A 115343-nucleotide genomic window follows, 5' to 3' on the forward strand; every position below is an offset into this window, starting at 1 on the left:
CGACGGCGCCAGCCCGATACTGCACTCGGACATGGGCTGGCAGTACCAGCAGGCCGGGTGGTGCAACAGGCTGAAGGAGGCGGGCGTCGTGCAGAGCATGTCCCGGAAGGGCAACTGCATCGACAACGGGGCGACCGAGCAGGTGTTCGGCCACCTGAAGGACGAGTTCTTCCGTGACCAGACATGGCCGAGCTTCGACGCGTTCAAGAGGGACCTCGACGCCTACGTCGTCCACTGGAACACGAGGAGGCGTCAGGTTAAGCTGAAGGGACTGACCCCGGAGGAGTTCCGGAATCAGTCCCTGCATGCGGCCTAGGCCGCTTTATTTGCCCGTCCAAGAACTGGGGCGCAGTTCACATTCCGGACGGGCCGCCTCCTTTAGTGCTAACGAGCCGTCATGCAGAAAGAAGCCCCAAGCCGAAGGGTGAAGGACTTCTCCCCTATGCCCTCGGGCGGGCGCAGAGTTCCCAGAACGCAACGGCCGAAGACGCGGCGACGTTAAGGGAGTCGACGCCGTGCGACATGGGGATGATGACAGTCCTGTCGACGCTGGCGAGGACCTCTTCGGTGAGGCCAGTGCCCTCCGTCCCGAAGAAGAGGGCAAGCTTGTCCGCCTTCGCGAGAGAGGAGTCGCCCAAGGGAACCGCACGGTCGTCGAGGGCCATGGCAACGCTCTCGAAGCCATGGGCCCGCAGCGCCTCGAACACGCCTCCAGCCCAGGGAGGCGGTGCGGGAGCCCAGGGAACCTGGAAGACCGTCCCCATAGAAACGCGAATCGATCGTCGCGAGAGCGGGTCGGCGCAGGTCGGAGCCAAGAGGACACCGTCGACACCCAACGCGGCGGCGGACCTGAAGAGCGCGCCCATGTTGGACACGTCCACAAGCCCCTCCACGACCGCGATGCGCGAAGAGCTGGAGAGGATGTCCTCGGCGCTCGCAGGCCGCGGCCGGTCTACGCAGGCGAGGTAGCCGCGCGTCACCCGAAAGCCGACGATGCCCGACATGACCTCGCGAGACGCGACGTAAATGGGGATGTCGAGGTCCTCGAGTGAGGGAATGAGGTCTAGCAGCCTCTGAAGGTGGCGCTCGTCGACGAGGACGGACCTGAAGGCCAGGCCCAGCCGCGCGGCCAACTGGATCACGTACAGGGACTCGCAGATGATCGAGGCATCTCCGGGATTGATGACACTCTTGAGCTGCCTGCCGGTGAGCCGCGCGTAGGAGTCGATGCGCGGGTCGTCAAGGGAGTCGATGCGTGTAATTGTCATTAATAGGTCCGCCATTCATCGAAACACCAGGGACAATATTAGAATCAAAGTATTGCACATAAGATGCGTGCGGCCAGTCACGCTAGCGTATGAGAATTTGGGGATAGCGTTGTCTAGAGACGAGCAGAGTTCAGTTGACATTACGGAGAAGATCGAGGTCATAAGGCCCAAAAAGCCATCACGGGACGCGCACAGAAAGGGAGCACACTTCGCCACGCCGTCAGAGGACGAGAGGGAGAAGAACCACAAACCCGCCAGGGGGGCCAAGGTCGCGCTCGGCGTCTTGGGTGGAGTTGCCGCTGTCTACCTAGGCGGCGTCGTGGTCTGGTCCAACGTCTTCATGCCCAACACGAAGATAAACGGGGCAGATGTCTCGCTTGCTACGGTCGGCGGCTACGCAAGCGCCAATGACAAGAAGATCGACTCCTACGAGCTCAAGATCACTGGCGACAACGTGGTCGCAAGCGTGTCAGCCTCCGAGATCGGCCTGAAGATCGACGGCACGGCGATAGCGCAGGAGGCCCTCAGGAAGACGAACCCCTGGGCCTGGCCAGTTGTCATCTTCACCGGAAGCCGCGTCAACGTGAGCGCAAGCACCTCCTTCGACGAGGACAAGCTCGCGCAGATCATCTCTGCGGCAACCGAGAAGGCAAACGAGGGCGCAAGCGACCCCGTCGACGCGGCTCCCAGCTACAACTCGGAAAGCAAGAAATTTGAGATCAAGCCCGAGGTCCTGGGAACGAAGGTGGACGACCAGGCCGTCATCGAGCTCGCAAGCAACGCGATGGCAACGGGAACCGAGACGCTCGAGCTCGGCCCCGAGGCGCTTATGAAGCCCTCGGTCACCCACGACAGCCAGGATCTCGCACAGGCAGTCGAGAAGGCCAATCAGTACCTCGCCGCGTCGCAGACCCTAACCGCCGGCGGAAGTGAGGTCGCAAAGGTCGGGGCGGACGAGATAGCGCAGTGGGTGAGCTTCGGGGACAACTACGACGTCACGATCAACACCGACGCCCTCGCGCAGTGGGCCAACGACAGCCTCGGATCAAAGCTCAACACCGTCGGCTCCAGCAGGACCTACACGCGCGCCGACGGAAAGAAGGTAACGGTGACGGGCGGCACCTACGGCTGGTCCGTCGACACCGGAGCCCTGGCCCAGACGCTCGCAAAGAACATCCAGGAGTGCACCGAGGCCACGACCGAGGTCAACTGGACGAGCAGCGCAGCCGTCTGGAACCCCGGTGGCGCCGATTGGGGCAAGCGCTACATCGACTGCGACCTCAGCGAGCAGCACGCACGCATGTACGACGAGAGCGGCAACCTTATTTGGGAGAGCGACTTCGTGAGCGGAGACGTTTCCGAGGGCAGGAAGACGCCCGAGGGCGTCTACACGATCAACTCCAACAAGGGCATGAACCAGACCCTCAAGGGCCTGGACGAGAACGGCGACGGCAAGCCAGACTACGAGAGCAAGGTCACCTATTGGATGCCCTTCGTGACCAACCTCGTAGCCTTCCACGACGCAAGTTGGCGCAGCCGCTTCGGTGGCTCCATCTATCAGACGAACGGAAGCCACGGCTGCGTGAACCTTCCTACAAGCGCAGCAAAGTCGCTCTACGACCTGACCAAGGTCGGCGACGTGGTGGTCTCGCACTACTAAACCCCATGAGCCCCAACAGAGCAAAGCACATCGTGGCCCGTCAGACACCTCTGGCGGGCCACGATGCCATGTGAAGCCCATAGCAGGTAGCAAGCATGACACAAGAGCCCTTTGGGAGAAGGGCACGCCCTCATGGGCCGTCGCCGTGCCTCGTGTTGAAGAGGCACAAGAAAGGCAAGCCACACTGCAATAAAAAAAGCCGCCGGACAGAGTCCGGCGGCGTATCTATCATGGTGGAGTTCAGCGCGAATGGTTCGAACTCTAAATCTTGCTGGAAAGGCCATCGAACGACATAGCTATCGTTTTCTATTAGGTCTTCCGCAAACCACCAATACGACGGGTCGGTAAACCACCCAGTCAGCTCGATTCGATCATCGAATACATAGATTCGGTCAACGAAATACTCAAGAACCTCGTCCTCGTCTCCTCGTCGCAAAGGTTTGCATTGGCGTACCTGCACAAATACTCTTCGAATGTACCTTCGTCTTCGAAAAGCTCGGCATTAGCCTCCTCTATAAGGATGGATTGCGCAAGCGTCTCTTGGCGGCTCTGCAATTCCAGCATACGGTTTTGGGTCATGTCGTTGAAGATGCCCGCCTCTATCGCTTTGAGGATGTTCGAGAGAGCCGTTTCCGTCTCTTTCAACTCCGTCCTCAAACTGCCAATGCACGAAGAGCCTCCCAGCTCGTTCTTGTAGTAATCAGCAGCCCAGGCCGCGATATCCGCCAAAAGTTCGGGATGCGTCAGGAAATCGCGGAGGGTTTGGAGCACTTCGGCCTCAATATCGTCCTTGCGGATGTTCCTCTTGCGACAGCCCATTCGCTTCGTCTTGCCCCTGCATGCATAAGTAATGCTTAGCCCCAGTCTTCGACGTTCCGCTTATGCCCCACATCGGCTCTCCGCAATTGCCGCAATACAGCTTGCCCGTGAGCCAGAAACGTGGGGTATCCTCGTCGCAATCCGTCAAAATTGCGCGCCTAGGTGCACCGCCACGCTTGTTCTCCTTGAATTTTCGCTGCACCCGTTCGAACAGGTCGCGTTCGATAATGGCGGGCATGCCGCCCTCGATGACATGTCCAGCGTACTTGTACACGCCGATATAGGCATCGTTGTGCAAGACAGAGCGCAGGCCGTTGATAGTGAATCGTTGCCCCACGACGTGCGGATTCCCTGCGCATTCAACTCGTCGGCTATCTGCTGCATGGATGCGCCGCCCGCGTACTCGGTGAAGATGCGACGCACCACGGGAGCCGTTTTTTCATCAATAGCGTAAGGCTTGCCCACCTCGCCCACGTATCCGAGTATCGGCCTGCCGCAGTACAGGCCGCGTTCAGCGTTGTGCTGGATTCCTCACCTGATATCAGCCGAAAGCTTGTCGGAGAAATCCTCTGATTGCGTGTCCTCGACTACAGCGGCAATCAGCCCCATCATGTCCCGCATGTCGGGCGCTTGGCCGTCCGTGTAGACCAGCTCGACACCCTGTTCCACCGCGTCCATACGCATTCTCAAAGTGTCGAATGCGTTGCGCCCGAGGCGATTGCCATGCCATACGATGAGCGTGGACGGCTTGAGCCTTGGCATTTCGTCGAGCATGCGCAGGTAATCACTGCGTCCCTTTGTCGTGCGCCCGCTCTTTGCCCTGTCCTTGTACTCGCGGACTATCTCAAGTCCATGCTCCACAGCGTACTTGCGCGCCGCCTTCGCTTGGTCTTCGATGGACGCTTCGCGCTGCGAACCAGAGCTGTAGCGCTAATAGCATACCGCCCTGTTGTTCTTGTTGTATGTCAAGTGACTTTTCGTCATTTGATTTCAAGGTGGATAATCTTACAAGCCAGTCTTTGAAACGCCATACTCTGCTTGATCGTAAGTAAAGCCTTCGAATACAAGCTGCTCAACTAAGCCTTTATGCGAGAACGAACCCCAGCTCAGATATTTATTTGCCTTTTTGTAGGCTTGTTCGTTCCAGTCCGCCCCGCAGTATCGAACTCCCCATTCTGCATCTTCCTGCGAAAAACCCTCAAATTCTAGTTGCTCAATCAAGCCTTGCTCTGAGAAAGCTCCCCAGCTTAAATAACTGTCAGCCTTTTTCAGAGCGTTCATCTTTGACTTTGAGATATCGGGGGTAAATGATTCGGTTTCGACGACCTGACCGCAAACGGTGCATTTCCGCGCTTTCTTGCCAGGCGTTATAGTTCCCGATGGGCTTATCTTTGCTTCCTCGGTTACCTCCCAATCTCCTGGCGTGTGTTTTGCTTTAGGAATGGTTTCTTGCACCGTTTCTCCGCATCGCGTACATTTTCCATGGCGCAATCCCGTTGATGTGCAACTTGCCTCGGTGTCCACAGTCCACTCACTGACAGAATGACCTAATGCCGAACCTTGTGTTGCCCCGCATACAGAGCATGTTTCCGGTTCTGTGCAAGTTGCTGCTTTCCAATTATGGCCTGCTGGCTCGCCTTGCGTTCGTCCGCAGATGTTGCACGTTTCTGGTTCTGTGCATGTCGCTTCAGCCCAATCATGGAAACAAATGGTGTGCGTAGCGAAAAGGCCAATTACTATAAGAGCAACAACCGCGATGCCGACTCCAATGAGTACTGTTTTGTTCGAAAGGAGCTTCTTAATCGCATCAGTTGAGGGCTTCTTCTCTTCTCCCTGGCTATTCTCAGCCAACGTGACGGCATCTGTCTCGTCACTCTTGAATGAATCTCCTGTTCCGTTCGGGTTTTCTATTGCCTCCTCAGTCTGGTTTTCGAAGTTGGGGCTATCATCGTTGTGCTCGTTGTCGCTTTCGCCTTCGCTCTGCATAACCTCAGGCTCATCAAGCGCCTGGGGGGTAGTTTCAGTTTCTCCTTCGAACGAATTCTTGTCGGCATCAACTTCGGAAGAGGTGAGCTCTGTTTCTTCGGTAATATCGGTAGACTCGTTTTGCTGCTCTTGCATCTTTTCTGATTCGGTCATGTGCAATTCCCCCTTCCCGATTCACTCTTGTTTAATCTAAGAGTGCATCTGTCATTTCTGCCTGTCCGTAAACTCACATCGAAAGCTGCAAACAGCCTGTCCCATATGAATATGAACAGTATAGTCCGCAATTAGGCCGACGCGACGGGTGAACCTGCTGTTTGTATGATGCAGAAATCTCCCGCATGCGGGAGCGCACCGAGTACACCATGTGCACTTTGACGGGTCGCGGGCGGCGCCCGCGCGGGTTGGGGTCGAGGGGAAGGGCGGCGCTCTTCCCCCGCAGGGGTCGAGGGGGCAGCGCCCCATCGCAAGCGCTCGGTGTGGACACAAACCGTATCGGTAATTGTGGCCACACCGAGCATGCTTGCGCTATTGGAATATGCACCGTTCCCATCCTTTTCAACAGTCCTTCTCTTGCTCTAAAGCGAAAGTTGGTGGCTTCCTCTGCTGTAGGTGTATTCAAGTTCCATCTGCCGTTCGTCTTTGCGGGTTGTCGGCTCTTCGGCGGCGAATCCATATTGTCGGCTGGTCTGCTCAATGACCCGTTGGGCAAGCTCCGCGCGTTCATCTGCCCCTATCGCTCGCCGCATTCGCTGCTCCATGGCTATACGCATGCGCCAGGGCGCCGCAAGCATGCGCGTGATGAGATTGCGTGCGCGCTTCTCGACAATCGACAAGACGGCCCGCTTAGTCTGAGCGGGCGTTTCGCCCTCGACGTTCGACGCGGGGCGCTCATCGTGTACGCGCTTCACCTCGCGGGAAAGGTCGCGCGCAGCCTCCCTCTTCGTCGCATCGTCGGCGCAGTTATCACGAATGAGGTTCATGAGCGGCTCGTCTGCGTTTCCCGTCTTGCCCATTGCCTCCGTGAACCTCGCTCGCCAAAGCGCATCCAAATCCTTCGATACCTCGGATGCATCTACGACCAGACGGCGGTTTGCCTTCTCGCTCTCGTTCCGCTCGATGCGGGCAATCCTCGCCCGCCATGTCGCTTTCTCCTCGTTGGCCTGCTTTCTGGCAATAGCCGATTCGCGTTCTCTTAGCAGGGGGAGAACGTCGTGCATGCGGAACGCGTCGTAGAGGTTCGCGTCCTTGCGGCGGCGCATGCGACCTGTCGCGTCTTTCATCGTGTATCGCCAGCATGCGATTTCGACAGCGCCCGTCGCGTGGTCTACCACGTCGCGACGCTTACCTGTCTTCGGGTCTTTCTCGCGTTTCGGTACTTCCACGATGCCGATACCCCTTTCGGAAAGCAGGCGTTTGAAGTCCTCAGTCGACGTTGCCGACTCGAGGCATTCGGACACTGCATCGCCCAACGTGCGCTCGAACTCGTCAACGCTTGGAAGGGCGCGCTTGGCTTGCCATCCGTTTGCGCCCTTATACGTCGGCTCGACGCCCCGCGATTCCTCCCACCGTGCACGTTTGGCTGGCGTCTCCCCAATGACAGACAGACCAAACTCACGGGAAAGGCCATCCGCGATCTGCCGCACGCGCGAGGCGCTGCGGTTCTCGCGGATAGCCTTTCCCGCGAACGCATCTGCGTTGGCAATCTCGCAGTGCACATGAAGCTTCCCGCCTTCTCCGTCACCATGCGCCACGATATGGCAGGGGCAATCGGGAGCGATTCGCTTGCAAACTTCCTTCCCGAAGTCGATGGCCGTCTGCACGTCTTCCACGTTGCTTGCAGAAAGCTCCGCATCGTCGAAGCTGATTCGGACGCCGTAGGCCTCGACCCTTCGGCCGTGAAGCCTCCTCGCTCGCTCGCAGTATGCAACGAACAGGGGTGTGCTTCCAAGGTCGCAGTACATTGCGATAGGGCGTTCCCCGTCCTTGCCCTCGGTGTAGACCGTCCGCTGTCGGGCGCTGCGCAACGGCTCAACGAACGTCGCAGCCATATCAAATGCCCTCCTCCAGCTCTTCGAGCAGCGCGGCGATTGCGTTATCCTGCGCTTTGAGAACATCGGTGCATTGCGATATCTCGCCGAACGTAACGCCGTGCATAACCTCCTCGCCGACGCTAATCCAATCGTCTTGCCTGGCGCGCGTGTTCATCGCTTTCACAATTTGGTTGAGGTTGTTGCCGATGCGCCGATTCAGAGTGCCTAGCATGCCGAACTTCGCCGAGGCATCAGCAATCGTTTCAAGAGGCGCTGTAGCCCCCGCCTGCTTCGATTCGGCGGTTTTGAGCAGATAGCGCACAGCCTCCGAACGACTGACGCCGAGTTTGCAGGCGTAGTCGTCCAGCCTTGAAAGCTCTTGTTCATTCATGCGCACCTTCAAAATAGAGCGGCGGCGCTCACGCGCCGCCTCCCCCTGCCTACTCGCCCGCCGATGATTATTAGAGGCTGAACTAGCCATCATCATGCCTCGCAGATTTATTATCGGCATATTCGCTGACGAGCTGGGCGATTTTGCGCTCAAGGTCGGCCTTGCGTGCACGCTCGCGAGCGTTAAGGCGCTCGCGCTTGCGCTGTTCGCGGATGCGCTCGTCATCCGCCAGCTCCGCGAGGATGAGCGCCTGCCTCTGTTCGCGTTCGATTTCGGCGGCAGCTTCGGCGTTGCGTGCAGCCATCATCGTCGATACGGCCATCGTGGACGTCGTGCTCGTCGGCGTTTCGTTGACGATGAGCGGGGAGCGCCTATACTCGCGACCGCCCGCACCGTCATCGTACCCGCAGGGCGGGCAAATGCCATCCATATGCATGCATGCGCCGCACCGAGGACATGTCATCTACGAAATCATATCTACCCCTTTCAGTCGTGTCGGCATCGTGCCGACGATTGCCAATCTGGGGAGATTCTAAGCCCGTGTTTAGGGCGATATTAGGGTGGTGCCACGCCCCCTTATCCTGAGGAACTGCCCCAAAAACGAATACAGCGAAGGACGTTGCAATATCCAGATTGTGTGAATTAACGTGGTGCCAAAAAAAGAGAGAGGACGGTTAATCAACCGTCCTCTCTCCTTATTCTAACTACGAACTCGATTCCAAAAAATGCGAGTTCGCAGCTTCGTGTCGTGGTGGAGATAAGGGGGTTCGAACCCCTGACCTCGTGACTGCCAGTCACGCGCTCTCCCAACTGAGCTATATCCCCAATCTGGTGGGCGATGCTGGATTCGAACCAGCGACCCCTTCCGTGTGAAGGAAGTGCTCTACCCCTGAGCCAATCGCCCTCAGTGCGTAGGCAATGGTACCAGAAGTCGGAGCGAATGAAGCCGAGAAGTTAAAAAACTGCTCACAAAGTGGCTCCGGCCAAAAGGGCCGACGCGAAGGCTACGCTCTCTGGCTCTCGACCTGCTTGACAACCATTGCAACGACCTCGTCGATCGAGAGCTCCTGGCGCTCGCCTGTGGCACGGTCCTTGACCTCGACGTTACCGTTCTTGACGGCCTTCTTGCCGCAGACGATCTGGTACGGGAAGCCGTACAGGTCGGCATCGTTGAACTTGACGCCGGGACGCTCCTTGCGGTCGTCGACTACGACCTCGATACCGGCGGCAACGAGGTCGGAGGCAATCTTGACCGCAACTGGCCATACAAGGTCATCGTTCACGTCCAGGGGGACGACCTCGACCTCATACGGGGCGACGGACACAGGCCAGATAATACCGTGCTCGTCGTGATGCTGCTCGACAATGGCGGACACCATGCGAGAGACGCCGATGCCGTAGCAGCCCATGATGAGGGGCTTCTCCTTGCCGTCCTCGTCGGCAAAGGTCGCACCCATAGCCTCGGAGTACTTGGTGCCCAGCTGGAACACCTGGCCGCACTCGATTCCGCGGGCACCCTTGAGCTTGGCGCCGCACTTCGGGCAGGCATCGCCCTCCTTGGCTGACGCGAGGTCGGCCCACTCGTCCACCTGGAAGTCGCGGCCGGGCTTGGCGCCCTTGAAGTGGAAGCCAACCTCGTTGGCGCCGACAAGCCAGCTCTGAGAGTCCTTGAGCGAGACGTCAGCGACGACCTTGAGGCCGTTGGCACCCACGGGACCCATGAAGCCCTTGACAAGGCCGCACTTCTCGAGCTCATCGTCACTCATGAGGTCGTAGTGACCAAAGAGGTGCTCGGCCTTGACGTCGTTGATCTCGTGGTCACCAGGGACAATGGCGAGCACGAGCGTGCCATCCTCGGCGACGAGCGCGACGGACTTGCGGCAGGCACATTCCGGGAGGTCCAGCAGCTTCGAGACGGCCTCAATCGTGCCGTCACACGGAGTCTCGATCTTCTCGAGCTCGGAGCCCGGACCCTCCTCGACATGAATGCCGACGACAGCCGCCTCGGTGTCCGCGGCAAAGCCGCAGTCGTCGCAATAGACAAGGTCGGCCTCACCCGCGTCGGCAAGGGCCATGAACTCGACGGAGGTGTCCCCACCGATCTGACCGGAGTCGGCGACGACCTGGAGTGCCTTGAGGCCCGAGCGCTCCATGATGCTGGCATAGGCGTCCTTCTCCTGGTCATAGCACTCCTGCAGGGACTCCTGCGTGGCGCTGAAAGAGTAGGCGTCTTTCATGATGAACTCGCGACCGCGCATGAGACCGAAGCGAGGCCTGAGCTCGTCGCGGAACTTGTCCTGGATGTGGTAGAGCGTGACGGGGAGCTGCTTGTAGGAACGAAGCTCGTTACGTACGAGGTCCGTGTAGGTCTCCTCGTGGGTGGGACCGAGCGCGAACTCGTGGTCGTGGCGGTCACTCACGCGCATGAGCTCGGGGCCGTAGGCGTCCCAGCGACCGCTCTGGTGCCAGAGCTCGGCGTCGGTCAGGATGGGCGTAAGCATCTCCTGCGCATCGATGGCCTCCATCTCCTCGCGGATGATGGCCTCGATCTTGCTGATGGTACGCCAGGCAAGGGGCAGGTAGCTATAAAGGCCTGCGGCGCCGCGGCGAATCATACCGGCTCGAAGGAGCAGCCTGTGGCTGGCGAGCTCGGCCTCGGTCGGGTCCTCCTTGAGGGTCGGAGCGTAGAGCTTCGACATCTTCATGTACTGTCTCAACGTACTTCCTTCCAACAAAGCATTCGTGCAACTCAGAAATGATAGCAATCGCGACGCAAGCTCACGCCGCGATTGCCAAATCTACCACGCAATTTTCCGGATGCGAGACCGGCGCGAAACGAGGCTAGGCCTCGGTTCCAAAGCGATCTTCTATCTCCGAGAAGAGCTCGTCCACGATCTTGTCCTCGGGAACCTTGCGAATCATCTTGCCGTTCTCGAATAGGACGCCCTGGCCCTTGCCGCAAGCGATGCCGAGGTCGGCGTCACGCGACTCTCCGGGCCCATTTACGACGCAGCCCATGACGGCAACGGATATGGGGGCCTTGACCTTCTGCAGCCTCGTGGAGACCTCCTCGGCTATGCCGATAAGGTTCACCTGGCACCGGCCACATGTGGGACAGCTCACGAGCTCGGGATGGAGTCTGCGCATGCCCAACGACGACAGGAGGTCCCACGCGACGTGGCACTCCTCCACCGGGTCCGCCGTGAGCGAGAGGCGGATGGTGTCACCGATCCCCTGCTCAAGCAGGATGCCGACGCCGGCGCAGTTCTTTACCGTGCCTTGGCGCAGCGTGCCGGCCTCGGTGACGCCGACGTGCAGGGGCACGTGTGGAAGCTCGCGCGAGAGAGCTCGATAGGTGGCAAGTGTCGTCGGGACCGAATGCGCCTTGGCCGACAGGACGACGTCCGCAAAGCCGCGGGACTCGAAGTGCTCGACGTATCCCGAGGCGGAGGCCACGAGCTTCTCGGGGAGCGTCATGTCATCGCGCTCGTCGAACTTGCGGTCGAGCGAGCCCGCGTTCACGCCGATGCGAATGGGGATACCGGCCTCGCCGGCGGCGTCGATCACCGCGTCGACGCGTTCGAAAGAGCCTATGTTCCCGGGGTTGATGCGGAGACCCGCGGCACCGCGCCGTGCCGCCTCGATGGCGAGCTTGTAGTCAAAGTGAATGTCAGCCACCACGGGAAGGACGCTCCCCTGGCAGATCTGGGAGAACCCGTCCAGAACCTTGGGCCCGGGAATGGCAACGCGCACGATCTCGCAACCCGCGTCGGCGAGGTCGCGAATCTGCGCGAGGGTAGACTCGGGGTCGTCGGTCTTCGTGGTGCACATGGACTGCACCGAGACGGGGGAACCTCCGCCGATGACCACCTCCCCTACGTGCACCTGATGGGTCAGGCTCCTTGCGGGAACGTCATGTGAAGACACGAAAACCACCAGTCCTTACGGAAGAAGCCTCAACACGTCATTCCTGACGGCGAGGACGAAGATGAACAGGAAGAACGCGAGGCCGACGTAGCTCACGGCGTTCTGGGCGCGCGTGGATATCGGCCTGCCGACGATGAGTTGCACGACCTCGATGAGGATCTTGCCGCCGTCCAGGGGCGGAACCGGCAGAAGGTTCATGACACCCAAGGACATCGAGACGAGGGCCATGAAGAGGAGAAGTGCGTTCGGTCCGCTCGCGGCCGCCTGCCCCGCCGCAGCAGAGATTCCAACGACTGAGGACGCGCTGTTGACGGTCTCGATTGTGTGCTGGGGCATCATGAGCCTGAATGCGAACGAGACAGTCGTCTTGCAGTAGGTCCAGGAGGCCCGCAGCGACTCGTCGAGCGAGAGACGCCTCGTGACGATGGTCGCGTCGATGCCGAAGTGCCCCATGCCCTGGCCTTCGGGAACCTCGACGGTGCAGGTGGACTCGGAGCCGTCCCTCACATAGCAGACGTCGAAGTCACCTCCATGCGCGCCAGCCTGGTCAAGGGCGGAACAGAGCTCCCCCCAGGTCGCGACCGAGCAGCCTCCTACCTTGGTAACCCGGTCGCCGGGAAGCAGGCCGGCAGCCTGCGCATAGCTCCCCTCCTCGACGTTGCCCAAAACGGGCGCGTCCAGAACGACGCGAGCGCCGACAAGTGAGAACGAAGTCACAAGGATCAGAAACGCGCAGGCAATGTTGACAAAGGGACCCGCTAGAAGAATGGCGACTTTGCCCAGAAAGCCCCTTCCGGCATAGACCCGCGAGCGTTCGTGAGCGAGGAAGTCTTCGGGGTCTCCGTCGATGGGACAAGGAGCCCCAGGCTCGGCGGTGCCCTCGTCGCCCACGGCGTTGCGCGAGTCGAACTCGGTCAGTAGGGCCGCGTCGCGGGCCACGGTCTCGAAGCATTCCGGATACTCCCGCTGTCCCTCGCGCTCGCCTTTCTCGGGATCGTAGAAGGGACGGACGGAAGCCCAGTCGGCTAGCGTGATAAGAAGCGCATACGCCCTGTCGACATCACACCCCAGCTCCTCCGCGACGGCCGCCGCGCTGACGCGGCCCTCGCGCTGGACGATGGCGAGGCACGGCGCAAGCAGCTCATCAGGGGTGCCCTCCATGCCACATATGCGGTTGTAGCCGCCCAGGAAAATAGGCGTCACCCCGAACTCGGTTCCGAATGAGCGAGACTTTCGGCTCCAGTGGAGCCGGCACGGGAGGCCGATGAAGAACTCGGTGATCCTTACGCCCTGCAGGTGCGCGACGATAAAGTGGCCGCCCTCGTGGATGATGACAAGGGCCGAAAGCGTGACGATGCCCCAGAAAGCGGCCGAGAGAAAGCCCCAGGCGAAACTCATCGACCGACCTCGGAGAGAACGCTGCGAGCGACCTCGCGGGAGCGCTCGTCCACCTCATGGAGCTGCTGCAACGATTCGACGGGCTGCGGCTCGGAGAGTTCCATCGTGTGACCGACGATTCGCTCGACGTCCAGGAAACCACACTGGCCGCAGCGGAAGGCATAGTTCGCGACCTCGTTGGCGGCGTTCATGACCGTGGGCATCGTGCCTCCGGTGCGACCGGCCTCCTTGGCGAGCGCGAGGCAGCCGAAGGCCTCCTCGTCGGCCTTGCCGAAGCTGAAGTCGGGAGCGGACCAGTAGTCGACGCGGTCCGAGGGAGTCTCCCAGCGGTCGGGATAGCTCAGGGCGTACTGGATGGGGATCCTCATATCAGAGGGCCCAAGCTGCGCCTTCACGACGCCATCGGAGAACTCGACCATAGAGTGGACCATGGACTGACGGTGGACAAGGACGTTCACCCTGTCGACCTCGACGCCGAAGAGATGATGCGCCTCGAGGACCTCAAGTCCCTTGTTCATGAGCGTCGCGGAGTCGATGGTGATCTTCTCGCCCATATGCCAAGTTGGGTGCCTCAGGGCGTCGGCGGGCTTGACGCGAGAGAGCTCCTCTCGGCTCATACCGTAGAACGGACCGCCAGAGCAGGTGAGCCAGATGCGGTAGATGTCACTTCGGCGCTCCCCCACCAGGCACTGGAAGATTGCCGAGTGCTCGGAGTCAACGGGGATGAGCTGGCCGGGCTTGGCAAGCGGCATCAGGAGGTCGCCACCGCAGACAAGCGACTCCTTGTTGGCGTACACGAGCAGCTTGTTAGCCTTGAGGGCGGCGTAGCCGGCGTTGATGCCAGCAAAGCCCACCACGGCACTCACGACGCAGTCGACGTCGTCGCGGGCCACAAGGTCGACGAGGGCGTCGTCACCGAAGCTGACGTCGCACGAGTCGGGAATCTGGGCGACGGCGGGGTCACCCTTGCGCTGCTCCTCGACGATCACAACGTGCTCGACCGAGAACTCCCGCGCAATCGCGGCGGCCTTCGCCACGGAGCCGAAGACCGAGATGGCAACGACCCGGAGCTTGTCCGAATGCTGCCTGCAAACATCAAGCGTCTGGGTTCCGATAGACCCAGACGCCCCAAGAATGGCAACCCTCAGCGGCTCGGGGCGCTTGCCCCCAAAGGCCGCGTTCTCGAAGAAGTTCAAATGACGCCTCCCAAATGGAGAATTACATATATGACCATGCCGCCAAAGAGCATGGAGTCGGATCGGTCAAGAAGCCCGCCATGGCCGGGCATGATGTCGCCGGAGTCCTTCACCCCAACGCCGCGTTTGATGCGCGACTCGAAGAGGTCGCCGACGACGGAGATAACTCCGGAGCACGCGCCGATGAGGACGGCGAGCGGGAGGGAGATGTTCCAGAGGCCCAGGGCCCAGACGAGGACCCAGACCGCGACGCACCCGACGAGACCGCCCCAGAAGCCCTCCACGCTCTTGTTGGGAGAGATCTTCGGAGCGAGCTTGTGGCGCCCGAACTTCGTTCCGACGAAGTAGGCGGTCGCATCAGAGACCCAGATGCATCCCATTGCCGCAAGAGTAAGAAGCCCGCCGATCCACGTGGGGTCACTCCTCCTGATGAGCACGATGCACGAGAAGAGAAGCGATGTGTAGATGGGAGCAAAGGCCGTGAGGGCCACGTCGGCAATGTTGGAGCGCGGTGTCGCGACGTACCAGATGGCACAGCAGATAAGGAGAAGGACGAGGACGAGCCGCATTGCGCCCGCAAACGGCATGACGGCGGCGACGGGGAACGCAATGGCCGCTGCGAGGCCCAGGATGTCGTTGGGCATGCGCCCGCTCATGCGAACCATGCGGAAGAACTCCGAGCAGCACAGCCAGGCCATGGCGGTGACGATTGCGCAGGTAGGCATCACGCCCGCGAACAAGCAGGCGAGTATGACGATGGTGTACACCGCGCCAGAGGTCGTGCGCGTGAGGAGTTTCTCGGTCCAACCACGAGCGCCCTGACCGCGCGGACCCTCGGGCGTGGATCTCTCCGCCTTGGAATCGTTCTTGGTCCCCAAACTAGCCATCCCCCTCTTGAGCCCGGCGGGAATGCGCTTCTCCGCGACCTTCGGCTCCTTGCCGGACATCGGCCTGTCTTCGCTCACTTGGAAACCACCCCGCCGAACCTGCGATTGCGAGACTGGAACGCGCGCACCGCACGCAGGAACTCCCAGCGATCAAAGTCTGGCCAGTACTTCGGCGTGACGTAGAACTCCGTGTACGCGAGCTGCCAGAGCAGGTAGTTGGAGAGTCTCAGCTCACCGGAAGTGCGGATCAGAAGGTCAGGGTCAGGAAGTCCTGACGTGTACAGGCGAGAAGAGATTGCTTCCTCGCTGACATCGTCGGGGCTGAGAGCACCGCTGGCGACGTCCTGGGCGATCGACCTCGCCGCACGCGTGATCTCGGCGCGCGAACCATAGTTGACTGCCAGCGCAAACTCCATGCCCGTGTGGTCCGCAGTCTCATCGAGGCCACGCTGGAACACCTTGAGCGTCTCCTTGGGAAGGGCCTCGAGGTCGCCGAGGAAGCGGAGGCGGACGTTCTCCTGGTGGAAAAGAGGCAGCTCCTTAACGAGGGTGGTCGCGAAGAGGTGCATGAGAAGGTTGACCTCGCGCTGCGGGCGCTTCCAGTTCTCGGTGGAGAAGGCGTAGACCGAAAGCGCGTCAACGCCGAGCCGCACACAGGTGGTCACGGTCTCGCGAAGGGAGTCCACGCCGGCAACATGCCCGCGCGAGCGGTCAAGTCCGCGCTCCTGGGCCCATCTTCCGTTGCCGTCCATGATGATCGAGACGTGCGAGGGAATGCGATCGAGGTCGATCTCCGAAAGAGAAATATCTTCCCGGGCGTCGCTATAGTAGGCCTCGAGCTTTTTGGAATCGAAATCCAAGGCTGTTTCCCCCTGCTCAGCCGTTCATTTATACGTAAGCCCTAATACACTACAACAAGCGCATCTATATGTCAGCAAATACGCAATAGCCGCAGAAGCAAAAGAGGCAAAGAAGGCCCCGTCCCCCAGCGGGAAAGGACCTTCTCAAATCGTCAATCTATTCTGGCTGAGTCAAGACGGACTAGATCTCCATGACCTCGGCGGTCTTGTTCTTCAGAAGCTCGTCGACCTTGGCAACGTAGTCGTCGGTCAGCTTCTGGATGGCCTTCTTCTCGCGAGACACCTCGTCCTCGGAGAGCTCCTCGTCCTTCTCGGCCTTGTTGTTGGCGTCACGACGGGCGTTGCGAATGCCGACCTTGGCATCCTCGGCATAGCGTCCGCACTCCTTAACGAGCTCCTTGCGCCTCTCCTCGGTGGGCCTGGGGAACGGAAGGCGAATGCTCGCACCGTCATTGCTGGGGGTAATGCCCAGATCGGAGAGCTCGATAGCCTTCTCTATGTCCCTCAGGATGCCCTTGTCCCATGGCTCGATGACAAGCATGGATGCCTCGGGGACCTTGACACCAGCGAGCTGGGTGATGGGAGTGGGCTGGCCGTAATAGTCAACTTTGATGCCGTCAAGGACGTGAGCGTTCGCGCGGCCCGTGCGGACCCTGGTGAAGTTGTAGACGAGAGAATCGATGCTCTTCTCCATCTGCTTCTTTGCAGCGGAAGTGTACTGGCTCATAGCGTTACTCCTCTTCTTCGACTACGGTCGTGCCGACGGACTCGCCGCGAAGCGCGCGGTCGAAGATGCCGTCGCCGTCAAGGTTAAAGACCATGATGGGCATGTGGTTGTCCTGGCACAGGGCCGTCGCGGTGGCGTCCATGACGTGCAGGTTGCGCCGAAGGACCTCGCGGTAGGAAATCTTGTCGAACTTCACGGCATCAGGATTCTTGACCGGGTCGCAGTCGTAGATGCCATCCACCTTGGTGGCCTTCATGAGAACCTCGGCGCCGATCTCGCAGGCCCTGAGCGCTGCCGCGGTGTCGGTCGTGAAGTACGGGTTGCCGGTTCCCGCCGCAAAGATGGTGATGCGACCCTTTTCGAGGTGTCTGATGGCACGGCGACGGATGTAGGTCTCGGAGACCTGGTGCATCTCGATGGCACTCATGACGCGGCACATCATGCCGTTGCGCTCGAAAGTGTCCTGAAGCGCAAGCGAGTTGATGACCGTCGCAAGCATACCCATGTTGTCGCCCTGGGCGCGATCCATACCCGCGGCGGCACCAGAAAGGCCCCTGAAGATGTTGCCTCCGCCGACGACGACGGCGATCTCAAGGCCGGCATCATACGCAGGCTTAAGCTCGTCGGCAATCTTCTGAGGAACCTCGGGGTCGATACCGAAATCGTTATTGCCCATGAGTGCCTCGCCCGAGAGCTTGAGAAGCACACGCTTGTACTTGTAGTCAGACAAAAACAACGCCTCCAGTCAAATCGGCATGTGGTGTCATGCGACGTAAGCCTATCAGATGATACCAGAGGCCTATCGAAGCAACCCCATTTTTAAGGTTAGGGAACAGTCTCCGCATACAAAAGGAGCCGACGCAAAAGCGCCGGCCCCCAAAAGTATCAACTCAGATCTTACTCGCCAAAGGAGAAGCGGACGAAGCTGACGACCTTGACGTCATCACCCGCGGACTTGCTGACCTTAGCAGCAAGCTCGTTGATGGTGGTGCCAGACTCTTTGATGGACTCCTGCTCGGTCAGGACGTTCTCCTTGTAGAACTTCTCGAGCTTGCCGACGGCAATCTTCTCCTGGATTGCCTCGGGCTTGCCGGAGTCGGCAGCCTGAGCCATGTAGATGCTCTTCTCGTGCTCGACGACGGCGGAGTCGACGTCCTCGCGACGAGCGGCAACAGGAGCGGCAGCAGCGACCTGCATGGCGACGTCGTGCGCGAAGGACTTGAACTCGTCGTTGTCGGCGGTCTCGGCGTTGTTGAACGAGAAGGTGACGATGTCAGCGAGCTTGCCGTTGTGGTGCACGTAGTTGGCAAGGACGCCGTTCTCGACGGAGAGACGCTGGAAACGAGCGACCTTCATGTTCTCGCCGATGACGTGGATCATCTCGGTGAGCTCGGACTCAACAGTGCCCTCGCCCATGGCGCAGGCCTTGAGAGCGACGACGTCGGCAGGATCGTTCTCGGCAACGACCTTGGCAAGGTCCATAGCGAAACCGGTGAACTTGGGGTTGGTGCCGACGAAGTCGGTCTCGCAGGTGAGCTCAAGAAGAGCGCCCGTCTTGCCGTCCTCGGAGACGTAAGCAGCGATGGTACCCTCGTTGGTGTCGCGACCAGAGCGCTTGACGGCCTTGGCAACGCCCATCTTGCGCAGGACGTCAACGGCCTTCTCGATGTCACCATCGGCCTCGACGAGAGCCTTCTTGCACTCCATCATCGGCGAGTCGGTCATCTCGCGAAGCTGCTTAACAAGAGCGGCGGTAATCTGTGCCATGTTATGCCCCTCCTTTGGGGATACTAATGCCTATCGGAAAAAGCTGAAGCTACTTACTCGGCAGCGGGAGCCTCGACTGCGGGAGTGGTCTCGCCAGCAGCCATCTCCTCAACAGAAATCTGCTCCTTGCCAGAGCCAGCGAGAATCGCGTCAGCGACGAGCTCGCACATGAGGTTGACGGAGCGGATGGCATCGTCGTTCGCGGGGATGCCGTAATCGACGACGTCGGGGTCGGAGTTGGTGTCCAAAAGGCCAACGACGGGGATGTGCAGGCGGTTGGCCTCGCGGATGGCGATCTCCTCGCGCTTGGTGTCGACGACGAAGAGGGCCTGGGGCAGGGCGTGAAGATCACGGGCGCCGCCGAGGTTGCGCTGGAGCTTCTCGAGCTCCTTGCCCAGGACAGCCTGCTCCTTCTTGGGGAGAAGCGCCATGCGGCCGTCCTCGACCATAGCCTCAAGCTCCTCCATGCGGTCGATGCGAGAGCGCATGGTCACGAAGTTGGTGAGCATGCCGCCGAGCCAGCGCTGGTTAATGAAGGGCATACCGCAACGCTCGGCCTGAGCGGCGACGGGCTCCTGAGCCTGCTTCTTGGTGCCGACAAAGAGGATGCGACCACCCTTGGCGGCGGTCTCCTTCAGGAAGGTGTATGCCTTGTCAGCGCCGAGGACGGTCTGCTTGAGATCGAGGATGTAGATGCCGTTGCGCTCGCCGAAGATGTAGGACTTCATCTTGGGGTTCCAGCGACGGGTCTGGTGACCGTAGTGGCAACCGGCCTCGAGCAGGGTACGGATGTTGATCTTAACAGCCATGTTCTAACCTCCATTGGTTTTGCCTCCGCATGATGTCAACCCCGTCAGAGCCACCCAGGACACGGCTGATGCCCCAGGCACCGTGGCCGACGAGTCGTCACGCGTGCGAATTTATGCTGCACGGACGCACAGCGATTTGACAGTATAACAGCGATTTGGCCACCTTGTCTAACGGAAGGCCTCGCACACCTTCACTACATAAGCACATTCGAAGCGCGGCAAGAGGAGGCTAGTCGCCCTCTCCCCCGCGCGGATGGGCCTGTCTTGCGGCGTCCTTGAGACGCTCGACCGAAAGGTGCGTGTAAATCTGCGTCGTAGAGAGGTCGGCGTGGCCCAGCAGCTCCTGGACGCTTCGAAGGTCGGCCCCGCCCGAAAGCAACTCGGTCGCGAAGGTGTGCCTCATGGAGTGGGGGGTGACGTGCGGGCCAAGACCAGCCCGCAGCGCATGCCGCTCGAACATGGTCCTCAGCGCGTCGGCGCTCATGCGCCTGCCCCGGGTCGACAGGAACAGCGCGGCCTCATCGGCACCGGAGGTCGAAAGCACAGGTCGGCCAAGCTGCAGATAGGCCTTAATCTTGTCGAGGGCGACGGCGTAGACGGGAACAATACGCTCCTTCGACCCCTTGCCGAAGAGTTTGGCCTGTCCCTGGGAGAAGTCGATGTCACGAACGTCAAGCCCCGAGACCTCCGAAATCCTGGCGCCGGTAGCGTACATGAGCTCCAGGACGCTGCGGTCTCTCAGGCCGACGGGCGTGTCTTCGTCGCAGTCGTCTAAGAGGTCGCTCACCTCTTCGTCAGTCAGGGCGTGCGGCAGCGACTTGGGCCGCCGCGGACTCGCAAGCGCGGCCGCAGCGTCCTTCTTAGTGTGCCCCTCTCGAAGAAGCCAGGCGTAGAGCCCGCGAATCGCCGAGAGGTGACGGTTTATGGTCGACGAACCGTAGCGTGCGCTGACCAGATACGCAAGGTAACTGCGAAGCTGCGCATGCGTGATGTCGAGCGGCTCCACACCTGACCGCCGCGCCCAGCGACAGAAGGCGTCGAGGTCCGTGGCGTAGCCCCGAACAGTGTTCGGGGAGTAGTTGCCCAGGCGCGAGATGCGATTCAGGTAGGCCTCGACAAGGAGGGAGAAGGACGTGTCCTTCTCGGTGCCCTCACGCGAAAGTCCCCTGCCGCTCTCCCCCTCAACCGACGCTGACATCTCAGGGCCCAAACAGGTCGCCGCGGTCAGAGAGGTACGCGTCAAAGTCGGTGGACGCGCGTTTCGCATAGGCCTGGTACCTCTCGCGCTTATTCATGCGCGGGCCGGCCAGAGGAGGCACGATGCCGAAGTTCACGTGCATGGGCTGGTAGTCAACGGTGCTGGGATCGGTGGCGTACGACACGAGCGCGCCGAAGGCAGAGGTGCGCGGAAGCGAGACGCGCGGGAGGCCGCGAAGGTCGGCGATGGTGTTGAGGGCCGCGAGGAGCCCAGAGCCGATGGCCTCCGTGTACCCTTCGGTGCCCGTAATCTGGCCGGCAAGACGCACGGTAGTCCCAGGAATCGCAAAGCTGTCGTCCAACACATGAGGCGAGTCGACGAAGGAGTTCCTGTGCATGACGCCGTAGCGGAAGAACTCTGCATTCTCAAGGCCGGGAATCATCCTGAAGACGCGCCTCTGATCTCCCCAGGTGAGGTTGGTTTGAAAGCCGACAAGGTTGTAGGCGGTCCCGTCCGAGTTCTCGGACCTCAACTGGACCGCCGCCCAAGGCCGACGGCCCGTACGTGGATCGTTGAGACCAACCGGCTTGAGGGCACCGAAACGCAGCGAGTCGCGACCGGTTTTGGCGACCTCCTCGACAGGCTGGCACGCGTTGAAGAGGTCTGTCTGCTCGAACTCCTTCGAGACGACTTTCTCGGCAGAGACAAGAGCGTCGTAGAACGCATCGTATTCGTCCTTGTTCATGGGGCAGTTGAGATAGTCGCCGGACCCAGACTCCTCGTAGCGGGACTGCTCGAAGATAACAGAGCGATCCAGCGACTCTGCATCGACAATGGGGGCAGCGGCATCGTAGAACGACAAGGCCTCTCCACCGAGCCTCTGCCTCAGGGCTTCGAACAAACCGTCGCCGCAGAGGGGGCCGGCTGCGACGACCACGTAACCGTCGGGGATGTCCACGACCTCGCGGCGTTCGACCTCGATGTTCGCATTAGACTCAATGGCCTCGGTAACGGCAGCCGAGAAGCCGTTTCTGTCGACCGCAAGCGCCCCGCCGGCAGGAACAGCATTCTGGCGTGCCATCTCCAGGACGAAGGAGCCCATCTTCTGGAGCTCCTCCTTGAGAAGTCCAGCAGCGCTGTCGCGACGCATCGACTTGAGCGAGTTGGAGCATACGAGTTCGGCAAAATTAGAGGTGTGATGCGCTGGAGAAGGGACAGTGGGCCTCCGCTCGACCAGCGTCACCTTGACTCCCCTTGCCGCAAGCTGAAGCGCGCACTCGCTGCCCGCAAGCCCCCCGCCAATCACCGTAACTCGCTCTTCCACCATGCCTCCTTTACTTAGTTTGCTTCATGTTCAATACTATCGCGCATGGCAAGATAATCCTTCGAAGCGGAGTACCTTCCATCGCGAAGTCGCACGACAAAGCCGTTGGCCTCGTAGTCGGCAAGCGTCCCGAGAACAGTCAGCACATCTTCGGCAACATAGCGTGCAAGGTCGTCCGCCCTCATGGGCGTAGCGACGAGAGCCGACATAATCCGAGTCTCGCTCTCGCACGGACGCTCCTCCGCGAGTCTCAGCCGATTGTAGTCAAGTGCGATGCAGGCCTCGAGATCGTGCTCCGAGCATATCGGAGAGGCGCCGTCGGCGATCAGCCTGTTGGTTCCTTGGGATTCCGCCGAGAAGATGGAACCCGGGACGGCATAGAGGGTCCTCCCAAGGTCCGATGCGGCAAGCGCCGTGCTCATAGTTCCAGACTTCTCCCCCGCCTCGCAAATGAGGGTCACGGGGGACAGCGCAGCAATCACGAGGTTGCGCTTAGGAAACGCGTACTTTCTTGGTGGCGAACCCCAACGCTCGAGCGATACGACGGCACCTCCTGACTCGACCGCTCGCTCGAACACATCGCGGGAGGTTCGCGGGTACACGACATCTGCACCGCATCCCGAGACGACAACCGTGCGTCCGCCGGCGTCCAGCGCTGCGCGAGCGGCCATGGAGTCGCAGCCCATTGCACCCCCCGACACTACCGTGATCCCGCTCTCCGCTGACACCCTGCCCGCAATCTCGGCAACGGCGCAGCCGTAGGGAGTGCAACGCCGAGCCCCCACGATGGAAATGGTCTCGGTGCAAAGCGAGTCGGGGTCTCCGAACACATATATGGCTTCCGGTGGACTCTCCATATCGAGCAACGACGCGGGGTAACGGTCGTGACCCCTCTCGATCACGCATCTAGGAACGTTGGCGGACATCACCTGCTCCTTTCCCGATACGCGCAGGCCTCGCCGACGTCCTCCCTGGACACCCGTGCCCGATGGTCAAGGTCGGCGATGGTTCGCGCGACAGAGGCGACCTTAACGGTCGCGCGCCCGCCCAGCCCCAGCTGTCGTGAGAGCACCTCGAGCGAGCGACGGGCATCGGCGCCAAGGGATAAGCTCGAGACGGTCGGGCGTCCTTCGGACGGCTCTCGCCCCCTTCGCCATGCGGCGTACTCCCGCGCGGAAATGACCTTCTCCCGCATCTCGTCCGACCCCGTGCCCTGCTCGTCCCGGACAACCAGACGCGAGTCGGGCCGTGACACGAATATATGCATGTCGATGCGGTCAAGAAGCGGCCCGCCGACGCGTGACTGGTACTTCTCGATCTGCGCAGGCGAGCATCTACACTCGCGGCCGATATCGCCCAGGTGCCCACAGGGGCATGGGTTCGCGGCCGCGAGAAAAGAGAACCTGCACGGAAAACGGTAGAGCCCGTCTGCCCGAACGAGCCTTACCTCGTGCTCCTCGAAGGGTTGTCTGAGCGCCTGGAGGACGTTAGATGCGAACTCGGGAATCTCGTCGAGGAAGAGCACGCCGCCATGCGCAAGCGAGACCTCACCAGGAACGACGGGCCGGCCTCCGCCAATCATGCCGGCACACGAGATGCTGTGATGCGGTGAGCGAAACGGGCGCTGCCCGGCCAAGAGGCCGCCGATGTCCTCCTCTGCGACCGAGTGAACGAGAAGCGCCTCTTCCCTCTCGGAATTGTGAAGGGGCGGGAGGATAGACGTCATCCTTTGCGCAAGCATGCTCTTGCCAGAGCCGGGAGGGCCGACCATAAGGAGGCCATGGTCTCCCGCCGCAGCAATGACGAGCGCGCGCTTTGCCATCTCCTGGTCAATCACGTCTCTATAGTCAAGCGGTTCGGGAGAGACGGGCGAGACGGACGAGACGACGGGTGCGTCCAGCGTGGGAATACGGAGGGCGCCGCCACGAAGCTGTGAGAGATTGCTGAGTCCCAAGGTCCTCTGTGGGTCTGGTCCGACGGGAGACTCGGGAGCACAGACGAGCCTGAGCCCGAGAGAATCTGCGAGGTGTCGATACGCGACCATGCCTCGAGACTCATTGACCGACCCGTCCAGGCCAAGCTCTCCGACGAACAGCAGGCCGTCCAGACCCCCGCGCGGAATCTGCCCCGTCGCGGCGAGGATGCCCACGGCCAGAGGAAGGTCGAAGCCGGTGCCCGTCTTGCGAAGCTCGGCCGGGGCGAGGTTAACTGTGATGTGAAGGCGAGGCAACTCAAAGCCGCAGTTTCTGATGGCGCAGCGGACCCGCGTGCGCGCCTCGAGCACGGACCCGTCAGGAAGTCCCACGATGCTGATGCCCGGTATGCCACCACTGCACGAAACCTCGCAAGACACACGAAAGGCCTCCACACCCCGTATGGTCGCAGCGTTAACGGCCAGCGAGTCCCGAGACATGTCAGTCGTCCCACGAGAAGGCACCGACGAGATGTCTGAGCTTCGCGAGGCGCTCCCCCACGACGTTGACGGCTATGGCGTCGAACCTGATAGATGTGGCCTCGGGATGGTCGACGAGGTAGCAGAGGGCCATGTTTCGATACCGCCTCTGTTTCTCGATGCTTACGCCAAGCTCGGGCATCTCATCAGCCCGATCACCCAGGGCCAGTCTCGTCTTCACCTCCACAAGTACGACAGTATCATCCTCACGCGCCACGATGTCGGCCTCACCGTACTTGGTACGCCAGTTGCAGGCGAGGACCTCCATCCCGCGGCGCATCAAGTAGCTTCGGGCGATCCTTTCGCCCTCATCCCCAAGCTCCTTGTTAGTCATCTCCTCGACCGGCTTTCGCACCTCGCGCCCAAGATCCGAGCGACAGCCGCAGCCGCAGGAGGTCGCCGTCTCCTCCTCACGCCCGGACGAGGCCCCGTCGGTCTCTCCCCCGCACGAGGGAGAGGTGCCGCCATCCAAATCGTCATGAAAGGCAGGGGCGCTCGCTGAATGCGACTCCGTACCACACGATCTGCCCTCCCCCGCCCATGCCCCAGACTCCTCGACGCGCGCCGAGCGCGCGTCCCTCTCTTTGTCGTCACCCATAGCATCCTCCCGTGATTGTCTCGACAGTGGGGGCATTGTCGCCTGAGCGGCTTGCACCTGGCTATATCCGTATGACACGAAGCTGCATCGCGGAACTTGCACGAAGCAGACCCGCCGAGCACTGGCTCGACGGGTCTGCTTCGTGCGGTTTAGCCTGTCTATCAGAAAAGTGCGGGCGTCTCGAGAAAATTCCCGCAGAAGGAGACTCTGTGAATCGGCGTGAGGCCGTTCTTTCGTATCGCCTCAATGTGTGCGGCAGAGCCGTAGCCCTTGCATTCTGCGAGGTGGTAGCCGGGATACTCGCTGTCGTAGGCAATCATCAGTGAGTCCCTGGTCACCTTGGCCACAATCGAGGCGGCGGCGATTGCGGCGATCTTTGCGTCACCCTTGACCATTGTCTTCTCCTTAGAGTGGACGTGCATGGGATTGCCGTCGATGAGGACGCAGTCGGGATCGACGCCCGTATCCTCGATTGCCTGCGACATGGCCATTCGCAAGGCGTTGGCCATTCCCACCGCGTCGATGGATGCGGGCTCGATGTGCGCGATGCCTATGGCGACGGCGACGTCAGCAATCTGCGCCGCAAGCGACTCGCGACGGGCGGGTGTCAGCTGCTTCGAGTCGTTGATCCCCCAGACGCGAGGCTCGTTGGGAAGCACGACGGCGCCCACGGTGAGGGGACCTGCAATGGCACCACGGCCGACCTCGTCAACCCCAATGACGAGACCTTCTCCGCCAATCTCGCGCTGCAGGTCGTACATGGCATCGACGCGCTCCCGTTCTGCCCGCTCCCTCTCACGGCGCGCAAGCGCGCTTGCGATGGCATGCTGGACCTGCTTGCGGGGGTCCTCGCCATAGCGCTCGACCAGAGCGTCGAGCTCCTGTCCGCTTGCGCTAGAAAGCAAGGCGGCCACCTCGCGCGCACTCGCTGCCCTGACACCGTTTGCCATATATTGCCTCCAAAAAAAGCGACGCCTGTGAACAGGCGCCGCAAAAGAGCGAATATAAAGAACTACTAGCGCTTCTCGGGAATGCGGGCAGCCTTGCCAACGCGCTCGCGGAGGTAGTAGAGCTTTGCGCGGTGAACGTCACCGTGACGCACGACCTCAAGCTTGGCAATCTTGGGGCTGTGCAGGGGGAAGGTACGCTCGACACCGCAGCCGAAGCTGAGCTTGCGGACGGTGAAGGTCTCGCGGGAGCTGCCGCCGCTCATGCGGATGACGTCGCCCTGGAAGACCTGCTCACGCTCGCGGTCACCCTCCTTGATGCGATAGTGAACCTTAACGTTGTCGCCAACGCGAACCTGGGGGATGTCCTCACGGATCTGCTGACGCTCGATAGCGCGAATGTAATCCATCGTTTCCTCGTCTCTAGAGGTGCCGTCGTAATGTGCGCGACACATAGCTTTACACACAAGAAGGAATTATATGGGTTGCCCACCGCGCAAGCAAGGCGAATCTTCAAGAGCGCGCAACTTCACAGCTTCGCGACACGATGCGGGAAATCACCTCACATGCCCAGCTTCCAGGCGCGTGGGACAAACACCTCCTGATAGACGCGAATGGCGTAGCGGTCTGTCATGGAGCTCACGTAGTCAGCGACCCGCACCACATCGGACTCACAGGCTCTCAGATACTCTTGCGGGACTTCGTCGACGTGGTCCATGAAATAGTCAAAGAGCGAGACGAGCATTTGCTCGGCCTTGGGCTCCTCCTGCTTGGCATCCCCGGTGTTATAGAGGTTCTCGAAGAGGAAGGACCTCAAATCGAGAAGGGCGTCTTCCTTCTCCCTTGACATCAAGACGTCTCCCGCGCCGTCGCTCGCGGCTATGACGTCCTCGACCATGGTCTGGATTCGTTCGGAGGACGAGCCACCAAGGATGGCACGCGAAGCGGCAGGGAGCATGTCCTCCGTCAGCAGACCGGCGCGCACCGCGTCGTCGATGTCATGATTCACGTAGGCTATCCTGTCCGCACGCGCGACGACGCGCCCCTCAAGCGTGGACGCCCTGAGGGTGCCGGCATGGCAGCGTATGCCGTCGAGGACCTCGCGCGTGAGGTTGAGCCCGCGGCCGTCCTTCTCGAGGAAGCGCACGACGCGGACGCTCTGCTCGTTGTGGCGGAAGAGGCCCCCGAAGCGGTCGCCGTCCTCCTCCGAGACACCGACCCTGGAGCCGATGGCGCGGCGCAGCGCGCGCTCACCCGCATGGCCGAAGGGCGTGTGGCCCAAATCGTGCCCCAGGGCTATTGCCTCGGTCAGGTCTTCGTTGAGGCGCAGGGGACGCGCAATGTCGCGGGCAATCTGGGCAACCTCGAGCGTGTGGGTGAGGCGCGTCCTGTAGTGATCACCCTCGGGCGCAAGGAATACCTGCGTCTTGTTGGCGAGACGACGGAAGCTCTTGCAGTGCAGGATACGGTCGCGGTCGCGTTGGAAGCATGTGCGGTACGCATCGGGCAACTCGTCGCGCTCCCTGCCCAGGCTGGCAGACGAGCGCGTCGCGAAACGCGAGAGCCTCTCGCCCTCCTCGGCCTCAATCTGAACCCTGCCCAGAGCATCCATGTCCCACTCCGTAGTCAACGTAGACCCCTCATGCAACGTGATAGCACAAAGGGGAGAAGCCCAAGGGCTTCCCCCCTACTGATTACTCAGTCACTCGACGAGCGTGCCTCAGCCTAGAGCTTGGCAGGGCCGCCGTTGGACTTGATCTTGGCCTGCGCACCGGCAAGGCGAGCGATGGGCACGCGGTACGGGGAGCAGGAGACGTAGTCGAGACCGAGGTCATAGTACATCTGGATGGACTCGGGATCGCCACCGGTCTCGCCGCAGACGCCGCAAATGATCGTGTCGTTGGAGGCGTGGCCGCCCTCGACGCCCATCTTGACGAGCTTGGCGATGCCCGAATCGAGCGTCTCGAACGGATTGGTCTTCAGGATCTTCTTCTTGAGGTACAGGGGGATAAAGGCGCTCTCGACGTCGTCACGGGAGTAGCCGAAGCCCATCTGCGTAAGGTCATTGGTACCGAAGGAGAAGAAGTCCGCATACTTCGCGATCTCGTCGGCAGTGACGGCTGCGCGCGGGATCTCGATCATGCAGCCAACGGGGATGGAGAGCTCGACGCCGGTCTGCTCGACGACGGAGGCGACGACCTCCTCGACCTGGTCGCGAACAACCTTGAGCTCCTGCCAGGTGCCCACGAGGGGAACCATGATCTCGGGGCGAGGATCGAAGCCGCGCTTCTTCAGGTGAGCGGCGGCGCTGGCGATGGCGCGAACCTGCATCTCGGTGAGCTCCGGGTAGACGATGCCGAGTCGGCAGCCGCGGAGGCCGAGCATCGGGTTGGCCTCCTGGAATGAATCCAGACGGGCAAGGAGATCGCGACGGGCCTTAATCTGTGTGTCGTTCTCGCCGCGGTCCTCGGCATGAGCAAGCTCAACCGCGTACTCGCGCGGATTGTCGAGGAACTCGTGCAGAGGCGGATCGAGGAGACGAACGATGACGGTCTTGCCGTCCATCTCCTTGAACATGCCGAGGAAGTCGTCAGTCTGGGCCTTCAGAAGCTTGCCAAGCGCCTTCTGCTTGTCGCCGGTGCGGTCGGCGAGGATGAAGGACTGGATGATCTCCTTGCGCTCGCCAAGGAACATGTGCTCGGTACGGTCGAGGCCGATGCCGTCTGCGCCGAAGTCGCGAGAGATGTGCGCGTCCTCAGGGTTGTCGGCGTTGGCGCGGACGCCGAAGATGCGGCCGCGGGAAGCGTCACGACGGACGTCGTCCGCCCAGGAGAGGATGGTCTCGAGGTCGCCGGTCAGCTCAGGGCGGACCAGGGGCACCTCGCCGATAATAACGTCGCCTGTGGTGCCGTTAATCGAGATGATGTCACCCTCGTGCAGGACGATGTCGGTGCCGGAGATGACGCATTCCTTTGCCTTGGCGTCGATCTTGAGCGCCTCGGCGCCGCAGACGCACGGCGCACCCATGCCACGGGCAATGACAGCCGCGTGCGATGTCTTGCCGCCGTGAGAGGTGAGGATGCCCTCTGCCGCGACCATGCCCTTGAGGTCATCGGGAGTGGTCTCCCAACGGACGAGGATGCAGGGCTTCTCGATGTTGGAGTAATGAACCGCAGCGTCAGAGGAGAAGACGACGGCGCCGACGGCCGCGCCAGGAGAGGCGTTCATGCCCTTGGCAACGACGTCGACCTCGGCCTTGGGGTCAAACTGCGGGTGCAGGAGCTGGTCGAGCTGGTCGGGAGCGACGCGCATGATGGCCTGCTCCTTGGTGATGCGACCCTCCTCGACCATCTGAATAGCAACCCTGAGGGCGGAGAGCGCGGTGCGCTTGCCGACGCGGGTCTGGAGCATCCAGAGTTTTCCCTGCTCGATGGTGAACTCAAGATCCATCATGTCGGCGTAGTGGTCCTCGAGGATCTCGAAGACGTGGTAGAGCTCCTCACCGGCCTCCTTAAGGGCAGGGATCTTGACGAGATCGGCGATCGGCTCCGTGTTGCGGATGCCGGCGACGACGTCCTCGCCCTGCGCGTTGACGAGGAAGTCGCCATAGCGCTCGTTGGTGCCGTCGGCAGGGTTGCGCGTGAACGCGACGCCGGTCGCGGAGGTATCACCCTTGTTTCCGAAGACCATGACCTGGACGTTGACTGCCGTGCCGAGGTCATCGGGAATCTTGTTCTGCTTGCGGTACAGGACTGCGCGCTCCGTGTTCCAGGAGCCAAAGACTGCCTGCTCTGCAAGACGAAGCTGCAGGTAGGGATCCTGGGGGAAGGAAGCAATGCCCTCGGGAGCAACCTCGGGGTGAGCGGTTGAGTCGACGTTCTTGGCGAAGATCTGCTTGAAGGTCTCGGTGAGGTCCTTCAAATCCTCGGCAGTGAGCTCGGTGTCGAGCTTGACGCCCTTCTCCTCCTTCTTGGCGTTGATGGCCTCCTCGAAGAGGTCACCGTCGATGCCCATGACGACGTTGGAGAACATCTGGACGAAACGACGGTAGGAGTCCCAGGCGAAGCGCTCGTTGTTGGTCTGCTTGATGATACCCTGGACGGAGTCGTCGTTCAGACCGAGGTTGAGAACCGTGTCCATCATGCCAGGCATGGAGAACGGCGCGCCGGAACGGACGGAGACGAGCAGAGGATCGTCCTTGTCACCGAGCTTCTTGCCCATGCGCTTCTCGAGATCCTTGCGATACTCGTCAATCTCGTCGAGAACGCCCTCAGGCCAGACGTTGCCCGCGCCAGAATAGGCAACGCAAGTCTGGCAGGTGATGGAGAATCCCGGAGGAACGGGAAGGCCAATGTTGGCCATCTCGGCGAGGTTGGCGCCCTTGCCACCCGTAATCCACTTGGCCTCGTCGACGGAAGCCCCTGCGACCTCGGTCACGTTGTTGCCGTTTTCGTCGACACCGAACTTGTACACGTGTTTTTCAGCCATTTTCACACCCCTGATCGAAATCTCATGGCACTCGCATGCCGGACTTACAAGAGCGCCTGCTGTGATTGCTCACGGCAGGCGCCTCACAACGTGTCTTATTTTTATCCAGAGGGTTTGGGTGATAACCCTCAGTCCGACAGGCGGCACTAAATGGGCCGTAGGGGAAATATCCGCACATAGGGTGCAAAAAAGTCCTATACTACCCGGCCCCACTAGACCTCCTGAACCTCCGTATCCATCCTGCGTCCAGGCTCGTACTTGGGCTCCTCGCCCGTGAGCGTGGAGATGACGGTGATAGCCGGACCAAGAAGGTCGATGGAGGGAATGCCGCGCTTGTCGAGCTCGCGGCGAATATCGCGCCTCAGGTTGCGCTCGACAATGGTGTGGAAGACCGCAAGGGGAACGTCCTCCTCGATGTTTCCGTTGAGGAACTCGCACACGGTATCGACGGTCTTGACGTTACTGAGCCTCTTGATGACCACGGAATCGGCGCCAAACTGGTCAGCCGCTGCCTCAACGACGCCGGTAGCCGTCTTGCCACAGGCATCAGAGATGACAATGACGACAGGGGCTGCAGCGTTGAACAGTTCTTCATCGGTTGCTGCGTCTGTCATGTAGACCTCCAAACAGGCGGGGGCAGGACTGCCCCCTGACTCGCGGATCGGACTCCCCGACCCTATTACTTCTTCTTTGAGAGTACCCCGATGTTAGCAACATCGCTAAAGACGGAAGCAAACTTGTTAAGAAGCCTCAGGCGATTCTCTCTCACAACAGTGTCATCGTCCATGACAAGAACGTCATCAAAGAAACGGTCGATTGGCTCCCTTAGTTCGGCGAGAGCCTTGCAGGCACCGGAATAGTCGCCGGCAGCCAAGGCGGATTCGACGCTCGAGGCACCCTTGACGCATGCGGAGAGCAGCTGGAGCTCGGACTCGCCCATGATGCTCTCGTCGACGTCGCAGCCCAGGCTCGCGTCACCAAGGTGTGCCGCGCGAGCGTACGCGGTCGCGAGGTCATCAAAGAGCTCCGGCTGGTCCTTGCGGGCGTCGTCGAGGGCACGGGCACGGTCGATGAACTCGACCGGATCGATCACGCCGACAGAGGAGACGGCCTCGATGGTGTCGAACGAGATCTTCTCGTCCTTGGCGATGGTGTTGAGTCGGCCAGCGAAGAACTTCTCGACCGCCTTGGTGACGGCGGCAGAGTCAAATTCGAGGCCCTGGGCGGCGTATGCGGCAAGGGAAACGGCGATGAGGGACTTGAGAGAGACGCTCGGAAGCGTGCGAAGCATGGCGATAATGCCGATGGCAGACCTGCGGACGGCAAACGGGTCAGAGGAGCCAGTGGGGGGCTCGTCGATGGCGAAGATGCCGCAAACCGTGTCGAGCTTGTCGGCGATGGCAACGCATCGACCGACGGTTCCCTCAGGCAGATCGTCACCAGCAAAGCGCGGACGGTAGTGATCGCGAATCGCAGCGGCGACGTCATCAGACTCGCCAGAAGCCTTGGCGTAGTACCCGCCCATGACGCCCTGCTGGCTGGTGAACTCGACGACCGCCTGGGTTACGAGGTCGGCCTTAGCGAGAAAAGCCGCACGACGAGCGTCCTCAACGAGCCCGTCGGACTCCGCGACCTGCTTGGCGACCTCGCCTGCAACCGTCACCATGCGCTGGGACTTTTGCAGGACCGTGCCGAGCTTCTCTTGGAAGACGACAGAGTCAAGCTTCTGGACATAGTCCTCGAGGGGCTTCTTCAGGTCCTCGTCGTAGAAGAACTTGGCATCGTCGAGGCGGGCACGGACGACGCGCTCGTTGCCGTCGATCACGCGCTCGTTGTTGCGCGGGTCGGAGTTAGAGACGACGACGAACTCTCGGGTGAGCTTGCCCTCGGAGTCGTAGATCGGGAAGTATCGCTGGTTAGAAAGCATCGACTCGCAAATGATCTCGTTGGGGACGTCGAGGAATTCCTCGTCGAACTTGCCAACAAGCACCGTCGGGTACTCGCAGAGATTGACAACTTCATCGAAGACCTTCTTCGGCGTGTCGACATGGGCGCCACCACGCTCCTGCTCAACCTTCTTGATGCCGTCGAGAATGGCCGCGCGACGCTCGCCCTCGAGAAGGACGCCGGCGTTGCGAAGGACCTCGACATAGCTGGAGGGATCCTTGACGACGTGCTCGCCGGGGCCGAGGACGCGGTGACCGTAGGTGACGTTGGAGGAGGTGACGTCAGCATAAGAGACGGGCACGACATCCTCGCCCAGAAGCGCGCAGATCCACCTGACGGGACGGACAAACGTCTCGTGGTTGCCGCCCCAGCGCTGGCTCCTGTAGTTTGGCCAGTCGAGCGCGGCGATGCTCTTCTCGCAGAGCTCGGACAGGATGGGCGTCGCGGGCATGGAGGGGATGTTCTTCTCGGCGAAGACGTACTCGCGGCCGTCGGAGTCGACCTTGCGCACAAGCTCGTCGGCGGAGAGGCCGAACTTGCGGGCGAAGCCCATGGCGGCCTTCGTGGCACTGCCCTCGGCGTCGAAGGCGATGCTGGTCGCGGGTCCGCGCATGACCTCGTGCACCTCGGCCGTGGAAGTGGCGAGATCCTTGACGATGACGGTCAGGCGGCGAGGCGTGCTCATGGCCTTGACCTCGCCGTGGTCGAGGCCGGCCTTGTCGAGGCCCGACTCGATGAGCTGGCCAAACTGCTTGATTGCGTGGATGAGCGGAGCCGAGGGCATCTCCTCGGTGCCTACCTCAAAGAGGAAATCGAGAGTGTCTGCCATTTAGGCCACCTCCCCCTTCTTGTCAGACGCATCGGTGGCGCCGGCGACCTTTTCCATGTACGCCTCGCAGCATGCCTTGGCGACGGTGCGGACGCGCAGGATATAGTTGGCGCGCTCCGTGGCCGAGATGGCGCCACGCGAGTCAAGAAGGTTGAAGGCGTGCGAGCACTTCATGACGCAGTCGTATGCGGGAAGAGGCAGGCCGCGGTCGAGGCAGGCATGGCACTCGTTCTCGTAGTCGTCGAACTTCTGACGCATCATCTCGACGTTGGCGACCTCGAAGTTGTAGGCGCTGAACTCGTACTCGTTCTCATGGAAGACGTCGCCATAGGTCATGGGCGTGCCATCGGGCAGGTAGCTCCAGACGAGATCGTAAACAGAGTTGACGCCCTGAGCGTACATGGCGATGCGCTCGAGGCCGTAGGTAATCTCGACGGGGACGGGATCGACCTCGATGCCGCCAACCTGCTGGAAGTATGTGAACTGAGTGACCTCCATGCCGTTGAGCCAGACCTCCCAGCCGAGGCCCCAGGCACCAAGCGTCGGGGACTCCCAGTCATCCTCGACGAAACGGACGTCATGGTCCTTGGGGTCGAGGCCGATAGCGGCAAGGCTGCCAAGGTAGAGGTCCTGAGAGTCCGCGGGGGACGGCTTCAGGAGAACCTGGAACTGGTAGTAGTGCTGCAGGCGGTTGGGGTTGTCGCCGTATCGGCCGTCGGCCGGACGGCGGCACGGCTGCGGATAGCAGGTGCGCCAGGAGTCGGGACCCAGGGAGCGAAGGAGCGTGGCAGTATGGAACGTACCGGCACCAACCTCAGAATCGTACGGCTGCATCACCGTGCAGCCCTTATCGGCCCAGTAGTGCTCAAGCGCCAGGATCATTTCCTGAAACGTCAAAGGCTTGTCGCTCATCGCCCTATCTTCCCCTCTTTCGATTAAAAACAAACTCCTAAAGTGTAGCGAAATCATCAGGCGGCCAGAAGATGACGCACGCCTTAGATGAAACTGAACTTATCGGCACGGCCCCAAAGTATCGAGAGTCGAGAGAGTTGGTGCGGTTGTCTCCCATAACCCAAACGCATCCCTCGGGGACGGTGTAGGGATACACAATCGGCCCCTGCAGCGCGCTCGCGTAGCGGTCCAGCGGATAGCTGGGCTTGCCATGCGCATACGGCTCGTCGAGGGCCTCGTCGTCGACGTAGACCACGCCGTCGCGAAGGTCAACCGTCTGGCCGCCTACGGCGACGACGCGCTTGATGAGCGTCGTCGAGCCGTCAGTGGGATCGACAAAGGTGACGACGTCGCCACGCTGCGGCGAGGACCCCTTGTAGGTGATCTTCTCGCCGAGGACGCGATCACCCTCCTGAATGGTCGGGACCATCGACGCAGACGGGATGAGGAACGGCTCGGCGACGAACGCCCTCACCAGGAGCGCGATGCCCACGCCCACGGCAATCGTCAGTACCCACTCGACCCAAGCGGGAATGCGGCGGCCCGCGTCCCCCCCGACCTTACTCATCGACATCGCCTCCGCCGTTAGACCTCTGGATCACCTCTCGCGCAAAGGCGAGCTCCTCGGGGGTGAGGTCGGCACCCTTGAGGAGGTCGGGCCTCCACAGGGCAGTGCGTTCGATGGCGTTTCTGCGCCTCCAGCGGTCAACGGCCCCGTGGTCCCCCGACAGCAAGACGTCGGGAACGCCCATCCCGCGGTACTCGGCGGGACGGGTGTACTGGGCGTACTCGAGCAGGCTCCCAGAGAACGACTCGTCCTTGGCGCTCATGTCGTCTCCCAAGGCCCCGGGAAGAAGCCTCACGACCGAGTCGATGACGACGAGCGCAGCGAGCTCTCCGCCCGTGAGCACGTAGTCACCCAGCGAGAAGACCTCGTCAGCAAGCTCGTAGGCCCTTTCGTCCATGCCCTCGTAGCGTCCGCAAACAAGAAGCACGCGTTCCTCGCCAGCAAGGCGCTCGGCGCACGACTCGTCATAGCGCCTTCCGCAAGGCGAGAAGAACACGATGTGGGGTCGCCCCTCTCCCATGGATGAAATCTCGTCGACGGCCTCGTAGATGGGCTCGGGCTTCATGAGCATGCCCTGACCGCCGCCAAATGGGGCGTCGTCGACGGTGTTGTGCCGGTCGTGAGTCCAGCGCCTCAGGTCGAAGGCCTCGAAGTCGAACACGCCCTTGCGCTGCGCGCGGCCCATGATGGACTCGTCCAGATAGGGCGCGAACACCTGCGGAAAAACGGAAAGCGTCTCAAACCTCATGCTATGCGCCCTCAATCAAACCGGATGGAATCGTGACTCGGATTGGACCGTCCTCGACGAGCTCGTCGACGACGGCGTCGACGACGGGAATCAGCACCTCGCCGTACGGCCCCCTGACGACCCAGACGTCATTGGCACGGCCAACCATCACCTCAGCCACGCTGCCCAGCGCGCCCATGTTCGAGTCCACAACCTCACGGCCCAAAAGGGCGTCGACATCGTGTCTCTCGAACCCCTCGGGAAGGTCGTCAATGCGTGCCAGGAGAACCTTCCCCACAAGCTCTGACGCCGCGTTGATGTCGCTGACGCCGCCGAGCGAGACGAGCTGCCCCGAGCCGTTGTAGCTCGCCGACATGACGACGCGGCCCCTCGGCCCCTTGAGGGCCGGCGGCACTGGCGTCACGTCGAGTCTCTCGCGCAACATAGGGGGAAGGCCGTGAACGGGAACCGTCACGACCTCCCCCCTCTTCCCGTGCGTCTTCACCACACGGGCTATAGCCCTATATCTCGTGTGCACGGATCGTTAGCCCAGAACCTCAACCTCGACGGAAGTCCCCACGCGCGAACCAAGGGCACGTGCAAGCGTGCGGATAGCCTTGATCGTACGGCCCTTCCTGCCGATGATGCGGCCGGCATCCTCCTCTGCGCAGCTTACCTCGATAAGTGCGGAACCATCGCTGTCCGTGACGTCAAGCGACACGGCGTCCTCGTTGGTAACGAGACCGCAAACGATGTACTCGACAAGATCAGCGACCTTGTCGGAAGCCATTTCCTCGCCGTTATCGACGGTCTGGTCGAGGGAATCCACAACGTCCGTGAGTTCCTCGGACACAGTAGCTACTCCGCGTCCGCAGCCTCGGCAGCGGCCTCGGCGGCAGCAGCGGCCTTGGCGGCAGCCTTCTTGGAGAGCTTCTGCTTCTTCTCGGGAGCAGGAGCGTCAGAGCGGGCGATGTCGATCAGGTGAGCGACAGCGTTGGAGGGCTGGGCACCCTTGGAAACCCACTCGTCGATCTTCTCGAGGTCAAGGTCAATGGTCTTGGGGTTGGTCAGGGGGTTGTAGCGACCAACGAGCTCGATGTAACGACCATCGCGCGGCATGCGGCCATCAGCAACGACGACGCGGTAGTACGGACGCTTCTTTGCACCGTGACGGGCGAGACGAATCTTAACTGCCAAAACTAAACTCCTTCAGACGAGCGACGCCGTGGATAGATGGATGGTGCGTCGCGTTGCCACATAAAGCGAAAGCTAATGATACGCCACGTACAGGGGCTCTGTGGGTGTCGTTTTTGTGAACCTTGTGCGAAGGCACACGTTCATGCAAAGCCCGCAAAGCGCCCTTTAAGGCTCACTTCAGCGTCACATTTTAAACTTGCTTAAAATGAGTAACCGCCAGCAAAGGGAGAACACATGAACATCCTTGTTGTCGAAGACGAGAAGAACCTTGCAGACGCAATCGTGAAGATTGTTTGCGACGAGGGCTACAACTGCGAGGCAGTCTACGACGGCAACGCAGGCCTCGCCTCATGTAAGAGCGGGCTGTACGACGCCGTCATCATGGACGTCATGCTTCCTGGCATGGACGGTTTCGAGATAGTTCACGAGCTACGCAGAAGCGGCAACTCCATCCCGGTTCTCATGCTCACGGCCCGCATCGCGACCTCCGACAAGGTCACGGGACTCGACACCGGAGCCGACGACTACATGACGAAGCCCTTCGAGGCACCGGAGCTGCTCGCGAGGCTCAGGGCCCTCACGCGCAGGCAGGGCGACGTGGTAATCGAGCAGGCCAAGTACGCCGACCTCACCCTCGACCTCCAGACGCACGACCTCAGCTGCAAGGAGCGCACGGTGCATCTCTCCGGCAAGGAGTTTGAGGTCCTCAAGATGCTCATGAGCTCCAACGCACGGGTCGTCTCGAAGCAGGACCTCCTGACACGAGTCTGGGGAACCGACGGCGACGCATCCGAGAACTCCGTCGAGGCCTACATCTCGTTTCTGCGCAAGAAGCTAGCGCACGTCCACTCCATGGTCCAGATAACCACCCTGCGCATGCTTGGCTATCGCCTCGAGGTGTTCGACGTGGGCGACGGCGCGAGCGCCTAGCCCCGAAAGCGAGGAGCGCCATGCTCAAGAAGCTCAAGCGCAAGTTCATCCTCATAGTCATGGTGCTTGTCGGCGCCGTCCTGATTGGCGTGCTCGGCATGTCGATGTACTCCTCGTACGCGAACCAGCGGAGCATCATCTCGGGTGCCCTCGACCGCAACCTCGACGGAGAACTCAACTCGGTGCCGACAATCGGCGGCATGACCGCACCCCAGGAAGACTCTGCGCACGGAAGGACCATGCTCGCGCTGACCGTCGAGGTCTCTTCCGACGGAGTCGTCCTCCAGTCAAGCGAAGGTCCCGTCTACATCAACAGCAGCGTCCTCTCGCAGGTTGTCGACGCAGCGCTCAACTCGGGCCAAAAAGAGGGATACGACGGCTCCATTCACGTGTCGTGGAAGGCAAAGGCGATCGGCGGGGGCGCGGTGCGCATCGCCATAGTCGACACGACCGATGCCGACTTCACCTTCCAGAGCATGATCGTACGAAACCTCGAGATTGTGGCGCTGGGCCTGCTGCTCATGTTCGCCATCACGTGGTTCCTGGCCGACTGGGCCCTCAAGCCCGTATCCGTCGCATGGGAGCAGCAGAAGAGTTTCATCGCCGACGCATCTCACGAGCTCAAGACGCCACTTGCCGTAATTTCGGCAAACAACGAGATACTCGAGAGGGCCAAGGACATCCCCGCCGAGAGTCGCCGCTGGATCAAGAGCAACGTCGAAGAGGCCAACCACATGAAGGGTCTCGTTAACGACCTCCTCCAGCTCGCCCGAGCGGACGAGTGCATAGCAGGCCTCGCGAGCGCGATGCGAATTGAGCCCATAAGTCTCTCCGAGATGGTCGAGCAGTCAGCCCTCGAATTCGACGCCGTGGCCTTCGAGAACTGGAACGACATCAGCACAACGGTTCAGGACGGGATCGTCATCAACGCCGACAGGGAATGGATGGAGCGGCTGATTCGCATACTCATCGAGAACGCCTGCAAGTACGCGAGCCCCAAGACGACCATCAGCGTGAGCCTAGCCCGCCAGGGACAGCGTGTCGTCTACTCGGTCAACAACCGCGGAGCGGTCATCGACCCACAGGAACTTCCCCACGTGTTCGACCGCTTCTACCGCTCCGACAAGGCTCGTAGCAGGACGAAGTCAGAGGGTGGCTTCGGCCTTGGGCTCGCCATAGCCAAGGCGACAGCCGAGGCGCACGGCGGCAGCATATCGGTCACGAGCAATGAGCAGGCGGGGACGACGTTCACGGTCGTCCTCTAGATCACGCAAGAGGCCAGCGGGCACCTATAATGCTCTCATGGGCACAAATGGAGAAATAGGATCAGGGCTCCTGAGCTGGAGCGGACCGGCAATCGGCCTGCTCGACCTCGACGCTTTCTTCGCGTCGGTCGAGCAGCTGGACCATCCCGAATGGCGGGGCAAGCCCGTCATCGTGGGCGGCTCCGCCCATAAGAGGGGCGTCGTGTCCACCGCTTCCTACGAGGCGCGCATGTACGGCGTCCACTCAGCAATGCCCTCGTCCCAAGCCATGAGACTCTGCCCGAACGCAATCTGGACGCGCGGCCGCTTCGACCGCTATCGCGAGATGTCGGCCATGGTCATGTCCGTGATCTTGGACGAGACGCCGCTCATGGAACAGGTATCCATCGACGAGGCGTTCTTCGACATCACGCCAGGGCGTTTCTCGAAGGAGAGTCCCATAGAGATCTGCAGGCGAATCCAGAGGCGCGTGGGCGAGCTAGGCGTGACCTGCTCGATTGGGCTCGGAACGAACAAGACGATCGCGAAGATCGCCTCCGAGCGGCAGAAGCCGCGCGGCATCACCATCGTAGCGCCAGGAACGGAGCCGTCCTTCCTGGCTCCCCTGCCAGTTCGTGCGATGAGCGGAGTCGGAGCGGCAACCGAGCGCGCCCTGCTTGAGTGCGGCATCAACACACTTGGACAGCTCGCCCGCCAGGACCCCGATAAGATGGAGAAGCGCTTTGGCGTCTCGGGTCCACGCATGGTCCTGCGTGCCGCGGGCCAGGAGAGGTCGGAAGTGCGTCCGGCAGACGAGGCCGGGGTCGTCAAGTCGGTCTCGAACGAGCGCACCTTCGCGCAGGATCTTCGAAAGAGGGACGAGGTCGAGGCTGCGATTCGTCACGTGAGCGCACTCACGGGGTCGCGACTTCGGCGCAAGGGCCTCCGGGGAAGGCGCGTGACGCTCAAGCTGCGCTTTGACATGACGCACACGCGGACCATCCAAGAGATGATGGACGAGGCAACCGATAACGAGCACGTGTTTGGCGAGGCCGCCGTGCGCCTGCTGGACAGGTGCTGGGCAGAGGGGACGCCCGTCCGCCTGGTCGGCGTGGCCGTCAGCGCGTTTGGGGAGGGCCAAGGGCGGCAGCTCGAGCTCTTCTCGGATATGAGCGAGGCATACGCCGCGCCGCAAGACGTCACGCAGGGGAAAACGAGGGCCGCGACCGGCTCACTCTCGCACGACAAGGACGAGCTGCGGGAACTGTCGGTCGCCGCGGACGAGGTCAGAAGACGCTTCGGTAAAGACGCACTCGCGTACGGGCGCGACCTAAGATTCAGGGACGGCACCACCGGCACCGCCCCCATGAACAAGGAGGACTTCTGACGACCAAAGGAGGCCCATAGAAGAGCGCTACTCCGCGTCCTCGGAAGAAGTTCCCGCGGTCCCCTTGGAGGACACGAGGGCCTCATATTCGCTCTCGGGCATGGCGCCCGCGAGGTCCAGAGCGACGCGCGGGGCCTCACCCCACAGGCGCTCGAGTCGGTAGTACTCGCGCGACTCGGGCTTGAAGACGTGGACGACGACCGCACCGTAGTCCATGAGGACCCAGCTGGTGCCCGCGCGACCCTCGCAAGAGAGCGGTTTCTCCTGGCAGTTGACGCGGACCTTCTCCTTGATCTCGTCCAGGACGGCGTCCATCTGCGGGTTGTTCTGGGCAGTGCAGATCAGGAAGTAGTCACTGACGTCGGAGATGCTGGTAAGGTCCAGCAGGACGATGTCGGATGCCTTCTTGTCGTCGGCGGCCGCGGCCGCGACCTTAGCAAGCTCAAGCGGGGTAACTGCCATTGATGTCCCTTCTCTGGGTTGCGATGGTCGAGCGCTAGGACGCGCGTCGCCTCACAAGTTCGTTGTAGATTTCGATAGTTCCAGGATAAAGGTAGCGCCTTGTGTCTACGACATAGGATATACCCCCGGCAAAGGAGTTCCAGAACAGGTCCTCAAGTGAACTCTTCCCAACCATCGCGCGCACCTGATCGATGTTGGGACAGGAGCGTCGGAGCGGTTCGATTCCGTCGGCGACGAACACGACCATGTCGAGAGGGGTCATGTCGACCGCAGCCGTGGTGTGCCTTTCGATGGCGACGAGCACGTCACGCGAAAGCTCGGGGTAGATCTCGGGAAGCTCGCGGGCCGCGAGGATGCCGTGAAGCAGCGGAAGAACGAGCTCGAGATCAACGCCTAGATCGATGCCACGCTCCTGCGAGCGCCTAAGCAGCTCTTCGTCGGGAAGCACTTTGTCCCAGTCGTGGAGGATACCGGCGACGCGAGCCTCGAAGGGATCGACGTCGTAGAGAAGCGCGAGCTTCTGGGCAGTCTCCGCAACGGAAAGCGAGTGCTCGTAGCGCCGCGGCTTCACGGCACGCATATGATTGCGAAGGTCCCCCTGGACCCGGATTATGAACGACAGCTGGTCGGCGGTGAATGCCCCTTGACTCACGAAGACTCGCCTTCCTCGAGAACAGAAACGTAGCGCGTCGGGACGACGCCGTACAGATGGTGCTTGTGAATGTAGCCCGTAACTGAGTCGGGCGTGAGGTAGCGAAGGCTCTGGCCGCCACTCACACGCTCGCGAAGGTAGCTGGACGATATCGCCAGCGCGGGAACCTCGAGGTATGTCACGTCGAAGTCGTAGGGCGACCCGCTGATCAGGTCATCCGCGCGATCGAGGTCGTACCCGGGTCTCGTCGCGCCGACAAGGTGCGCGAGCCGCGCGATGCGCCCGGCCTCCCTCCAGGTGACGATCTCGGCAATGGCATCGGCTCCGGTGATGAAGAAGAGCTCGACGTTGTCGGGATAAATCTCGCGCAGGAGCTCGAGCGTGTCCGCCGTATAGGTGACGCCGGCGCGGTCGACCTCGAAGCGGGTAGCGACGAAGTGCGGGTTGTCGGACGTGGCAAGCAGCGTCATGGCATAGCGGTCCTCGCCGGAGGTGACGTTCCGGCCCTGCTTGAACGCCGGCCTGCCGGCAGGCATGAAGACGACAACGTCCAGGTCAAGGTCGTCGAACGCTTGCTCGGCGGTGACGAGGTGGCCGTAGTGGATGGGGTCGAAGGTCCCGCCCATGATGCCAAGCCGGTAGGTGCGAGACACATCCTGTCCCAGCAGAGGCAGGTCTCCCCTCTCGACTAAATCGGCCCTCGTACCCAGGCCGTCAGCGTCAGCCATGAACAAACCTCCTTAGAAGACGAGAAGCTCGTCCCTGTGAATCGCAGGCTGGCCGGCCTTGTGCGGCAGGAATCGCTCGATGACGTCGAGCTTGAGTCCGTGGACGCGACCGATGTCCTCGCTCGAGTAGCGGACTATACCTCTTCCAAGGAGCTTTCCGGCATCGTCGATGACGTTCACGACGTCACCCTCCTCGAAGACGCCCTCCGCTCCGACAACGCCGACGGGAAGCACCGAGGCTCCGCGCGATACGACTGCCTCGCTCGCGCCCGCGTCAAGGACAAGCGACCCCTTGGGCATCTCGGCCAGGCCGATCCAGAGCTTGCGGGCACTTTCGTGCGTCGTCCCAGAAGGGGCCTCAAATCGCGTGCCAAGCGCCTCTCCCCTGACGACGCGCTCGAACGAGAAGCGCTCGCGGCCCTTGCAGATGACCATGGGGATGCCTGCGGCGAGCGTCGCGCGGGCGGCGCGCAGCTTTGAGGCCATGCCGCCGGTGCCCACGCTCGATCCGGCCCCACCGGCCATCGCGGCGATGCGCGGCGTGATCTCCTTCACGAGGGGAACGAGCTCGGCATTGGGATCGTCCTGCGGATTTGCGGTATAAAGACCATCGATATCCGAGAGGATGACGTAGAGGTCGGCGTTAAGCATGGTCGAGACGATAGCGCCCAGCGTGTCGTTGTCGCCGAAGTTAAACTCGGTGAACGAGACGGTGTCGTTCTCGTTGATGACGGGAATTGCGCCCAAGCCTATGAGCCGACCGAGCGTGTTGCGCGCGTTGAGGTAACCCTCGCGGTCGGTGAGGTCCCTGCGAGTAAGGAGGACCTGGCCGCACGCGATGCGATGGCGCCCCAGGAGGTCGGCGTAGACCTCGGTGAGGGCCGCCTGACCCGCAGACGCGCAGGCCTGGCGGCCAGGCATGTCCTGGGGCTTGCAATCGAGGCCGAGGCGCTCCATGCCGGCAGCAACGGCTCCGGACGAGACGATGACGACGTGGTAGCCATCGTGCTGGAGCTCGGCGGCCTGATCGCACAGCGTCTCAATGAATGCACGGTCGGGACGGTTGTTGGCATCAACGAGAGTCGACGACCCGACCTTGACCACGACGACATCCGGCGTGTCGAATACCCCCTCCAAGCTACTCGTCTCCCTTGGAGTCGGAATCCTGCGCCGCGTCAGACGACTCGTCCAGGTCCACGACGGTAACGTCAAGGGCCACGTCCTCGTCATCATCGTCGACAAGCTCGGCAAACTCGTCTTCCTGCTCAGGGCCGTCGAACGAGAACGCGTAGCCGAGAATCCTGACCTCGTCACCGGGCACGCAGCCCTCGGCGGCGAGCTTGTTATCGAGGCCGATGCGCTCAAAGCGGTGCTGGAGGTAGGCGACGGCCTCGTCGTTCTCCCAGTCGGTCTGGATAACCATGCGCTCGATGGCTCCACCGGAGACCCGCCAGATGCCGCGCGACTCCATCTTGATGGTGATCGAGCGGTCGCGACGCTGGCGCCTGTGCTCGACCTCTGCGCTCACGTCGACGAGGGGCGTTTCGACCTCGATCTGCTGTCGAAGCGTGGAGACCTGCTTGGCCGTCTCGGTCACAAGCTCCTCGAGCCCCTTGCCAGTAACTGCCGAGACCGCGAAGAACGGGTGGCCGTCCTTGCGAGCCTCCTCCCCGAGAAGGGCGACGGCATCCTCGACGCCGGGCATGTCACACTTGTTGGCTACGACGATCTGCGGTCGCTGCGCAAGTTCGCTGGCATAGGCGACCAGCTCAGCATTGATGGCGCGGTAGTCGGCAATGGGGTCACGACCCTCGTATCCGCCCGTCATGTCCACGACGTGAAGGATCAGAGCCGTGCGCTCGATGTGACGCAAGAACTCATGCCCGAGACCCCTGCCCTCGCTGGCACCCTCGATGAGGCCCGGGACGTCCGCCACAACGAAGCTCATGCCGCTCTTAGCGCGCACCATGCCCAGGTTGGGGACGAGCGTGGTGAAGGGGTAGTCGGCAATCTTGGGGCGCGCCGCGGAAAGGCGTGCGATGAGCGAGCTCTTGCCGACCGACGGCATGCCCACGAGGGCGGCGTCGGCCATGAGCTTCATCTCGAGCTCGATCCAGTGCTCCTGGGCGGGCTCGCCCTTCTCGGCAAACGCGGGTGCACGCCTGACGGAAGTGACGAAGTGGATGTTGCCCTTGCCGCCTGCGCCGCCCGGAGCGACGACCACGCGCTGCCCGGGCTGGGTAAGGTCGGCGATGTCGAAGGCAGGCTCCATGGTCTGGGGGTCAAGCTCGCGGACGACCGTGCCCAAAGGGACCCTAAGCACCATGTCCTCGCCGTCCCGGCCGTGACGACGGGCGCCCTGGCCATGCGTTCCACGGTCGGCCTTGAAGTGATGCTTGAATCGATAGTCAATGAGGGACGACAGCTGGGAGTCGCATTCGAGAATGACGCTGCCGCCGTTGCCGCCATCGCCGCCATCGGGCCCGCCCTTCGGCACGAAGGCCTCTCGACGGAACGACATGCAGCCGGCACCGCCGTCGCCACCCTTGACGTTGATGCGACAGAGATCTGTGAAAGTGTTGGTAGGCACGTTGTTCCTCCTTTAGTGCGTAGTCCATCGTAAAACAAATGGGAGCCGCATGCTCGGAAGGAAGTCGCGAACCACCTAGAAGATTGCGCCAAGCACAATAACCACAAGGCAGAGCGAGAAGATCGCATAGTCGCGGGTTGCCATGGGATAGCGCTTGTAGGACGACTCGCGCGTCCTCAGGTAGAAGCCACGCTGCTCTGCCGCAAGCGCCGTGTCGTCCGCCTTGCTGACCGAGGTGATGAGCAGCGGCGCCGCCAGGGGCATCATGAGGCCGAGCTTCCTGAGCGGGTTGCCGGAGTCAAACTCGACGCCACGGGCAGTCTGGGCCTCGACGATGCGGGACATCTCGTGCGAGAAGATGGGCACGAATCTGAGAGCAGTGGTAATGGTGAAGGCATAGCGATATGGCAGGTGAAGCACCTCGACCGCAGCGTTGGTCAGGTCGGTAAGGCGCGTCACGGTAAGCATGAGAACCAGGGGAAGCGCGAAGGTCACGAGACGCAGGGCAACATGAGCGCCCGTGTCCGCCCCCCTATCGGTAACCCAGAGGAACACGGGAGTGCCAGCACGCACGATGACAGTCTGCACCAGGAACATGAGCGCACCCAGAGACGAGAACGCCAGAAGGAGCGAGACGGCCTTCTTTCCCACGCCCGCATAGACTCCCGCCAGGAGCACGAGGGCCAGCAGGAGAACGAGCGTGAGGTACTCGTTCGCGAGAAACGTCGCAATGCAGACGGCGACGGCGAAGGCGACCTTCGAGATGGGGTTCGCGCGGTGCAGCAACGTGCTGCCCTCGCTGTATTCGAGCAGTCCGGCCATCTACCCCACCAGTCCCTTCATGACGTCCACGATGTCCTTAACCTCGGTAATTCCGCGGAAGCGCTCGAAACCGGCATCCGCCAACCCCTGAGACAGCTCGCTCACCTGGGGGGGTGCGATGCACGCCTTGCCAAGCAGCTCCGCACGCGAGAACAGCACGGAGGGTTCGCCGTCCTCCAACACCCTGCCGTTTGCCATTACGATGAGACGCGTCGCGTAGTCGGAGACCACCTCCATGTCGTGGCAGACCATGACCACCGCGCAGCCGCGCTCGCGCGCCGCGTTGACCGAGTCCATGACGGTCATACACTCGCGGTAGTCGAGACCACTTGTCGGCTCGTCGAGAATCATCACCTTGGGGTTCGTCACGACGACCGAGGCAAGGGCGACGATCTGGCGCTGTCCGCGCGAGAGCGTGAAGGGGGCCGCCTCGGGGTCGAGGCCGAAGTACGACACGACGTCCGCAGCGCGCTGGAACGCCTCGTCGTCGGGGACGCCAAGCAGTTGCAGGCTGAAGGCGACCTCCTCGAGCACCGTCTGCCTGCAGATCTGGTGATCGGGGTTCTGGAACAGCGTGGAGACCTTCTGGGCAATCTCGCTGGTGCGCGCCCGGCGCGTGTCGAGACCGCAGATGTTGACGCTACCGTCACCCGGCTTGAGCAGGCCGTTCATGAGCTTAGTGAGGGTGGTCTTTCCCGCTCCGTTCTGCCCGACGACGGCGACGAGTTCGCCGGCGCCCACGTCGAAGCAGACATGGTCGACGGACGCCTTGCCGACGCCATAGCTAAACGACACGTCCCTCAAGGAAAGCATGGGGTCGCCTGCGGGCGCGGGAGTGGCAAGGCGATGAGGAGAAGCCGAGGGGGCAACGTGAGACGCGGCCTTCACCGGCGTGGAAGAGAGCAGGCCGAGCAGGCCGTCACGGGCCTGCGAGACGGTGAGGAAGCCCTTCTCGGCAGGGTCAAGGACTCCAGTCACAGCAAGGCCATTGGATATGCGCGTGACGCGGGGGCTGTCCACACCGATGTCGCGAAGGTCCTTGGAGTGCGAGAACACCTCTCGCGGAGAGCCGTCAAGCGCGACGGAGCCCTGGGAGAGGACGATGACGCGGTCGCAGTACTCAGAGAGAAGGGCGACCTTCTGCTCGATGACGATGACCGTGATGCCACGCGCATTGAGCTCCCTGAGGGTCTCGAAGACCATGCGCGAGGACGCGGGGTCGAGGGCCGCGGTCGGCTCGTCGAGCACCATGACCCGTGGGCTGATGGCGAGGATGGCGGCAATCGCCACCTTCTGCTTCTGGCCGCCCGAGAGCGTCGAGATCTCCCTGCGCCTCAGGTCCTCGATGCCTGCGGTGCGAAGCGCATACGACACGCGCTTCTCGATGGCGCTCCGCTCGAAGCCAAAGTTCTCGAGTCCGTACAAGATCTCGTCCTCGACGTCCGCAGCCACCATCTGGGCGTCAATGTCCTGCAATACGGACCCTACGACGCGCGAGACGTCCGTCAGCGCCACCTCGCAGGTGTCCATGCCGCCGACGAGTGCCGCTCCACGGAACTCCCCGGCGAAGTGATGGGGAATGGCACCGGAGACGACCGAGGCCAAGGTGGTCTTTCCAGCTCCAGAGGGGCCGATCACGCCCACAAAGGATCCGGCACCAAAGGTCAGGCTGACGTCGTCAAGGGCGCGGCGACGGGCTCCGTCATAGGTAAAGGAGACGTGCTGAAGCTCCACGGCCGCGGCACCTGGGTAGACGTCAGGAACCGCCTCCGTGGTCGCGGTCGACACGTCAAGCGACTCGTTTGATCCACCTTCGGCACGAACGCCTTGGACGACGCCGTCCGAGTCGTCGCGGGATGTGCCCGACGCCTCCCCCGTTGAGGGGAGCCTCTGCAGGAAGGCACTCCTCAGGGGAAGATACAGCGATTGGACCACTATAGCGTTGGCGAGGGCGGTGCCAATGACAATGGGCAGCATGGCCACCACGGCCAGGGGCTCGCCCCTGAGCACGACCACAGTCGCAAGGGTGGCAAAGATGAGGCCCGAGACGGCCGTCGTGACGCACGTGGACAGGAAGGGCACGAGGCCGCGCGGCCCCCTTTCCCCCGTAAGCCTGACGATCGCGGCCATGAGGAGAGACGCGGGGATGTCGCAGACGTACTCGAGGCCGGGAATCGACGTGGTGAACTGAATGACGGTGGCCGCGAGAACCCCGATGAGAACGCCATGAGGCAGGGTCGGGCGCAGCAGGAGAATCGCAAGGCAATACGACGAGATGACGAACTCGGGCTGGATGCCCGTCATGGAGAGGGCCTTGCCGACGGTCATGTTGAGGATGAAACCGGCCGCGAGGAGCATGGCCACCAGGACCAGGCTAGCGACATCGAACCTCGGACCTTCTCCGCCGCGCCGGACTGCCTTTTGATTCACGAGCTGACCTCCCTGGTCAAAATAACGCATCTAGCGCTTGAGAGCCTTCTTGAGCGGCAGGTAGAGAGCCTGCACGACGATTGCGTTGAACACTGCAGTGCCAAGCACGATGGGAAGCTTGACAACGACGGTCGCGATGTCGGCACCCATGATCAGCGTTCCGCAGGCCGCGAACAGAAGACCGGACACGAGCGTCGCGCAGAACGCTCCGACGAGAGGAACAACCCTGCCCTCCCCGGAAGTGCCGTTGACGATGGCGGCCATGACCAGCGCACCGGCGGACTCGGTCAGGAAGTTGAGCCCCGGAATCGAGGTGGAAACCTGGATGATGGCGGCGGAGATCAGCCCGAGCACGACGGCCTGGCTCGTCTTGGGCCTGATGAGCAGCACGGCAAGGCAATACGACGCGATGACGAACTGGGGCTTGATGCCCGTGACCGCAAGGGCGTTGCCAAGCGTGATGTTGAGGATGATGCCCGCTGCCACCAGGATGGCGGTGAGCACGAGCGAAGAGATGTCGAGGCCATTGTTCTTGGCGGACTGACTAACGGTGCGAGGCTGGTTTGCGTCTGACATGGCTTCCTCCTACTGGCTGTTGGAACTGCGGACTTTAGCGCGGCAAAGCAAAGGCGACCCCCGATCAACTCGGAAGTCGCCATCTTCTTTACCTATGCGGCAGCGATCGGCTCAGAGTTGACCGAGAGAGGATAGACTATGCCACCACCAGTTCTTGCTCGCGAGAAAAGGCATGTAATCCACCTCCTGGGTCTATATCCGATGTCGCTGGTGACAATCTATCAAAACCGACGAAAACGCTCCACAACAATTCGGCACACGTCTTTGTCTAGTAACAAAAAGCCCCCTCGAAGGAGGGGGCTCAACAAACTCTAAGCTCTTGCACTAGGCGGTGCGAACGTGCACGTAGTGCTTAGCACCCTTGACGAACTCAACGGTGCCATCAGCAAGTGCGAACAGGGTGTCGTCCTTGCCACGACCAACGTTCTCGCCGGGGGTGATGTGCGTACCACGCTGGCGGACGATGATCTGACCAGTCTTCACGGCCTGGCCACCATAAATCTTGGTGCCAAGACGCTGGGCGTTGGAGTCACGGCCGTTGCGAGAAGAGCCGAGGCCTTTCTTGTGAGCCATTGTCTTACCTGCCTATCTACTCAAAATGAAAAAATGCTCGGACGTCTACTCGGCCTTGGCCTCGGTAGAGGCGGACTTTGCCGCGCTGGTCCTGGTGGTGGGCATCGAGGTGACCTTGAGCCTGGTGAGGTTCTGGCGGTGGCCCTTGGTGCGGTGGTAGCGCTTGCGCTTCTTGAGCTTGAAGACGAGGACCTTCTCGCCCTTGAACTGCTCAACAATCTCGCAGGTGACCTTCTTCTTAGCGAGCGTGGCAGCGTCAACGACAGTCTTCTTGCCGTCATTAAGCATGAGGACGTCAAGCTTAACCTTGTCGCCAGGCTGCGCGTCGAGCTTCTCGACGTCGAAGACGTCGCCCTTGGCAACCTTATACTGCTTGCCACCAGTGGTAACGATTGCGTACATTTGGTAACCCTTCATTACTGGTTTTGTGCAACAGCAACACATCTTACTAGCGATTACCTGCTCGGTCAACAAAAAGCTGGCATTCACAAGCAGTACACGCCTTGGACAGAATACCTGCCGCAAAGCCGTCAAGCGGCCCGTTTACAGCGCATTCACGAGAAGCCCATCTTCGCCCTCGTGCCACTGCCCGATGCGCGCGACGCGCGGCACGGGAACGTCGCTTCCAGCCACGCCGAGCCTATCAAAGGCTGCGTTGAGAAGAACCTGCGGGCGAAGGGATCCGTCGTTGGACGACCTGGTCGCGAGCTCGATGTGCAGCGCGTCATCCATTAGTGAGATCTCCCATGACACGAGGGCCGACGAGACGTCAATGGTCTTTCTCTTCTCGCCGCGCAGGTAGCTCAGTACGCCTTCAGATTTAAGGGCAGAGAAGGACTCGCCAAGGCCAGAGACGTCTACACCCTGAGCGGGCAGCTGAACGTGCCAGTCAGCACGCGTTAGCCAGGCCTCGAGCGCCGGCAGGCTCCTGTCGACGTAGCCAGCCTCGTCGGGAGCGAGGGCGGACGGCGTCGCTCGGCGAAGCATGTCGAGCGCGCGGGAAGGCTCGAGTTCCTCGGTGAGCGTGAGGTCGTAGAACTCGCACTCCGAGGACGCGCCCACGGGCAGCGCCTGCGAGAACTGCAGCCTGATGCGGCGAGCGAAGCCATTGCCGACGGCAAAGGGCACGTCAGAGCGTCGAACGGAGCGGTTGATTGTGTTAAGCACCTCGAGGTGACCGAGGTAGGCCAGGCGACCATCCTTGCGGTAGCGAACCCTGAGCCTCTTCTGCGTGCTAGCGTCCGACATGGCGGTCCCCCACTATCGCATTCTTCACACCAAGCGCGGGACACACGCCGCAGCCGGTGCAGCTGGTCATCGTACAATCGGGCGTCGTTACGCCCTCAGCGGCCCTTCGCCACTCGCGCTGGAGGAATCCCTTCGACACGGCGGGAGAGGTGTGCTCCCACGGCAGGCGCACGGTGAGCGGAAGCTGCTCGGATGCGATCTTCTGCAGGTCGAAGCCCACCTCCTGGGCGGCATCCTCCCACTTTTGGAACGAGAACTGGTCCGTCCAAGCGTCGAAACGGCAGCCATGTCGCCAGGCCGCGTAGATGAGTTCAAAGCCGCGCCTGCCCATCTTCGAGAGGACCGCCTCTACAAGGGAGACATCTGCGTCGTGGTACGAGATCTTGATGGCGTGGTCGGGACAGCTGTGAAGCAGCAGCTGCTGGCGGCGACGCACCTCCTCGAGCGGCAGCTGACCCGCCCACTGGAAGGGCGTGTGCGCCTTGGGAACGAAGACGGCAACCGAGATGGAAACCGAAACGCCACTCTTCGGGCCCTTTCCGACCACGTCGCGCCCAATCTCGAGCACGCGGTCGGCAACCTCGTTGATCGCCACGATGTCGTCGTCGGTCTCCGTGGGCAGCCCCATCATGAAGTACAGCTTCATGCGGCGCCAGCCGTTCTCGAAGGCGTTGCGAGCCGCCATGTCGATGTTCTCGACCGTGACGTTCTTGTTGATGACGTCGCGCAGACGCTGGCTGCCCGCCTCGGGGGCGAATGTTAGCCCACCCTTCTTGGCGCCGCCGACCTCGGCCGCCATCTCGACGCCAAAGGAGTCTAGGCGCTGGGACGGGATTGACACGCGGACGCCCGTGCCGCGAATGTCCTCGTTGAGCTGGTGCAGGATCTGCGCGCACTGCGAGTGGTCGGTGGTCGAGAGCGACGTAAGCGAGACCTCGTCATGCCCCGTCACGGCAAGCCCCTCCTGGGCCGCGGCAATGACGTCGCCGGCGGGACGCTCGCGGACCGGGCGATAGCTCATGCCCGCCTGGCAGAACCTGCACCCTCGCGCGCAGCCGCGAAGAACCTCAATGGCCAGGCGGTCCTGAACGATTCCCATGTAGGGAACGATCTTCTGTGGAAGGGGGTCGGTCTTCGAGAAGTCCCTGAGGGTGCGCTTGAGGACGACCTCGGGCGCGTCAGAGCCCTCGCGTGAAACCGCGTAGCCCCACTCGGTGGAGCTCTGGTCTACAACTACGTCGTAGAGCGAGGGGACGTAAACGCCCTCGACCTCAGAGAGTCCGCGGAGGATTTCTGCCCTGGTCATACCGCAGGCGCGCGCGTCGCGGACGACGTGGCACATCTCGACAATGGCCTCCTCGCCGTCACCAAGAAGAATAGCGTCGAACATGGGCGAGACGGGCTCGCAGTTCCAGACCGAAGGTCCTCCGGCAATGACGATCGGGTCATCCTCGGCGCGCTCGGCCGCGCGAATGGCGATGCCGGAAAGATCGAGTGCCTCGACGATGTTGGTGCAGGCCATCTCATGAGCAAGCGTGAAGCCAACGATGTCGAACGACGCCACGGGAGAAGAGCTCTCGAGGGCAAGCAGCGGGATTCCCTTCTCCCTCATGAGATCGGAAAGATCGATCCAGGGCAGGAAGCCCCTTTCGCAGGAGATACCCTCCTGCGCGTTGAGCGTGTTGTAGAGGATGGCGATGCCCATGTTGGGCTGGCCGACCTCGTAGACGTCGGGGTACATCATGCAAACGTGGAAGGGGCCGTCCTGGTCCTCGACTGCGCCCCACTCGTGGTCGAGGTAGCGCGAGGGCTTCTCGACGCGTGCCAGCAGTGGCTCGAGTCGGTCGTACCAGTCCTCTCTGGGAAGTCTCATGTGGGTGAATCTCTCCTTGCTTCTATTCGTGGGCCTCGCCCGGGCGGAAGTGCTTGGGGACGGGCCTCTCGAGCACGACGTAGCTGGTGGATCGCGAGGAGCCCGACTCGCCGTCGGCGTCGGCGTCGGCGAAATCGTCGGCCTTCGCCGCGGGCCTGCCGGACGGAGAGACGAACTCGACGTGGACGGGGTCGATGCGGCCATCCCTCCCGGAGCCGCCGCGCGCCAGGAGCGACAGACGCCGTGGCGGGCGCTGGGGCGCAGCAGGCGCCTTGCCCAGGGCACGGGACAGGTCAGTCAGCGCTCCTGCGGCCGCCGAGGCCACATGCACGCCCTTCTCCCTTGCGCGGGAGAGGCCGTCGGCCAAGCTCGATGCCATGCGTCTGGCGTCAGGGTCATAGCGAAGTGCAAGCGCCTTGCCCGTCGCGAACGTACCCGCGTAGCCGACGCCGCCCTTGAGCGCCCAGCCGATCCCCGGGACCATCCCGACGAGCGTGCGGGCAACGTAGCGGTACAGGAAGCCCGCGCCCAAAACGGCACCCAGGTCGGACACGCGGTCGAGCGCAATGGGCTGACCGTACGCGGCGGCGATGTTGAGGGCAAGACGCGCCTGGTTGACGGTCATGACCGGAAAGTCCGCACCGGGGATGAAGTCGACCGCTCCCACCGCTGCGTTCTCGAGCGCGCATGCACTGACGAGGCGCCTGACCTCCGCATTACGGCAGAAGGCCAAGCCGGCCGCCAGCGCAATGCCCTTCTCGTCCACGACCTCTACGAGCCAGTCGGCGAGCTTGTCCAGAAGGGCATCGGGACCCGAGGCAAAAACGCAGCTCAGAAGCGGGCGAGCCGCCTGCGGAAGCCCCTCGAGGAAATCCTCGGCATCGAGACTCGACTCGGCAACGAAGGCGACGGGCACGCCGCAGCGAACAAGAAAGGTGACGGAGGACGTCGACCGCGCGGAGTTGGCGCCCGGAAGCACTATCGCCGCGTCGAAGGCCGAGGGGTCGCCCGGCAACTCGTCGGAGGGCGCAACCCTCACGCAGGTTGTGGACTGCAGGGGGACGAAGGCCTTCTTGAGGGCAAGCGCGAGGTCCATCTGGCTGTCGTGGTCCACGACGAGCAAGACGGAGACGCTTGCCGACCTCAGTCGCTCGGAATCGACGCCGGCATTTATGACGTCGAAGACGTTACCCAGGGAAACCCTGCTCTTACGTGCCATGACACACCCCTTTGCTGCGCGCGCAAACCAAGTACAAACGCAAGGCACCTTGCCCGGCTACGCTGCCTTGGGCCTATGGTGCCAGACTGACTGTACCATGCCGATAGCGGTCATCTGGGCAAGCATCGACGAAGACCCGAAGCTGATAAAGGGCAGGGGGATGCCCGTGATGGGCATGATGCCAATGCACATGCCCACGTTCTGGAGCAACTGAAACGACCACATCGTCGCAACGCCGGCGAGCACGAGCTTGCCGAAGGGCGCGTCGATGCGCTGGGCCATGCCGACGGTCGTAAAGATCATCGCACCGAACAGGGCGAGCAGGGCGACGGCCCCGACGAAGCCGAACTCCTCGGAGAGAAGGGCGAAAACGAAGTCGGTGTGTGCCTCGGGGAGGAAGCCGCTTCCGGCCTGCGTAGCGTTGCCAAAGCCCTTGCCGAAGAACCCACCGGAACCGACGGCGATCTTGGCCTGCTGGAGATTGTATCCGTCTCCCGCGGGGTCGACCGAGGGGTCAACGAAGACGATGAGTCGCTTGAGCTGGTACTGCTTGAGCAGATGCGGAAGGCCATCGGTCAGCGAGGTGGCGACGATGAGGGCAGCGCCGACAACGATGAGGGCAATGGTCACCAGAACCCATGTGCGCTTCGCGCCCGAGCAGATGATGATGGCTGCGCCTGTCACGAGGATGATCAGGCCAGTGCCCAGGTCAGGCTGGGTCATGATGAGCCCAAACGGGATGCAGAGGATGGCGCAGAGCTTCACGTAGTCGCGAAGCGTCTCGATGCGGCCGTTGTACTCGGCGCCGAGCGACGCCATGAGGTAGATGGTGACGAGCTTGGCGAGCTCAGACGGTTGGAAGGTCATGCCGATGAGCGGGATCTTGATCCAGCCCGTCATGCCAAGCGCCGAGTAGCCCAGACCCGGAACGCTCGGAAGCAGCATGAGGACAGCGTCCGTAATCAGCAGAGCCTTCGACATGTTGGCGAAGGCGCGGTAGTCGTAGTGCCAGATGGCCAGGGCACCCGCTGCGCCCATGGCCACGCCGACCAGGTGCCTCACAAAGGACGCGTCAGCGATGGTGAGCGAGGCCGTGTAGATAACGACCGAGCCATACACGACCAGAAGCAGGGCAGGTATGAGCTGTGGAAGGAAGAAGGGGCCTCGGCTGAGTTTTCCAGAGCTCGCGCGTGGCGCGCGGCGGCCGACGATATGGCTATAGAAGGCCGAGAAAGACCCGAGTCCTCCCTCGCCAACCTTGCTGTCTACGGCAGGCTTTGCCATGTCTTCTCCTCCCCCCTAGTCCGCGGACCCGCCGGTCGCGGCGGCGGTGTCGGGTTGATCGTACAGCGCGCCCAAGATGTCTCGCACGACGTAAAGGGCACCCTCGCTACCGAAGCCGCTGCTCTCCATCACGCAGCCAACCACGTACTTTGGGTCGTCGGCGGGTGCGTAGGCAATGAACCAGCCGGTAGGCTGCTCGGTCGACGTCTGCGCGGATCCCGTCTTGCCCGCAACCTTCACCGACATGTTCGTGAAGTGGACGGCCTGGGACTCAGACTCCTCGTAGACCACGCCGACCAGGCCGCGGTGCACTAGGTCCATGTAGGACGAGTCCTCATCTGCGGTACGGGCGACCTCGGTCTTGTAGTCGACGGAAGATCCGTCGCCAACGGCCGCCTTGACGCCCTTGAGCACGTGAGGGCGCCAGATGGTCCCTCCCGTCGCGATGCCCGCGTAGGCGCAAAGCATCTGCAGCGGGGTGACGAGGATGTCGCCCTGGCCGATGACGAGGTTCGTGTTGTCGCCACCCTGCCAGGAGCGCGCCGTGTCGTCCGACGAGGTGAAGTAGTTCCACTTCCAGTCGGCATCGGGAACGCGACCGGAGGCCTCGGCGGGAAGGTCGATTCCGGACTTCGACCCCAGACCCCACTTGCGGAAGGTGTCCTGAAGCCCGTTGGGAGTGTCCGAGTAGAAGAAGCCCTTGCCGATCTCGTAGAAGACGACGTCGCACGAGAACGTGATTCCCGTCTGGAGCGTCATCAGGCCATGGCCCGACCTCTGCCAGCAGTACTGGCCGAATCCGCTTCCGAAGCCCGTCCAGTAGCCGGTGCAGTTGTAGGTGGAACCGGTGTTGGCGATACCGTAGTCGAGCGCCGCAAAGGTGGAGAGCGGCTTGATGGTGGACGCCGAGGGATACTGGCCCGAAACGGCGCGGTTGAGCAGCGGATTGTGCGCGGACTCGGACGAGAGCTGATTCCAGTCGTCGCTCGACACGCCGCCGACGAACACGCTGGGCGAGAAGGTCGGGGCACTTGCCATGGCAAGCACTTCACCGTTCGTGACGTCCATCGCAATCGCGGCACCACCGTAGCAGTCGGGCGCCCCCGACTCGTGGCGCTTCTTGATCCAGCTCTGGAGCGACTCCTCGGCCGCGGATTGGATCTTGGAGTCCAGCGTCAGGACGATGTCGGAGCCGCTGCGGGCCTCGACCGAGCCCGAGTAGCTCAACACGGCGCCACTTGCGTCGACGTAGACGGTCTGCTCGCCCTTAACGCCCTGGAGGACGCTCTCGTACTGGTACTCGACGCCGGCCTGGCCGACGATGTCGCCGGAGGAGTACGAGATAGCCGCCTCGGAGTCAGATTTCTTGGAGGCGTCGAGCTGCTCGGACGAGACCGTTCCGACGTAGCCCAGCACGTGGGCCGCGAGGTTGCCCTGGGGGTAGTGGCGCTGCGTCTTCTGCTCGACGCTCACGCCCTCGAAAACGTAGGGATGCTCGCCGATGTAAGCAACGACCCGGCGGGAGACGTCTACCGCGACGGTGCGCAGGCTCTGGGCGCCGTCGCTGGAGTTCTCGATCTTGCGTTTGACAGCCATCTTGGGCATGCCGATCAGGTTGCCGAGCAGCTGCATCTCGACCTCATCCTGCACGACATCGGACTTGGCCGCGACAGTGAGGCTCGCGCGATTGTTAACGAGCTCCACGCCGTTTCGGTCCAGAATCCTGCCACGCGGGGCGTCAACCGATATGGTCCTGGTCCTGTTCGACTCGGCTTGGGCGCTGTACTCATCGGACGAGACGAGCTGCATGGTCCAAAGCTTGCCCAGCAAGACGGCGATGATCGACCCGGCGAACACGTCTAGCCCGAACAGGCGCGTCTTGAAGCCCGTCTCGGTGGACATGTCCGACCCGCCCGCAGCAGTGGGGGCGGCTCCACCAATGTCGAACGTGAATCGCGAGCCGCCACGGCCAAAGAGCAGGAAGATGGCGATGAGCGCAACCAAGATCACCGCGAGGACGATGATTATGACGATGATGGGACTCAAGACGCGCTCCTAGCGCTTGCCAAGGCTGTACTTGATGGAATGCTTGCCCACGGGCCCAAGCCCGCCACCAAGGGAGCTTCCGGCCGTGCCCTTTCCCGCGATTAGGGCAAAGGGCACGAAGGCGGCACCGGTGAGAATGAATGTGGGAAGCGTCCTCAGGAAGAGCATGTCGACAATGGAGCCACCCTGCCCAACGAGGAACATGGCAAGGTTGTAAAAGACACTCACGACGAAGGCGCACATTACGAAAAGGACCACGGATCCCGAGAAGTCCTCGGCAATCCTGTTGCGAACCTCAATCCCCATCAGAAAGGCGGCGACCGTGAGAAGGAGCGACATGAGCCCGACAGGACCCGTCGTGCACAGATCGAACACGAGACCCGCGAAGAAGCCCGCGACGACGCCGGTGCGACCGCCAATGGTCAGCGCGATGACGCCCGCATAGATGAGGCCGAAGTTAATGCGCCCGTTGGCAATGCCAAAGTTCGGGGCAAGTGCAAGCTGCAAGAAGAGGCATACGAGGGCGAGCCGGACCATGCTCCTACGGTTCTTGTTGCTGTCATTTACCTGCATGTCACCCTCCTACTCGCTGCTCTTGGACTCGTCCGAAGAAGCCTTGGAGTCCGAATTCGACTCGGAGTCATTGCCGGTGCCGGAGCTGCTGGAGTCCTGCGAGTCGGCCGACGCAATGTCCTCGTTGGTTGCCTGCTGGTCCTCAGTCAGAGAGGTGATGACGAGGACCTCCTCGAAGCTCTCCGTGGAGGAGAGGGGCTTGACCACGATCTCGTAATAGAGCGCGCCTGCGGGCTTGTTGACGCTCTGAACCGTACCCAGTGGAAGCCCCTTGGGAAAGACGCCGCCCAGACCGCTGGTCATCACGGTGTCGCCGACCGAGACGTTCTGGTCGGTGCTGATCAAGGTGAGGTGGAGCGTACCGTCGGCCGACCCCTTGAGCATGCCCTGGGCCCTGCTCGACTGAATCATGGCCGAGACGCTCGAATTCTCGTCAGTGATGAGACGAACGGTGGACGTCGCCACGCCGCACTCGATGATCTGCCCGATAGCACCATTGGAGTCCGAGACCGGCATTCCGACGGCAAGCCCGGCCGAGCTTCCCTTGTCGATAGTGACCGTGTCGCTCCATGAGTCGTTCGACCCCGAGATGATGCGGGCGGCAGTCGACTGGAGGTTGTAGGTGCTCTTCAACGCAAGCAGGTTCTGAAGCCTGGTCGCAGTCTGCTCGGCCTCCTCGAGCTCGGCGTTCTTGCTCTTGAGGGCCTCGTTCTCGGCCTTGAGGTCCGAAAGGGTCCCCTGGTCAGCCGTCAGGTTCGAAAAGATGTTGCCAAGCCCGTTGAACGGAGCGGTAACGGCCACGCCGAGGTAGCGGACCGGCATCGTAATCGTCGAGAAAGCCCCCCTGACACCCGAAAAGAGTCCAGTTCCGTTCTCCCTGACGCTCATAGTGAACATGACGAGCGAGAGAGCAACGAATATCACGAGAAGAGCGCCACCGGAACTCGAGTCGTTTCGACGAAATCCGGAAGGCGCCGTTCCCTTACCCGATAGTTTGGGCATGCTTTTACCCTCTAATTTGCACTTTGCACGAAGCCACCAGACAGCGCATTCGCCTCGAGGACCTTCGCACAGCCATTAACGACGTTTTCCAGCGCGGTCGGACTGACGTTGACGGGAACGCCCGTCTCTTCGCGAAGCCTCTGGTCGAGACCGCGAAGCAGTCCACCACCTCCCGTGAGGAGGACACCATAGTACATGAGGTCGCTGGCAAGGTCAGGAGGCGTGACGTCGAGAGCGTCCTTGACAGCCTTGGTTACGGCGTCAAGCGGACCGTCGAGAGCCCTGCGAATCTCCTCGCTCTCGATTCTGACGCTCTTGGGCAGGCCGCTCATGACGTCGCGGCCATTGACCTCGACGTCCAACTCCTCGGCAAGGGGCGCAGCGGAGCCGACCTTGATCTTGATGTCCTCAGCGGTCCTCTCGCCAATCGAGAGGTTGTAGGCATCGCGGACGTGCTCGAGGATGGTCTGGTCAAACTCGTCACCGGCGGTCCTGATCGACTGCGAGACGACGATGCCGCCCATGGCGATAACGGCAACCTCGGTCGTGCCGCCGCCGATGTCGACGACCATAGAGCCCGTGGGGTCCTCGATAGGAAGGTCGGCGCCGATAGCGGCAGCCATGGGCTCCTCGATCAGATAGGCCTGGCGCGCTCCGGCGGAGATGGTGGCCTCGAAGACCGCGCGTTTCTCGACGGAAGTGACGCCAGAGGGAACGCAGACGACGACGCGGGGGCGCGGGGACCAAGGATACCTGCTTGCGCCGCGGGCCTTCTCGATGAAGTAGCGAAGCATGACCTCGGTGACGTCGAAGTCGGCGATGACGCCGTCCTTGAGCGGGCGCTCTGCAATGATTGAGCCAGGCGTGCGACCAATCATCCTCTTAGCGTCAGCGCCAACCGCCAGAACACGGTCCTCGCTCTTATCAATGGCGACGACAGATGGCTCGTTGAGGACGATGCCACGGCCACGGGCCGCCACAAGCGTGTTGGCAGTTCCGAGGTCGATGGCAAGATCGCCGTCATACTCACCAAAGAGAGAGTCGAGAATCGACATTTCTTCCTATCCCTAACAGTAAGCGGGCAGAGCCGCAATTTAGCCTAGTACGTTTAGCCCTCGCTGGAAATGGTGCCAGTGGTGGTGCTTGAATTCGAATCGGAGGTCGCGCTCGTCTCGGCAGAGTCGGCGGACTCGGAATCCCCGGACTTTGAGGAGTCGGAGGAAGTCGACTTTGCCGTAGGCGCGGTGGAGTTCTGAGACGCATAGACGGCCTCGACGGAAGTGACCTTCCAACCCAAACCGCTTCGAACCATCTTGATCTCGTACGACTGCGAGCCGCCCGACTCCAGGGAGGCGGTGGCAAGGGCAGTCGAGGAGTTCATGGAGCGGTCGAGACCGTCGACGCTCACCTTGGTCGAGCTCTTGGGGAGCACGGACTCGATCTGGGAGCGGGAGTCGCTCGAGACGCTTCCGTCAAGGAACGACGCCACGTCACCGCCAGAGGCGTTGGTCTGGAACAGCGACTCGACAACGGACTGCTGGGTGGGCCAGCCGTAACCCTTGTAGTAAGCGAAGCCGCAGGCACCGGCAAGCGCCAGAAGGAGGACCAGGATGAAGATCAGGACCTTCAGGCCGCGATGCTTCTTCTTGCGACGAATCTTCCTCTCCTTCTTGTCAGCGGCGACGAGGTCCTCCTCGCTCACCGAGAAGAAGCCCGTGTCCTCGGGAGACGGCATGAACTCACCAGTCGAGCCCGTCGGGTCGAGGGGGTCGATGGCGCCGGTGCCGTAGCCCGCGGCAGCAAGGAAAGCATCGGTCTCGGAGGGGCCGTCGCCGGTGATAGCCGAGACCGCGCGCTTGGCGGCGTCGAAGGCAGCCTGGGCCTCGGGACGAAGCGTGTAGCTGCCGTCAGCGGTTGCGTGATTGAAGGCGTCGACGGCCTCGCTCATGCGGTTGGCAGCGACGTAGGCAAGGCCGAGGTCGCCGTAGATAACATTCTGGTCGGCCAGGGGCGTCGAGAAGTCGAGGGCAGTGCGATAGGCCTCGACGGCGTCGACGGCTCGACCCATCTGCATGAAGCAACCGCCGAGGTTGCGGAGCGACGAGGAGGGATCGGGGTTGCTCTCGTCGATGGCGGCGTTGCGGTAGGCGACGCCGGCCTCGCGGACATTGCCGACGCGCATGTAGGCGTTGCCGAGCGCAACATAGGCCTTGTAGGGTGTGGCGTAGTCACTGTCGCGGGTCGCCATGGTCAGCGAGGCAATGGCCTCCTGGGGCTTGTTGGCGGCGAGGAGGGCCCTGCCCCTGTTGCAGGCAAGAGCGCCAGAGTGACCATAGGAGGTGTCGCTCAGTGCCTCGCCATAGGCCGCGGCGGCCTCCGCAAAGCGACCGAGCTTCATGAGGCAGTTGCCCAGGATGTGGTCAACAGAGCCCGAAACCTCACCCGGGTCCTTGGCCTGAGAAAGCTGGTTGACAGCGTTCAGGAAGTCACCCTGTTTGTAGGCGGCCTTTCCTGATTCGAATGCCTGCTGATTCATATCTCTCCTCGTTCGTGGGGACGATTATGGTGCGATGTTATGCGTGCTCGATCCTGATCGAGTTGATGACGTCGCCGGCACGCAGCTCCCTCTCGACCTCTATGCCCTCGAGCGTGGAGCCGAAGACCGTGTAGCCGCCGTCGAGCATGTGCTGCGGGCCAAGGCAGAAATAGAACTGGGACCCGGCAGAGTCTGGGTCCTGGGAGCGGGCCATTGCAAGCGCACCGTCGTCGTGGCTATTGTTGGGGTTCGTCGTGAACTCCTGGCGTATCCTGTATCCGGGGCCGCCCGTGCCGGGCATGCCGGAGGGGCCAGGCCTACCACCCGCAACCTGCTCGGGGCTCATGTCGCGGGTGTTGGGGCAGCCGCCCTGGATGACAAAGCCGGGAACATAGCGGTGGAACTTGAGGTCGTCGTAGAACCCGGAGCTCGCCAGCTCGCAGAAGTTGGCGACGTGGACGGGAGCGCCCTCGCAGTCCAGCTTGACGCGGATGACGCCCTTGCTCGTATCAAATACCGCGACCTCGTCACCAGCTACCTGATACTCGGGCGTGTAAAGCGGATCGGAAAAGAAACCCATGCACCTCTCCCCTTTCTGGAAAACCGCGAAAAGCAACGAAATTGCTAGATAACCATCCGATTAATTTTAACAGCAGAGCTATTCTTTCACATTTTCGGCAGACCAAGCACTAGGAACCGTTTTTATCGGCGGGCTTCCAACCGGAATAGCTGTCGTTGAAGAGCTTCCGATAGCTTTCCGTGACGGAGGCACCATCAGAGTTGTAGAGCGGAGCCTTGATCTTGCCAGCGTTGGCCTGAGCGTCGTCGTACGAGACGCTGACGTCCCACGCCGAGGAAAGCGCATCCATCCTGTTGCGCAGCCACGACCCCAGCGTCTTGAGGTTGTTGGCGTCGTCGGCATAGGTTCCGGAGGTCACGTCAACCGAGTCGATGGACGAGATGAGATTGCTGATCTCGATGGAGAGCTCGTCCGCCGCCGCCTTGCCCTTCTTGCGGTCGTCAAGCGAGCCCGAGGCGCCAACCTGGTTGAAGAGGTCTTCGTTCTGGTCGACCTTGGACGAGAGTTCGCCAAGCTTCGAGTAGACGTCGGAGAGCTTTTCGTAGGTGGCCTGGTCGCCGCTCTTGACCTCCTCGGAAGAAGAGCCGTTGCTGTCCTGTCCCTGAAGCTCGGAGACCGTGCCGGGAAACCCCGCCATCGACGTGTCGGCCTCGGTCTTTGCCTTGGTGTCGAAAGCATTGGGGTCCCAGGGGTGCGTGATCGCAAGGACGACGGCGCTCATCGCAAGGACGCCGACGACGAGGGAGGTGATGATGACGCGAGTCCTCGGGAGCCTGTCTCGCACAATCGACGCACCGTCGTCAGGATCGGCCGGCACGGCGCTCTCGATGCGCGGAATGGCGGTCGTACGCTCCTTCTCGGCGGCTTCGGAGCCGTCCTCGGTAGAGTCACCCTCGGGCGCCGGCGCAACGTAGTTCGGGTTGGGCATGCCACACTCCGGGCACACAGGCTGGTCCGAGGGCATGAGGGCACCGCAGTTGGTGCACCAGGAGCCCGACTGCTTCGGTATCGTCGTAGTCCTATCCAGTTCGGCGTGGCACGCCGGACAGCGGAGTGAAGAATCGGGAATGTCAGAGCCGCAGTTGGGACATATCAAGGCAACCAACCCTTAGGTGACGAGCGAACGGCGACCTACGCCGACAATTGATTAAGGACGAAAGGAAGGATACCCCCCTCGGAGAGGAAGCCGCCTTCCATGGGCGTATCCACCCTGACGACACAATCGAACTCGACCTTCTCGCCGTTCTCGCGACGGGCGACGACGTGGGTCTTGCGGCTCTTGGGAAGGCCATCCGAGACGTCGACGGGCTCGATGTCAAAGTGCTCGGTGCCGTCAAGGCCCAGGGAGGCAGCGCTCTGTCCCTCCTCGAACTGGAGCGGGAGTACGCCCATCTGGACGAGGTTCGAGCGGTGGATGCGCTCGAAGCTCTCGGCGAGGACGGCCTTCACGCCAAGCAGCGCGGGGCCCTTGCCGGCCCAGTCGCGGCTAGAGCCGGAGCCGTAAAGCTTGCCGGCGACGACGACCAGATCCTGGCCGGCCTTCTGATAGGCCTCGGCCGCGTCGAAGATGCTCTCGACCTTGCCGGAAAGGAAGTTCTTTGTCCATCCGCCCTTGCGACCCTCGGCCAGGGAGTTCGAAAGCTTAACGTTGGCGAACGTTCCGCGTGCCATGACCTCGTGGTTGCCGCGACGGCTGCCGTAGGTGTTGAACGCGTCGCGCTCGATGCCGCGCTCCTCGAGGTAGCGGGCAGCGGGCGAGTCCGCGGCAATGGACCCGGCCGGGGAGATGTGATCGGTTGTGACGAAGTCGCCGAGAAGGGCGAGCGCTCGAGCATCCGACACCCTCAGAACAGAGGCTGGCTTGGCGAGGTCGAAGTACGGCGCCTTGCGGACGTAGGTGGACTCGGGATCCCAGGCAAAGGTGTCGGAGGAGCCGGCGTCGATCTCTTGCCACTCGCGGGAGCCCTCGAACAGGCCCTTGCCCCCCTCGACGAAGAGCTCCTTGTCGAGCGAAGTGGCGAGGGCGGCCTCTATCTCGGCGTTAGTGGGCAGCAGCTCGGAGAGCATGACGGGCTTGCCGTCGGAGTCAAGGCCGACGGGACTCTCGGCCAGGTTCACGTCAAGGGTGCCGACGAGCGCGTAGGCGACGACGAGAGCGGGCTGGCAGAGGTAGTTCTGGCTGACGTCGGGCGAGATACGTCCCTCGAAGTTCCTGTTGCCCGAGAGGATGCTCGTGAGCTCAAGGTCACCCGAGACTGCCTTAAGGGAGGACAGGATCTCGCCAGAGTTTCCGATGCAGCTCATGCAGCCGAAGCCGCAAGTCCAGAAGCCGAGCTTGGCGAGGTACGGAGCAAGGCCGGCGCGGTCGAGCATGAGCGAGGTGGCATGGCTGCCAGGAGCAAGAATCCTCTTCACCCAAGGCTTGGCGCTCAGCCCGCGCTCGACTGCCTTCTTGGCGAGAATGCCTGCGGCGACCATCATCGCGGGGTCGGTTGCCGTAGTGCAGCTCGTGATAGCCGCGATAGCGATGGTCCCGTGGCCAAGCTCGTAGTCCTGGCCACCAGCGGAGACCGTCCTGAGGGCGTCGCGGTCCTCAATGCCATGGGAGACGAGGCCCTTCTCGAATCGCTCCCTGAGGCCCGCGACCGTGGTGCGGTCGTGCGGGCGCGAAGGACCGGCGAGGCTCAGCTCGACGGTCGAAAGGTCCAGCTTGATGGTGCGTGAGTACGTCCTGCCCTCGGAGGCGCCCCAGACCCCCTGAATCTTGAGGTACTCGCGGGTGAAGGCGATGTCGTCGGCGTTCCTGCCCGTAAGCTCGAGGTACGCGGTCGCCTGGTCGTCGACCGGAAAGAGCGTCGTGGTGGCGCCGTACTCCGGCGTCATGTTCGAGACGCAAGCGCGCTGCGTGGCCGAGAGCGTGGAGACGCCCTCGCCGGTGACCTCAACCAGAGAGCCGACGACGCCCTCGGACCTAAGCAGCTGTGCGACGGTCAGCGCGAGGTCCATGCCACCGACGCCGTCGCGCAGCTTGCCGGTGAGTTCGAGGGAGACGACGGGGGGAACGAGCATGGAGATGGGCTGGCCGAGCGCCGCAGCCTCGGCCTCGATGCCGCCCACACCCCAGCCCAGTACGCCAAGGCCGTTGGCGGTGGTGGTGTGGGAGTCTGTTCCCACGAGCGTGTCGAAGCAGGCAACGGGAACGTCGCCCTGCGCGAGGGCGTCGGTCCCCACTACCTCGCAGAAGCGCTCCATGTTGAGCTGGTGGCAGATGCCGCCTCCGGGCGGGACGATGCGAACGTTGTCGAAGGAGTTCGCGGCCCACTTGAGGAAGGCGAAGCGCTCGTGGTTTCGCCGGGCCTCCTTGCGCTGGTTGGCGTCGGCCGCGTCCTGGCTTCCGGCGCAGTCGGCGATGACGGAGTGGTCGACGACGAGCGTGCAGGGAATGCGCGGGCTGACCTTTGCGGGATCGCCGCCGCGCTCGACCATTGCGTCGCGCATGGCCGCGAAGTCAACGAACACGGGCACGCCCGTGAAGTCCTGGAACAGGACGCGGGCGGGCATGAACTCGATTTCGTCGCCCTGCTCGCCGGCCATGCCGGCCTTAACGACGCGGCTGGCGAGCTCGACCGCAGCCTCGTCGCTCTGGGCACGCCTGACGCAGTTCTCGAGAAGAATGACCAGGGCCCTCGGCAGGGATGACGCCCCGGGAATGGACGAGACGTCGTAGACCATGCGCTTTACGCCAGACACCTCAACAGGCCTGGGCTTTCTTGCCTGGACTACAGCACGGTAGAAATCGTTACTTGCCTGCATTGAGACTCTCCACTCTCGCGATGATTCGATCTATTGCATGTGCCGTCCCGCGCCCTTCCTGCACGGCGGCGAACGTCCTAACGAATAAGAATATGCCTGAAACAGACAACGCGAGCGCAACGCCAACAGAAATTAACGTAGGAGCGCCGACCGAGAAGAACGAGCTGAACACGGTGCAGCCCAACACAGCGATGGCGACGACGACCGCCAGCACGAAAAGCCTGAAGGGATTGAGGGGAAGCGATATGCGATAGATGAGCGCCGTGCCGATCGCAAACATCTCGAGCATGCAGCAGGTAGAGAGCTCGCTCACCGACCAGCCAAGGATGCGCGCGACGAGAATCGTGAGGAACAGCGACGCGATGACTGCCCCGGAGGCCGGCAGCGAGCGCGACAGGACGTTGCGGATGAACGAGCCCCTGACGCGGTCGTGGTTCGGCTCGAGCGCGAGCAGGAACGACGGGACCCCGATCACTGCGGTACTCACGAGCGACATCTGCACGGGAATGAAGGGGTACGGCGGAATGGCGATGCAGATGAGGGCGAGCACCATCGTGTAAACGGTCTTCATAAGGAACAGGGCCGCCGACCTCTCGAGGTTGTTTATCGAGCGGCGCCCCTCGGCAACGACCTCGGGCATGTGGGCGAAGTCGTTGTCGGCGAGCACTATCTCGGCCACGTTTCGCGCCGCGGCAGAACCCGCCGCCATCGCGACCGAGCAGTCAGCCTCCTTGAGCGCGAGGACGTCGTTCACACCATCCCCCGTCATGGCAACGACGTGCCCCTGCGCCTTGAGGGCCCTCAGCAGCGACCTCTTCATCTGCGGCGTGACGCGTCCGAAGACGCGGCACTCCTCCACGGCCCTCGCGACCTCGCGCTCGTCGGAAAGCGTTGACGCGTCCACAAAGCGTTGCGCGCCGGGGACGCCGACGGCCCGCGCGATACCCGATACCGTATAGGGGTCGTCGCCGGAGATGACCCGGATGTCGACCCCCTGCCTCTTGAAGAACTCCATGGTCGCGCGGGCCGTCGGTCGAATCTCGTCCTGGATGGCGAGATAACCAATCAGGCGGGCACGGCCCAGCGGGCGCCCCCCGTCGTCGAATCCGTCGAACTCGCAAACCGCAAGCACGCGCGAGAGCTGGCCGAACGAGCGAACCTCCTCCTCGTGGGCGGAATAGTCCCGTGCGAGCACGAACTGCGCGGCGCCCATGGCCAGGGCGCGGCCGTCCACGGTCAGGCAACCCGAGAGCTTTGTGGCGGACGAGAAGGGAACGGTCCTGGCGGCGGCCTGGGCGACGAGCCCACGCCCCTCTCCAAAGGAGATGATGGCGCGCGAGGTCTCGTTCGCATCGGCCTCGAGGGCGCGGGCTATGGTGTAGGCGGCCGACGCGGCCCCCTCGCCGCGGGCCTCGGAGACCTCCATGGCGCCGGTCGTGATGGTCCCGGTCTTGTCGAGGCAGAGGACGTCGACGCGGGCCAGCGACTCGACGCAATAGGCCTGCTGAACCAGGACCTTGCGGGCGGCGAGGCGCGTGGTCGCGATTGCGAAGACGCTCGAGGTGAGAAGGACGAGCCCCTGCGGAATCATGCCGATCACCGCCGCGACCGTCTGGAGTATCGCGGCGTCGTGGCCGAAGCGAGACGAGAGCATGAGCCTCGCAAAAAGGCCGATTCCCAGGGGGACGAGGGCGAAAGTGCCGAGTTTGATGATGAAGTCGAGCGTGTCGACGATCTCGGACGAGACCGGCTTCACGTACTTGGCCTCCGCGTTGATCTTCGCGGCAAAGCCGTCCTGCCCCACTTTCGTCACGCGGTATCGGACCGATCCCGTCTCGACGAATGACCCCGAGAACACCTGCGAGCCCGAGGCCTTCTCGATGGCATCGCTCTCGCCGGTCAGGAGGCTCTCGTTCACGAGCGCCTCCCCACTCACGACCTCTCCGTCGGCGGGAATCTGGTCGCCGTGGGACACGAGGACCATGTCATCCAGGACGACGTCCTCAACGGAAATGCCGCGCACTTCTCCGGCGCGCATGACGCGGACCTCCTTGGCGGTCATAATGGAGAGCTTGTCAACCATGCGCTTGGCACGGATCTCCTGCGTGACGCCGATGACGAGGTTCGAGACCACGACCGCCACAAAGGCGACGTTCTTGTAGGAACCCGTCGAAAGCACGAGCAGAGCCATCGCAAGGTTGACCGCGTTGAAGAGCGTGCAAGCGTGCTCGCCGAGGATGCGGGCGACCGATTTTGTCCTCACGTCAGTGTTGGAGTTGGTGAGACCCCTCGATACGCGCAGGTCGACCTCCTCGCGCGTGAGGCCGCACTCCTCATACCCTGTCGACGTGAGCATATCCTCGTTCATCGGACCTCCTCGCACGATGTCATGATGGACATTGTACGCGATGGGGCGAATCGCAAAGTGACAAGCAATCACGACCCCCGTGGCAGAGCGTTGAAGTATAATCACTTTTCGCGTGGCCCCATAGCTCAGTGGATCAGAGCGTTCGCCTCCGGAGCGAAAGGTCGTGGGTTCGAACCCCACTGGGGTCACCATTTCTTATTATTTGCGGTTGAAGCTGCATAAAGCTTGCCGCGTTACATCCTTCGTAACACTTTTAGTGCCGCACGGTGTGCCAACGTTGTTTGTTGTAGCATCGGCTCAGGTTTATTCGAGCTGCGTATACAGCAAGAAAGGCACGCCCATGATTGCAATCGTTAAAGAGTCGGCCACCAACGACCAGCTTCAGCACTTCGTCAAGTGGATCGAGGGCCGAGGATTCAGAACCAACGTCTCTCGAGGCGAGAACGAGACCGTCGTCGGAATCATCGGCGACACCACCCAGATCGACCCGTTCCTCCTCGAGTCGATGGACATCATCGAGACCGTGAGGCGCGTCTCGGAGCCGTTCAAGAAGGCGAACCGCAAGTTCCACCCCGAGGACACCATCGTCGACTGCGGCCACGGCGTAAAGATCGGCGGAGGAAACTTCCAGGTTATGGCAGGTCCGTGCTCGGTTGAGGGCAAGAACCTGATCGAGATCGCACGCTGCGTCAAGGACGCCGGGGCAACCATGCTGCGCGGCGGCGCATACAAGCCCCGCACCTCCCCCTACTCCTACCAAGGTATGGGCGAGAAGGGCCTCGACCTTCTCCTCGAGGCCTCCGCGGAGCTCGACATGCCCATCGTCACCGAGGTAATGGACCCGCGCGACGTTCAGCTGTTCGTCGACAAGAAGATCGACGTCATGCAGATCGGCGCGCGAAACGCGCAGAACTTCTCGCTGCTCAAGGAGGTCGGCAAGACCAAAACCCCCATCCTGCTGAAGCGAGGCATGTCCGGCACGATCGACGAGCTCCTCATGGCCGCCGAGTACATCATGAGCGAGGGAAACGAGAACGTCATCCTCTGCGAGAGGGGCATCCGCACCTTCGAGACGCGCACGCGCAACACCTTTGACGTGAACGCCATCCCGGTGCTCCATCACCTCTCCCACCTGCCCGTGGTCGGCGACCCCAGCCACTCGACAGGCTACACGCGCTACGTTCGCCCCGCCGCCTACGCGGCGACGGCAGCCGGAGCCGACGGCCTCGAGATTGAGGTCCACAACTGTCCGCAGGAGGCCTGGTCGGACGGCGCCCAGGCCCTGACTCCCGCCCAGTTCGCCGACGCCATGAAGCGCATCGCGCTCATCCGTGAGGCCGTCACGGCAGACCTGGACAAGGAGTAACGCATGGCTAAGGGCGAAAAGCGCTCCTTCGTCCCCGGGCGCGTCGGCGTCGTGGGACTGGGCCTCATGGGCGGATCGTTCGCCAAGGCGGCGCACCAGGGCGGGCAGGAGGTGTACGCCTGGAATCGCACGCGCTCCACGCTCGAGCTCGCCATGATCGACACGATCGACGGAGAGCTGACGGAAGAGGTCGTCGGGACCTGCGAGCTCATCATACTTGCGGGCTACCCCCAGGTGAGCGTCGATTGGCTGCGCGACATGGAAGGCCTCATATCGCCCGGCGCGCTCGTAATCGACACCGTGGGCGTCAAGCGCGTCATCTGCGACAAGTGCTTCGAAATCGCCGCGCAGCACGATTGGACCTTCGTCGGCTGTCACCCGATGGCTGGGACGCAGTACTCTGGATACGCGCACTCCCGCGCGAACATGTTCCACGGCGCTCCGATGGTCGTCGTGGCGCCCGACGACGCGGATGACTTCGAGCGCGCAGACGTGCTCGAGCGGCTCAAGGCGCTTCTCGCCCCCTGTGGCTTCGGGTCCTTCACCCTCGCGAGCGCCGACTTCCACGACCAGCAGATTGCATACACCTCGCAGCTCGCGCACGTCGTGTCCAACGCGTACGTGAAGAGTCCCGCAGCCCAGATGCACAAGGGCTTCTCGGCAGGGTCGTACAAGGACCTCACGCGTGTGGCGCGGCTCAACGCGCCCATGTGGACGGAGCTGTTCCTCGACAACGCAGACTACCTCTCGCGAGAGATCGACACGATCATCGACAACCTCAAGGCATACAAGGACGCACTGGACAGCCACGACGCGCAGAGGCTCGAGGAGCTCCTGGCCGAGGGGGACAGGCTCAAGAAGGAGGCCGAGAAGCGATGAGCGAAACATGGTCGATTCCCGTAGACACGCCCTCACGCTCCTACGTGGTGCACGTGGGACAGGGGATCCTGGACGAGACGGGGCAGATCGTTCGCGAGGCATGTGGCGGGACCAAGGCCTGCATCATCTCCGACTCGAACGTCGCCCCGCTGTACGCCGACGCTGTAGCGGGATCTCTTGCGGACGCCGGCTATTCATGCACGCTCCAGATCTTCGAGGCCGGCGAGGCATCGAAGCGCGTCGACACCCTCGCGGACCTACTCGAGGGGCTTGCGGCGTCCGAGCTATCCAGGGACGACGTGGTCGTCGCCCTGGGAGGCGGCGTTACAGGCGACATGGGTGGGCTCGCCGGTGCCCTCTACCTCCGCGGATGCAAGGTCGTGCAGATCCCAACGTCGCTTCTGGCCATGGTCGATTCCTCCGTCGGCGGCAAGACGGCGATCGACCTCGAGGCAGGCAAGAACCTCGCCGGCTGCTTCTTCCAGCCCCACGCGGTTATCGCCGACATCGACTGCCTGGACACCCTCACCCCCGAGCTCTTCACGGACTCATGCGGCGAAGTCATCAAGCACGGTGTCATAGCAGACCCCACCCTCTTCGACGAGATTGGCGCGTCGCCACTCAATGGCAACCAGGCTGACAGCGACTACATCGCGCGCATCGTCGCAAGAAACATCGTGATCAAGCGCGACGTGGTGAACCAGGACGAGCGCGAGCGCGGCCTAAGGCAGATTCTCAACTTCGGCCACACCATCGGCCACGCCATCGAGGCGGCCAGCGGCTTCGAGCTGGGCCATGGCTCGTCGGTCGCGGCCGGAATGTGCTGCATCGCCCGCGCGAGCGCAAAGAAGGGCTGGTGCGACAGCGAGGTCGCCAAGAAGATCGTCGAAGCCGTCTCGGCCTACGGCCTGCCCACTGACACCGCGATACCTCACGACACGCTGCTCGACTTTGCCACGCACGACAAGAAGCGCCACGGAGACGGCGTGAACGTCGTGGTTCCCACCGCGATAGGCACCGTGGAGGTAAAGAAGGTGAGCCTCAACGGGCTCACCGAACTCATCGACCTTGGCTGCGGCGCAAACTAGGGAGACCCCTTGGACATTCTCATCAGACCACACGCCCTCGAGGGAAGCGTCGACGCCATCGCGTCCAAGTCGATGGCGCACAGGCTCCTGACTCTCGCGGCGCTCTGTCCGAACAGGACGGACCTCAACTGCAACACGACCTCAAAGGACATCGAGGCGACGGCTGGGTGTCTGGAGGCGCTGGGCGCGCACGTTGCGCGCACCCGGGTCGGCTTTCGCGTGAACCCGATCGACGCCGCACGCGGGGGCGCGACGCTTGACTGCGGCGAGTCTGGGTCGACCCTCCGATTCCTGCTACCGGTCGCGGCGGCCCTCGGCTGCGGCGCAAGCTTCACCGGCCACGGAAGGCTGGCGCAGAGGCCACTCTCCCCTCTATACGAGGAGCTGCAGGCCCATGGGGTCAAACTGAGCGCGCAGGGCAGCTTCCCCCTCACCGTCAGCGGAGAGCTCGAGCCCGGAGACTTCTTCATTCCCGGCAACGTCTCGTCCCAATACATCAGCGGACTTCTCATGGCAGCACCCCTCATGGACGCTCGCACGAGGGTGTTCGTCGGCGAGCCCGTCGAATCGCGCTCGTACGTCAACATCACCATCAAGGCCCTTGAGACATTCGGGGTCCATGTGAGCACCGGCCACGAGGAGCGCAAGGGGCGCCCCTGCACGGTATACGAGGTCGACCCATCCAGGCGTCTCGCGTCGCCGAGCGTCGCCACCGTCGAGGGAGACTGGTCCAACTCCGCGTTCTGGCTTGCCGCCGGCGCGATGGCAAACAGCGTCGAGGTCGACGGGCTCGACATGGGCTCTACCCAAGGCGACCGTGCAATCATGGCGGCGCTCGCCGCCTACGGCGCGACGGTCAGAAGGGGGTCCGTAAGCGCTACCTGCGTGCACGACCGGCTGGAAGGCCGCACGATAGACGTGTCGGACATCCCAGACCTCGTGCCGCCCCTCGCGGCGGTCGCCTGCCTCGCCGAGGGAACCACCAAGATCGTCGGCGCAGCGCGGCTGCGCCTCAAGGAGTCTGACCGCCTGGCGACCGTCAGAGACGCGCTCAGGGCAATGGGTGCCGACATCAGCATCGAGGGTGACGGCCTGGAGATCCAGGGCGGACGCGCGCTCGCGGGCGGGGTAGTCGACGCCGCAAACGACCATAGAATCGCAATGATGGCCGCCGTCGCAGGAGCCTCCGCGACGGGCGAGACGCTCATCCGCGGGGCGGAGTGCGTCTCGAAGTCCTACCCAGGCTTCTTCGATGACTACAGGAAGCTTGGCGGAATCGCCGAGGAGCGTGATGCTTAGATGTCGTCAACCTTTGGGACCACCCTCAGGGTCACCGTGTTCGGACAGTCCCACTCGCAGGCAATCGGCTGCGTCGTCGAGGGTTTTCCCTCGGGAATCGTCGTCGACAGGAAGCGCCTCGAGAGGTTCATGGCCAGGCGCGCGCCCGGACGGGGCAGCTGGACGACCCCGCGCAAGGAGGCCGACCTGCCCAACTTCGTAAGTGGGCTCAATATGAGGGGTGCGACCTGCGGCGCCCCGCTCTGCGCCGTCATCGAGAACACCAACACGCGCTCGGGCGACTACGACAACCTCCTGCGCGTGCCCCGCCCCGGGCACGCAGACTTTACCGCCGAGCAGAAGTGGCACGGCAACCAGGACGTTCCCGGAGGCGGACACTTCTCGGGCCGGCTCACCGCGCCCCTTTGCGTGGCGGGGGGCATCGCCCTTCAGTACCTGGAGGAAAGAGGCGTGCACATCGGTGCGCACCTCCTCTCGGTCGGAGCCGCCTGCGACAAGCCCTTCGCCGCCCTCGACAACACGGAGCGGGGGCGCAAGACGCTCGAGCGCCAGCTCGAAGCGCTCGCGGACGGAAGGGCCTTCCCGACGCTCAGCGAGAGCGCCGCCGCGGCGATGCTCAACGAGATCGACAAGGCGCGCCAGGCGCTCGACTCCGTCGGGGGCGTCATCGAGTGCGTCGCCACGGGAATGCCCGCAGGCGTGGGCTCCCCCATGTTCGACGGCGTCGAGAACGCGATTGCCCGCGCGGCCTTCGGAATCCCCGCCGTCAAGGGCATCGAGTTCGGACGCGGGTTCGAGGCCGCGCGGCTCCGCGGGTCCCAGAACAACGACCCGTATCGCATGACAAGCGAGGGCGCGGCGCCCCAGACCAACAACGCAGGTGGCGCACTGGGTGGCATCACCACGGGAGCGCCCGTGTTGTTCAGGCTGGCCATCAAGCCGACGCCAAGCATTTCTCGCCCACAGGAGTCGGTCGATCTTTCCGCCAACAAGAACGAGGAGCTCGAGATCAGGGGACGCCACGACCCCTGCATCGCCCCGCGCGCGGTCCCGGTCGCCGAGGCGGTCTGCGCTCTGGCGCTCCTGGACTGCATACTCTCGTTCCCCGCTGAAATACAAGACTAGAAGGCACGGTGCAGCAAACGATGCAAGACCTCTCCGTAACCCGCAAACAGATTGACGCGATCGACACCGAAATCGTCAACCTCTTCGTCAGACGCATGGCCTGCGCCGACGAGGTGGCCGCATACAAGGCCGAGCACCACCTGCCTGTTCTGGACCGCTCGCGCGAGCGCGAGCTGCTCGCCAAGCGTGCCTCCATGGTGCCGGAGGACCTGAAGGGGTACACCCAGGTGCTCTTCCAGCTGCTGATGGAGGCGTCGCGTAACCGTCAGAGCGAGGCCCTGGGCGCAAACGGCGAGAGCGTCGAAAGGATAGCGGCAGCGCTCGAGAGCAGCCCCGAGCTCTTCCCCTCTGAAGCATACGTCGCCTGCCAGGGCGTCGAGGGTGCGTACCAGCAGATCGCGACCGACCGCATCTTCAAGCACGCCAACATCAGCTACTTCGACACCTTCGACGGCGTCTTCCGCGCGGTCGAGGAGGGCTTCTGCTCCTATGGCGTGGTACCGCTGGAGAACAGCACTGCCGGATCGGTGACGCAGGTCTTCGACCTCATGATGAAGCACAAGTTCCACATCGTGCGAACCTGCCGCCTGAAGATCGACCACAACCTCCTGGCAAAGCCGGGCAGCGGCCTCGAGTCTATCCGCCACATCTACAGTCACGAGCAGGCCATCAACCAGTGCGGCGACTTCCTGGGGTCCCTCAAGGGCGTTGCCGTCCACAGCTGCGAGAACACGGCCGTTGCCGCACAGATGGTCGCCGAGAGCGATGGCGCCGACGTCGCCGCCATCGCCTCGCGCTCCAGCGCCGAGATCTACGGCCTCGACGCGCTCGCCAAGAACGTGCAGGACCAGGGGAACAACTACACCAGGTTCGCGGTCATCGCAAAGGACCTCGTCATCTACCCTGGCGCCGACAGGAGCTCGCTCATGATCGTCGTCAACCACGAGCCCGGCGCGCTCTACAAGGTCCTCGCGAAGTTCTACGACTTGGACATCAACATCATCAAGCTCGAGAGCCGCCCCATTCCCGACCGCGACTTCGAGTTCATGTTCTACTTCGACGTGCAGTGCCCCGCTGCCGCGCCCGAGTTCCTCACGCTCATGAGATCGCTGGAAGATGCCTGCGAGGAATACCGCTACCTCGGCAGCTACTCAGAGATCGTTTAGGGGGCGGTCAAATGCTGCCGCAAAACGACCTGACGTTCGGCCTGGTGGGAAGGAAGCTTGGTCACAGCTGGTCTCCCCAGATTCACGAGATGCTGGGCTCGGCCCCCTACTCGCTGGTCGAGCTCGAGCCGCAGGAGGTCGAGGGTTTCCTGCGAGGGGGCTCCTGGCAGGGGCTCAACGTGACGATTCCCTACAAAGCCGTCGCCGCACAGGTGGCCGACCAGACGAGCGAGCGCGTGCGCAGGCTCGGCGTGGCAAACACCCTCGTGCGAAGGCCGGACGGAACCATCTTTGCCGAAAACACCGACGTCCTCGGCTTCTCGTGGATGCTCGAGCGCTTCTGTCGGAACAGTCTTTGCGCCGAGGCATGCGAAGCGCTTCGCGGCGCGAAGGCGCTCGTGCTGGGAAGCGGGGGCGCGAGCCAAGCCGTACAGATGGCGCTGCGCGAGACGAGCGCCAACGTGGTCGTGATCTCCCGCAGCGGAGAAGAGCGCTACGAAACGATCTTGGAGCGCCACGCTGACGCGAGGTTGATCGTGAACGCCACGCCCGTCGGCATGTACCCCAACTGCCCCGCAACGCCGATCGAGCCTGACGTCCTCCAGAAGATGGACGACCTTGCCGGCGTGCTCGACGTGGTCTACAACCCCGAGAGGACGGGCATCTGCCTCGCGGCCGAGCGCCTGGGCATACCGAGCGAGTCGGGGCTCGCGATGCTTGTCTCGCAGGCCTTCTGGTCAAGCCGGCTCTTCCAGAGAGAGGCTCTGGACGACTCCCTGGTAGAGACCATCGAGAAGGACCTGCGCTCGCGCATGAGGAACATCGTCCTCATCGGAATGCCAGGCGCGGGCAAGACGACTTCCGGCCGACAGCTCGCGCGCCTGCTCAAGAGGCCCTTCGTCGACCTTGACGACGCCTTCGAGCTTGAGGTCGGGTCAAGCCCGGCGGAATTCATCCGAAGCAAAGGCGAGGCGTCCTTCCGAAGGCGAGAGTCCGAGATCGCCGCCTCCTACGCGGAGCGCTCGGGCTTCGTGATTGCCTGCGGCGGCGGCATTGTGACGAGGCCCGAGAACTACGACCTTCTCCACCAGAACGGCACGCTGGTCTATCTGGACAGGCCGATTGACGCCCTGTCCACAAGCGGGCGGCCAATCTCTCAGAATCGGGGCGTGGCGGAGCTTGCGCGGGAACGCGGACCGCTCTACGAGTCGTGGGCCGACCTCAGACTCGGCTGCACGGGAAGCCCAGCGGGAGACGCGGCTGCGATAGCAAGCGAGCTCGGGCTTACACATTAGGCGAATCGTAACCTCGTTCACCCGTTTTATCTGTACGTTTGCCGCTCATGCGCATCGTTCTGAAAACGGTCTCAGCACCCAAGCCTATACTTGCGCAGAATGTGCCGACATACGGCCACGAGCATAGCCAATCGATAGTAGACAAGGGGTCAGAAAGAATGACGACAGACGAGACGGCAGCAGCGGTCCTCCGATGCGTTGGCGGAAAGGCGAACGTCCTCGGCAACTCGCTCTGCATGACAAGGCTTCGCCTGAGCGTCGCGAACCCAACATTGGTCGATCGCGAGGGAATCAACTCTATCGCTGGCGTGCTGGGAACCACCACGCGCGGCGCGAACGGAATCGAGGTCGTGTTCGGCCCGCGCGTCGTGCAGGAGGTCTTCGACTCGTTCGAGGCCCTCACCGGACTCGACTCCACCAACGAGAAAATGCCGCCCTCAACGGGATTCACGCCCTCAAACCTCAGGGTGCACATCAACCCAAACCACGGAGAGGCCGAGCATGATGCCACCGAGCTTGCGCGCGAACTCGACTCTATCGCCTCGAGGGGCGACGACACGGGAGAGCACGACCTCGAGGACCTCACTCAGATGCTGCTCGACAGCGAGCCCGAGCCCTCTGCGCAGACCGACGACAGCCTCTACGACGAGGATGGCAAGAGAGTCCTCGTCATCAACGGCCCGAACATCAACATGCTGGGCATCCGCGAGCCGGAGCTGTACGGCAAGGAAGACTTCCCCACCCTGCTCAAGCTCTGCAAGACGGCCGCACAGGAGGTCGGATTCGTGGACTGTACCTGCTACCAGTCGAACCACGAGGGTGACTTGGTCGACAAGATCCAAGACGCCTACCAGGTGTACGACGGCATCGTGATCAACCCCGGCGCCTACACCCACACCTCGATCGCAATTCTGGACGCGCTCAAGGCAGTATCCATCCCCACGGTAGAAGTCCACATCTCAAAGGTGGACGAGCGCGAGGAGTTCAGGCAAATCTCGTATGTCAGGGCGGCCTGCTTCGAGACAATCATGGGCATGGGCATCCAAGGCTACGAAAAGGCCATCCGAGACCTGGCGGAGTACCTCTCCGCCGCAGACTAGCCCGGACTAGCGGCACATCCAGACGGCACCGTCACTCACGAGGACGTCCACGGGGACGTCGTGCTCGTCATGGGGCAGCGGGTTGCTGCTGATCTGAATCGTGCGCGCAAGGCCGATTTTGGTCCCCGAGTATCCCGCCAGGAAGTTGTCGAAGTAGCCGGCGCCATAACCCACGCGATAGCCGCTTCCGTCGAAGACGAGGCCGGGAACGACGCAGACGGACCCCTTGAAGTCGCAGTCGTCGAGCGGGCGGGAAGAAGCGGTCTCGACAACGGGCTCAAGCGCACCTCGAGCGCCGGGACGCAGGTCGTCGAGCGAGTCGACGACATAGTACTCAAGCGATCGCTCGCCGCCGACGCAGCGGGGCAGAGCGACCGACTTGCCGTCAGCCCAGGCATTCTTCAGAATCGCAGACGTGTCGATCTCATCACGGTAGGCAACGTAGCCCAGAACAAGGTCAGAATCACGGTAGGCGGAGCAGGCCCTGAGATGCCGCGCTATCTCGTCGTCGATGCGCCTCCTGACGGAGTCTGAGAGCGACCCCATAACTGCAAGGTAACCGTTGCGCAGCGCATCCCTGCTTGCGTCCTCGCCATATGAACTTGCCACGCAGCCTCCTTTCGTCCACCCTACTTTAGCGTATCGTAGGTGCGTGAAGCGCAATATCAGCGCACGTCGTAACAAATTGAGTCATCTGGAATCATTTCAGAAGCACCATCGACGCAGAAGGAAACCATGGGAGAGACTGTCGCCATCGGAGAGCTTGAGGTTGAAGTACGCAGGGCCCGCGTACGCCGAGTCACCCTGCGAATCGCCCCGGACGGCAGCGTACGCGTCACGGCACCCAACGAATGCCCCATCCAGGACATAGAGGCATTCGTGCGCGACAAGGCGACCTGGGCAGAGTCACGGCGCGAGGGCGTGCTGAGGGCGCGGCGCGAGGAGCTTGCAATGTGGTCGGATGGTGGATGCGTCGAATACCTAGGAGAAGAGCTCACGCTCTCGGTCGAGAGGGACGCGGCGACGCATGCCGCCCAATTCGCCGAGCGGTCGGGAGAACGCATCATCGTCCACCTCGCCGACTTCACGACGTCCGAGGAGGTCACCGGGCAGACGCAAGCGCTTGTGGAGGCATGGCTCGAGGAGCGGATGGAGGAACTTCTCCCCGGGCTCTTCGCGAAGATCGAGCGCAGGATGCAGCTTAGGTGCTCGGGATGGCGCATACGACGCATGAAGTCGCGTTGGGGCTCGTGCAACACCAAGACGCGCATGATATGCCTTAACGCCCAGCTGGTGGAATACCCCATCGAGTGCCTCGAGTCGGTCATCGCCCACGAGCTCTGCCACCTGATCGAGCCGACGCACAACGAGCGCTTCCACCAGCTGCTCGATACCTACTACCCCGCGAACCGCGAGGCGCGCAGAATCCTCAACCTGAGACCACCGAGGCGATAGCAAGACCATGTGCCGGCATTGGAACAAGATATCAGACAAGGCGTTGCCAGGCCTCAATTTGCCGTAACATATATCAGTCAACAACGAAAAAGCGAGGAGTATTACATGCCCAACGAGGGAAGCTACGAGGAGGCGCTTAGGCGCAGCAGCAAGGTCAAGGCGGACCTTGCGGAGGGTAACGTCGAGAAGTACACCATGCTCACGGGTGACCGTCCCACCGGCCGCCTTCACCTGGGACACTACTTCGGCACCATCAAGGAGCGCGTACGCCTTCAGAACATCGGCGTGAACACCAACATCATCATCGCGGACTACCAGGTCATCACCGACCGCGACACGACGGGGCAGATCCAGGACAACGTCTACAACATGGTCATGGACTACCTTGCCTGCGGTGTCGACCCTGACAAGACCATGATCTTCACCCATTCCGCCGTGCCCGCGGAGAACCAGCTGATGCTTCCCTTCCTCTCGCTCGTCAGCGAGGCGGAGATGCAGCGCAACCCGACGGTCAAGGCCGAGATGGAGGCCTCGGGCCACGCGCTCACGGGACTGCTTCTAACCTACCCGGTCCACCAGGCCTGCGACATCCTCTTCTGCAAGGGCAACATCGTGCCCGTGGGACGAGACCAGCTCCCCCACATCGAGGTCACCAACAAGATAGCGCGCACCTTCAACAACCGCTACAGCAAGAAGAACCCCATCTTCCCGATGGTGACAGGCCTCATCAACGACACGCCTCTCGTGCCCGGCCTCGACGGTCGCAAGATGAGCAAGTCGTACGGAAACGCAATCTCGATCAGCATGACCGAGGCCGAGACGGCGAAGCTCATCAAGAAGTCCAAGACCGACTCCGAGCGAAACATCACGTTCGACCCCGAAAACCGACCCGAGGTATCCGCGCTCCTCACGACCGCCGGCATCTGCTCCGGACGTGATCCGAAGGAGCTTGCGGAGGAGATCGGAATGGGCGGCGCCGGAGCGCTCAAGAAGATCGTCACCGAGTCCGTTAACGAGTACTTTGCCCCCATCCGTGAGCGCCGTCACCAGTACGAGCAGGACCTTGACTACGTCAAGGACGTCCTGCACGAGGGCAACCGCAAGGCCAACGAGATCGCCAACAGAACGCTTGACGAGGTTCGCGAGGCCATGGGTATGGTCTACTAGCAAAGATACGCCGCGCACGGGGTGCCTGCTCCAGCGCAGAGACGCGAAATTGGGAGAGGGACGGCCACGACGGTCGTCCCTCTCCCCTCTTTTGCATGTCAAGCTCGGCCCAAAGCCCAGATTGCCCCTAGAGCACCGCCATGGCAATGGAAAGAGCCACCATGTTGGCGACGGCCGTCACGACGATCGCCTTCAGACAGTCGAGATGCGGTTGAGGACGTAGTTCGAGAGGCCCGTGACGGACATGAGAATCGAGAAGCCGCGGGAAAGGCCAACGATCATGACGACGCCCATCATGTCCGCGCAGCCACGCATGAACTCGTTGACAGTATCGTGCTTCAACAAACAGGAGACCACGCCGATGACGATGCCTATGAGAAGGAACCAGGTAGCAGACTCGGCGAAGTACCGCTTCCCAAACGGAACGTTCGTAAGGTAGGAAGACCAGCCTGCGATCGTTTGCTCGGTCAACGAGAGGGTACCCTCGACGTCGCCACGCTCGTCGTCGCTCATGAGCGTCGAACCCTTGTCCGCCCTGCCCCCTCTTGCGTAGAGCATGACAATGAACACCGCAATAGGGTAAGAGGTGACGAGAAGGATGAGGCCGAGGGCGATTACGATGCCCAAATTTGAATAAAAAAACGCCCCCGGAAACGGGGGCGCCTTTCGTTCAGTTCCGAATGCTGAGTCTTAGGCGGGGACGACGAGCATCGCGATGGTGAGGATGATGATGGAAACGACCGCAATGGCCGCGACAATCTTGAGGGCAAACTTGACCCAGGTTCCGTACTCAACGCGAGAGAGCGCAAGGCCGCCCATGATGGCACCATTCGTCGGGGTGATGAGGTTCACGGCGCCGGAGGCGGCAGAGAAGATCATGACCATGACGGCAGGATTGAAGCCAAGCTGCTGAGCCAGGGGCCCCATGATCGGCATGGAAACGGTTGCCATGCCGGAGGTCGAGGGGATGAGGAAGGACAGCAAGAAGTAGAGCAGGTAAGAACCGATTGCGAAGACGATGCCCGAGGTGCCGGAAAGGGCGCCGGCAGCAGAGTTGAGGACATAGTCGGCGAGGCCGGTGGAGCTCATGAGGACGGACACGCCACGGGAGACGGCGATGATCATGACGACCGACATCATGTCGCCGGCACCAGCCATAAACTCGTCAACAATCTCGTGCTCGGAGAGGCCGCCCACGATGCCGATGATGATGGCAAGGAGCAGGAACCAGGTGGTGGACTCGGCGAAGTACCACTGGCCGAGAGGCGTGCCGGTCAGGAAGGCGGACCAGCCAGCGTTGTCGGTGACGGTGGAGGTCAGGGAACCGGACACGTCGTCGGAAAGCTCGAGGGTGCCGAGCTTGTCGGCGTCATACTGGGCGACGATGTCATCAGCAGTTACCTCGACGGTCTCCTCATGGGAAGCAGAGCCAGCAACGAAGAAGTTGACGCCCAGATCCTCCCAGGGAATGAAGGAGATGACCATGACGATGAAGGCAGCGGCGAAGAAGCAAAGGACGCCCTTCTGCTTGCCGGTGAGAGCAACCTCCTGGTTGTTCTCCTGGTCGTTCGAGTAGGCAGCCTCGGCGTTCTCGATCTCGGTCGCGCTCATGAGCGTGCGAGAGGGATCGGCCTTGACACGCTTAGCATAGCGGAGGACGAAGAACACTGCGATGATGTAGGAAGCGACGAGCAGGATAAGGCCGAGGCCGATGACGACACCCTGGTCAACCGCAATGTTGAGACCGGTGAGCGCAGCAGAAGCAACGCCGGTCGCGAACGGGTTGACGGTGGAGCCAAGGCAGCCGACGCCGGCACCAAGAAGGACCATCATCGCGCCAGTGAGCGAGTCATAGCCCGCGGCCATCATCGTGGCGGAGAGCAGTGCGTAGAAACCGACGGTCTCCTCGCACATGCCGTAGGTGGTGCCGCCGAAGGCGAACAGCGCCATGAGGATGGGGATGAGCCTGAGCTCGTTGCCGTTCATCTTGTGAACGAGGACGGCGATGCCGGTGCTCAGGGCATCCGTCTTGTTGACAATGCCGAGGAATCCACCGAGGACCATGACGAACAGGCAGACGTCAATGGCGTCCGCGAAGCCCTTGGCAGGCGCCATCAGGAAGTCACCCAGGGTAGCACCGGTAACGTCAGGCGTGGACCCCGACAGGATAATCGTAATGACAGCAACAATTGCAAGTAGGATGAAGATGATGGAGAAAGACGTTAGCATCTTCCTCTTCTTCTTCGGCTGCGTCGTGTCAGACATGACCGCAACTCCTTTCGACGTATTCTGCGTCAGTAAAACCGTACAGAAACCCAAACGAAACAGAAACTGAACATAAAACGAAAAACTTCGCTATATATCCTACACGGGTTCTTCGAAAATCACAATAGTTAATTGCAAACGATATCCAATAGTCGGCCAAAGTAGAATAGTTGCCGATAGCGTAGGAATAATTACCGCACACAGACGGTTTGGTACCTTTCGTCGTTCATGTGAATAGACACGACAAAATGTTTACCTGCATTTCTACTGATTACATCAGAAGAAGCACAGAGAATTGCGCCAAGAGACAGCAAATGCATCTTCAAAAGTATCTCTACCATATATATGGATAGTTATCTCTGGTTATCCATATATAGCTAATAGTGATACGATAATTGAACTTGACAGTTCAGATACTTTGCGCTAATGCACGAAAAAAGGCCCTCCCGATCTCTCGGAAGGGCCTCAAAGGAGTGGCTACGCAGTCTTACTTAAGGGTTGCGTACATGACGGCCTTGATGGTGTGCATGCGGTTCTCAGCCTCGTCGAAGACCTTAGAGGCCTTGGACTCGAAGACCTCGTCGGTGACCTCCATCTCGGTGATGCCGAACTTCTCGGCAACCTCGGCACCCTTCTTGGTCTTGGTGTCGTGGAAGGAGGGCAGGCAGTGCAGGAAGATGGCGTCGTCGTTGGCCATGGCCATGACCTCGGAGGTGACGCGATAAGGAACCATCAGAGGGATGCGCTCCTTGTAGAAGTCGTCCGGCATGCCCATGGAGACCCAGATGTCGGTGTAGATGCAGTCAGCGCCGGTGACAGCCTTCTTGACATCGGACTCGAGGCGAATCTCGCAACCGTTCTCGGCAGCAATCTCGCGGCAGGTGGCAACGAGGTCCTCAGCGGGGAAGAAGCCCTCGGGAGCGCAGGCGACGAAGTTGACGCCGAGCTTGGCGCAGACGACCATCAGGGAGTTGGCAACGTTGTTGGCGGCATCGCCCATGAAGACGAGGGTGCGGCCCTTGATGTCGTTGTTGAAGTTCTCCTTGAAGGTGAGCATGTCAGCGAGCATCTGCGTGGGGTGGAACTGGTCAGTCAGGCCGTTCCAGACGGGGACGCCAGCGTAAGCGGCGAGCTCGTCGACCTTCTCCTGCTCGAAGCCACGGTACTCGATGCCGTCGAACATGCGACCGAGGACGCGAGCGGTATCGGCAATGGACTCCTTGTGGCCCATCTGGGAGCCAGAGGGATCAAGGTAGGTGACGCTCATGCCAAGGTCAGCAGCACCGACCTCAAAAGCGCAACGGGTACGAGTGGAGGTCTTCTCGAAGAGAAGAGCGACGCTCTTGCCCTCAAGGTAACGGTGAGGAACACCGGCGCGCTTCATGTTCTTGAAGTCGCGGGAGAGATCGAGCAGGTAGTTGATCTCCTCGGTAGAGAAGTCGAGGAGCTTGAGGAAGTGACGACCGCGAAGGTTGACGCCCATGTCTGATCCTTTCGATAACTTTCAAGGGCACACCATGTGCACTTGAGATAACAAAACACATCGTAAGCCCGGGGACGGACGAGCCGTCCCCGGAATTAGCCGCTACGGGACTTAGATGTCAGCGCGAGCGAAGGGCATGCTCATGCAGCGAGGGCCGCCACGGCCGCGAGAGAGCTCCGCGGACGGGACAACGAGGAGGTCGAGGCCCTCCTTGTAGAGCACGTCGTTCGTGACGGTGTTGCGCTGGTAGACGCAGATCTTGCCAGGAGCGACGCAGAGCGTGTTGGAACCATCGTTCCACTGCTCGCGAGCGGCAGCGACAGGGTCGCCGGCACCGCACTTGATGAGCTTGACGGCGTCGAGGCCGAGGGCCTTTGCCAGAATGTGCTCGAGGGTGTCGTTCATCTCCTCGATGGAGAGCTCACCGTCGGTTGCGCCCTTGGTGATCTTGAAGACCTGGAGGGTACCCATGATGCCCGGGTGGATGGTGAACTTGTCGACATCAATCTGGGTAAAGACCGTGTCGAGGTGCATGAAGGCTCGGGACGCGGGGATGTTGAATGCGTAGATCGTATCGATCTCGGAGCCCTTATCTCCCCAGAACATGTTGCGAGCGAGCGTATCAATCGCAGAGGCCTGCGTGCGCTGGGAGATGCCGATGGCGAGCGTGTGAGCGTTGAGGTTCAAAACGTCGCCGCCCTCGGTGTGGTATGCGCTGTCGCGACGGTACCAGAGGGGAGCATCGTTGTACTCGGGGTGATCGCGGAAGATGTACTTGCCGAAGATCGTCTCTCGGTTGCGGGTGACGGAGTACATGTGGTTGAGGTTGACGCCCTTGCCAACGATCGCGAACGGGTCACGAGTGAAGTAGGTGTTGGGCATCGGGTCGATCAGGAGGTCGGTAACGGCATCCTGATCGTCGACGATCGCAGAGAGCGAACCGTTGGAGTGGGGCAGGTCGATCTCGTTCTTGCGGATGCCGGCGATGCACTTCTCGACGAATGCCTGGGTGTCCTCGATGGAGTCCATGAACTCCTTGACGGCAGCACGCGTGCTGTGACCGCGAAGACCAGACTCGTCGAGCCACTGGTTGGTGAACTCCTCACGAGTGCCAGCAGCGTCGAGGGCCTCGGCGACGAGCTTCTCGAGGTAGAGGACCTCGACGCCCTCGCCACGGAGAAGCTCTGCAAACTTGTCGTGCTCGGCCTGTGCGACCTCCAGGAAGGGGATGTCGTCGAAGAGAAGGCGCTCAAGATCGTCGGGGGTGAGGTTCAGGAGCTCCTCGCCAGGACGGTGAAGGCAAACCTTCTGCAGGGGGCCAATTTCGCTGTGGACGTAGAGTCCGTTAGCCATGGTTCCTCCATTCCGTTTTGTGCCGAACGTCAATCGACACAAGATGCAAATAGACAGACTGCAAAGGACGGACTCGAAGCGTTCGTGACGCGTTGCCCGAACCTCGCCTCTGTAGCCTTAACAATAACGCCAATTCGAACTATATCCAATAACTTTTTTCTTTTTTTCACGCGCTCCAGTAATTGGGGGGAACGGCGCCATTTTGCCCATAAGCGGTATCTAGCTCATATTCTGATCATAACTCCGCCTAATTTACCAGCAGATTTATGGATTAATCTGATAAATGACTACTTAACAGTGGTCATATCGAGCTATTTGTAACACTATATTTCCGCAGTTGAATGTCTTTCGCAATATTGACGATACTGCATAGTATTCTAGTTATATGTACTATGGAACAAATTATCGCGGTTCGTTCCAATACTGTGATTATGCTTTGCGCGCACATCAGTGCCCCGCGACGGGAGGCCGCACGCCTCACAGGTCGCCATCCACGGCCCCTCGAACGCCGGTGAAGGCCCCAACGATTGTGGAGTTGGCCCTTCATGGGGGCGCCGGAAGGCAATCTCAAGGATAATTTTGCCGACAGGGACGACGCAGAGGGTCGAACGGAGAGAGCATGCGTCTATATGTAGAGAGAATGGCGTACGGATCCGACGCAATCGCGCACGACAAGGACGGAAAGACGGTGTTCGTGCGCGGTGCCGTACCGGGAGACACGGTCGAGGCCACGCTCACCCAGGACAGCAAGACGTTCTCGAGGGCAAGCGTGGAGAGCGTGCTCGAGCCGTCTCCCTCGCGCGTGGACTCCCCCTGCCCCTACGCTGCCATCTGCGGCGGGTGCCCCTGGTCCTCCATGAGCCACGAGGCCCAGACGGAAGCCAAGAGGGCTGGCGTGGTGAACGCGCTCAGGCGCATCGGCCACTTCGACGCGGACCGGACCGAAGAGCTCGTACGCACCTGCGAGTCCCCGTCCGACCCATGGGGCTACCGCAACAAGGTCGAGCTCGCCTTCGCGCAAGCGGGCGCGCGCTCGATTATCGGCATGCACGCCGCGGACGAGAAGACCGTCGTCAGGGTAAATGACTGCCATCTGCTCGAGAAACGATTCTCGAAGCTTCCTAAGAAGGTATCGGGCGCGGTCACCTACCTTGCCAACTCGCACGGCCTCACGTTCGACAGGATAGGCATCAGAGCCTCGAGGCGCACCGGAGAGTGCGAGGTGGCGCTGTGGACCCAACCGGGCCCATTCCCACGAGCGCAGGTCGCCAAGATCTTGGGCGACGCCGCCAATCTGAGCTCGGTCGTCCGCGTCATGACGAAGGGACCCAAGAAGGCCCGGAAGATAGTGGGCGTGGAGCGCCTCGCTGGCCACGGGAACTGGTCGGAGGTAATAGGAGAAGAGAAGATGACCGTCTCCGCGCCCTCCTTCTTCCAGGTCAACACGGCAGGCGCAGAAAGGCTCGTCGAGCTCGTGGTTGAGAGCCTGGGCCCGCAGGAGGACGACGAGGCGATGGACCTCTACTCCGGCGCCGGGACCTTTACGCTCCCCCTTGCCCGCAGGTCGGCCTTCGTGTCTGCGGTCGAGTCGTACGGACCCGCCGTGCGCGACCTCAGGCGCAACCTCGAACAGGCGCACATTGAAAACGTCGACGCTGTCGGTGGAGACGCGGGCCGAGAGTTTCCCGACGCAGACGCGGACATCATAGTTGTCGACCCGCCCCGAGCGGGACTCGCCGAAGACGTGGTGGCACAGCTGTCCGAACAGAGCGCTCGACGCATCGCCTACGTCTCGTGCGACCCGGCGACGCTCGCCCGCGACCTCGAACGCTTCGAGCGGGCAGGCAGCTATCGCGTGAAGTCGGTGTCCCCCGTCGACCTCTTCCCACAGACCTTCCACGTGGAGAACGTCACGATTCTCGAACGCGTCTAGGGCCTTTCATTTACAGAACCCGTCTCGGGGTGGCGCTCCCGTGCGGGAAAGTGTACAAATGAACTCGGATCACCTTGGGATGGACCCAAGATGCAAGAGTGAGAGGATTCAATCATGAAGGCTACCGTCAACGAGGATTGCATCGGCTGCGGTCTTTGCGAGTCCACCTGCAACGCCGTGTTCACCATCGGTGACGAGGGCGTTGCCGTCGCAATCGAGGAGGACGTCCCCGAGGAGGCAGAAGACGCCGCCCAGGAGGCCTGCGACAACTGCCCCGTAGGCGCAATTACGGTCGAGTAGCCGAGCTCGCACCACAACAGGAGGGAGCCGTCCCGTACGGCTCCCTCCTTTTTGGAAAGGAACGCATCTTGATTCTTGCATCGGGTTCGCCGCGCCGGCGCGAGCTCTTGGAGGAGCTGGGAATTCGACCAGACATCCGTCCATCGAGCATCGACGAGACTCCCCTGCCCGACGAGACTCCGCCGGAGCTCGTAAAGCGGCTCTCCCTGGAAAAAGCCATGGTCTGCCTCAAGAGCCTCGGGGAGGACGAGAGGGACACGATCCTCGCTGCCGACACCATCGTCTGGGGCGAGGACGGCCTACCACTGGGAAAGCCTGCGTCGGAAGAGGACGCTCGAACCATGCTCAGAAGACTCTCCGGAAGGACGCACCACGTCTCGACGGGCGTCTGTCTCATATTCGCAGACGACCCTGGCGAGCCCACGTCGTTCGTGGAGACGACCGACGTGGAGTTCTTCGACCTGACCGAGGCGATGGTCGAGTCCTACGTGAGCTCGGGCGAGCCTAGGGACAAGGCCGGGTCCTATGGCATCCAGGGTCTCGGGAGGCTCCTGGTCAAGGCCATACGTGGCGACTACTACAACGTCGTCGGCCTGCCCGTCGCGCGAGTGATACGCGAGGTGCAGCACCACGGCAACGGTAACGAGAAGATCATGGCGAGCATTCTGGAGGGCACACGTGAGTGAGATAACGAACATCGCGGAAATACCAGGCATCTACGCCGCGAGCGCGACGAGCGAGGACGCAGGAACGGGCTGCACCGTCATCATCTGTCCCAAGGGCGCCGTCGGAGGAGTCGACGTGCGTGGAGGTGCGCCGGCGACCCGAGAGACCGACCTCCTTCGCCCGGAGGAGACCGTAGGCGTGCTGCATGCAGTCGTCCTCTCGGGCGGAAGCGCATACGGCCTGGCGGCGGCATGCGGCGTGGCAGAGGAGCTCGAGCGCAGCGAAATCGGCCTCGACGTGGGCGTGGGGCTCGTTCCCATCGTCAGCTCGGCCTGCCTTTTCGACCTCGCGTGCGGCGACGGCCACGTCCGCCCCACCTCCGACTTCGGCGTCGCCGCCGTCAGGAGCGCGCTCGACAACCCCAAGGAGCCTCTCGACCGCGGTAACGTCGGTGCGGGAGCGGGATGCACCGTCGGCAAATTCGCGGGCCCCGACCGCTGCATGAAGTCCGGCCTCGGTCAAGGCGTGCAGAGTGCGGGCTCGCTGGTGTGCGGGGCCGTGAGTGCGGTCAACGCCGTCGGCAACATCAAGGACCCGTCGACGGGGACGTACATCGCAGGCGTTCTCGACGACAAGAAGGGCACGGTCCTCTCCCCCGATCAATTCTTCCAGGACATGGCCAAGGGTGCGGGCGAGGCAAAGATGCCGCTCAGGACGAACACGACCATTTCGTGCATCGCCACGAACGCGAAGCTCACCAAGGCACAGGCCACCAAGGTGGCGCAGATGGCAGCAGATGCCTACGCGCACACCATCTATCCCACACACACTACGAACGACGGAGACACCATCTTCGTCATGGCGACCGGCGAAGTGGAGGCACCCGTCGACGTGGTCGGGGTCATGGCGACCAGCGCTCTCGAGAAGGCGATTCTCGACGCAGCGTGGAGCGCCGAGGGGGCCTACGGTCACCCCAGCGCGAGGGACATCGCGTAGTTCCCGAAGGAAATTGGGCAAGAGGCGAGGGACGGCGGCCCGGATTATTCCAGACCGCCGTCCCCTTTGCATTTGCTTGTGATACCCGCTCTCGGCGAGACCGTTGCGTCAGACGCGCTAGTTGAACTTGACGAGCTTCTGCGCGGCGCGATAGAAGAACAGGGTGACCTGCGTGCCGGCAGCACCCGGGAGGTTCGTGGCAAGGCCGACGATGCCCTTGCGCGCACGTCGGTACATTCTGGAGTCGAACTGGCGCAGCTCCTCCCACAGCTCATTGAGGTTGTCGATGGCGTCGGGCTTGTCGGAGAGCTTCGAGAAGATGGAGCAGACCGCCATCATAAGCGTGAAGTAACCAATCATGTAGCTGCGCAGCCTGGGGCTCTCGACGTCGTCATAGAGGTGGTAGGCGTGCATCATGATGCGGGTGATGCGAAGCTGCTGGTCAATGCGACCAACCATGACACTCTCGTTGACCGACTGGTCCTCGCGACCGATAAAGTAGCGATAGAGGTCAACGTCGAGGTAGTACAGCGTCTTGCAGCGTGGAAGCGGCACGTAGGCGTAGATGTTGTCGACATAGAAAGTGTGCGCCGGCATGGGCACGCCGCCGTCGCGCAGGACGTCCGTGCGATAGCAGAGGGCGTGCATCAGGAGATTCTGCGACATGTTGAAGTGACCGATCTTGTCCCAGGTCATGATCTTGCCCTTGGGCAGCGCAAAGCCGTAGTCGACGACATTCTGCTTGCCATCCTCGACGTGCTCGTACACGTAATTCGAGATGACAAGGTCGACGCGGGTATCGAATGAGATGAAGCGACGGAGCGTGGCAAGCAGATCCTTGAGCGCGTCACCGTCGACCCAGTCGTCGGAGTCGACGACCTTGAAGTAGGTGCCGTCGGCGTTCTCGAGGCCCTTGAGGACGGCCATGCCGTGGCCGCCGTTCTCCTGGTGAACGGCCTTAACGATATTCGGGTAGCGCTTCTCCCACTCCTGCGCCTTCTCGTACGTGTTGTCCTTAGTGGAACCGTCGTCCACGACGACGATCTGCACGTCATCGGCGTAGTCGCTTCCCTCGAGGATGGACGAAATACAATGGTCCATGTACTCGGAGGAGTTGTAGCAGGGTATGCCAAAGGTCAGTGTCTTCTGCATCTGTCAGCCGTCCTAGCTTAAGAGTCAGTCTTCGCGAGAAGGACTAGTGGTTGTTGCTGATGATCTCGTCGGAAAGCTCGAGAGCGGACAGCGTGACACCGTCCATGTCGTAGTAGCGGTACTCCGCAAGGCGGCCAACCACGTGGAAGTTGAGGATACCCTCGACACGCGCACGATACTTCTTGTAGAGCTCGATGTTCTCGGGCTCGTTGATGACGTAGTACGGTGTGGCCCCGCTGGTGGGATCGTAGGGCTTGGAGTACTCCTTGAGAATGGTGGTCTTGCCGGGAACGACCTGCCCGGTCATGTTCTTGAACTCCGTGATGCGCGTAAAGTCCTCGGATACCGTGTAGTTAACGGTGCCGACGGGCTGGAACTGGTCCTGGTCGAGGGTCTCGAAGACCATGTCGACCGTGCGATACGGAAGACCGCCGAGGTCGAGGTTGAAGAGCTGGTCAAGGGCGCCGGTGTAGATGACTTCGCCGCCGAAGGGCTTGCCGCAAACCTTGACGCTGGTCTCGCCCATATCGAGGAGGTCACGCGCATCGACGCCGGTGAAGACCGAAATGAGGTCATGGTCGAGCATGTGCTCGAAAAGGTCGGTAAAGGAGACCTTCGGCATGCCCTGGTGTGGGGCCTGCGGGAAGTAGCGGTCGTCGTCGCCGACGAAGACGGGAACGCGGCCCATGACCGCCGGGTCGATCTGGTCCGGGGTCTTGTCCCACTGCTTCATCGTGTAGTGCAGGAAGACGTTCTCGTAGACGTAGTCGGCGACCTCCGAGAGCTCGGGGTCGTTCTTCTCCCTCAGCTCCATGATGGGGACTTTCTTGTCCTGGCCAAAGGAGGCGACGAGCTTCTGGTAGAGGCGCTCACCCTTCTCCTCGCCAAAGGCGAGCTTGAGGGACTTGTGGTTGAAGGGAACGGGCATCAGCGTGCCGTGGATGTTTGCGAGCACCTTGTGCGAGTAGTCGGTCCACTCGGTGAAGCGCGAGAGGAACTCGTGGACGCGCTCGTTGGTGGTGTGGTAGATGTGCGGCCCATACTTGTGGATCAGGACGCCCGCCTCATCCTCGCAGTCATACGCGTTGCCCGCGATGTGATCGCGCTTCTCGACGACTGCGACCTTATAGCCACAGGCCTCTGCAAGGCGACGAGCGCAGACCGCACCCGCATAGCCTGCTCCGACGACAAGCGCATCGTAGGACTGGGGGTTAAAACCCTCGGGCAGACCGCTCTGGATACTCATGTAGCAATCCCTTCAGGACATAGTCGTGCACGTCACAAAGCTAGAACACAAAAGAATCGAGGTGCGGAAGAAGGCCTCCGTCGCTCGATTTCGACAAACGATTCTATCACGCAGTCCTATAATGGTGCGCATTGGCATCAAATACCCAGCTGCCATGCACATTTTTTGGTCACGGCGCCAGGTATCGTAGGAATAGTACGAGTTTGAAGGAGCGTCGATGAGCGATTTTCTGAACAGGATGAAGAGCGCGGCCAAGGCGGACAAGAAGACCATTGTCCTTCCGGAGGGTGAGGACCCGCGCACTATTGAGGCCGCAAAGAAAGTCATGGAGGAGGGCATCGCCAACCTAATCATCCTGGGTGACCCTGCACAGATCGACGTGGAGGACGTTCAGGTCATCGACCCGAAGGCCTCCGACAAGCACGAGGAGTACGCCCAGAAGTTCGCCGAGCTTCGTGCGAAGAAGGGCGTGACGATAGAGCAGGCGCGCCAGCAGATGGACGACGCGACCTACTTCGGCACCATGATGGTGAAGATGGGCGACGCGGACGGCCTCGTCTCGGGTGCCTGCCACTCCACCGCCAACACGCTTCGCCCGGCGCTCCAGATTCTGAAGACGGCCCCCGGCACCAAGCTCGTCTCGGCCTTCTTCATCATGTGCACCGACAAGTCCGAGTTTGGCGAGGACGGCACCCTGCTGTTCGCCGACTGCGGCCTCAACATTGACCCGACGGCAGACGAACTCTCCGAGATCGCCATCGCGTCCGCGGCCTCGTGGAAGAGCTTCATGCACGACGAGCCCAAAATCGCGATGCTGTCCTTCTCGACCATGGGGTCCGCAAAGGGCGAGGTTCCCGAGAAGGTCCAGCAGGCGAAGGAGCTCCTGAGCGAGAAGGCTCCCGAGCTCGCTGCCGACGGCGACCTCCAGCTGGACGCCGCGCTCGTGCCGACCGTGGCAAAGCTGAAGGCCCCCGAGTCCAAGGTTGCGGGCAGCGCAAACATCCTGCTGTTCCCCGACCTCGAGGCGGGCAATATCGGCTATAAGCTTGTCCAGCGCTTTGCGGGCGCCGATGCCTATGGCCCCCTTCTGCAGGGCATCGCCAAGCCGGTCAATGATCTTTCGCGCGGCTGCTCCGCCGACGACATCGTGGGCGTCGTTGCCATCACCTCAGTCCAGGCGCAACAGATGGCCAAGTAAGCTCGAGGCAGCACAGAATTTATCGCACGAGGGGGCGTCGCCCGTGGCGACGCCCCCTCCTCTTATACAGATGCCATTTGGGCAGAACGGACCACCTCAAAACCCGTCGCACGGGCGAAGGCGAGAACGGGACCGCAAAGGCCACTAGACCAGACAGGGGTCCTTCTCGCCGGGCATACTCCACGCATGGTGGTCGGTGTGGAGCAACCTCTCGGAAAGCGGCGAGAGCGGGGACCCGAGGAACTCCTCGTAGCAGCGGACGATGCTCGGGTTCTCGTAGGAGTTCCTGAGCTTGGCCGCTCCGTCGAGACGATAGAGGACGCCCCCCTTCTCGCCCGCAGATTCCCTCCCTTCGCGGATGGGTTGGCCACCTCCACCGACGCAGCCGCCGGGGCATGCCATGACCTCGACGAAGTCGAACGTCGCGCGACCCGCGAGAACGTCCTCGCAGAGCTGCCTGGCGTTGGCAAGGCCGGACACGACGGCCACGCGGACAGGCGTTCCGTTCAGGTCGAACGTCGCCTCCTTGCGCCCGGCGAGCCCCCTCACGCCAGAGAACGCGTCGCCGGCAGGTGCGCTTCCGGAGACGAGGTAGTGCGCCGTCCTCAGTGCGGCCTCCATGACGCCGCCGGTGGCACCGAAGATGATGCCGGCGCCCGTGCCCTCGCCGAGGGGCTCGTCGAAGTCAGAGGGCTCGAGCCTCTGAACGTTGACGTGCTCCTCCCTCACCATGCGCGTAACCTCGCGAACCGTGAGGACCGCGTCGACGTCGGGATCGCCGCAGGCATCTCGCATACTGTCGAGCGCAGCCTCGGACTTCTTCGCGATGCAGGGCATGATCGAGACCGAAAAGACCTTGTGCGGGTCAACACCGAGCATCTGGGCGTAGTAGCTCTTGACCAGGGCACCGAACATCTGCTGCGGAGACTTCGAGGTCGAGACGTGATCAACGAGCTGCGGGAAGTGAGCCTTCGCGAAGCGGACCCAGCCGGGGCAGCACGACGTGAACATAGGAAGCCTTGCGGCGGCGTCCTTCTTGCTCTCCTCCTCCATGTGGCCAAGGAGCTCGGTCCCCTCCTCCATGATGGTGAGGTCGGCGGAGAAGTCCGTGTTGACGATGTAGTCGAAGCCCATGGGACGCAGCGCGGAAACCAGCTTTCCCAGCGCGTCGCCATCGGGCTCGATGCCAAACTGGTCGCCCCAGGCCGTTCGGACCGAGGGCGCGATCTGGACGATCGTGACGACGTCGGGATCGGCAAGCGCCTCGAACACGCGCTCGGTGTCGTCGCGCTCGCGAAGCGCTCCGGTGGGACAGTGCGTGACGCACTGGCCGCAGTACGTGCAGTCCACCTCATCGAGCTTCCGTCCGCCCGCAACGCCCACGTTGAGGTGCGTTGAGCGGTTGTTGGTATCCCAGATGCTAGAGGCCTGGACCTTGTCGCAGACCTGTATGCAGCGAAGGCAGTTGATGCACTTGCGATTGTCTCGGATGAGCGGGAGCGACTTGTCCCAGGCAAGGTAGTTGAGGTGCTGGTCGTAATCCTGATAATAGATGCCAAGGTCGTTCGCGACGGTCTGTAGGCTGCAGTTGCCCGACCTGACGCAGCTGGTGCAGCTGGCCTCGTGACGAGACAGCAGGAGCTCGACGTTGGCCTTGCGCGCACGGCGGACCTTGGGACTGTTGGTGCGCACGACCATTCCGTCGAGAACGCAATTGTTGCAGGCTGCCACGAGCTGGTCGATGCCCTCGACCTCGACCAGGCAGACGCGACATGAGCCAATCTCGTTGAGGTCCTTGAGGTAGCAGAGAGTCGGGATGTTCACGCCCGCCAGCTTGGCGGCCTCGAGGATGGTCGTGTCCTTCTCGACCTCCACGGTAGCGCCGTCGATAGTAACCCTTACCATTGCATGATCCTTCCCCCACGGAACGCTCCGTGTCCAAAGTGGTCGCACCTCAGGCAGCGTGACGCCTCCTGCAGGGCCTCCTCACGTGACAGCCCATTCTCGACCAGATTCCAGTCGCCCGTGCGCCCGGAGGCCTCGCGTGAGGTCATCTCGCAACGTGCGCAGGAGATCTTCCCCTTGAACTTGACGGGCGGCATTTCGACGTTGTGCTTGTCAATCTTGTGGTCGAAGCCGAGGTAGTGGTCAATATTTGCGGCCGCGACCTTGCCCGCGTTGACAGCACGTATGACCGTCGCAGGACCGCTCTGGCAGTCGCCGCCCGCATAGACGCCCTCGAAGCCCTCGACGGAACCGTCAGCACGCGCAACGATGCGCCCGCGCGAGCAGGGAACGCCCTGCCCCTCGAAGGCGGAGGAGTCGATGGCCTGGCCGATGGCGACGACAACGCGGTCGCAGGGAATGACGCGCTCGGGCACGTCAGCGGGGCGAGGAAAAGGACGCCCTCCCCTGAACTCGCCGATGATCTGGGGCTGCACGGCAAGGCCGCTCACGATGCCGCCCTTGGCGACGATGCGCAGCGGCGCGTTGAGCGAGAGAATCTCGCAGCCCTCCGCTTCGGCGCCGGCGATCTCCTCGTCCTGGGCCGTCATGTCGATAACGCGGCGACGGTAGACGATGGTGACCTTCTCGGCACCGCAGCGGACGGCGGAGCGGGCCACGTCCATGGCGACGTTTCCACCGCCGACGACGCACACGCGCTCCCCCGAAAAGTCCGGCGCCTCGTTGTCGCCAATGCTCCTGAGCATGTCGACCGCAGAGAGCACGCCGGCGGCGTCCTCGCCCTCAAGGCCGAGCTTCCTGTCCAGGTGCGCACCGATGGCAAGGTAGACGCTGTCGTACTTCTCCCTCAACTCCGCGAGGTCCTCGACCTTGGTGTCGCAGCGGACCTCAACCCCAAGGTTGACGATCCAGTCAATCTCGGCCTGAAGGCGCTCTCGGGGTAGGCGGTAACTGGGGATGCCGTAGCGAAGCATGCCACCCAGGCGCTTCCGTGCCTCGAAGATGGTCACCTTGTGGCCCATGACCGTAAGGTAGTAGGCGGCGGAGAGGCCCGCAGGTCCTCCACCGACGACGGCAACCCTCTTGCCGGTCGGTTCCGCCATGTGCGGTTGGTAGTCGGACTCCATGTTGTCCACTGCATAGCGCTTGAGGCCGCGAATGTTCATGGGGTCGTCCACCATGCCCCTGCGACAGTGCATCTCGCACGGATGCTCGCACACGTAGCCGCAGACGAGGGGCAGTGGGTTGTCCTTGCGAATCAGACGCACGGCCTCGACGTTCTGCCCCGCCTCGACAAGCGAGATGTAGCCCGGAATGTCGACGTGGGCCGGGCAGCCCGATACGCAGGGGATCGAGTCGCTCTGGTCAAAGCCGCAGGCATGATGCTTCATGTGGTGCTCGAAGTCATCACGGAAACCGCGCACGGCCTTGAGGGCCATCTCGCCTGCCTCATATCCGATGGAGCAGTCGCTCGAAAGATAAATCGTCTCGGCGGTACGCTCGATGAGGTCGAGCGTATATGGATCTGCGGTGCCGTCCAGAACCTTCTCCATGAGCTCGTACAGGGCAGGTAGACCCACCCTACAGGGCGTGCACTTGCCACAGCTTTGAGTCATGCACATGCGAACGAACGAAGCCGAGAACTCGACCGGGCACGGTTCGAGCGAGCTTACGGACAGGCGCTTGCCCACGGCGTCATGCAGGTCGTCCATGATCTGCTGGGCCTTGCTTCTCTCCATTACATGCAGTCTGGCCATCGGTCCCCTTCCCTAGCAGCAAAACGCATTCTTCATACCATAGCCAAGCGCGTGCCCCGCATAAACACATGTCCGCGGATGGTTACAAACATCGGACATGCGGACAAATGCCGTGCTATTTTGGGTCATTTTCAGATTTCACCCACATTTATGACATTGTTTCGGGCGCTCCTCGTGACGAAGAGCGCCCGAACTTATCCAATTACGGAAGAATTGTATTCATACCACAGGCACAACCGGGCCAATTCCAGCAAGCCGCTAGGAGACTTTGGGGCCAGCGGCGCGGACCTCAGGATCCATGTCGGGGTACTTCTTGCTGGCGTTTTCGACGAACATCTTTGCGAGCCTCAAGGCAGACTCGTCGAAGGCCTCGACGTCCGACCAGGTGTCACGCGGGTTAAGCACGCGGTCGTCCACGCCGTCGATGTGCTGTGGGACGTCAAGGTTGAAGAGGTCGTCGTGGACGAACTCGCTTTCCTCAACAGACCCGTCGAGAACCGAGGTGATCATCAGGCGCGTGCTGGCAAGGTCCATGCGCGAGCCCGTGCCATACGGCCCTCCCGTCCAGCCCGTGTTGATCAGGTAGACCCTCGTGCCGCTGCACTCGATCTTCTCGCCAAACATCTTTGCGTAGAGAAGGGGCGAAAGGGGCATGAAGGGCTCCCCGAACAGCGTCGAGAACGTGGGCTGGGGCTCGGTCACGCCGCGCTCGGTGCCCGCGACCTTGCTGGTGAATCCGGACAGGAAGTGGTACATCGCGGCATTCTTGTCCAGGCGGGATATGGGAGGAAGGACACCAAAGGCGTCCGCGGTCAGGAAGATGACGACATTGGGATAGCGACCTTGCCCCATGACCTGGGCGTTGTCAATGAAGTCGATGGGATACGCGACGCGAGTGTTTTCGGTAAGGGAGCCGTCAAAGTAGTCAGGCTTCCTAGTGACGGGATCGACGACCACGTTCTCGCACACGCTGCCGAACTTGATTGCGCGGTAGATCTCGGGCTCGGTGGTCTGCGAGATGCAGATGGCCTTGGCATAGCATCCGCCCTCGAAGTTGAAAACGGAACCCGAGGCCCAGCCGTGCTCGTCGTCGCCAATCAGCATGCGCTGCGGGTCGGCGGAGAGCGTGGTCTTGCCGGTGCCGGAGAGTCCGAAGAAGACCGCCGTCTCTCCCGTGACGGGGTCCATGTTCGCCGAGCAGTGCATGGGAAGGACGCCCTCCTCGACGGGCATGAGGTAGTTCATGACCGAGAAGATCGCCTTCTTTATCTCGCCGGAATACGACGTTCCCGCGATGAGAACGGTTTTCTCCTCGAAGTTGAGAAGGACGACGGCCTCAGAATGGGTGCCGTAAACCGCCGGATTAAGCTTGAGGCCCGGGGCGACAAGAACGTTGAAGTCCTGGGGCTCAAAGTCGGCAATCTGGCGCTTCGAGGGACGCACGAGGAGCTGGCGCGCAAAGAGCGCCTGGCTTGCGCGCTCGCACACCACAAGGAACTTGCGGCACCAACGGCGGTCGGCACCGGCGACGGCGTGCACGACATAGAGGTCGCGTGCCGAGAGGTAGTCGATGATAGCCTTCCTCACGCGCCGATAGCCCTCTACTGGGAAGGGCTTATTGACGCTGCCCCAGGCAATCTTGTCGTGTACGTCAGGTGTGTCGACGATGAACCTGTCCTCGGGCGAGCGACCGGTGTACGCGCCCGTCTCGACCGCAAGGGCCCCCTTCGAGGTGAGGATTCCCTCCTTGTTGCTGATAGCCTTTTCGATGAGGATGGCAGGCGACCCGTCAACGAGAAGCGCGCCGCTCACCCCTTGAAAGCCGCAGGCATTGAGCTGATTCTGAATCATTGAGACTCCTAACTGCTTGTCCGCAAACTTTTACAAGCTAAAGCGTAGTATCAGCTCGAACTGGCACGCAGATTGTTAACACGTCGTACGTTTTGTAAAAGGCGAACGGTATCCGCGAGCGCATTGGGCGGCAACAAGGACGCAACACGCGGGGCAGTGCCAATGAACCTCATTGGGGCATAATGAAACCACGACGACCACCCAAGGAGGAACAACGTGGAAAGTCTGAGCACAATAGCGGCAAACGGCCTGGAGGCAACCGTCAGTTCGCAGGGCGCACAGCTCATGAGCCTCAAGAAGGAAGGCTGCGAGTACCTGTGGCAGGGAGACGAGAGGTGGTGGCCCCGTCGCGCCCCCGTCCTCTTCCCCATCGTTGGGAGCCTCAGGGGCGACCACGCGACCTCGGCCGCCGGCCCCATTAGCCTGGGGAGGCATGGCATCGCGAGGAACTGCGCGTTCGAGCTTTCACACGCCGAGGACGACACCCTCGTCTACCGTCTTGCCTCGAACGAGGAAACCCTTGCTCGCTTCCCCTACGAGTTCGAGCTCGAAATGAGCTACGAGATCGAGGGCGAAGCGCTGCGCCAGACCTTCTACGTGAGGAACACCGGCGAGGAGGACCTTCCGTTCGTCCTTGGAGGACACCCCGCCTTCAACATCCCGGCGGGCCCCGAGCGCTCCGACAGCTTCGACCAGTACCGTCTGGAGTTTGCCGAGGACTGGACCTACGCGACGCCGCGCATAGACACCTCGACGGGGCTCTTGGACTTCGGAAGCCGCATCGACCTGCTTTCCAACTCGAGGGCGCTCCAGCTCACCCACGGGACCTTCGACGTCGACACCCTGGTGTTCGAGGACGTGCCACAGCGCACAATCAGGCTGGTCGGCCCCAGCGGCCACGGCGTCCAGGTGGACTTCGGGGGATTCGACTTCCTCGGCGTGTGGTCTGCCGCAGGAGACGCGCCCTTCGTCGCGCTTGAGCCCTGGACGGGCTGCGCAACGGCAACGGACGAGAGTGACGTGTTCGAGGAGAAGCGCGGCATCGAGATCCTGCAGCCGGGCGCAACCAGCACGCACTCGTTCACAATGAGACCTTTCTAGGAGAAACATGCTGAGCATCAGACCCGCAACGAGGCGGGACGTGTCGCAAATCGCATCGCTGTTCGACGGCGCACGAGAGTTCATGCGCAGCACGGGCAACGAAAGCCAGTGGCCCAACTGCTACCCCACCGAGGAGGACGCCAGAATCGACACGATGCGAGGCTGCCAATTCGTCTGCCTCGACGGCGACGAGATAGTCGGGTGCCTCAGCCTCGTCCCTGGGCCGGACACGACCTACCTCAAGATCGAGGACGGGGACTGGCTCAACGACATGCCCTACTTCGTCGTCCATCGCATTGCGGCAAAGTACCAGGGCAGAGGCATAGGAAGCTTCATGATGTCATGGGCCTGCCAGTCGGCCGACAACGTCAGGACCGACACGCACGAGAAGAACGCCCCCATGCGAGGCCTCCTTGAAAGCATTGGCTTCAAGCCCTGCGGAACCGTCTTCGTCGAGGACGGAACGCCGCGCATTGCCTACCACTACGTCAGGCCCGGCTCTAAGGAGAAGGGTGGTTTCCTCGACTGGCTCCCGTGGAGAAAAAGCGGCCTCACCCGCTAGCCACAAACAGAGAGGTGCAACAAAACAAGGAGGGGTCGCGCCGGAAGGCGCGACCCCTCTCGCTAGTCGTGAGACGGTCTGGAACTACTTGTCCAGAAGCTCCTCGACATCGAGGGCGATCATGAGCTCCTCGTTAGTGGGGACGACAAGGACCTTGACGGCGGAGTCATCCGTGCTGATGACGCGGGGCTCGCCGGAACGAACGCTGTTCTTCTCCTCGTCGATCTTTACGCCCAGCCACTCGAGCTCCTTGGCGACGCCAAGGCGCATGCTGCTGGAGTTCTCGCCGATACCGGCCGTAAAGACCATGGTGTCGAAGCCGTGGAGCGACTGCGCCATCTCGGCAATGAGCTGAGAGGTGCGGTAATAGAACATCTCCATGGCAAGCTGGCAGTTCTCGTCGCCGTTGTTGGCGGCCTCCTCGATGTCGCGCGTGTCGGAGCTGACACCCGAGAGGGCAAGCATGCCACCCTGCTTGTTCATCATCGTGTCGACCTCATCGACGCTGTAGCCGCCCTCGCGCTGGAGATAGCACACGGTAGCGGGGTCGATGGTGCCGCAGCGCGTGCCCATGATGAGGCCGTCGAGCGGGGTTAGGCCCATGGTCGTGTCCATGTCCTTGCCATCCTGGATGGCCGAGAGGGAGGCGCCGGAGCCAAGGTGACAGGAGACGAGCTTGTGAACGTCGCCTTTCAGGAACTCGTTCGTCTTCCTCCAGACATAGCGGTGCGAGGTGCCATGGGCGCCGTACTTGCGGATGTGAAGCTTGTCGACGACGTCGCGCGGGAGGGCGTAGCGATGCGCCTTCTCGGGGATGCCGTAGTGGAAGGACGTGTCCGCCACGATCACGTTGCCGATAGACGGGAACATCTCGCGGCAGATCTCGATGACGTCTGCCTCGGCATAGTTGTGAAGCGGTGCGAGAGGAGCGACCTCGCGGACCCAGCCGAGGGTCTCGTCGGTGACGACCTTGGACTCGGGGAAGTACCAGCCGCCCTGGACGACGCGGTGACCGATCCCCTCGATCTTGTCGGTGTCGAAGCCTGCCTGCCCGAGAATCTCGAACACGTGCTTGATGGCCGTCTTGTGGTCGGGAAGGGCGACCTCGAGCTTTTGCTTCTCGCCACCGTTTTCCTCGTGGCCGACAAAGGAGCCGTCGATACCGATGCGCTCGCAGTTGCCCTTGGCATAGACGTTGCCGGACTTCGTGTCGAGAAGCTGGTACTTCAGCGAAGAGCTGCCGGCGTTGATAACCAGAACGTTCATGAATCTCCTCTCAAGGATAGTAACTGGCCCTGCGTCAAAAAGGCCTTAGCCATAATAAACCCTCGCTTCCAAGTCATCTGCAAGCGAGGGCACTTTGGCGGTGAACGGTTGTCAAAGAAACTATTCGGGAATGAGTCCCTCCCCGAGCTTCTTGCCGCCAAGTACGTGCATGTGAAGGTGCATGACGGTCTGGCCCGCAGCCGCGCCCGTGTTGGCGATCACGCGGAAGCCGTCCTTGTCGATGCCGCAGATACGCACGACCTCGCCGACCGCGTGAACCATGGCCGCGAGCACGTCGGCGGGAACGCCGTCGACGATGTTGTCGTAGTGGTCCTTGGGGACAACCAGAACGTGGACTGGAGCCTGGGGGCTGTTGTCCCTGAAGGCGCACACCAGGTCGTCTTCGTAGACGTAGTCAGACTCAATTACGTGGTTGGCAATTTTGCAAAAGATGCAGTCGTCTTTCTGAGCCATGCTGTCTCCTACTCGTTGATGAATGCTACCGAGGGAGCTGCGGTGGTGTCCGTCAGCTCTTCGTCCACGTTGGTCTCGTCGAGCAGAACCTGGACCTTCTGCTCCGCGTTGGCAAGGCGGGAGCGAAGGCTCTTGAGAAGCTCCACTCCCCTTGCATATTTCTCGAGAGACTCCTCGAGTTCGAGGTCACCGCCCTCGAGCGACCGAACGATCTGCTCGAGCTCGATCGAGGCCTCCTTGAACGTCATCTCTTCGATCTTCTTGCCCTGCTCTGCCATGGTATCCCCTCTCGCGACTACGGGTCGCATAGTTTACTTACTCGTCTTACCGTTGACCGTTGCCCGAATCTCACCGTCGGCGAGTACGACAGAGAGGCTGTCTCCCCGCTCGACAGAGTCGATCGAAGAGAGAACCCTGCCGTCAGGTCCCTTCGCGATCGAATAGCCTCGCGACAGGACCTTGAGTGGTGACAGCGCGTCGAGCGTTCCCGCGGAGCGCGCGACGATCGACCTGAATGGTTCCAGCAACCAACCTGAGACGCCTCTCAATCGACGAGCAGACAAGTCAACCTCTGCCGCCTTGGCGGCAAGGCCACGGGGAAGCGCCGCATGGAGACGATCCTCGGTCTGGTTGAGCTGATCCTGTCTGTTCTGGACCATCCAAAGTGGCGTGCTCAGGCACTTCCTGCTTGCGAGGGAGTCGACATATGCCTCATGACGCGCGAAGGAGACGGAGAAAGCGCGGGCCATGCGCTCGCCCATCATCTGGTTTCCATCAGAAAGCGTACCCATAGAGTCGCGCGCGACCTTGCGAAGCCTTCCAGCGCGCTCGTTGATCGTCCGCTCGAGCATGTCAATGCTGGGCGCAACGGCCTCGGCCGCGGCCGTGGGGGTCGAGCAGCGCATGTCGGAGACCATGTCGCAGATGGAGGTGTCCGGCTCGTGCCCGATGCCCGTGACCACGGGAACGGAACACGCGGCGACCGCCCTCGCCAGCGCCTCGTCGTTGAACGTCATGAGGTCCTCGAAGGAGCCACCGCCCCTGACCAGCAGGATGGCGTCGGGCTTTGCTGCGGCCGCGATCCCAAGAGCCCTGATGATGGTCCGCTCGGCGCCCGGCCCCTGTACCATGCATCCGGCAACCTGAATTCTGACCAGCGGGTTCCTTCGGGCGAGGGTCCTCTTGACGTCGTCGATGACGCTTCCGGAGAGCGACGTGACAACGACGATACGGGAGCAGAACTTCGGAACGGGTCGCTTGCGCGAGACATCCATGAGCCCCTCGCGCTCGAGCTTGCGCGCGAGCTCGGCGACCTTCTGGCGAAGGGCACCCTCGCCGGCGACCTCGAGCCTCTTGGCGACGAAAGAGAGCCTGCCGCTGTTCTTGTACACGCTGAAGGAGCCGGTCATCTGGACCTGCAGGCCATCCTTCAGAACGACGCCGCTTGACTCGTAGACGCCACGCCACACGATGGCATCCATGCTGCTCTCGGAATCCTTCAGAGAGAAGTAGCAGTGTCCGGAGCGCCGGTTCGGCCCACGAAAGCCACTGACCTCACCGTTGACGACAAGCGTCGGAATCTCGCCAACGTAGCTGCTCGCAATCCCAACCGCCTCGTGTACGGAAAGTACCTCTACACCATCGGCCATGCTATCGCCTGTTAGAGCGAGCAAGGAGGTAGACCAGCTGCATCACCGAGATGAGCGCTGCGGCGACGTAGGTGAGGGCGGCCGCAGTCAGGACCGAGCGGGCACCGCGCTCGTCGATGCCGCCGCCGACCGTAGAAAGGTAGCGAACGGCACGGCGCGACGCGTCAATCTCGACGGGAAGGGTGACGATCTGGAACAAAACCGAGAACGCAAAGCAGACGATGGCGAGACTCGTGAGCCCCGAGAAGTTCATGACGATGCCCAAGAGGAAGAGGACACTCCACGCGCGCTGCGTGAAGTTGACGACGGGAACGAGCGCCGTGCGGATCCTTCCGAACGCGTAGCCATGAGCGGTCTGCACGGCATGACCCGCCTCGTGGCACGCCACGGCGACAGAGGCGACCGAGCCGCCGCCGAAGTTCTCCTGCGAGAGGTGGAGACAGTTGTCGCGAGGGTCATAGTAGTCGGTCAGGTGGCCGGCGACGCTCGTGATGCCGACGGCAGAGGCACCCTGCGCGTCAAGCATCTCGCGCGCGACCTGCGCCCCGGTCTTGCCCATCGTGGCTCCCACGTGGGACCACTTCTTGTACGCGGACCTGATATAGGCCTGGGCAAGGGCGCCCAGCGCCACAGAAACAATAATGATCAGCAGATACGCGTAGTCAAAGCCATATCCGTAACGAACCATCTCATCCTCCAGACAAGCGACGTTTAAACCGCTTCTACCCAGATTCCGCCGCGAAAAATCCGGGCGAGATGACCATAGCCTTCTCGCCCGACATCAATTGCTACAACAGTTCGACCCTGCCGTCTTTCACCGTGAGGCCAACCTTGCCCATCAGAAGCCCCTCGAGCTCCCGACCGACGAGGTCGTAGCGCCAGGACTTGGAGAGTCGCGAGTCGCGATGGCTCACGAAGTCGACCAGGTCGTCCTTGGTCGCGATCAGCTGGGGAGCAATGCCGCTTTTCTCGGCCATGAGCCTCAGCATTGCGTTCATCAGGTCAACGACGCTCTCGGTCTCGGCTGACGGGCGCTCCTTGCGCAGCGTCACGGGATAGTCCGAAGGAGGGCATGCCACGCCAGTCGAGATGGCCGCAACGACGCCCTGGGCGTCGCGGTTGCCCAGCTGCTCGGTGCCGCGGATGCGCTTGAGCCTCTCGACCGTACGCGGGACGCGCTTGCAGGCCTCGACGATGACCTCATCCGAGAGGACCCACTTGCGCGGAACGTTGCGACGGGCCGCCTCTCGGTCGCGCCAGGCGCACACCTCGCGCGCGACGGCAAGCTGCTTGCGCGTAAGCGACCCGGAGCGCTTCAAGTGGACGTACGCGAGCTCGGGCGGACGCGCGAAGACCGAGGGGTCGAGCAGGTCCTCCATCTCGGGAATCACCCACGAGAGGCGGTCTCGCTTGATGAGCTCGCTCATCATGTCGTCGTAAATGCGCGGCAGATAGATGACGTCATCCTCCGCGTACTCGAGCTGCTCGGGATCGAGCGGCCTCCTGGACCAGTCGGTGAGTGACTCGGCCTTGGGAAGACGGACACCGCAGAGCGACTCGACAAGGGCGCCATAGCCAATCTGTTGGCGGTGCCCCAGGAAGGCCGCCGCGACCTGGGTGTCAAAAAGGGGCTTGGGCACGCAGCCAAGCTCGCGGAAGATTACCTCGAGATCCTGGGTACACGCGTGGAAGACCTTGGTGATGGACTCATCCTCGAGCAGGGCAACCAGAGGAGAGAGGTCGTCGATCAGGATGGGGTCCACCGCTGCGGACTCTTCAGGGGTTGCGACCTGGATGAGGCACAGCTTGGGATAGAAGGTCTTCTCCCTAAGGAACTCGGTGTCGACCGCCAGGACACGGGTACTTGAGGCGCGCTTGCAGAACTCGGCAAGCGCGCCGGCGTCATCAATATACACAAACGCTCGTTTCGCTACTAATTGGCTAACATCTAGGTAGCGGCACTGCCGCCGACACATCATGATACATAAGGAGTCTGGAGGTATCATGCGCACGCTCATAGTCCATAACACGAAGTCAGGCTTTGGCTCCGACGCCATATTCGAGTTCGAGCGCGCCCTCGTCAGGCAGGGTGACGAATGCGTGCTCAGGGTCCTTCCCGACGACTCGGGGGCAACCGAGGCGGTCACGGACGCCGAAGACTTCGACCTTGTGGTCGTCTCGGGAGGCGACGGCACCGTGGCCAACCTCCTGTACGCGCTTCGCTTTCGCGGGGTGAGGACCTGCATCTTCCCCTCGGGCACCGCGAACCTCATCTTCGGAAACCTCGGCTGCGCGAGCGAGCCCTGGGCAATTGCAGAGAGCTGCGTGGCCGGCGCCGTCGCAGAGACGGACCTGGGCGAGATCTCGTGGGTTGACGGCCGGGGCTTGCGCAAGACGCGGGGCTTCGCTCTCATGGCGGGCTCGGGATTCGACGCCACCCTCATGAAGGACGCCATCCCCAACAAGCGGACCATGGGAGAGGCCGCGTACTTCGCAGCGGCGCTCGCCAACGCCCACCCGAAGGTCGTAACCTACGACATCACGGTCGACGGCAGGACGTTCAGACGCAGGGGCATAGCCTGCATCGTCGCCAACAACGCCACCATGCAGGGCGACATCGACATCGTCTCGAACTGCACCATGGCAGATGGCCTCCTAGACGTCATCGTCCTGGCGACCACCGACGCAGTCCAGCTGCTCATGCCCATGCTCTCTGGCATATTCGACAAGAAGGCCCGGGCGGGAAGGCCATTCATAGAGCACTTCGTCGGTAAGAGCATCTCGGTCAGGTCGTCCTCCCCCATGCCCATGCAGGTGGACGGAGACGTGGTGACAGACCTCACGATGGGATACGAGGCCCACGCGCTCCCGGGAGCGAACCAGCTCGTGGTGGACGCCAACAGCCCCTACCGCAAGAAGGGAACCGTCCGCACCAGATAGATCACCGCAAGCGTCCCCCAGCCTTGGCGTCGGAGCGACGGACAAGAGGCAAGAAAGGTTTCAGGATGTACTCATTCGACAGTCGCGTTCGCTACAGCGAATGCAGCGAGGACGGCAGGCTCTCCATACTTGCGCTCGTCAACTACCTTCAGGACTGCTCGACCTTCCACTCGGAGGCCGTCGGCCTGGGCCTGGACTACATGCGCAAGAGGCACTTCGCGTGGTTCATCGCGGCATGGCAGATCGAGATAGACGAGCTTCCCTCATTCGACGAGCCCATAACCACGAGCACCTGGTGCTACGACATAAGGCGCCTGATGGCCTCAAGAAACTTCACCATCGCGCGCAGCGGAGAGAGCCCCTGCGTCCGCGCCGACTCGCTCTGGTTCGCGTTCGACACGCAGGAGCGGCGCCCGGTGCGCGTGCCCGAGGGGCAGGAGGCGTACCTCACGGGAGAGTCACGGCTCGACATGCCAACGACACAGCGCAAGATCGCCGTCAGGGGTCCCGCGACAGAGACCACGCCGATCCTCGTCGTCGAGCAGCACCTCGACACGAACCGTCACGTCAACAACGCGCAGTACATCTCGATGGCGCTTGACGCGCTGGCGGAATCCGGCGACCAGGTCGACCTCCACCGCATCGCAGTCCAATACAAGAACATGGCTCTCCTAGGCGATACGATCGTGCCGAGAATCCACAACGCGGAGCACGGGAAGACCATCGACCTGGCAAGTCCCGAAGGCAAGTCGTACGCAATCGTCAAGCTGGAGAGCGAGTAGCAATGCAGAGCGAGAAGGACATCATCAACGTAGCCGCAGCGGTAATACTGAGGGGCGATACCATCCTCGCCGCAAGGCGCGCCTACGGAGACCTGAGCGACGGATGGGAGTTTCCCGGCGGCAAGATCGAGGACGGCGAGACGCCGGAGCAGGCGCTGCGCCGCGAGATACGAGAGGAGCTGGACGCGAAGATCGATACGCTCTGGTACCTCGACACGGTAGAGCACGACTACCCGAGCTTTCACCTCAAGATGGAGTGCTTCGTCTGCAACCTCGCGCACGGGTCGGAGCCGCACATGCATAGGGCCGTTCACGAGGAGCTGCGCTGGCTCACGCGGGACCAGCTCCTGGACGTGAGCTGGCTGCCGGCAGACCGTGGCCTCGTGCAGGCGCTCGGGACCGGGTGGGCCGAGATCTTCTCCGCCAATAGGCTGTAATCTTTCTTTCACGTGCAGAGTGACGCCCGGCCGCAAGGCTCGGGTATGATGTTGCGAGGTCACAAGGGAGGAGAACATTGGAAATGACAGGACCCACGAGCCCCAACGCAAGCACCCAGGCGAGCGAGCTGCCGGAGCAGGGCTTCATTCAGTCGCCATCCGCGACGACGGACCCCGACAACGAGAACTCCGGAAACACCGCCTACGTGATCGTCGGCGTGGTCTTTGCCGTCCTCCTGCTCGCCTCATGGTGGGTGCAGAGCACGATAGCCCACATTGTCGAGCTGGCCTACGACCACGTGACCTACGCCGAGGGACCGCTTGGCTGGGACGAAGACTACCTGAACGAGCTGGACGACGACCCTGACTGGTACCAAGACGGCTACGACACCATCTACGACAACCTCTACGGCAGCGAAGGCCACGGCAGCTCGCGTTCCGGACACGTCGCCGCGGCATTTGTACTCGGGCAGGAGCTCGTCCGTCAAACGCTCTAGGCAGGACGCGACAGAAAGGGAGTGCGCATGAGCAAGGCTGATGACATCTTCATCTCGATGTGCTCCGATATCATCGAGAACGGCACGACGACGGAGGGGCAGAAGGTCCGCCCGCACTGGGAGGACGGAACGCCCGCCTACACCATCAAGAAGTTCGGCGTATGCAACCGCTATGACCTGCGCGAGGAGTTTCCCGCGCTGACGCTGAGGCGAACCGCGCTCAAGAGCGCGATGGACGAGATCCTCTGGATCTACCAGAAGAAGTCGAACAACATCAACGACCTCCACTCCCACATCTGGGACGAATGGGCAGACGAGTCCGGCTCGATCGGCAAGGCCTACGGCTATCAGGTCGGTCAGGTCTCGCACTACCCCGACGGCGACTATGACCAGATGGACCGCGTCCTGAAGGACCTGCGCGAGAACCCCTATTCCCGTAGGATCATCACGAACCTCTACACCTTCGCGGACCTCTCCGAGATGAACCTCTACCCCTGCGCCTACAACGTCATCTACAACGTGACGCAGGATCCCAACGAGGAGAAGCCCACGCTTAACCTGCTGCTGGTCCAGCGCAGCCAGGACATCCTCGCGGCCAACAACTGGAACGTCTGCCAGTACGCCATCCTGCTCATGATGGTCGCTCAGGTCAGCGACATGATTCCGGGCGAGCTCGTCCACATGATCTCGGACGCGCACATCTACGACCGCCACGTCGACATCATCAAGGACCTCATCGGTCGCGAGAAGCACCCGGCGCCGACCGTGCGCCTCAACCCCGAGGTCAAGAACTTCTACGACTTCACGACCGACGACCTCATCGTCGAGGGTTACGAGCACGGCCCGCAGGTCAAGAACATCCCCATCGCCATCTAACAGGCCATTGCCGACCGGCGGCGGGCAAGTGTCAAACGCACGAGCCTCACAAGATGACAAAAGGCAACAGCATGGGGCGCCGCAAGGCGCCCCTTATCATGAAAGGTGGGACATGGACGCAATCGTATCCGTCACGAAGGACTGGGCGATCGGAAAGGACGGCCAGCTGCTCGTCCGCAACAAGGAGGACATGCACCGCTTCGTTGAACTCACGCGCGGATGCACCTGCATCATGGGCAGGAAGACCTACGAGAGCTTCCCCGGAGGCCCGCTCAAGGGACGTCGCAACGTGATCATCACCAGGAACGCCTCGTACGTCCTGCCCAATTCCGACGACCTGCCAGAGGGGACGACGGCGGAGACGGTCTGCTCCCCCACCGCTGCAATCGAGCTCACCAAGGATGACGAAAAGGTCTGGCTCATCGGCGGTGACTCCATCTACCGCGCGCTTCTGAACCAGTGCCAGGGGGTCTACGTGACGATGAACGATACCGTCACGGAAGCGCCGGACGCCTTCTTCCAGAACCTCGACGAGTCCGACGACTGGACGCTTGCGGAGCGTCAGGGCGCAGGCACGACGAAGGCAGGCATACCCTTCGAGTTCCTACGCTACGAGATGGTCGTGAGGTAGGCGGAGACACAGCCGAGCCACGGCCTCGGCACCGATGGCAAGCCCTTCTCACCAGCAAATCGCCGCACGACAAGAGCAGGTCCTGACTCAGACGAGCCAGGACCTGCTACCTTAGCGAGTTGGACGTTCCTTGTTTAAGGAATCGCGGCGTCCACCCCCGAACTACTCGAGACTGGAGAGGTCGGCGCCACCGTAGGCACCCTTAACGAGGTCGGTGATGCTGTCGTCGTCGATGGACCAGGTGTTGTCCTTCTTGGTCAGGTGGATGGTCACATCGGTGCTGACCGTGTCCTCCTTGGCGTCGACGAACTCGTAAAACTGGGAGAAGAACTTCTTGTAGAGCCCCATCTTGCCATCCGACTGGTAGATCTCCATGAGCTCGGCGGCGTTATCGGAGCTCTTGAAGTAATCAGAAGTCTCCTCCAGTGCAGAAGCAACGTCGACGTTCTTGACGGTCACGACGGCAGTGGCCGTGTCACCGTCAACCTTGATGTCGCCAATCTCGTAGTCGAACTTGTCGAAGACGTGACCGAGGAACTCGTACGGATCGACACCATAGCTCTTGATCTGAGAGATAGAGGAGGAGTCCTCGTCGACGTACTTGCTGAGGTTCTCCTTGGTCGGGTTTTTGAAGGCGCTGAGCTCGCTGTCGATGCCGTCGCGGATCACCTGCTCGGCATTGCCACCGCAGGCGGAGAGGCCGCCAGCGACGCCAAGGGACAGCACGCACGCCATAACGCCGAACACGACCTTCTTCAAAATGCCCGTTTTCATGGGAGTCTTCTCCTATCCAATGGTCTGACAAATTGCAGATACTGCTACTCCATACTAACAGATGAGTTCTTCCGGCGTTCAGAAAAGGCGCTCGAGATCGGCCACGAAGGCCAAGGCTTCGGTATCAATGCAGGTAACACGCACAATCGTACCAGTTGCCGCTCCGGAAACAAGTTGGACACAGGTGGGCAGCGCCGCGCTCGCGAGCTCGCCTTCTGCCTCGAAGTCGACAACCGGGCCAAAGCCTCCCTGCAAGACGTTGCTGGCGGCAGCAAAGGAGTCATCGCCCTTGATGCCCGGATACCACACGCGCCTCACGCGGGGATGACACAGAAGATACGTCGCAACGACCTGGGCAACGTCACTAGAGCGCCTCCGTTTCTCGTCGAACGCGAGTACGGCGTCCTCAAGCCCCGCAAGATCGACTTCGGCCGCAAGGGGAAGCCCTGCGACGAGGGCGTCAGCGTCGATGCGATGGCGGGCGAGAAATGCCTTGGACACGCCAATTGCACACAGGCCCCCGAAGCGAGGGCCGAGGGGCGAAAGGTCCTCAACCATGGCGTCGCAGCCGCGCACGAAGGCAAAGCACCCAAGCGACGTAAGTCCGCTCAAGTCAGCCGCAAGAGCGACTCCACCCTGGCGTGCCCGCTCTGCCTCGCCCTTGAGGTCGCGACAGCGGATGGGGGTGCCGTACAGGGGGCTGACAATACGCAGATCGCGAACAAGCGGCGAGACAAGCCTCTCGAGAGTCGCGGAGGCGGACGCCACGTCCTGCCGAATGAAGAAGACGCGTCCATGACCTAGCCTCTTCGCCACGGCCGTGCAGGCATCCGATTTGGCGAAGCCATTGCCCATCTAAATCCCCTCCTTCTCCTGAAACGCTACTCCAAGCGCGAACACGGGTAAAGAAATGCCGGGCCCGAACCGTCGGACCCGGCACATCAATCTTGTTAAAGCGCAAGAGCGCGAAGTCTAGCCACGGCGCTCCTTGATCTCGGCGAGGAGCTCGGGCAGCCACTCGTCAAGCTGACGCTCGGTGGTCTCGTTCGTCGCGCGGTCGCGGACGGAGACGGTGACGTTGTCCCTCTCCTTCTCGCCCAGGATCAGCATGTAGGGGACACGGTCGATGGAGCGAGCCTCACGAATCTTGTAACCGATCTTCTCGTCACGCTCGTCGACCTTCACGCGGATGCCGGCGTCGCGAAGCTTGGATGCGACCTCGTTGGCGTACTCACGGGTCTTCTCGGAAACGGGAAGGACCTTGACCTGGCAGGGAGAGAGCCAAGTGGGGAACTTGCCCTCGTATTGCTCGATGAGCATGCCGGTGAAGCGCTCGAAGGAGCCAAAGCCGGCGCGGTGAATCATGATCGGCTGCTTCTTGGAGCCGTCGGAATCGACGTACTCGAGCTGGAAGTTGTGGGGCAGCTGGAAGTCAAGCTGGATGGTTCCGCACTGCCAGGTGCGGCCAAGGCAGTCCTGCAGGTGGAAGTCGATCTTGGGGCCGTAGAACGCGCCATCGCCGGGGTTCAGGGTGTACTCGACGCCCATGGTCTCGAGAGCCTTCTTGAGACCCTCCTCCGCACGCTCCCAGTCCTCGTCGGAGCCCATGGAGTCCTCGGGGCGAGTGGACAGCTCGACCTTGTAGGGGAAGCCGAACTGCTGGTAGTAGGCTGTAATCAGGTGCATGGTGTCGGTGACCTGATCGGTGATCTGCTCGGGAGTGATGAAGAGGTGGGCATCGTCCTGGGTGAACTCGCGGACGCGGAAGAGGCCGTGGAGGGCGCCCTTGAGCTCGTGACGGTGGTCAAGGCCGGCCTCTGCAAGCTTCAGCGGGAGGTCACGGTAGGAGCGGGGACGGCTCTTGTAGATGAGGCAGGCACCGGGGCAGTTCATCGGCTTGACGGCATAGTCCTCGTCGTCGATGAGCGTGGTGTACATGTTCTCCTTGTAGTGATCCCAGTGACCAGAGGTCTCCCACAGAGAGCGGGAGAGGATGATCGGCGTCTGGACCTGCTCGTAGCCGAACTTGTCCTGCATCTCCTGCCAGTACTGCATGAGGGCGTTACGGACGCGCATGCCGTTGGGAAGCCAGAAGGGGAAGCCGGGGCCGGCCTCCGACATCATGAAGAGCTCCATCTCTTTGCCGATCTTGCGGTGGTCGCGCTTCTCGGCCTCGGCGAGCAGGCGCTCGTACTCGGTGAGCTCGTCCTTGTTTCGGAAGGCGACGCCGTTAATGCGGGTGAGCATCTTGTTGTTGGAGTCGCCCTTCCAGTACGCGCCAGAGACGCCGGTGAGCTTGAAGGCCTTGAGGGCCTTCGTGTACATGAGGTGAGGACCGACACACATGTCGACGTACTCGCCCTGCTTGTAGAACGTGATGCGTGCGTCCTCGTCAAGGTCGCCGATGTGCTCGACCTTGTACTTCTCGCCGCGCTCCTCCATGTGATTGATGGCGTCCTCGCGAGAGAGCTCGTAGGTCTCGAACTTGAGGTTCTCCTTGACGATCTTCTTCATCTCCGCCTCGATTGCGGGGAAGTCGTCCTCGGAAATCTTCTGACCCTCGGGCAGGTCAATGTCGTAGTAGAAGCCGTTGTCGGTCGCAGGTCCGTAGGCGAAGTCGGCCTCGGGGTACAGGCGCTTGATGGCCTGGGCCATGATGTGGGCGGCAGAGTGGCGGATGACGTGGAGCTCCTCCTCCTGGGGAATCTCGTCAACGTGACCGTCGTTAAACAGAACCTTCATGAACAAACCTCTTTCTCAGAGTGAGATGCAAGTGGGAGAAATGAAAAGTGGAGCATGGCGCATGTCGCACGACCCCGCAGGGTCCGGTGAAAGGACAGGCGCCTAGATAGTCTGAGTTCGAGTGCCGCATGTGGCCGTCAGCTTGCGCAAGACGGGATAGGAGGTGATTGTGGCGTTGTTCGCAGATCGGAACATCTCACGAATCCTTTTTGTGGCAATCGACATTACAGCGCAACATCATAGCAGTTGGCACAAGCGTGAGCTGCACAGATGCAACCAGCCCGCATATCAACACAGAGTGAACGCAGCCAGCGTGGCGAAACGAGGAGCGTCGCGCCCTCCCCACGCTCTGCTAACCTCATGCCAATGAGCGAAAGGAACAGGATGCAAATCGACCGCAGCCGGGCGACAGAGGCCCTCAAGAAGTTCACGGAGCGCTACGACCCAAAGAACCCACGCATAGCGCTCAAGCTATCGCACACGCTTCGGGTAGCGCTGAACAGCGAGAGGATAGCCCGCTCCGAGAGGTTGCCCAAGGACGAGGTGGACCTGGCCTGGCTGCTGGGGCTGCTTCACGACATCGGACGATTCGAGCAGGTGAGACGCTTCGACACGTTTGTGGACGCAAAGTCGGTAAGCCACGCCGATCTAGGCTGCGAGATCCTGTTCGGAGAGAGGGGCGCGATAAGGTCCTTCGTGTCAGACGACTCCGACGACGGCCTGCTGCGCGCCGCGGTGGGACTCCACAGCGAGCTCGCCCTTCCGGGCAATCTGGCACCGCGCACGCGCCTGCACTGCGAGATCCTGAGGGACGCGGACAAGATAGACATCCTCAAGGTGAACTGCCTCAGTCCGATCGAGGACATATACGGGGTCACCACGCAGGACATGCGCGAGAGCGGTCTCACGCCCGAGGTGGTGGATACGTTCTACGGGCACCGCTGCGTCCCTCGTAGCATCAGAAGAGAGCCCGCAGACATGCTGGTCGGCCACATCTGCTTCGCCTACGAGCTGGCTCGACCAGCGAGTCTCGCCCTTATGCTCGAGCAGGGGCACCTTCAGGAGATGCTCTCCAGAACCTTTGACGACCCCGCAACCGAGGCAACGTTCAGACAGATGGAGAAGCACATGGCGTCGTGGCTCGAGGCACGAGACCGGACGTAGGAGGCCTACCGGGCTCAGGCGACGCCGTGATGCCAGCTACGCGCAGCGCGCGACGAAGGCCTCGACGATCTCGCGCTGGCGGGGCTCGGATTTGAACGCGAACTCGGGATGCCACTGGATGCCCCACACGCAGCGCTTGGCCGGCGCGTAGAAGCTCTCAACGAGACCGTCTGTCGAGAGGGCCATGGGCTCAAGGTAGGGAGACAGGCCGCGAATTCCCTGGTGATGGATGCTGTTGACGGGGAACGTTGCGGAACCAACGACGTCAAACAGGGGCGTGTCGTGCTGGATCTCCACCCAGTGGGAGATCTCGTCAAAATGGTCCCTCATCCGGTGGTCGAAGGAGTTGGGGCGCTCGGTCAGTATGTCCTGGTACAGGGTGCCGCCCAGCATGACGTTGATGAACTGGCTGCCCCGGCAGATGCCCATGACGGGCATGTCGCGCGCATAGGCCTGCTGGAAGAGCTCCTTTTCGAGGACGTCGCGGCGCTCAACGTTTTCGCCGCAGAACGGCTTCTTCTCTTGGCCGTAGAGCGCTGGATTCACGTCCGCCCCACCCGTGAACACGATGCCGTCGAGACGTCTCAGGATGGCAGCCACGTCCGCGGGGTCGCTATCAAACGAAAGAACGACCGGGATTGCCCCGCTCTGCTGAAGGATGTCCTGATAGGTGTCGCGCATCCAGAGGTTCGGGTGCTCGGAATCGTAAAGAGGCGTCAGGCCGATCAAAGGCTTCATGCAGGTACTCCCAATGGCCGCTAGCTATTGCCAAAACGTGCGCTTGCATAGTAACGCTTGCCGAAACGCCGAGACGCGTCGGCCGGCGATTCCCAATCGCTATCCACAGGACGAGAAGCGATGGCCGCAAGGCGCGACAAGAAGGCGCGACAAGGCAAGACGGGATGCGGGCGAGAAGGCCACGCACTTCTCGCCCCCGAAAGGGATCCCCTTCCCCCATGTGCGACGTCGGCCCAACAAAAGAGCCCACCAGAGGGCGGGCTCAATCGATTCGCGTATGCGCTTGCGGCTCTACTGGATGCGGGTGCGGCAGTAGGGGCAGACCTTCCAGTCCGCGTTGAGCGGGCGATGGCAGGTCGGGCAGACGTTGCGAACCTGCGTGTTGCAGATCGGGCAGACGACGAAGTCGCGGTCGATGGGGGCGCCACACTTCGGGCAGATGCCGTAGTGGGACAGCTGGTGCTCGCGCAGGGCGATGTCCAGGTCCTGCTCCTCGCGGTCAACCAAGTAGGAGCTGGGACGAAGGATCACGTAGGCAAGAAGGCCGACGATGGGAATGACCGAGATAACGGCCCAGAGCCACCAGGGCTCGGCTCCACGGCGCTGCGCATCGCGCACGACGTAGACGATCGAGAGGATGTAGAGCATAACGAGGCACGCGACCATCAGGTAGAGGACCATGCGCACTTCAGGGGTAATCAACTGGTCGAGAAGCTCA

Annotated in this window: 107 protein-coding genes, 3 tRNA genes and 3 pseudogenes (1 of these 113 running past the window's edge); 30 read left to right on the forward strand and 83 right to left on the reverse strand. The window is 62.0% G+C overall.

Features of this window, described 5'->3' with window-relative positions; all coding sequences use genetic code 11:
• Positions 1–97 precede the first annotated feature (97 nt).
• Positions 98–316: an IS3 family transposase gene (locus BMY31_RS02705; protein WP_369821286.1), complete on the forward strand. Its 219-nt coding sequence runs from the start codon at positions 98–100 to the stop codon at positions 314–316.
• Positions 317–440: 124 nt separating this feature from the next.
• Here BMY31_RS02705 and BMY31_RS02710 read toward each other — a convergent pair whose 3' ends face one another.
• Positions 441–1268 (reverse strand): TrmH family RNA methyltransferase, encoded by an 828-nt coding sequence (locus BMY31_RS02710; protein WP_091008103.1) that lies wholly within the window; start codon positions 1266–1268, stop codon positions 441–443.
• A gap of 109 nt (positions 1269–1377) precedes the next feature.
• On the opposite strand from BMY31_RS02710, the gene BMY31_RS02715 reads away from it, so the two are divergent.
• Positions 1378–2928, forward strand: coding sequence for a L,D-transpeptidase family protein (locus tag BMY31_RS02715; protein ID WP_180371336.1), 1551 nt, complete (start codon positions 1378–1380; stop codon positions 2926–2928).
• Positions 2929–3285: 357 nt separating this feature from the next.
• On the opposite strand, the gene BMY31_RS02720 is transcribed toward BMY31_RS02715, so the two are convergent.
• The 37 genes and pseudogenes from BMY31_RS02720 to rpsP all read right to left on the reverse strand — a co-directional run bounded on the left by BMY31_RS02720 (position 3286) and on the right by rpsP (position 36951).
• Positions 3286–3747: a hypothetical protein gene (locus BMY31_RS02720; RefSeq protein WP_091008109.1), complete on the reverse strand. Its 462-nt coding sequence runs from the start codon at positions 3745–3747 to the stop codon at positions 3286–3288.
• Positions 3707–3985: a zinc ribbon domain-containing protein gene (locus tag BMY31_RS02725; RefSeq protein WP_374057309.1), complete on the reverse strand. Its 279-nt coding sequence runs from the start codon at positions 3983–3985 to the stop codon at positions 3707–3709. The genes BMY31_RS02720 and BMY31_RS02725 overlap by 41 nt, the downstream gene beginning before the upstream one ends.
• Positions 3986–4131: pseudogene (locus BMY31_RS09030) on the reverse strand (recombinase family protein); the annotation flags it as partial.
• A gap of 147 nt (positions 4132–4278) precedes the next feature.
• Positions 4279–4665 (reverse strand): annotated as a pseudogene (locus BMY31_RS02735) (recombinase family protein); the annotation flags it as partial.
• 87 nt (positions 4666–4752) lie between these two features.
• Positions 4753–5886, reverse strand: a complete 1134-nt coding sequence (locus BMY31_RS02740; RefSeq protein WP_091008117.1) for an Ltp family lipoprotein — start codon at positions 5884–5886, stop codon at positions 4753–4755.
• A 422-nt stretch (positions 5887–6308) separates the two neighbouring features.
• Positions 6309–7781, reverse strand: coding sequence for a relaxase/mobilization nuclease domain-containing protein (locus BMY31_RS02745; protein WP_180371337.1), 1473 nt, complete (start codon positions 7779–7781; stop codon positions 6309–6311).
• A 1-nt stretch (position 7782) separates the two neighbouring features.
• Positions 7783–8154, reverse strand: coding sequence for a plasmid mobilization relaxosome protein MobC (gene mobC / locus BMY31_RS08850; protein ID WP_180371338.1), 372 nt, complete (start codon positions 8152–8154; stop codon positions 7783–7785).
• An 82-nt stretch (positions 8155–8236) separates the two neighbouring features.
• Positions 8237–8476, reverse strand: coding sequence for a hypothetical protein (locus BMY31_RS08855; RefSeq protein ID WP_180371339.1), 240 nt, complete (start codon positions 8474–8476; stop codon positions 8237–8239).
• A 427-nt stretch (positions 8477–8903) separates the two neighbouring features.
• Positions 8904–8979 (reverse strand) — tRNA-Ala (locus BMY31_RS02755).
• A 4-nt stretch (positions 8980–8983) separates the two neighbouring features.
• Positions 8984–9058: transfer RNA gene (locus BMY31_RS02760), tRNA-Val, on the reverse strand.
• Between the two features lie 100 nt (positions 9059–9158).
• Positions 9159–10871: a proline--tRNA ligase gene (locus BMY31_RS02765; RefSeq protein WP_304528582.1), complete on the reverse strand. Its 1713-nt coding sequence runs from the start codon at positions 10869–10871 to the stop codon at positions 9159–9161.
• 124 nt (positions 10872–10995) lie between these two features.
• Positions 10996–12081: a flavodoxin-dependent (E)-4-hydroxy-3-methylbut-2-enyl-diphosphate synthase gene (gene ispG, locus BMY31_RS02770; protein WP_090991471.1), complete on the reverse strand. Its 1086-nt coding sequence runs from the start codon at positions 12079–12081 to the stop codon at positions 10996–10998.
• A gap of 15 nt (positions 12082–12096) precedes the next feature.
• A complete protein-coding gene (locus BMY31_RS02775; protein WP_091008126.1) occupies positions 12097–13479 on the reverse strand; it encodes a M50 family metallopeptidase in 1383 nt (460 codons plus the stop codon).
• Positions 13476–14675, reverse strand: coding sequence for a 1-deoxy-D-xylulose-5-phosphate reductoisomerase (gene dxr / locus BMY31_RS02780; RefSeq protein WP_257612363.1), 1200 nt, complete (start codon positions 14673–14675; stop codon positions 13476–13478). The genes BMY31_RS02775 and dxr overlap by 4 nt, the downstream gene beginning before the upstream one ends.
• Complete coding sequence (locus BMY31_RS02785) at positions 14672–15640, reverse strand: phosphatidate cytidylyltransferase (protein ID WP_257612364.1); 969 nt, start codon at positions 15638–15640, stop codon at positions 14672–14674. Before BMY31_RS02785 ends, dxr begins: the two co-directional genes overlap by 4 nt.
• The gene (locus tag BMY31_RS02790; protein ID WP_091008132.1) at positions 15637–16422 is read right to left on the reverse strand and encodes an isoprenyl transferase; all 786 of its coding nucleotides are present in this window, start codon (positions 16420–16422) and stop codon (positions 15637–15639) included. Before BMY31_RS02790 ends, BMY31_RS02785 begins: the two co-directional genes overlap by 4 nt.
• Positions 16423–16603: 181 nt before the next feature.
• Positions 16604–17149 (reverse strand): ribosome recycling factor, encoded by a 546-nt coding sequence (gene frr, locus BMY31_RS02795; RefSeq protein WP_078686757.1) that lies wholly within the window; start codon positions 17147–17149, stop codon positions 16604–16606.
• Positions 17150–17153: 4 nt separating this feature from the next.
• Positions 17154–17879 carry a UMP kinase gene (gene pyrH, locus BMY31_RS02800; RefSeq protein WP_078686758.1) on the reverse strand — a complete coding sequence of 242 codons (726 nt, stop codon included), beginning with the start codon at positions 17877–17879 and terminating at the stop codon, positions 17154–17156.
• Between the two features lie 167 nt (positions 17880–18046).
• Positions 18047–18916, reverse strand: a complete 870-nt coding sequence (gene tsf, locus BMY31_RS02805) for a translation elongation factor Ts (protein ID WP_078686759.1) — start codon at positions 18914–18916, stop codon at positions 18047–18049.
• Between the two features lie 53 nt (positions 18917–18969).
• On the reverse strand, positions 18970–19725 hold the full coding sequence (rpsB, locus tag BMY31_RS02810; RefSeq protein ID WP_078686760.1) for a 30S ribosomal protein S2: 756 nt from the start codon (positions 19723–19725) through the stop codon (positions 18970–18972).
• A 229-nt stretch (positions 19726–19954) separates the two neighbouring features.
• Entirely contained in the window at positions 19955–20923 is a 969-nt protein-coding gene (locus BMY31_RS02815) for a tyrosine recombinase XerC (protein ID WP_078686761.1), read from the reverse strand.
• Between the two features lies 1 nt (position 20924).
• On the reverse strand, positions 20925–22250 hold the full coding sequence (gene trmFO / locus BMY31_RS02820) for a methylenetetrahydrofolate--tRNA-(uracil(54)-C(5))-methyltransferase (FADH(2)-oxidizing) TrmFO (RefSeq protein ID WP_078686762.1): 1326 nt from the start codon (positions 22248–22250) through the stop codon (positions 20925–20927).
• An 11-nt stretch (positions 22251–22261) separates the two neighbouring features.
• Positions 22262–23173 (reverse strand): DNA-processing protein DprA, encoded by a 912-nt coding sequence (locus BMY31_RS02825; RefSeq protein WP_078686763.1) that lies wholly within the window; start codon positions 23171–23173, stop codon positions 22262–22264.
• A complete protein-coding gene (locus BMY31_RS02830; RefSeq protein WP_091008136.1) occupies positions 23173–24660 on the reverse strand; it encodes a YifB family Mg chelatase-like AAA ATPase in 1488 nt (495 codons plus the stop codon). The genes BMY31_RS02825 and BMY31_RS02830 overlap by 1 nt, the downstream gene beginning before the upstream one ends.
• 1 nt (position 24661) lies before the next feature.
• Positions 24662–25297 (reverse strand): YraN family protein, encoded by a 636-nt coding sequence (locus BMY31_RS02835; protein ID WP_180371340.1) that lies wholly within the window; start codon positions 25295–25297, stop codon positions 24662–24664.
• A gap of 161 nt (positions 25298–25458) precedes the next feature.
• The gene (locus BMY31_RS02840) at positions 25459–26247 is read right to left on the reverse strand and encodes a ribonuclease HII (RefSeq protein ID WP_078686766.1); all 789 of its coding nucleotides are present in this window, start codon (positions 26245–26247) and stop codon (positions 25459–25461) included.
• 65 nt (positions 26248–26312) lie between these two features.
• The gene (gene rplS, locus BMY31_RS02845; protein WP_078686767.1) at positions 26313–26654 is read right to left on the reverse strand and encodes a 50S ribosomal protein L19; all 342 of its coding nucleotides are present in this window, start codon (positions 26652–26654) and stop codon (positions 26313–26315) included.
• A gap of 152 nt (positions 26655–26806) precedes the next feature.
• Positions 26807–27856: a deoxyguanosinetriphosphate triphosphohydrolase gene (locus tag BMY31_RS02850; protein ID WP_091008142.1), complete on the reverse strand. Its 1050-nt coding sequence runs from the start codon at positions 27854–27856 to the stop codon at positions 26807–26809.
• Between the two features lie 113 nt (positions 27857–27969).
• Complete coding sequence (gene ppdK / locus BMY31_RS02855) at positions 27970–30732, reverse strand: pyruvate, phosphate dikinase (RefSeq protein WP_078686769.1); 2763 nt, start codon at positions 30730–30732, stop codon at positions 27970–27972.
• A 212-nt stretch (positions 30733–30944) separates the two neighbouring features.
• Positions 30945–31346, reverse strand: a complete 402-nt coding sequence (locus BMY31_RS02860) for a kinase/pyrophosphorylase (protein ID WP_078686770.1) — start codon at positions 31344–31346, stop codon at positions 30945–30947.
• Between the two features lie 65 nt (positions 31347–31411).
• Positions 31412–33508 carry a glycine--tRNA ligase subunit beta gene (gene glyS / locus BMY31_RS02865; RefSeq protein ID WP_091008144.1) on the reverse strand — a complete coding sequence of 699 codons (2097 nt, stop codon included), beginning with the start codon at positions 33506–33508 and terminating at the stop codon, positions 31412–31414.
• Positions 33509–34420: a glycine--tRNA ligase subunit alpha gene (locus tag BMY31_RS02870; protein WP_091008146.1), complete on the reverse strand. Its 912-nt coding sequence runs from the start codon at positions 34418–34420 to the stop codon at positions 33509–33511.
• Positions 34421–34457: 37 nt separating this feature from the next.
• Positions 34458–35027: a signal peptidase I gene (lepB, locus tag BMY31_RS02875; RefSeq protein ID WP_180371341.1), complete on the reverse strand. Its 570-nt coding sequence runs from the start codon at positions 35025–35027 to the stop codon at positions 34458–34460.
• A complete protein-coding gene (trmD, locus tag BMY31_RS02880) occupies positions 35020–35775 on the reverse strand; it encodes a tRNA (guanosine(37)-N1)-methyltransferase TrmD (RefSeq protein ID WP_091008151.1) in 756 nt (251 codons plus the stop codon). The genes lepB and trmD overlap by 8 nt, the downstream gene beginning before the upstream one ends.
• Before the next feature lies 1 nt (position 35776).
• Positions 35777–36292, reverse strand: a complete 516-nt coding sequence (locus tag BMY31_RS02885; RefSeq protein WP_091008154.1) for a ribosome maturation factor RimM — start codon at positions 36290–36292, stop codon at positions 35777–35779.
• Positions 36293–36298: 6 nt separating this feature from the next.
• Positions 36299–36607 carry a KH domain-containing protein gene (locus tag BMY31_RS02890; protein WP_078686776.1) on the reverse strand — a complete coding sequence of 103 codons (309 nt, stop codon included), beginning with the start codon at positions 36605–36607 and terminating at the stop codon, positions 36299–36301.
• Between the two features lie 5 nt (positions 36608–36612).
• On the reverse strand, positions 36613–36951 hold the full coding sequence (gene rpsP / locus BMY31_RS02895) for a 30S ribosomal protein S16 (protein ID WP_078686777.1): 339 nt from the start codon (positions 36949–36951) through the stop codon (positions 36613–36615).
• A gap of 234 nt (positions 36952–37185) precedes the next feature.
• Between rpsP and BMY31_RS02900 the strand changes: the two genes are divergently transcribed.
• The 3 genes from BMY31_RS02900 to dinB are packed head-to-tail and all read left to right on the forward strand — an operon-like array spanning position 37186 to position 40512.
• Positions 37186–37881 carry a response regulator transcription factor gene (locus tag BMY31_RS02900; RefSeq protein ID WP_078686778.1) on the forward strand — a complete coding sequence of 232 codons (696 nt, stop codon included), beginning with the start codon at positions 37186–37188 and terminating at the stop codon, positions 37879–37881.
• 20 nt (positions 37882–37901) lie between these two features.
• Positions 37902–39146: a sensor histidine kinase gene (locus tag BMY31_RS02905; RefSeq protein ID WP_078686779.1), complete on the forward strand. Its 1245-nt coding sequence runs from the start codon at positions 37902–37904 to the stop codon at positions 39144–39146.
• Between the two features lie 37 nt (positions 39147–39183).
• Positions 39184–40512 carry a DNA polymerase IV gene (gene dinB, locus BMY31_RS02910; RefSeq protein WP_091008158.1) on the forward strand — a complete coding sequence of 443 codons (1329 nt, stop codon included), beginning with the start codon at positions 39184–39186 and terminating at the stop codon, positions 40510–40512.
• A 27-nt stretch (positions 40513–40539) separates the two neighbouring features.
• Here the strand turns inward: dinB and rsfS are convergent, their stop codons facing one another.
• The 24 genes and pseudogenes from rsfS to BMY31_RS03025 all read right to left on the reverse strand — a co-directional run bounded on the left by rsfS (position 40540) and on the right by BMY31_RS03025 (position 67887).
• Positions 40540–40974: a ribosome silencing factor gene (gene rsfS, locus BMY31_RS02915; protein ID WP_078686781.1), complete on the reverse strand. Its 435-nt coding sequence runs from the start codon at positions 40972–40974 to the stop codon at positions 40540–40542.
• A gap of 34 nt (positions 40975–41008) precedes the next feature.
• On the reverse strand, positions 41009–41626 hold the full coding sequence (gene yqeK, locus BMY31_RS02920) for a bis(5'-nucleosyl)-tetraphosphatase (symmetrical) YqeK (RefSeq protein WP_257612365.1): 618 nt from the start codon (positions 41624–41626) through the stop codon (positions 41009–41011).
• Entirely contained in the window at positions 41623–42354 is a 732-nt protein-coding gene (nadD, locus tag BMY31_RS02925) for a nicotinate-nucleotide adenylyltransferase (RefSeq protein ID WP_078686782.1), read from the reverse strand. The genes yqeK and nadD overlap by 4 nt, the downstream gene beginning before the upstream one ends.
• 12 nt (positions 42355–42366) lie before the next feature.
• Positions 42367–43491, reverse strand: a complete 1125-nt coding sequence (gene proB, locus BMY31_RS02930; RefSeq protein WP_078686783.1) for a glutamate 5-kinase — start codon at positions 43489–43491, stop codon at positions 42367–42369.
• Between the two features lies 1 nt (position 43492).
• Complete coding sequence (gene obgE, locus BMY31_RS02935; RefSeq protein WP_091008161.1) at positions 43493–44944, reverse strand: GTPase ObgE; 1452 nt, start codon at positions 44942–44944, stop codon at positions 43493–43495.
• 75 nt (positions 44945–45019) lie between these two features.
• Positions 45020–45766 carry an energy-coupling factor transporter transmembrane component T family protein gene (locus BMY31_RS02940; RefSeq protein ID WP_091008164.1) on the reverse strand — a complete coding sequence of 249 codons (747 nt, stop codon included), beginning with the start codon at positions 45764–45766 and terminating at the stop codon, positions 45020–45022.
• Complete coding sequence (locus tag BMY31_RS02945) at positions 45767–48196, reverse strand: ABC transporter ATP-binding protein (protein WP_257612366.1); 2430 nt, start codon at positions 48194–48196, stop codon at positions 45767–45769.
• Between the two features lie 30 nt (positions 48197–48226).
• A complete protein-coding gene (locus tag BMY31_RS02950) occupies positions 48227–48772 on the reverse strand; it encodes a hypothetical protein (RefSeq protein WP_078686786.1) in 546 nt (181 codons plus the stop codon).
• A gap of 324 nt (positions 48773–49096) precedes the next feature.
• On the reverse strand, positions 49097–49345 hold the full coding sequence (gene rpmA / locus BMY31_RS02955; RefSeq protein WP_078686787.1) for a 50S ribosomal protein L27: 249 nt from the start codon (positions 49343–49345) through the stop codon (positions 49097–49099).
• Between the two features lie 45 nt (positions 49346–49390).
• Complete coding sequence (gene rplU, locus BMY31_RS02960) at positions 49391–49747, reverse strand: 50S ribosomal protein L21 (protein ID WP_078686788.1); 357 nt, start codon at positions 49745–49747, stop codon at positions 49391–49393.
• Positions 49748–49888: 141 nt separating this feature from the next.
• A complete protein-coding gene (locus BMY31_RS02965; RefSeq protein WP_091008168.1) occupies positions 49889–50593 on the reverse strand; it encodes a TIGR03936 family radical SAM-associated protein in 705 nt (234 codons plus the stop codon).
• Positions 50580–52466, reverse strand: coding sequence for a TIGR03960 family B12-binding radical SAM protein (locus BMY31_RS02970; protein ID WP_091008171.1), 1887 nt, complete (start codon positions 52464–52466; stop codon positions 50580–50582). Before BMY31_RS02970 ends, BMY31_RS02965 begins: the two co-directional genes overlap by 14 nt.
• 22 nt (positions 52467–52488) lie before the next feature.
• On the reverse strand, positions 52489–53685 hold the full coding sequence (locus BMY31_RS02975; protein WP_091008174.1) for a hypothetical protein: 1197 nt from the start codon (positions 53683–53685) through the stop codon (positions 52489–52491).
• Between the two features lie 57 nt (positions 53686–53742).
• Positions 53743–54969, reverse strand: coding sequence for an FtsW/RodA/SpoVE family cell cycle protein (locus tag BMY31_RS02980; protein WP_078686792.1), 1227 nt, complete (start codon positions 54967–54969; stop codon positions 53743–53745).
• A 15-nt stretch (positions 54970–54984) separates the two neighbouring features.
• Positions 54985–57015 carry a penicillin-binding protein 2 gene (gene mrdA, locus BMY31_RS02985; RefSeq protein ID WP_091008177.1) on the reverse strand — a complete coding sequence of 677 codons (2031 nt, stop codon included), beginning with the start codon at positions 57013–57015 and terminating at the stop codon, positions 54985–54987.
• A 9-nt stretch (positions 57016–57024) separates the two neighbouring features.
• Positions 57025–57588 carry a rod shape-determining protein MreD gene (gene mreD, locus BMY31_RS02990; RefSeq protein WP_078686794.1) on the reverse strand — a complete coding sequence of 188 codons (564 nt, stop codon included), beginning with the start codon at positions 57586–57588 and terminating at the stop codon, positions 57025–57027.
• A gap of 9 nt (positions 57589–57597) precedes the next feature.
• Positions 57598–58590 carry a rod shape-determining protein MreC gene (gene mreC, locus BMY31_RS02995; protein WP_091008181.1) on the reverse strand — a complete coding sequence of 331 codons (993 nt, stop codon included), beginning with the start codon at positions 58588–58590 and terminating at the stop codon, positions 57598–57600.
• 11 nt (positions 58591–58601) lie between these two features.
• A complete protein-coding gene (locus BMY31_RS03000) occupies positions 58602–59645 on the reverse strand; it encodes a rod shape-determining protein (RefSeq protein WP_078686796.1) in 1044 nt (347 codons plus the stop codon).
• A gap of 53 nt (positions 59646–59698) precedes the next feature.
• Entirely contained in the window at positions 59699–61126 is a 1428-nt protein-coding gene (locus tag BMY31_RS03005) for a tetratricopeptide repeat protein (protein WP_091008184.1), read from the reverse strand.
• A 37-nt stretch (positions 61127–61163) separates the two neighbouring features.
• Positions 61164–61706 (reverse strand): peptidylprolyl isomerase, encoded by a 543-nt coding sequence (locus BMY31_RS03010; RefSeq protein WP_078686798.1) that lies wholly within the window; start codon positions 61704–61706, stop codon positions 61164–61166.
• A 109-nt stretch (positions 61707–61815) separates the two neighbouring features.
• Positions 61816–62634 carry a hypothetical protein gene (locus BMY31_RS03015; protein ID WP_257612367.1) on the reverse strand — a complete coding sequence of 273 codons (819 nt, stop codon included), beginning with the start codon at positions 62632–62634 and terminating at the stop codon, positions 61816–61818.
• A gap of 12 nt (positions 62635–62646) precedes the next feature.
• A pseudogene (locus tag BMY31_RS09035) lies at positions 62647–62811 on the reverse strand (zinc-ribbon domain-containing protein); the annotation flags it as partial.
• A gap of 26 nt (positions 62812–62837) precedes the next feature.
• Positions 62838–65519 carry an aconitate hydratase AcnA gene (acnA, locus tag BMY31_RS03020; RefSeq protein ID WP_091008191.1) on the reverse strand — a complete coding sequence of 894 codons (2682 nt, stop codon included), beginning with the start codon at positions 65517–65519 and terminating at the stop codon, positions 62838–62840.
• Positions 65506–67887 (reverse strand): HAD-IC family P-type ATPase, encoded by a 2382-nt coding sequence (locus BMY31_RS03025; protein WP_257612368.1) that lies wholly within the window; start codon positions 67885–67887, stop codon positions 65506–65508. The genes acnA and BMY31_RS03025 overlap by 14 nt, the downstream gene beginning before the upstream one ends.
• 114 nt (positions 67888–68001) lie before the next feature.
• Between BMY31_RS03025 and BMY31_RS03030 the strand changes: the two genes are divergently transcribed.
• The 9 genes from BMY31_RS03030 to aroQ all read left to right on the forward strand — a co-directional run bounded on the left by BMY31_RS03030 (position 68002) and on the right by aroQ (position 77205).
• Positions 68002–68078: transfer RNA gene (locus BMY31_RS03030), tRNA-Arg, on the forward strand.
• Between the two features lie 149 nt (positions 68079–68227).
• A complete protein-coding gene (aroF, locus tag BMY31_RS03035) occupies positions 68228–69253 on the forward strand; it encodes a 3-deoxy-7-phosphoheptulonate synthase (protein WP_078686802.1) in 1026 nt (341 codons plus the stop codon).
• Positions 69254–69256: 3 nt separating this feature from the next.
• On the forward strand, positions 69257–70132 hold the full coding sequence (locus BMY31_RS03040; protein WP_091008192.1) for a prephenate dehydrogenase: 876 nt from the start codon (positions 69257–69259) through the stop codon (positions 70130–70132).
• Entirely contained in the window at positions 70129–71220 is a 1092-nt protein-coding gene (gene aroB / locus BMY31_RS03045) for a 3-dehydroquinate synthase (RefSeq protein ID WP_091008195.1), read from the forward strand. The genes BMY31_RS03040 and aroB overlap by 4 nt, the downstream gene beginning before the upstream one ends.
• A 9-nt stretch (positions 71221–71229) precedes the next feature.
• Positions 71230–72519: a 3-phosphoshikimate 1-carboxyvinyltransferase gene (gene aroA / locus BMY31_RS03050; protein ID WP_091008196.1), complete on the forward strand. Its 1290-nt coding sequence runs from the start codon at positions 71230–71232 to the stop codon at positions 72517–72519.
• Positions 72520–73644, forward strand: coding sequence for a chorismate synthase (gene aroC, locus BMY31_RS03055; protein ID WP_078686806.1), 1125 nt, complete (start codon positions 72520–72522; stop codon positions 73642–73644).
• An 8-nt stretch (positions 73645–73652) separates the two neighbouring features.
• A complete protein-coding gene (locus tag BMY31_RS03060; RefSeq protein ID WP_307777419.1) occupies positions 73653–74810 on the forward strand; it encodes a bifunctional chorismate mutase/prephenate dehydratase in 1158 nt (385 codons plus the stop codon).
• A gap of 11 nt (positions 74811–74821) precedes the next feature.
• Positions 74822–76105 carry a shikimate kinase gene (locus BMY31_RS03065; RefSeq protein ID WP_091008202.1) on the forward strand — a complete coding sequence of 428 codons (1284 nt, stop codon included), beginning with the start codon at positions 74822–74824 and terminating at the stop codon, positions 76103–76105.
• A gap of 158 nt (positions 76106–76263) precedes the next feature.
• A complete protein-coding gene (gene aroQ, locus BMY31_RS03070) occupies positions 76264–77205 on the forward strand; it encodes a type II 3-dehydroquinate dehydratase (RefSeq protein WP_078686809.1) in 942 nt (313 codons plus the stop codon).
• Positions 77206–77211: 6 nt separating this feature from the next.
• Here the strand turns inward: aroQ and BMY31_RS03075 are convergent, their stop codons facing one another.
• A complete protein-coding gene (locus BMY31_RS03075; protein ID WP_078686810.1) occupies positions 77212–77814 on the reverse strand; it encodes a 5-formyltetrahydrofolate cyclo-ligase in 603 nt (200 codons plus the stop codon).
• A gap of 126 nt (positions 77815–77940) precedes the next feature.
• Between BMY31_RS03075 and BMY31_RS03080 the strand changes: the two genes are divergently transcribed.
• Together BMY31_RS03080 and trpS are read left to right on the forward strand one after the other, a co-directional pair.
• A complete protein-coding gene (locus BMY31_RS03080) occupies positions 77941–78660 on the forward strand; it encodes a M48 family metallopeptidase (RefSeq protein ID WP_091008205.1) in 720 nt (239 codons plus the stop codon).
• Between the two features lie 105 nt (positions 78661–78765).
• Positions 78766–79827 carry a tryptophan--tRNA ligase gene (gene trpS / locus BMY31_RS03085; RefSeq protein ID WP_078686812.1) on the forward strand — a complete coding sequence of 354 codons (1062 nt, stop codon included), beginning with the start codon at positions 78766–78768 and terminating at the stop codon, positions 79825–79827.
• Between the two features lie 192 nt (positions 79828–80019).
• Here the strand turns inward: trpS and BMY31_RS03090 are convergent, their stop codons facing one another.
• The 4 genes from BMY31_RS03090 to BMY31_RS03105 form a co-directional block, all read right to left on the reverse strand.
• A complete protein-coding gene (locus BMY31_RS03090; RefSeq protein ID WP_143802924.1) occupies positions 80020–80385 on the reverse strand; it encodes a hypothetical protein in 366 nt (121 codons plus the stop codon).
• A 132-nt stretch (positions 80386–80517) separates the two neighbouring features.
• Entirely contained in the window at positions 80518–82092 is a 1575-nt protein-coding gene (locus tag BMY31_RS03095) for a YfcC family protein (RefSeq protein WP_091008212.1), read from the reverse strand.
• Between the two features lie 487 nt (positions 82093–82579).
• A complete protein-coding gene (gene argF, locus BMY31_RS03100) occupies positions 82580–83575 on the reverse strand; it encodes an ornithine carbamoyltransferase (protein ID WP_078686815.1) in 996 nt (331 codons plus the stop codon).
• A gap of 111 nt (positions 83576–83686) precedes the next feature.
• Positions 83687–84928: an arginine deiminase gene (locus BMY31_RS03105; RefSeq protein ID WP_078686816.1), complete on the reverse strand. Its 1242-nt coding sequence runs from the start codon at positions 84926–84928 to the stop codon at positions 83687–83689.
• Between the two features lie 619 nt (positions 84929–85547).
• Between BMY31_RS03105 and rlmD the strand changes: the two genes are divergently transcribed.
• The 4 genes from rlmD (at position 85548) to BMY31_RS03125 (ending at position 88823) form a co-directional block, all read left to right on the forward strand.
• Complete coding sequence (gene rlmD / locus BMY31_RS03110) at positions 85548–86861, forward strand: 23S rRNA (uracil(1939)-C(5))-methyltransferase RlmD (RefSeq protein WP_091008215.1); 1314 nt, start codon at positions 85548–85550, stop codon at positions 86859–86861.
• Between the two features lie 114 nt (positions 86862–86975).
• On the forward strand, positions 86976–87161 hold the full coding sequence (locus BMY31_RS03115) for a ferredoxin (protein WP_078686818.1): 186 nt from the start codon (positions 86976–86978) through the stop codon (positions 87159–87161).
• A gap of 68 nt (positions 87162–87229) precedes the next feature.
• Entirely contained in the window at positions 87230–87847 is a 618-nt protein-coding gene (locus BMY31_RS03120; RefSeq protein WP_078686819.1) for a Maf family protein, read from the forward strand.
• A complete protein-coding gene (locus tag BMY31_RS03125) occupies positions 87840–88823 on the forward strand; it encodes a P1 family peptidase (protein WP_078686820.1) in 984 nt (327 codons plus the stop codon). Before BMY31_RS03120 ends, BMY31_RS03125 begins: the two co-directional genes overlap by 8 nt.
• 117 nt (positions 88824–88940) lie before the next feature.
• Here the strand turns inward: BMY31_RS03125 and BMY31_RS03130 are convergent, their stop codons facing one another.
• Both BMY31_RS03130 and glf read right to left on the reverse strand, forming a co-directional pair.
• Positions 88941–89975 carry a glycosyltransferase family 2 protein gene (locus tag BMY31_RS03130; protein ID WP_091008218.1) on the reverse strand — a complete coding sequence of 345 codons (1035 nt, stop codon included), beginning with the start codon at positions 89973–89975 and terminating at the stop codon, positions 88941–88943.
• 43 nt (positions 89976–90018) lie between these two features.
• Positions 90019–91221 (reverse strand): UDP-galactopyranose mutase, encoded by a 1203-nt coding sequence (gene glf / locus BMY31_RS03135; protein ID WP_078686822.1) that lies wholly within the window; start codon positions 91219–91221, stop codon positions 90019–90021.
• Positions 91222–91438: 217 nt separating this feature from the next.
• On the opposite strand from glf, the gene pta reads away from it, so the two are divergent.
• Positions 91439–92419, forward strand: a complete 981-nt coding sequence (pta, locus tag BMY31_RS03140) for a phosphate acetyltransferase (RefSeq protein ID WP_078686823.1) — start codon at positions 91439–91441, stop codon at positions 92417–92419.
• A 144-nt stretch (positions 92420–92563) separates the two neighbouring features.
• Here pta and BMY31_RS03145 read toward each other — a convergent pair whose 3' ends face one another.
• From BMY31_RS03145 to pckA, 3 genes are all read right to left on the reverse strand, one after another.
• The gene (locus tag BMY31_RS03145) at positions 92564–94324 is read right to left on the reverse strand and encodes a [FeFe] hydrogenase, group A (RefSeq protein WP_091008221.1); all 1761 of its coding nucleotides are present in this window, start codon (positions 94322–94324) and stop codon (positions 92564–92566) included.
• Positions 94318–96141 (reverse strand): NAD(P)-binding protein, encoded by a 1824-nt coding sequence (locus BMY31_RS03150; RefSeq protein WP_091008224.1) that lies wholly within the window; start codon positions 96139–96141, stop codon positions 94318–94320. The genes BMY31_RS03145 and BMY31_RS03150 overlap by 7 nt, the downstream gene beginning before the upstream one ends.
• A gap of 258 nt (positions 96142–96399) precedes the next feature.
• Positions 96400–97992, reverse strand: a complete 1593-nt coding sequence (gene pckA / locus BMY31_RS03155) for a phosphoenolpyruvate carboxykinase (ATP) (RefSeq protein ID WP_091008227.1) — start codon at positions 97990–97992, stop codon at positions 96400–96402.
• Positions 97993–98208: 216 nt separating this feature from the next.
• Between pckA and BMY31_RS03160 the strand changes: the two genes are divergently transcribed.
• Entirely contained in the window at positions 98209–99093 is an 885-nt protein-coding gene (locus BMY31_RS03160; protein WP_091008230.1) for an aldose 1-epimerase family protein, read from the forward strand.
• Between the two features lie 7 nt (positions 99094–99100).
• Positions 99101–99655 carry a GNAT family N-acetyltransferase gene (locus BMY31_RS03165; protein ID WP_091008233.1) on the forward strand — a complete coding sequence of 185 codons (555 nt, stop codon included), beginning with the start codon at positions 99101–99103 and terminating at the stop codon, positions 99653–99655.
• A gap of 84 nt (positions 99656–99739) precedes the next feature.
• Here the strand turns inward: BMY31_RS03165 and BMY31_RS03170 are convergent, their stop codons facing one another.
• The 6 genes from BMY31_RS03170 to rnd all read right to left on the reverse strand — a co-directional run bounded on the left by BMY31_RS03170 (position 99740) and on the right by rnd (position 104960).
• Complete coding sequence (locus BMY31_RS03170; protein ID WP_078686829.1) at positions 99740–100921, reverse strand: acetate/propionate family kinase; 1182 nt, start codon at positions 100919–100921, stop codon at positions 99740–99742.
• 120 nt (positions 100922–101041) lie between these two features.
• Complete coding sequence (locus BMY31_RS03175; RefSeq protein WP_078686830.1) at positions 101042–101395, reverse strand: HIT domain-containing protein; 354 nt, start codon at positions 101393–101395, stop codon at positions 101042–101044.
• An 8-nt stretch (positions 101396–101403) separates the two neighbouring features.
• Positions 101404–101673 (reverse strand): exodeoxyribonuclease VII small subunit, encoded by a 270-nt coding sequence (xseB, locus tag BMY31_RS03180; protein WP_091008236.1) that lies wholly within the window; start codon positions 101671–101673, stop codon positions 101404–101406.
• A gap of 33 nt (positions 101674–101706) precedes the next feature.
• Positions 101707–103044 carry an exodeoxyribonuclease VII large subunit gene (gene xseA / locus BMY31_RS03185; RefSeq protein WP_091008239.1) on the reverse strand — a complete coding sequence of 446 codons (1338 nt, stop codon included), beginning with the start codon at positions 103042–103044 and terminating at the stop codon, positions 101707–101709.
• A 1-nt stretch (position 103045) separates the two neighbouring features.
• Positions 103046–103732 (reverse strand): zinc metallopeptidase, encoded by a 687-nt coding sequence (locus tag BMY31_RS03190; protein WP_078686833.1) that lies wholly within the window; start codon positions 103730–103732, stop codon positions 103046–103048.
• Positions 103733–103832: 100 nt separating this feature from the next.
• Positions 103833–104960 (reverse strand): ribonuclease D, encoded by a 1128-nt coding sequence (rnd, locus tag BMY31_RS03195; protein WP_078686834.1) that lies wholly within the window; start codon positions 104958–104960, stop codon positions 103833–103835.
• Positions 104961–105048: 88 nt separating this feature from the next.
• Between rnd and BMY31_RS03200 the strand changes: the two genes are divergently transcribed.
• The 6 genes from BMY31_RS03200 (at position 105049) to BMY31_RS03225 (ending at position 109207) form a co-directional block, all read left to right on the forward strand.
• On the forward strand, positions 105049–105984 hold the full coding sequence (locus BMY31_RS03200) for a diacylglycerol/lipid kinase family protein (RefSeq protein WP_091008242.1): 936 nt from the start codon (positions 105049–105051) through the stop codon (positions 105982–105984).
• Between the two features lie 65 nt (positions 105985–106049).
• Complete coding sequence (locus BMY31_RS03205; RefSeq protein ID WP_091008245.1) at positions 106050–106766, forward strand: acyl-[acyl-carrier-protein] thioesterase; 717 nt, start codon at positions 106050–106052, stop codon at positions 106764–106766.
• Between the two features lie 2 nt (positions 106767–106768).
• Positions 106769–107203, forward strand: a complete 435-nt coding sequence (locus BMY31_RS03210; RefSeq protein WP_091008249.1) for a (deoxy)nucleoside triphosphate pyrophosphohydrolase — start codon at positions 106769–106771, stop codon at positions 107201–107203.
• 83 nt (positions 107204–107286) lie between these two features.
• On the forward strand, positions 107287–107700 hold the full coding sequence (locus BMY31_RS03215; protein ID WP_078686838.1) for a hypothetical protein: 414 nt from the start codon (positions 107287–107289) through the stop codon (positions 107698–107700).
• A gap of 27 nt (positions 107701–107727) precedes the next feature.
• The gene (gene thyA / locus BMY31_RS03220) at positions 107728–108576 is read left to right on the forward strand and encodes a thymidylate synthase (protein WP_078686839.1); all 849 of its coding nucleotides are present in this window, start codon (positions 107728–107730) and stop codon (positions 108574–108576) included.
• Between the two features lie 112 nt (positions 108577–108688).
• Positions 108689–109207, forward strand: coding sequence for a dihydrofolate reductase (locus tag BMY31_RS03225; RefSeq protein ID WP_091008252.1), 519 nt, complete (start codon positions 108689–108691; stop codon positions 109205–109207).
• A gap of 162 nt (positions 109208–109369) precedes the next feature.
• Here the strand turns inward: BMY31_RS03225 and BMY31_RS03230 are convergent, their stop codons facing one another.
• The 3 genes from BMY31_RS03230 to thrS form a co-directional block, all read right to left on the reverse strand.
• Positions 109370–109981: a hypothetical protein gene (locus BMY31_RS03230; RefSeq protein ID WP_091008257.1), complete on the reverse strand. Its 612-nt coding sequence runs from the start codon at positions 109979–109981 to the stop codon at positions 109370–109372.
• 78 nt (positions 109982–110059) lie between these two features.
• Entirely contained in the window at positions 110060–110836 is a 777-nt protein-coding gene (locus BMY31_RS03235; RefSeq protein ID WP_091008259.1) for a PLP-dependent transferase, read from the reverse strand.
• Positions 110837–110953: 117 nt separating this feature from the next.
• A complete protein-coding gene (gene thrS, locus BMY31_RS03240) occupies positions 110954–112723 on the reverse strand; it encodes a threonine--tRNA ligase (protein ID WP_091008262.1) in 1770 nt (589 codons plus the stop codon).
• Positions 112724–113107: 384 nt separating this feature from the next.
• Between thrS and BMY31_RS03245 the strand changes: the two genes are divergently transcribed.
• Positions 113108–113887, forward strand: a complete 780-nt coding sequence (locus BMY31_RS03245; protein ID WP_180371343.1) for an HD domain-containing protein — start codon at positions 113108–113110, stop codon at positions 113885–113887.
• A gap of 36 nt (positions 113888–113923) precedes the next feature.
• On the opposite strand, the gene BMY31_RS03250 is transcribed toward BMY31_RS03245, so the two are convergent.
• Both BMY31_RS03250 and BMY31_RS03255 read right to left on the reverse strand, forming a co-directional pair.
• Positions 113924–114625, reverse strand: coding sequence for a gamma-glutamyl-gamma-aminobutyrate hydrolase family protein (locus BMY31_RS03250; RefSeq protein WP_091008269.1), 702 nt, complete (start codon positions 114623–114625; stop codon positions 113924–113926).
• A gap of 291 nt (positions 114626–114916) precedes the next feature.
• Positions 114917–115343, reverse strand: partial view of a zinc ribbon domain-containing protein gene (locus BMY31_RS03255; protein ID WP_078686846.1) — the 3' portion only. The gene runs 5 nt beyond the window's last position; only the last 427 of its 432 coding nucleotides appear in the window; its start codon lies beyond the right edge, outside the window; the stop codon is at positions 114917–114919.

Source organism: Parafannyhessea umbonata (assembly GCF_900111255.1).
Taxonomy (GTDB): Bacteria; Actinomycetota; Coriobacteriia; order Coriobacteriales; family Atopobiaceae; genus Olsenella_J; species Olsenella_J umbonata_A.

Bases quoted from the DNA above. Each gene is read 5' to 3' on its own strand.
- BMY31_RS02740 (WP_091008117.1), bottom strand. From the start codon at position 5,886: ATGACCGAATCAGAAAAGATGCAAGAGCAGCAAAACGAGTCTACCGAT.
- BMY31_RS03095 (WP_091008212.1), bottom strand. From the start codon at position 82,092: ATGTCTGACACGACGCAGCCGAAGAAGAAGAGGAAGATGCTAACGTCT.
- rpmA (WP_078686787.1), bottom strand. From the start codon at position 49,345: ATGGCTCACAAGAAAGGCCTCGGCTCTTCTCGCAACGGCCGTGACTCC.
- mreC (WP_091008181.1), bottom strand. From the start codon at position 58,590: ATGCCCAAACTATCGGGTAAGGGAACGGCGCCTTCCGGATTTCGTCGA.
- BMY31_RS02710 (WP_091008103.1), bottom strand. From the start codon at position 1,268: ATGACAATTACACGCATCGACTCCCTTGACGACCCGCGCATCGACTCC.
- trpS (WP_078686812.1), top strand. From the start codon at position 78,766: ATGCCCAACGAGGGAAGCTACGAGGAGGCGCTTAGGCGCAGCAGCAAG.
- BMY31_RS03145 (WP_091008221.1), bottom strand. From the start codon at position 94,324: ATGGTAAGGGTTACTATCGACGGCGCTACCGTGGAGGTCGAGAAGGAC.
- rlmD (WP_091008215.1), top strand. From the start codon at position 85,548: ATGCGTCTATATGTAGAGAGAATGGCGTACGGATCCGACGCAATCGCG.
- BMY31_RS03200 (WP_091008242.1), top strand. From the start codon at position 105,049: ATGCGCACGCTCATAGTCCATAACACGAAGTCAGGCTTTGGCTCCGAC.
- thyA (WP_078686839.1), top strand. From the start codon at position 107,728: ATGAGCAAGGCTGATGACATCTTCATCTCGATGTGCTCCGATATCATC.
- BMY31_RS03235 (WP_091008259.1), bottom strand. From the start codon at position 110,836: ATGGGCAATGGCTTCGCCAAATCGGATGCCTGCACGGCCGTGGCGAAG.
- BMY31_RS02980 (WP_078686792.1), bottom strand. From the start codon at position 54,969: ATGGCAAAGCCTGCCGTAGACAGCAAGGTTGGCGAGGGAGGACTCGGG.
- trmD (WP_091008151.1), bottom strand. From the start codon at position 35,775: ATGAGGTTTGAGACGCTTTCCGTTTTTCCGCAGGTGTTCGCGCCCTAT.
- aroB (WP_091008195.1), top strand. From the start codon at position 70,129: ATGAGCGAAACATGGTCGATTCCCGTAGACACGCCCTCACGCTCCTAC.
- ppdK (WP_078686769.1), bottom strand. From the start codon at position 30,732: ATGGCTGAAAAACACGTGTACAAGTTCGGTGTCGACGAAAACGGCAAC.
- mobC (WP_180371338.1), bottom strand. From the start codon at position 8,154: ATGAATGAACAAGAGCTTTCAAGGCTGGACGACTACGCCTGCAAACTC.
- thrS (WP_091008262.1), bottom strand. From the start codon at position 112,723: ATGAAGGTTCTGTTTAACGACGGTCACGTTGACGAGATTCCCCAGGAG.
- tsf (WP_078686759.1), bottom strand. From the start codon at position 18,916: ATGGCACAGATTACCGCCGCTCTTGTTAAGCAGCTTCGCGAGATGACC.
- trmFO (WP_078686762.1), bottom strand. From the start codon at position 22,250: ATGGTGGAAGAGCGAGTTACGGTGATTGGCGGGGGGCTTGCGGGCAGC.
- BMY31_RS03000 (WP_078686796.1), bottom strand. From the start codon at position 59,645: ATGTCGATTCTCGACTCTCTCTTTGGTGAGTATGACGGCGATCTTGCC.
- BMY31_RS02825 (WP_078686763.1), bottom strand. From the start codon at position 23,173: ATGTCCGCCAACGTTCCTAGATGCGTGATCGAGAGGGGTCACGACCGT.
- BMY31_RS03205 (WP_091008245.1), top strand. From the start codon at position 106,050: ATGTACTCATTCGACAGTCGCGTTCGCTACAGCGAATGCAGCGAGGAC.
- BMY31_RS02940 (WP_091008164.1), bottom strand. From the start codon at position 45,766: ATGGCCGGACTGCTCGAATACAGCGAGGGCAGCACGTTGCTGCACCGC.
- BMY31_RS03010 (WP_078686798.1), bottom strand. From the start codon at position 61,706: ATGGGTTTCTTTTCCGATCCGCTTTACACGCCCGAGTATCAGGTAGCT.
- BMY31_RS03015 (WP_257612367.1), bottom strand. From the start codon at position 62,634: ATGCCCAACCCGAACTACGTTGCGCCGGCGCCCGAGGGTGACTCTACC.
- BMY31_RS03150 (WP_091008224.1), bottom strand. From the start codon at position 96,141: ATGGCCAGACTGCATGTAATGGAGAGAAGCAAGGCCCAGCAGATCATG.
- BMY31_RS03210 (WP_091008249.1), top strand. From the start codon at position 106,769: ATGCAGAGCGAGAAGGACATCATCAACGTAGCCGCAGCGGTAATACTG.
- BMY31_RS02815 (WP_078686761.1), bottom strand. From the start codon at position 20,923: ATGTCAGCGTCGGTTGAGGGGGAGAGCGGCAGGGGACTTTCGCGTGAG.
- BMY31_RS03250 (WP_091008269.1), bottom strand. From the start codon at position 114,625: ATGAAGCCTTTGATCGGCCTGACGCCTCTTTACGATTCCGAGCACCCG.
- BMY31_RS02745 (WP_180371337.1), bottom strand. From the start codon at position 7,781: ATGGCTGCGACGTTCGTTGAGCCGTTGCGCAGCGCCCGACAGCGGACG.
- BMY31_RS03175 (WP_078686830.1), bottom strand. From the start codon at position 101,395: ATGGCTCAGAAAGACGACTGCATCTTTTGCAAAATTGCCAACCACGTA.
- BMY31_RS03040 (WP_091008192.1), top strand. From the start codon at position 69,257: ATGGCTAAGGGCGAAAAGCGCTCCTTCGTCCCCGGGCGCGTCGGCGTC.
- BMY31_RS02860 (WP_078686770.1), bottom strand. From the start codon at position 31,346: ATGACAGACGCAGCAACCGATGAAGAACTGTTCAACGCTGCAGCCCCT.
- dinB (WP_091008158.1), top strand. From the start codon at position 39,184: ATGGGCACAAATGGAGAAATAGGATCAGGGCTCCTGAGCTGGAGCGGA.
- pta (WP_078686823.1), top strand. From the start codon at position 91,439: ATGAGCGATTTTCTGAACAGGATGAAGAGCGCGGCCAAGGCGGACAAG.
- aroQ (WP_078686809.1), top strand. From the start codon at position 76,264: ATGACGACAGACGAGACGGCAGCAGCGGTCCTCCGATGCGTTGGCGGA.
- xseB (WP_091008236.1), bottom strand. From the start codon at position 101,673: ATGGCAGAGCAGGGCAAGAAGATCGAAGAGATGACGTTCAAGGAGGCC.
- acnA (WP_091008191.1), bottom strand. From the start codon at position 65,519: ATGCAGGCAAGTAACGATTTCTACCGTGCTGTAGTCCAGGCAAGAAAG.
- BMY31_RS03115 (WP_078686818.1), top strand. From the start codon at position 86,976: ATGAAGGCTACCGTCAACGAGGATTGCATCGGCTGCGGTCTTTGCGAG.
- BMY31_RS02830 (WP_091008136.1), bottom strand. From the start codon at position 24,660: ATGTCTCGGGACTCGCTGGCCGTTAACGCTGCGACCATACGGGGTGTG.
- BMY31_RS03215 (WP_078686838.1), top strand. From the start codon at position 107,287: ATGACAGGACCCACGAGCCCCAACGCAAGCACCCAGGCGAGCGAGCTG.
- BMY31_RS02720 (WP_091008109.1), bottom strand. From the start codon at position 3,747: ATGGGCTGTCGCAAGAGGAACATCCGCAAGGACGATATTGAGGCCGAA.
- BMY31_RS03105 (WP_078686816.1), bottom strand. From the start codon at position 84,928: ATGGCTAACGGACTCTACGTCCACAGCGAAATTGGCCCCCTGCAGAAG.
- rplU (WP_078686788.1), bottom strand. From the start codon at position 49,747: ATGTACGCAATCGTTACCACTGGTGGCAAGCAGTATAAGGTTGCCAAG.
- BMY31_RS02835 (WP_180371340.1), bottom strand. From the start codon at position 25,297: ATGGGTGACGACAAAGAGAGGGACGCGCGCTCGGCGCGCGTCGAGGAG.
- xseA (WP_091008239.1), bottom strand. From the start codon at position 103,044: ATGGCCGATGGTGTAGAGGTACTTTCCGTACACGAGGCGGTTGGGATT.
- BMY31_RS02840 (WP_078686766.1), bottom strand. From the start codon at position 26,247: ATGGCAAACGGTGTCAGGGCAGCGAGTGCGCGCGAGGTGGCCGCCTTG.
- glyS (WP_091008144.1), bottom strand. From the start codon at position 33,508: ATGGCAGACACTCTCGATTTCCTCTTTGAGGTAGGCACCGAGGAGATG.
- BMY31_RS02905 (WP_078686779.1), top strand. From the start codon at position 37,902: ATGCTCAAGAAGCTCAAGCGCAAGTTCATCCTCATAGTCATGGTGCTT.
- lepB (WP_180371341.1), bottom strand. From the start codon at position 35,027: ATGAGTAAGGTCGGGGGGGACGCGGGCCGCCGCATTCCCGCTTGGGTC.
- BMY31_RS02870 (WP_091008146.1), bottom strand. From the start codon at position 34,420: ATGAGCGACAAGCCTTTGACGTTTCAGGAAATGATCCTGGCGCTTGAG.
- glf (WP_078686822.1), bottom strand. From the start codon at position 91,221: ATGAGTATCCAGAGCGGTCTGCCCGAGGGTTTTAACCCCCAGTCCTAC.
- BMY31_RS02775 (WP_091008126.1), bottom strand. From the start codon at position 13,479: ATGAGTTTCGCCTGGGGCTTTCTCTCGGCCGCTTTCTGGGGCATCGTC.
- BMY31_RS03165 (WP_091008233.1), top strand. From the start codon at position 99,101: ATGCTGAGCATCAGACCCGCAACGAGGCGGGACGTGTCGCAAATCGCA.
- BMY31_RS03130 (WP_091008218.1), bottom strand. From the start codon at position 89,975: ATGCAGAAGACACTGACCTTTGGCATACCCTGCTACAACTCCTCCGAG.
- BMY31_RS02900 (WP_078686778.1), top strand. From the start codon at position 37,186: ATGAACATCCTTGTTGTCGAAGACGAGAAGAACCTTGCAGACGCAATC.
- BMY31_RS03230 (WP_091008257.1), bottom strand. From the start codon at position 109,981: ATGAAAACGGGCATTTTGAAGAAGGTCGTGTTCGGCGTTATGGCGTGC.
- BMY31_RS02975 (WP_091008174.1), bottom strand. From the start codon at position 53,685: ATGGCACGTAAGAGCAGGGTTTCCCTGGGTAACGTCTTCGACGTCATA.
- BMY31_RS03080 (WP_091008205.1), top strand. From the start codon at position 77,941: ATGGGAGAGACTGTCGCCATCGGAGAGCTTGAGGTTGAAGTACGCAGG.
- aroC (WP_078686806.1), top strand. From the start codon at position 72,520: ATGTCGTCAACCTTTGGGACCACCCTCAGGGTCACCGTGTTCGGACAG.
- BMY31_RS02965 (WP_091008168.1), bottom strand. From the start codon at position 50,593: ATGTCGGACGCTAGCACGCAGAAGAGGCTCAGGGTTCGCTACCGCAAG.
- BMY31_RS02950 (WP_078686786.1), bottom strand. From the start codon at position 48,772: ATGTCAGACGCAAACCAGCCTCGCACCGTTAGTCAGTCCGCCAAGAAC.
- BMY31_RS03190 (WP_078686833.1), bottom strand. From the start codon at position 103,732: ATGGTTCGTTACGGATATGGCTTTGACTACGCGTATCTGCTGATCATT.
- BMY31_RS02970 (WP_091008171.1), bottom strand. From the start codon at position 52,466: ATGAGACTTCCCAGAGAGGACTGGTACGACCGACTCGAGCCACTGCTG.
- BMY31_RS02725 (WP_374057309.1), bottom strand. From the start codon at position 3,985: ATGCCCGCCATTATCGAACGCGACCTGTTCGAACGGGTGCAGCGAAAA.
- BMY31_RS08855 (WP_180371339.1), bottom strand. From the start codon at position 8,476: ATGGCCGTATCGACGATGATGGCTGCACGCAACGCCGAAGCTGCCGCC.
- BMY31_RS03090 (WP_143802924.1), bottom strand. From the start codon at position 80,385: ATGCTCTACGCAAGAGGGGGCAGGGCGGACAAGGGTTCGACGCTCATG.
- BMY31_RS03245 (WP_180371343.1), top strand. From the start codon at position 113,108: ATGCAAATCGACCGCAGCCGGGCGACAGAGGCCCTCAAGAAGTTCACG.
- frr (WP_078686757.1), bottom strand. From the start codon at position 17,149: ATGAGCCAGTACACTTCCGCTGCAAAGAAGCAGATGGAGAAGAGCATC.
- rsfS (WP_078686781.1), bottom strand. From the start codon at position 40,974: ATGGCAGTTACCCCGCTTGAGCTTGCTAAGGTCGCGGCCGCGGCCGCC.
- BMY31_RS02850 (WP_091008142.1), bottom strand. From the start codon at position 27,856: ATGGATGCTCTGGGCAGGGTTCAGATTGAGGCCGAGGAGGGCGAGAGG.
- rplS (WP_078686767.1), bottom strand. From the start codon at position 26,654: ATGGATTACATTCGCGCTATCGAGCGTCAGCAGATCCGTGAGGACATC.
- nadD (WP_078686782.1), bottom strand. From the start codon at position 42,354: ATGGCTGACGCTGACGGCCTGGGTACGAGGGCCGATTTAGTCGAGAGG.
- BMY31_RS03225 (WP_091008252.1), top strand. From the start codon at position 108,689: ATGGACGCAATCGTATCCGTCACGAAGGACTGGGCGATCGGAAAGGAC.
- mreD (WP_078686794.1), bottom strand. From the start codon at position 57,588: ATGCAGGTAAATGACAGCAACAAGAACCGTAGGAGCATGGTCCGGCTC.
- BMY31_RS03025 (WP_257612368.1), bottom strand. From the start codon at position 67,887: ATGAACGAGGATATGCTCACGTCGACAGGGTATGAGGAGTGCGGCCTC.
- BMY31_RS03170 (WP_078686829.1), bottom strand. From the start codon at position 100,921: ATGAACGTTCTGGTTATCAACGCCGGCAGCTCTTCGCTGAAGTACCAG.
- argF (WP_078686815.1), bottom strand. From the start codon at position 83,575: ATGGGCGTCAACCTTCGCGGTCGTCACTTCCTCAAGCTCCTCGACTTC.
- BMY31_RS02705 (WP_369821286.1), top strand. From the start codon at position 98: ATGTCCCGGAAGGGCAACTGCATCGACAACGGGGCGACCGAGCAGGTG.
- BMY31_RS03005 (WP_091008184.1), bottom strand. From the start codon at position 61,126: ATGAATCAGCAGGCATTCGAATCAGGAAAGGCCGCCTACAAACAGGGT.
- aroF (WP_078686802.1), top strand. From the start codon at position 68,228: ATGATTGCAATCGTTAAAGAGTCGGCCACCAACGACCAGCTTCAGCAC.
- rpsB (WP_078686760.1), bottom strand. From the start codon at position 19,725: ATGGCTGTTAAGATCAACATCCGTACCCTGCTCGAGGCCGGTTGCCAC.
- pckA (WP_091008227.1), bottom strand. From the start codon at position 97,992: ATGATTCAGAATCAGCTCAATGCCTGCGGCTTTCAAGGGGTGAGCGGC.
- BMY31_RS03065 (WP_091008202.1), top strand. From the start codon at position 74,822: ATGCTGCCGCAAAACGACCTGACGTTCGGCCTGGTGGGAAGGAAGCTT.